97 protein-coding genes and 3 tRNA genes (1 of these 100 running past the window's edge) are annotated in these 115,343 nt (G+C 33.7%); 63 read left to right on the top strand and 37 right to left on the bottom strand.

Annotation, left to right across the window (positions count from 1 at the left end):
* Window positions 1-478, top strand: partial view of a 4-(cytidine 5'-diphospho)-2-C-methyl-D-erythritol kinase gene (ispE, locus tag QZ136_RS06950; RefSeq protein ID WP_291401813.1) — the 3' portion only. 326 nt of this gene lie to the left of the window's left edge; 478 of the gene's 804 nt are visible here — the last part of the coding sequence; its start codon lies beyond the left edge, outside the window; its stop codon occupies window positions 476-478.
* A gap of 103 nt (window positions 479-581) precedes the next feature.
* On the opposite strand, the gene QZ136_RS06945 is transcribed toward ispE, so the two are convergent.
* The 8 genes from QZ136_RS06945 to tgt form a co-directional block, all read right to left on the bottom strand.
* Window positions 582-2,030 (bottom strand): SusD/RagB family nutrient-binding outer membrane lipoprotein, encoded by a 1,449-nt coding sequence (locus tag QZ136_RS06945; protein WP_291401811.1) that lies wholly within the window; start codon window positions 2,028-2,030, stop codon window positions 582-584.
* An 8-nt stretch (window positions 2,031-2,038) separates the two neighbouring features.
* Entirely contained in the window at window positions 2,039-4,975 is a 2,937-nt protein-coding gene (locus QZ136_RS06940; RefSeq protein WP_291401945.1) for a SusC/RagA family TonB-linked outer membrane protein, read from the bottom strand.
* A 3-nt stretch (window positions 4,976-4,978) separates the two neighbouring features.
* Window positions 4,979-5,161 carry a carboxypeptidase-like regulatory domain-containing protein gene (locus QZ136_RS06935; RefSeq protein WP_291401809.1) on the bottom strand — a complete coding sequence of 61 codons (183 nt, stop codon included), beginning with the start codon at window positions 5,159-5,161 and terminating at the stop codon, window positions 4,979-4,981.
* Window positions 5,162-5,330: 169 nt separating this feature from the next.
* On the bottom strand, window positions 5,331-5,624 hold the full coding sequence (locus QZ136_RS06930; RefSeq protein WP_291401808.1) for a hypothetical protein: 294 nt from the start codon (window positions 5,622-5,624) through the stop codon (window positions 5,331-5,333).
* 107 nt (window positions 5,625-5,731) lie between these two features.
* Window positions 5,732-8,575, bottom strand: coding sequence for a hypothetical protein (locus tag QZ136_RS06925; RefSeq protein ID WP_291401806.1), 2,844 nt, complete (start codon window positions 8,573-8,575; stop codon window positions 5,732-5,734).
* 677 nt (window positions 8,576-9,252) lie between these two features.
* A complete protein-coding gene (locus tag QZ136_RS06920) occupies window positions 9,253-10,161 on the bottom strand; it encodes a DMT family transporter (RefSeq protein ID WP_291401804.1) in 909 nt (302 codons plus the stop codon).
* Between the two features lie 6 nt (window positions 10,162-10,167).
* A complete protein-coding gene (locus QZ136_RS06915) occupies window positions 10,168-11,244 on the bottom strand; it encodes an LptF/LptG family permease (RefSeq protein ID WP_291401942.1) in 1,077 nt (358 codons plus the stop codon).
* A gap of 6 nt (window positions 11,245-11,250) precedes the next feature.
* Window positions 11,251-12,381, bottom strand: coding sequence for a tRNA guanosine(34) transglycosylase Tgt (gene tgt / locus QZ136_RS06910; protein WP_291401801.1), 1,131 nt, complete (start codon window positions 12,379-12,381; stop codon window positions 11,251-11,253).
* Window positions 12,382-12,534: 153 nt separating this feature from the next.
* Here tgt and QZ136_RS06905 point away from each other — a divergent pair, with 153 nt between their 5' ends.
* The 4 genes from QZ136_RS06905 to dprA all read left to right on the top strand — a co-directional run bounded on the left by QZ136_RS06905 (window position 12,535) and on the right by dprA (window position 16,039).
* Window positions 12,535-13,650, top strand: a complete 1,116-nt coding sequence (locus tag QZ136_RS06905) for a glycosyltransferase (RefSeq protein ID WP_291401799.1) — start codon at window positions 12,535-12,537, stop codon at window positions 13,648-13,650.
* Window positions 13,641-14,255 (top strand): sigma-70 family RNA polymerase sigma factor, encoded by a 615-nt coding sequence (locus QZ136_RS06900; RefSeq protein WP_291401797.1) that lies wholly within the window; start codon window positions 13,641-13,643, stop codon window positions 14,253-14,255. The genes QZ136_RS06905 and QZ136_RS06900 overlap by 10 nt, the downstream gene beginning before the upstream one ends.
* Window positions 14,245-14,871 (top strand): 16S rRNA (guanine(527)-N(7))-methyltransferase RsmG, encoded by a 627-nt coding sequence (rsmG, locus tag QZ136_RS06895; RefSeq protein WP_291401794.1) that lies wholly within the window; start codon window positions 14,245-14,247, stop codon window positions 14,869-14,871. Before QZ136_RS06900 ends, rsmG begins: the two co-directional genes overlap by 11 nt.
* Window positions 14,872-14,944: 73 nt before the next feature.
* On the top strand, window positions 14,945-16,039 hold the full coding sequence (dprA, locus tag QZ136_RS06890; protein ID WP_291401792.1) for a DNA-processing protein DprA: 1,095 nt from the start codon (window positions 14,945-14,947) through the stop codon (window positions 16,037-16,039).
* Between the two features lie 4 nt (window positions 16,040-16,043).
* Here dprA and QZ136_RS06885 read toward each other — a convergent pair whose 3' ends face one another.
* The 4 genes from QZ136_RS06885 to sppA form a co-directional block, all read right to left on the bottom strand.
* A complete protein-coding gene (locus QZ136_RS06885; protein ID WP_291401790.1) occupies window positions 16,044-16,550 on the bottom strand; it encodes a histidine phosphatase family protein in 507 nt (168 codons plus the stop codon).
* Window positions 16,543-17,520, bottom strand: a complete 978-nt coding sequence (locus QZ136_RS06880; RefSeq protein ID WP_291401787.1) for a glycosyltransferase family 9 protein — start codon at window positions 17,518-17,520, stop codon at window positions 16,543-16,545. The genes QZ136_RS06885 and QZ136_RS06880 overlap by 8 nt, the downstream gene beginning before the upstream one ends.
* The gene (locus tag QZ136_RS06875) at window positions 17,510-19,198 is read right to left on the bottom strand and encodes a DNA polymerase/3'-5' exonuclease PolX (RefSeq protein ID WP_291401784.1); all 1,689 of its coding nucleotides are present in this window, start codon (window positions 19,196-19,198) and stop codon (window positions 17,510-17,512) included. Before QZ136_RS06875 ends, QZ136_RS06880 begins: the two co-directional genes overlap by 11 nt.
* Window positions 19,199-19,269: 71 nt before the next feature.
* Window positions 19,270-21,039 (bottom strand): signal peptide peptidase SppA, encoded by a 1,770-nt coding sequence (sppA, locus tag QZ136_RS06870; protein WP_291401782.1) that lies wholly within the window; start codon window positions 21,037-21,039, stop codon window positions 19,270-19,272.
* Between the two features lie 86 nt (window positions 21,040-21,125).
* Between sppA and folK the strand changes: the two genes are divergently transcribed.
* Both folK and QZ136_RS06860 read left to right on the top strand, forming a co-directional pair.
* Window positions 21,126-21,611: a 2-amino-4-hydroxy-6-hydroxymethyldihydropteridine diphosphokinase gene (gene folK / locus QZ136_RS06865; protein WP_291401780.1), complete on the top strand. Its 486-nt coding sequence runs from the start codon at window positions 21,126-21,128 to the stop codon at window positions 21,609-21,611.
* Window positions 21,612-21,626: 15 nt separating this feature from the next.
* Window positions 21,627-22,013, top strand: a complete 387-nt coding sequence (locus QZ136_RS06860) for an Hpt domain-containing protein (RefSeq protein WP_291401778.1) — start codon at window positions 21,627-21,629, stop codon at window positions 22,011-22,013.
* A gap of 16 nt (window positions 22,014-22,029) precedes the next feature.
* On the opposite strand, the gene pssA is transcribed toward QZ136_RS06860, so the two are convergent.
* Together pssA and rho are read right to left on the bottom strand one after the other, a co-directional pair.
* On the bottom strand, window positions 22,030-22,731 hold the full coding sequence (gene pssA / locus QZ136_RS06855) for a CDP-diacylglycerol--serine O-phosphatidyltransferase (protein WP_291401776.1): 702 nt from the start codon (window positions 22,729-22,731) through the stop codon (window positions 22,030-22,032).
* A gap of 36 nt (window positions 22,732-22,767) precedes the next feature.
* The gene (gene rho / locus QZ136_RS06850; RefSeq protein WP_291401774.1) at window positions 22,768-24,390 is read right to left on the bottom strand and encodes a transcription termination factor Rho; all 1,623 of its coding nucleotides are present in this window, start codon (window positions 24,388-24,390) and stop codon (window positions 22,768-22,770) included.
* Window positions 24,391-24,626: 236 nt separating this feature from the next.
* Between rho and pyrF the strand changes: the two genes are divergently transcribed.
* The 3 genes from pyrF (at window position 24,627) to QZ136_RS06835 (ending at window position 27,044) form a co-directional block, all read left to right on the top strand.
* Window positions 24,627-25,460: an orotidine-5'-phosphate decarboxylase gene (gene pyrF / locus QZ136_RS06845; protein WP_291401772.1), complete on the top strand. Its 834-nt coding sequence runs from the start codon at window positions 24,627-24,629 to the stop codon at window positions 25,458-25,460.
* Between the two features lie 80 nt (window positions 25,461-25,540).
* On the top strand, window positions 25,541-26,851 hold the full coding sequence (locus tag QZ136_RS06840) for a DUF2851 family protein (protein ID WP_291401770.1): 1,311 nt from the start codon (window positions 25,541-25,543) through the stop codon (window positions 26,849-26,851).
* Window positions 26,823-27,044: a PspC domain-containing protein gene (locus QZ136_RS06835; RefSeq protein ID WP_291401768.1), complete on the top strand. Its 222-nt coding sequence runs from the start codon at window positions 26,823-26,825 to the stop codon at window positions 27,042-27,044. Before QZ136_RS06840 ends, QZ136_RS06835 begins: the two co-directional genes overlap by 29 nt.
* Window positions 27,045-27,103: 59 nt before the next feature.
* Here QZ136_RS06835 and QZ136_RS06830 read toward each other — a convergent pair whose 3' ends face one another.
* On the bottom strand, window positions 27,104-27,751 hold the full coding sequence (locus tag QZ136_RS06830; RefSeq protein WP_291401766.1) for an ankyrin repeat domain-containing protein: 648 nt from the start codon (window positions 27,749-27,751) through the stop codon (window positions 27,104-27,106).
* Window positions 27,752-28,018: 267 nt separating this feature from the next.
* Here QZ136_RS06830 and QZ136_RS06825 point away from each other — a divergent pair, with 267 nt between their 5' ends.
* From QZ136_RS06825 to QZ136_RS06810, 4 genes are all read left to right on the top strand, one after another.
* Window positions 28,019-30,559 (top strand): DNA translocase FtsK, encoded by a 2,541-nt coding sequence (locus QZ136_RS06825; RefSeq protein WP_291401765.1) that lies wholly within the window; start codon window positions 28,019-28,021, stop codon window positions 30,557-30,559.
* Between the two features lie 16 nt (window positions 30,560-30,575).
* Window positions 30,576-31,226, top strand: a complete 651-nt coding sequence (locus tag QZ136_RS06820; RefSeq protein WP_291401763.1) for an outer membrane lipoprotein carrier protein LolA — start codon at window positions 30,576-30,578, stop codon at window positions 31,224-31,226.
* A gap of 69 nt (window positions 31,227-31,295) precedes the next feature.
* Window positions 31,296-31,571, top strand: coding sequence for a hypothetical protein (locus QZ136_RS06815; RefSeq protein ID WP_291401761.1), 276 nt, complete (start codon window positions 31,296-31,298; stop codon window positions 31,569-31,571).
* Entirely contained in the window at window positions 31,568-32,332 is a 765-nt protein-coding gene (locus QZ136_RS06810; RefSeq protein ID WP_291401759.1) for an MBL fold metallo-hydrolase, read from the top strand. The genes QZ136_RS06815 and QZ136_RS06810 overlap by 4 nt, the downstream gene beginning before the upstream one ends.
* A gap of 139 nt (window positions 32,333-32,471) precedes the next feature.
* On the opposite strand, the gene QZ136_RS06805 is transcribed toward QZ136_RS06810, so the two are convergent.
* Window positions 32,472-32,555 (bottom strand) — tRNA-Leu (locus tag QZ136_RS06805).
* A 263-nt stretch (window positions 32,556-32,818) separates the two neighbouring features.
* Between QZ136_RS06805 and purL the strand changes: the two genes are divergently transcribed.
* From purL to QZ136_RS06780, 5 genes are all read left to right on the top strand, one after another.
* Window positions 32,819-36,508, top strand: a complete 3,690-nt coding sequence (gene purL / locus QZ136_RS06800) for a phosphoribosylformylglycinamidine synthase (protein WP_291401757.1) — start codon at window positions 32,819-32,821, stop codon at window positions 36,506-36,508.
* A gap of 106 nt (window positions 36,509-36,614) precedes the next feature.
* Entirely contained in the window at window positions 36,615-37,046 is a 432-nt protein-coding gene (locus QZ136_RS06795; RefSeq protein WP_291401755.1) for a DUF2147 domain-containing protein, read from the top strand.
* Complete coding sequence (locus QZ136_RS06790; RefSeq protein WP_291401753.1) at window positions 37,043-38,056, top strand: YCF48-related protein; 1,014 nt, start codon at window positions 37,043-37,045, stop codon at window positions 38,054-38,056. Before QZ136_RS06795 ends, QZ136_RS06790 begins: the two co-directional genes overlap by 4 nt.
* Window positions 38,057-38,100: 44 nt before the next feature.
* Window positions 38,101-39,729, top strand: coding sequence for an acyl-CoA carboxylase subunit beta (locus QZ136_RS06785; protein WP_291401751.1), 1,629 nt, complete (start codon window positions 38,101-38,103; stop codon window positions 39,727-39,729).
* A gap of 11 nt (window positions 39,730-39,740) precedes the next feature.
* Entirely contained in the window at window positions 39,741-40,901 is a 1,161-nt protein-coding gene (locus QZ136_RS06780; RefSeq protein WP_291401749.1) for a dipeptidase, read from the top strand.
* Window position 40,902: 1 nt separating this feature from the next.
* On the opposite strand, the gene QZ136_RS06775 is transcribed toward QZ136_RS06780, so the two are convergent.
* Entirely contained in the window at window positions 40,903-43,092 is a 2,190-nt protein-coding gene (locus QZ136_RS06775) for a DUF5916 domain-containing protein (RefSeq protein ID WP_291401747.1), read from the bottom strand.
* A 188-nt stretch (window positions 43,093-43,280) separates the two neighbouring features.
* Here QZ136_RS06775 and trxB point away from each other — a divergent pair, with 188 nt between their 5' ends.
* Entirely contained in the window at window positions 43,281-44,228 is a 948-nt protein-coding gene (gene trxB / locus QZ136_RS06770) for a thioredoxin-disulfide reductase (protein WP_291401745.1), read from the top strand.
* 145 nt (window positions 44,229-44,373) lie between these two features.
* On the top strand, window positions 44,374-45,006 hold the full coding sequence (locus QZ136_RS06765; RefSeq protein ID WP_291401743.1) for a hypothetical protein: 633 nt from the start codon (window positions 44,374-44,376) through the stop codon (window positions 45,004-45,006).
* Between the two features lies 1 nt (window position 45,007).
* On the opposite strand, the gene QZ136_RS06760 is transcribed toward QZ136_RS06765, so the two are convergent.
* From QZ136_RS06760 to QZ136_RS06750, 3 genes are read right to left on the bottom strand one after another with little or no spacing between them, the layout of a single operon-like run.
* Window positions 45,008-45,610 carry a hypothetical protein gene (locus QZ136_RS06760; protein WP_291401741.1) on the bottom strand — a complete coding sequence of 201 codons (603 nt, stop codon included), beginning with the start codon at window positions 45,608-45,610 and terminating at the stop codon, window positions 45,008-45,010.
* Complete coding sequence (locus tag QZ136_RS06755; protein WP_291401739.1) at window positions 45,597-46,091, bottom strand: RNA polymerase sigma factor; 495 nt, start codon at window positions 46,089-46,091, stop codon at window positions 45,597-45,599. The genes QZ136_RS06760 and QZ136_RS06755 overlap by 14 nt, the downstream gene beginning before the upstream one ends.
* A 38-nt stretch (window positions 46,092-46,129) precedes the next feature.
* Entirely contained in the window at window positions 46,130-46,648 is a 519-nt protein-coding gene (locus QZ136_RS06750) for a hypothetical protein (RefSeq protein ID WP_291401737.1), read from the bottom strand.
* Window positions 46,649-46,713: 65 nt separating this feature from the next.
* On the opposite strand from QZ136_RS06750, the gene QZ136_RS06745 reads away from it, so the two are divergent.
* From QZ136_RS06745 to rpmA, 4 genes are all read left to right on the top strand, one after another.
* Window positions 46,714-48,132, top strand: a complete 1,419-nt coding sequence (locus tag QZ136_RS06745; protein ID WP_291401735.1) for a cation:dicarboxylase symporter family transporter — start codon at window positions 46,714-46,716, stop codon at window positions 48,130-48,132.
* A gap of 11 nt (window positions 48,133-48,143) precedes the next feature.
* Window positions 48,144-48,650, top strand: coding sequence for a hypothetical protein (locus QZ136_RS06740; RefSeq protein ID WP_291401733.1), 507 nt, complete (start codon window positions 48,144-48,146; stop codon window positions 48,648-48,650).
* Between the two features lie 105 nt (window positions 48,651-48,755).
* Window positions 48,756-49,067: a 50S ribosomal protein L21 gene (gene rplU, locus QZ136_RS06735; RefSeq protein WP_291401731.1), complete on the top strand. Its 312-nt coding sequence runs from the start codon at window positions 48,756-48,758 to the stop codon at window positions 49,065-49,067.
* A gap of 80 nt (window positions 49,068-49,147) precedes the next feature.
* Window positions 49,148-49,600 (top strand): 50S ribosomal protein L27, encoded by a 453-nt coding sequence (gene rpmA / locus QZ136_RS06730; RefSeq protein ID WP_291401729.1) that lies wholly within the window; start codon window positions 49,148-49,150, stop codon window positions 49,598-49,600.
* 48 nt (window positions 49,601-49,648) lie between these two features.
* Here rpmA and QZ136_RS06725 read toward each other — a convergent pair whose 3' ends face one another.
* The 7 genes from QZ136_RS06725 to mnmA all read right to left on the bottom strand — a co-directional run bounded on the left by QZ136_RS06725 (window position 49,649) and on the right by mnmA (window position 59,646).
* Entirely contained in the window at window positions 49,649-50,620 is a 972-nt protein-coding gene (locus tag QZ136_RS06725) for a polyprenyl synthetase family protein (protein ID WP_291401727.1), read from the bottom strand.
* Between the two features lie 180 nt (window positions 50,621-50,800).
* Complete coding sequence (rnr, locus tag QZ136_RS06720) at window positions 50,801-52,933, bottom strand: ribonuclease R (RefSeq protein ID WP_291401725.1); 2,133 nt, start codon at window positions 52,931-52,933, stop codon at window positions 50,801-50,803.
* 86 nt (window positions 52,934-53,019) lie between these two features.
* On the bottom strand, window positions 53,020-53,745 hold the full coding sequence (locus tag QZ136_RS06715) for a 3'-5' exonuclease (protein ID WP_291401723.1): 726 nt from the start codon (window positions 53,743-53,745) through the stop codon (window positions 53,020-53,022).
* A 914-nt stretch (window positions 53,746-54,659) separates the two neighbouring features.
* On the bottom strand, window positions 54,660-55,307 hold the full coding sequence (locus QZ136_RS06710) for a YceH family protein (RefSeq protein ID WP_291401721.1): 648 nt from the start codon (window positions 55,305-55,307) through the stop codon (window positions 54,660-54,662).
* A 101-nt stretch (window positions 55,308-55,408) separates the two neighbouring features.
* Complete coding sequence (locus QZ136_RS06705) at window positions 55,409-55,813, bottom strand: hypothetical protein (RefSeq protein ID WP_291401719.1); 405 nt, start codon at window positions 55,811-55,813, stop codon at window positions 55,409-55,411.
* Window positions 55,814-55,829: 16 nt separating this feature from the next.
* Window positions 55,830-58,418, bottom strand: coding sequence for a type I DNA topoisomerase (gene topA, locus QZ136_RS06700; protein ID WP_291401717.1), 2,589 nt, complete (start codon window positions 58,416-58,418; stop codon window positions 55,830-55,832).
* A 139-nt stretch (window positions 58,419-58,557) separates the two neighbouring features.
* The gene (gene mnmA / locus QZ136_RS06695) at window positions 58,558-59,646 is read right to left on the bottom strand and encodes a tRNA 2-thiouridine(34) synthase MnmA (RefSeq protein WP_291401715.1); all 1,089 of its coding nucleotides are present in this window, start codon (window positions 59,644-59,646) and stop codon (window positions 58,558-58,560) included.
* 183 nt (window positions 59,647-59,829) lie between these two features.
* On the opposite strand from mnmA, the gene QZ136_RS06690 reads away from it, so the two are divergent.
* From QZ136_RS06690 to QZ136_RS06660, 7 genes are all read left to right on the top strand, one after another.
* Window positions 59,830-61,776, top strand: a complete 1,947-nt coding sequence (locus tag QZ136_RS06690; RefSeq protein ID WP_291401713.1) for a DUF1800 domain-containing protein — start codon at window positions 59,830-59,832, stop codon at window positions 61,774-61,776.
* Between the two features lie 13 nt (window positions 61,777-61,789).
* Window positions 61,790-63,055, top strand: a complete 1,266-nt coding sequence (locus QZ136_RS06685) for a DUF1501 domain-containing protein (protein ID WP_291401711.1) — start codon at window positions 61,790-61,792, stop codon at window positions 63,053-63,055.
* Between the two features lie 480 nt (window positions 63,056-63,535).
* On the top strand, window positions 63,536-63,901 hold the full coding sequence (locus QZ136_RS06680) for a type II toxin-antitoxin system RelE/ParE family toxin (protein WP_291401709.1): 366 nt from the start codon (window positions 63,536-63,538) through the stop codon (window positions 63,899-63,901).
* Window positions 63,885-64,187 (top strand): helix-turn-helix transcriptional regulator, encoded by a 303-nt coding sequence (locus QZ136_RS06675; protein WP_291401707.1) that lies wholly within the window; start codon window positions 63,885-63,887, stop codon window positions 64,185-64,187. Before QZ136_RS06680 ends, QZ136_RS06675 begins: the two co-directional genes overlap by 17 nt.
* A 1,139-nt stretch (window positions 64,188-65,326) precedes the next feature.
* Complete coding sequence (locus QZ136_RS06670) at window positions 65,327-65,932, top strand: TIGR04282 family arsenosugar biosynthesis glycosyltransferase (RefSeq protein WP_291401705.1); 606 nt, start codon at window positions 65,327-65,329, stop codon at window positions 65,930-65,932.
* 129 nt (window positions 65,933-66,061) lie between these two features.
* On the top strand, window positions 66,062-66,895 hold the full coding sequence (locus QZ136_RS06665) for a universal stress protein (protein ID WP_291401702.1): 834 nt from the start codon (window positions 66,062-66,064) through the stop codon (window positions 66,893-66,895).
* A gap of 34 nt (window positions 66,896-66,929) precedes the next feature.
* Window positions 66,930-67,757 carry a universal stress protein gene (locus tag QZ136_RS06660; RefSeq protein WP_291401700.1) on the top strand — a complete coding sequence of 276 codons (828 nt, stop codon included), beginning with the start codon at window positions 66,930-66,932 and terminating at the stop codon, window positions 67,755-67,757.
* A gap of 174 nt (window positions 67,758-67,931) precedes the next feature.
* Here the strand turns inward: QZ136_RS06660 and QZ136_RS06655 are convergent, their stop codons facing one another.
* From QZ136_RS06655 to QZ136_RS06645, 3 genes are all read right to left on the bottom strand, one after another.
* The gene (locus QZ136_RS06655; protein ID WP_291401698.1) at window positions 67,932-68,375 is read right to left on the bottom strand and encodes an Hsp20/alpha crystallin family protein; all 444 of its coding nucleotides are present in this window, start codon (window positions 68,373-68,375) and stop codon (window positions 67,932-67,934) included.
* Window positions 68,376-68,565: 190 nt separating this feature from the next.
* Entirely contained in the window at window positions 68,566-70,542 is a 1,977-nt protein-coding gene (gene ftsH, locus QZ136_RS06650; RefSeq protein ID WP_291401696.1) for an ATP-dependent zinc metalloprotease FtsH, read from the bottom strand.
* Between the two features lie 76 nt (window positions 70,543-70,618).
* Window positions 70,619-71,293, bottom strand: coding sequence for a BON domain-containing protein (locus QZ136_RS06645; RefSeq protein ID WP_291401694.1), 675 nt, complete (start codon window positions 71,291-71,293; stop codon window positions 70,619-70,621).
* Between the two features lie 231 nt (window positions 71,294-71,524).
* Between QZ136_RS06645 and rlmF the strand changes: the two genes are divergently transcribed.
* Window positions 71,525-72,439, top strand: a complete 915-nt coding sequence (gene rlmF, locus QZ136_RS06640) for a 23S rRNA (adenine(1618)-N(6))-methyltransferase RlmF (protein WP_291401692.1) — start codon at window positions 71,525-71,527, stop codon at window positions 72,437-72,439.
* A 49-nt stretch (window positions 72,440-72,488) separates the two neighbouring features.
* Here the strand turns inward: rlmF and QZ136_RS06635 are convergent, their stop codons facing one another.
* The 3 genes from QZ136_RS06635 to QZ136_RS13440 form a co-directional block, all read right to left on the bottom strand.
* Window positions 72,489-73,628 (bottom strand): serine hydrolase domain-containing protein, encoded by a 1,140-nt coding sequence (locus QZ136_RS06635; RefSeq protein WP_291401690.1) that lies wholly within the window; start codon window positions 73,626-73,628, stop codon window positions 72,489-72,491.
* A 70-nt stretch (window positions 73,629-73,698) separates the two neighbouring features.
* Complete coding sequence (locus tag QZ136_RS06630; protein ID WP_291401688.1) at window positions 73,699-74,904, bottom strand: PAS domain-containing sensor histidine kinase; 1,206 nt, start codon at window positions 74,902-74,904, stop codon at window positions 73,699-73,701.
* A 298-nt stretch (window positions 74,905-75,202) separates the two neighbouring features.
* Window positions 75,203-75,424 (bottom strand): helix-turn-helix transcriptional regulator, encoded by a 222-nt coding sequence (locus tag QZ136_RS13440; RefSeq protein ID WP_363244993.1) that lies wholly within the window; start codon window positions 75,422-75,424, stop codon window positions 75,203-75,205.
* Window positions 75,425-76,000: 576 nt separating this feature from the next.
* Between QZ136_RS13440 and QZ136_RS06625 the strand changes: the two genes are divergently transcribed.
* The 27 genes from QZ136_RS06625 to QZ136_RS06495 all read left to right on the top strand — a co-directional run bounded on the left by QZ136_RS06625 (window position 76,001) and on the right by QZ136_RS06495 (window position 108,733).
* Complete coding sequence (locus tag QZ136_RS06625; protein WP_291401686.1) at window positions 76,001-76,768, top strand: polysaccharide biosynthesis/export family protein; 768 nt, start codon at window positions 76,001-76,003, stop codon at window positions 76,766-76,768.
* Window positions 76,769-76,792: 24 nt separating this feature from the next.
* Window positions 76,793-79,093: a polysaccharide biosynthesis tyrosine autokinase gene (locus QZ136_RS06620; RefSeq protein WP_291401684.1), complete on the top strand. Its 2,301-nt coding sequence runs from the start codon at window positions 76,793-76,795 to the stop codon at window positions 79,091-79,093.
* A 218-nt stretch (window positions 79,094-79,311) separates the two neighbouring features.
* Window positions 79,312-79,836, top strand: a complete 525-nt coding sequence (locus QZ136_RS06615; RefSeq protein ID WP_291401682.1) for a UpxY family transcription antiterminator — start codon at window positions 79,312-79,314, stop codon at window positions 79,834-79,836.
* 2 nt (window positions 79,837-79,838) lie between these two features.
* Window positions 79,839-81,140 (top strand): nucleotide sugar dehydrogenase, encoded by a 1,302-nt coding sequence (locus QZ136_RS06610; protein WP_291401680.1) that lies wholly within the window; start codon window positions 79,839-79,841, stop codon window positions 81,138-81,140.
* A 57-nt stretch (window positions 81,141-81,197) separates the two neighbouring features.
* Window positions 81,198-82,250: an acyltransferase gene (locus tag QZ136_RS06605; RefSeq protein WP_291401678.1), complete on the top strand. Its 1,053-nt coding sequence runs from the start codon at window positions 81,198-81,200 to the stop codon at window positions 82,248-82,250.
* Between the two features lie 84 nt (window positions 82,251-82,334).
* A complete protein-coding gene (locus QZ136_RS06600; RefSeq protein WP_291401676.1) occupies window positions 82,335-83,777 on the top strand; it encodes a lipopolysaccharide biosynthesis protein in 1,443 nt (480 codons plus the stop codon).
* Window positions 83,774-84,931 carry a DegT/DnrJ/EryC1/StrS family aminotransferase gene (locus QZ136_RS06595; RefSeq protein WP_291401674.1) on the top strand — a complete coding sequence of 386 codons (1,158 nt, stop codon included), beginning with the start codon at window positions 83,774-83,776 and terminating at the stop codon, window positions 84,929-84,931. Before QZ136_RS06600 ends, QZ136_RS06595 begins: the two co-directional genes overlap by 4 nt.
* A 79-nt stretch (window positions 84,932-85,010) precedes the next feature.
* Window positions 85,011-85,868 (top strand): glycosyltransferase, encoded by an 858-nt coding sequence (locus QZ136_RS06590; protein ID WP_291401671.1) that lies wholly within the window; start codon window positions 85,011-85,013, stop codon window positions 85,866-85,868.
* A 46-nt stretch (window positions 85,869-85,914) separates the two neighbouring features.
* Window positions 85,915-86,997 carry a glycosyltransferase gene (locus QZ136_RS06585; RefSeq protein WP_291401669.1) on the top strand — a complete coding sequence of 361 codons (1,083 nt, stop codon included), beginning with the start codon at window positions 85,915-85,917 and terminating at the stop codon, window positions 86,995-86,997.
* A gap of 80 nt (window positions 86,998-87,077) precedes the next feature.
* Complete coding sequence (locus QZ136_RS06580; protein ID WP_291401667.1) at window positions 87,078-88,319, top strand: DegT/DnrJ/EryC1/StrS family aminotransferase; 1,242 nt, start codon at window positions 87,078-87,080, stop codon at window positions 88,317-88,319.
* Window positions 88,320-88,330: 11 nt separating this feature from the next.
* On the top strand, window positions 88,331-88,927 hold the full coding sequence (locus tag QZ136_RS06575; protein ID WP_291401665.1) for a sugar transferase: 597 nt from the start codon (window positions 88,331-88,333) through the stop codon (window positions 88,925-88,927).
* 80 nt (window positions 88,928-89,007) lie between these two features.
* Entirely contained in the window at window positions 89,008-90,087 is a 1,080-nt protein-coding gene (locus QZ136_RS06570; protein WP_291401663.1) for a glycosyltransferase family 1 protein, read from the top strand.
* A gap of 32 nt (window positions 90,088-90,119) precedes the next feature.
* Window positions 90,120-91,328, top strand: coding sequence for a hypothetical protein (locus QZ136_RS06565; RefSeq protein ID WP_291401661.1), 1,209 nt, complete (start codon window positions 90,120-90,122; stop codon window positions 91,326-91,328).
* 2 nt (window positions 91,329-91,330) lie between these two features.
* Complete coding sequence (locus QZ136_RS06560) at window positions 91,331-92,119, top strand: glycosyltransferase family 2 protein (protein WP_291401659.1); 789 nt, start codon at window positions 91,331-91,333, stop codon at window positions 92,117-92,119.
* 21 nt (window positions 92,120-92,140) lie between these two features.
* Entirely contained in the window at window positions 92,141-93,193 is a 1,053-nt protein-coding gene (locus QZ136_RS06555) for a glycosyltransferase (RefSeq protein ID WP_291401658.1), read from the top strand.
* Window positions 93,194-93,232: 39 nt separating this feature from the next.
* Window positions 93,233-95,086 (top strand): asparagine synthase (glutamine-hydrolyzing), encoded by a 1,854-nt coding sequence (asnB, locus tag QZ136_RS06550; protein ID WP_291401656.1) that lies wholly within the window; start codon window positions 93,233-93,235, stop codon window positions 95,084-95,086.
* Window positions 95,087-95,114: 28 nt separating this feature from the next.
* Window positions 95,115-96,209 (top strand): glycosyltransferase, encoded by a 1,095-nt coding sequence (locus QZ136_RS06545; RefSeq protein ID WP_291401654.1) that lies wholly within the window; start codon window positions 95,115-95,117, stop codon window positions 96,207-96,209.
* A gap of 54 nt (window positions 96,210-96,263) precedes the next feature.
* Window positions 96,264-98,150, top strand: coding sequence for an asparagine synthase (glutamine-hydrolyzing) (gene asnB, locus QZ136_RS06540; protein WP_291401652.1), 1,887 nt, complete (start codon window positions 96,264-96,266; stop codon window positions 98,148-98,150).
* A gap of 60 nt (window positions 98,151-98,210) precedes the next feature.
* Window positions 98,211-99,314: an NAD-dependent epimerase gene (locus tag QZ136_RS06535; protein WP_291401650.1), complete on the top strand. Its 1,104-nt coding sequence runs from the start codon at window positions 98,211-98,213 to the stop codon at window positions 99,312-99,314.
* A gap of 432 nt (window positions 99,315-99,746) precedes the next feature.
* Window positions 99,747-101,135 carry a pectate lyase gene (locus QZ136_RS06530; protein WP_291401648.1) on the top strand — a complete coding sequence of 463 codons (1,389 nt, stop codon included), beginning with the start codon at window positions 99,747-99,749 and terminating at the stop codon, window positions 101,133-101,135.
* Between the two features lie 221 nt (window positions 101,136-101,356).
* A complete protein-coding gene (locus QZ136_RS06525) occupies window positions 101,357-102,505 on the top strand; it encodes a glycosyltransferase family 4 protein (RefSeq protein ID WP_291401646.1) in 1,149 nt (382 codons plus the stop codon).
* Between the two features lie 133 nt (window positions 102,506-102,638).
* Window positions 102,639-103,442 (top strand): phytanoyl-CoA dioxygenase family protein, encoded by an 804-nt coding sequence (locus QZ136_RS06520; RefSeq protein ID WP_291401644.1) that lies wholly within the window; start codon window positions 102,639-102,641, stop codon window positions 103,440-103,442.
* 66 nt (window positions 103,443-103,508) lie between these two features.
* Window positions 103,509-104,480, top strand: a complete 972-nt coding sequence (locus QZ136_RS06515) for a hypothetical protein (RefSeq protein ID WP_291401642.1) — start codon at window positions 103,509-103,511, stop codon at window positions 104,478-104,480.
* On the top strand, window positions 104,477-105,010 hold the full coding sequence (locus QZ136_RS06510; protein WP_291401640.1) for a GNAT family protein: 534 nt from the start codon (window positions 104,477-104,479) through the stop codon (window positions 105,008-105,010). Before QZ136_RS06515 ends, QZ136_RS06510 begins: the two co-directional genes overlap by 4 nt.
* Window positions 105,011-105,064: 54 nt before the next feature.
* A complete protein-coding gene (locus tag QZ136_RS06505; RefSeq protein ID WP_291401638.1) occupies window positions 105,065-106,132 on the top strand; it encodes a GNAT family N-acetyltransferase in 1,068 nt (355 codons plus the stop codon).
* A 147-nt stretch (window positions 106,133-106,279) separates the two neighbouring features.
* Window positions 106,280-108,232: a nucleoside-diphosphate sugar epimerase/dehydratase gene (locus QZ136_RS06500; RefSeq protein WP_291401636.1), complete on the top strand. Its 1,953-nt coding sequence runs from the start codon at window positions 106,280-106,282 to the stop codon at window positions 108,230-108,232.
* 180 nt (window positions 108,233-108,412) lie between these two features.
* Window positions 108,413-108,733: a helix-turn-helix domain-containing protein gene (locus tag QZ136_RS06495; RefSeq protein WP_291401634.1), complete on the top strand. Its 321-nt coding sequence runs from the start codon at window positions 108,413-108,415 to the stop codon at window positions 108,731-108,733.
* A 383-nt stretch (window positions 108,734-109,116) separates the two neighbouring features.
* Here QZ136_RS06495 and QZ136_RS06490 read toward each other — a convergent pair whose 3' ends face one another.
* The 4 genes from QZ136_RS06490 to QZ136_RS06475 all read right to left on the bottom strand — a co-directional run bounded on the left by QZ136_RS06490 (window position 109,117) and on the right by QZ136_RS06475 (window position 111,594).
* A complete protein-coding gene (locus QZ136_RS06490; protein WP_291401633.1) occupies window positions 109,117-110,181 on the bottom strand; it encodes a response regulator in 1,065 nt (354 codons plus the stop codon).
* A 642-nt stretch (window positions 110,182-110,823) separates the two neighbouring features.
* A tRNA-Leu gene (locus tag QZ136_RS06485) sits at window positions 110,824-110,909 on the bottom strand.
* A 52-nt stretch (window positions 110,910-110,961) separates the two neighbouring features.
* Window positions 110,962-111,037 (bottom strand) — tRNA-Gly (locus QZ136_RS06480).
* Window positions 111,038-111,108: 71 nt separating this feature from the next.
* Window positions 111,109-111,594 (bottom strand): regulatory protein RecX, encoded by a 486-nt coding sequence (locus QZ136_RS06475; RefSeq protein WP_291401631.1) that lies wholly within the window; start codon window positions 111,592-111,594, stop codon window positions 111,109-111,111.
* A gap of 59 nt (window positions 111,595-111,653) precedes the next feature.
* Here QZ136_RS06475 and QZ136_RS06470 point away from each other — a divergent pair, with 59 nt between their 5' ends.
* The 3 genes from QZ136_RS06470 (at window position 111,654) to QZ136_RS06460 (ending at window position 115,244) form a co-directional block, all read left to right on the top strand.
* Window positions 111,654-114,113: a bifunctional UDP-N-acetylmuramoyl-tripeptide:D-alanyl-D-alanine ligase/alanine racemase gene (locus QZ136_RS06470; protein WP_291401629.1), complete on the top strand. Its 2,460-nt coding sequence runs from the start codon at window positions 111,654-111,656 to the stop codon at window positions 114,111-114,113.
* Entirely contained in the window at window positions 114,106-114,696 is a 591-nt protein-coding gene (locus QZ136_RS06465) for a DUF502 domain-containing protein (RefSeq protein WP_291401627.1), read from the top strand. Before QZ136_RS06470 ends, QZ136_RS06465 begins: the two co-directional genes overlap by 8 nt.
* 62 nt (window positions 114,697-114,758) lie before the next feature.
* Window positions 114,759-115,244 carry an HAD family hydrolase gene (locus tag QZ136_RS06460; protein ID WP_291401625.1) on the top strand — a complete coding sequence of 162 codons (486 nt, stop codon included), beginning with the start codon at window positions 114,759-114,761 and terminating at the stop codon, window positions 115,242-115,244.
* Window positions 115,245-115,343 lie beyond the last annotated feature (99 nt).

Below are 115,343 nucleotides of genomic sequence, written 5' to 3'. Positions count from 1 at the left end.
GAATGATAAATTTGAATTAGGTCTTGATTTTTCTAAAATGGAGAATTATGCCTCACAGCTGGGATCTGATTGTGCCTTCTTTATACAAAATAAGCCTTCTATTGCCTTTGCAAAGGGCGATCAATTGCAAAATATAGCTTTAGATCTTAGTAAATACTTTTTCGTTTTAATAATGCCTCCAGTACATGTTTCTACAGCAGCTGCTTATCGAGGAGTAATTCCTCAACCCGTTTCAAATTCTTTAGTTGAACTAATTAATTCACCAATTGAAGATTGGAAAACATGTATTAAAAATGATTTTGAGACATCTGTTTTTGATCAATATCCTATTGTTGCTGAGATAAAATCAAAGCTTTATCAATCTGGAGCCTTATTTGCCTCCATGAGTGGGAGTGGCTCTTCTGTATTTGGAATCTTTAAAGAAAAATTACAATTGTCTGATCTTGAAATAGATAATCAGGTGTTTTATGGAGTGTGATAATCATTTTTTAATTAAAATCAATAATACCCCATTTTTATAATATTCTTCAAACTAAAAAGCCCCAGCTATTGCTGAGGCTTTGATTAGTTTAAATGCGCCTTTATTGATCCCACCATAATTTAGTAGTTCTTGCTACACCAGCTGGAACATTTGTTCCATTTTTACTGCGTTCGCCAAGAGGATAATCAATTCTTCTTATGAACGTAGAAAGAACAGCATTTTGAGGTAAAGTAAAGTCTTTGTACTTGAAATCATATCTACGAGCATCATTAAATGCTTCAGGATTTAAGTAGGTGGCTACATACTTTTCCTTAAAAATCAGATCTTTTGTCAGGTTAGCTGCACCTACAGCAACTCTTGCGTCAGCTAGGTAAGCATCGCGTTCGCTTGCTGGGACTAATAACTTATCCATATTGGCACGAATACCTGCTAAATAAGCTGTATAGGCTCTCGATGGGTCTGTAGCTAATGCGGCTTCTGCTTCAATAAATTTAAGCTCAGCGAAGGTCATAATTAACAAAGGTGAGGTGTCGCTTGTCCAAGGTGAATTAAACGAAATGTAGTTTTCATCCTTAGTTGTATTATTGAAAGATCCATTGGTTCTGTTTCCAGCGCCATTTACTGTTCCTATATATTGTGGGTAACTAGGGTTTCCCGGAACAACGGTAACATCTGTAATTTTTTTGATTCTTGGGTCGAAAAGTCCGTATGTTTTACCATTTAAATGATCAACAAACTGTTCGGATAACCAGCCTCCCAAAGTTAAAGAAGCATTGTTTCTAGATACAGTAGCCCAATTATTACGCAAAACAAATGTAGCCATTCCAGCGTCATCCGCATTTGAGGAATAAGAACTTCCAACTGCGGTTAAAACTGAAGAAGCATTAAAGGTTGTTGTTTTGCTTGTCTTTATTAGAATTCTAGCTTTTAAACCTTGTGCAGTTTTTAGCCACTTTGTACGATCACCAGCATGAATTAAATCACTTGCAGCAGCTAATTTGATAGTTGCAGTAGTTTTTCCAAGCTCGGTAATAGCTTCATCTAGAAGTGTCAAGCTAGCGGTATGCAAAGCCTGGTCGCTATCATATTTAGGAGTAAAATTACTTGCATTAAAAGCTTCAGAGAATGGAGCCGCACCCCATAAATTATTAACCATCATTAGGTTATAAGCCATTAATACATTTGCAACACCTAAGTATTCACTTGAGCCTTGTTTTACCGCTTGCTTCTTCAATTCGTTCACATCCGCCATAGCGAAATATAATGCATCCCACATGCCAGTAAAATCTATTGTTTCATAGATGTCACTTGCCGATGAAGCAGCAGGATTTGCTGTATATTGAACATAAGGTGCAATATTGCTTCCAACAGTGAAGGTATTTAAGCCAGCTTTAGCTGTTGTAGTTGATAATAGTGCTGGAAGTGTAGCTTCAGAAACCTGATTAGGATTAGTGCTTAGCTCATCAAAATATTCTTTACTGCATCCCTGAAGGGTTAATGCAGCTCCAGTAACTAAAATTAGGGAGTATTTATATATTTTATGCATCATCATAATCTTTAAAATCCAACATTAAGTGTAAATAAAAATGTCCTTGCAGCTGGGTATGTCATACCTGCAGCACCATCCACATTGCTTCCGCTATCTGCAGATATTGATTCAGGATCAAGTCCGTAATAGTCAGTGCGCAAGAATAAGTTATTACCAGTAACTGAAATATTCGCATTACGAATAGTCTTTGCGGGTAACCATTTTGATGGTAATGAGTATGAAATACTTGCTGAGCGCAAACGTATCCATGATGCATCCTGAACAAAAGGCTCAGAGAGCACTCTGTGGTAAAGTCTGTAATAACCTTCACCGTAATTAACGCCATCCGGACCTGTACCTTGGTTTAACCAAACTGATTTAGTATTATCTGTTCCATCAGCTAGCTTACCAGGGAAAGTGTAAAATGATCTACGATTAGCTGTATAATCTGCAATACCGAACGCAGAATTAAAGTTATCTAATCTGTTAAATTTCTCAAAGCCCCAACGTGCATCGATTAGTGTGGAAAGGGTCAATCTCTTATAAGTAAAGTTATTTGAAAGTCCACCTACCCAGTCAGGCATTGTATTACCTAATAATTTTTGCTTTGTTGTTGAATTAAGAGGGAATCCATTGGCACCAATCAACATCGGCAACGACTTGTCTGTACGCATTGGATCTTCAACACTATTGCCATAGTAACGCAAATAGTATGAGCCATAGATATTACCGTAAGGCTGTCCAGGTATAATTTTAAATGTTACAGGTGAATTGCCATAACCGCCAGTACCAGGACCATAAACAATTTCACTAAGTCCGTCGTTAAGGCTAATTACCTTATTTCTATTTGCGGAGAAGTTAAGCGTTGCATCCCATGTAAAATTCTTGGTTTTGATTGGTGAACCTCCTAAAACGAGCTCAATACCTTTATTTCTGATTGTTCCTGCATTTATTGAAGCGGTTACAAATCCAGTTGTCGAAGAAACTTGCGCCCTTGTAATCTGGTCCTTACTGAGTGAGTAATAATAGGTTAAGTCAAAATTTAATCGATTTTTAAGAAATGACATTTCAAGTCCTGCTTCATAGGTATCCGTAAATTCTGGTCTTAAGTTTGGATTTCCTAGGTTAGACGATATGGTTAAACCTGTAACTCCAGTTGGTAAACCTGTATAATTTGAGAAACCACTTGAAGTAGAGTAAGGTGAGGCATCTTTACCAATTTGAGCATAAGATAATCTCAATTTACTTTGACCAATAAAGGCTGGTAGTTTAAGATTGTCTGAGAAAACATAACTTAAACTTGCAGAAGGGTAAAAGAATGATCTATTGGCTGCAGAAAGTGTAGATGTTACATCATTACGTCCAGTAACTGTTAGGAATAAATAATTTTTATAATCGAAAGTAGCCTCACCGAAGAAACCATTAGAACGATATTGATTAATTCCTTGTGAAACAGCTAGTGTTTTAGCATTAACTAATCTAAAGTCATTGTAAATACTTAAAACGCTACCTAAAACTCCATGGTCTTTAGTGCTTCTATCGTAAACTTCATAACCTAAACGAAGAGTACCATTGATGTTTTTTGTGATTTGCTTTGTAGCTGTTGCCAATAATGTAGAGTTTATTGCTCTGTAAGAAGTTAGATATTCACCAACAAAACCATCAGCATTGTCATAAACTCTTTCTCCTGATATTCCTCTTGGGCCTGGTGCAGTACGTTTACGGTTATCCGTATAAGTGTCAACACCCACACGATAATTGAAATTTAACCAGCTTGTAGGTGAATAACCGATATTTGCACCAGCTATATAACGATTAACATTATCTCTTAACCTATTTGTTGCAGCTCCAAAAATTGGATTGTTGGTTCCTCTCCACTTTTGTGTTCCATCCTCATTGATATAATCTCTTACATCCCAGCGACCAGAATAATATGTCAAGCTTTCTCCATAACGATCTGCGTCAAAACGATAACCTCCAGAATTATTGAAACCCATATTTACTCCTGCAGTAATTTTAGGACTAATTTTAATGTCCGTATTTAATCTTGCAGATAAGTTTTGGTAATCAGTAAATGGTAGCATTCCATCATGATTGAACTGAGATACTGATGAAAAGAATTTAATAGCTTCTGAGCCACCAGTTACTGAAACTGTATTTCTTAATTGACTGCCTGTATCAAATGCATTTTTGTAATTCTCGAAAAGTTGATCTGGATGAGTTGGGTCAATTGCTTTTGCTTCAGCGATTGTTGGACCCCAAGCAGGACCTAGTCCGATTGGTGTGTAAACCCCAAGAATACCAGCAGTATATTCAGTTTGTACAGCTGGGGTTTTGTTTACATTTTCAAATCCATAGGTGCTTGTAAAATTGGTTCTTACACCTGTACCTTTGCCTTTTTTGGTAGTGATAATTACAACACCATTTGAACCTCTTAATCCGTATAAAGCCGTTGCAGCACCGCCTTTTAAAATGTTGATAGTTTCAATATCATCAGGGTTAATATCGGATGCTCTGTTTCCCACTGAACGAACATTGGCTCCTGCTCCAGATCCTTGAGTTGAGGTTGAGTTATCAATTTGAATTCCATCAATTACATACAAAGGATCGTTTGAGGCAGATGCATCTATGGAGTTAATACCCCTGATTCTGATATTTGCACCTTGACCTGGTCCGCCACCCACACTCGATATAGTTGCACCTGCAACTTTACCTTGTAGTGCATTCAAAATATTAGGTTGTCTATTAATGTTCAAATCCTCAGATTTTACACCTTGAGCGGCATATCCTAATGATTTTTGCTGACGTGAAATACCTAAACCAGTAGTTACAACAACTTCTTCGAGCTGTCTACTGTCATTATTCATTTTTACATCAATAGTACTCTGCGCTCCAACACGAATTTCTTGTACAGAAAAACCGATGAAAGCAAAAACTAGAGTCGCATCATTGTTTGGTACCTGAATGCGCTAATTTCCATTTGGGTCAGTTGTGGCCCCGGTACTCGTACCTTTTACCCTAATGCTTACTCCAGGAAGGGTGCTTCCATCTTCAGCAGCGGTAACAGTGCCTTTTATTTCTCTAACCTGTGCGCTTACACTAAGAGTTAGAAATAATAAAATTGGCAGAAAAAAAAGTCTGGTTTTTTTCATAAAAATAATTTTTGATAAATAATAGTGGAAATTAGAAAAAAAATAGATAAAAAAGAAAATTTATTACAATTCCACCTCATAGATACAAGAATTATTATTCGAGATAACTATATGAATTACAATGGAATAAAATTTAAATCATTGAAAAAATAGGGTAGGAACGTGCTTGCTATTTAATATACTCACGATCTTCATCGCTTAACCTACTGCTTTCTTTATTGCCATTAGGATTAGTAAACTCATCTTCATTATCCTCCAAATCTTCATGCCTATTCGGTTTTTTACGTGGCCTGCCAGCAAGATATCCTACAATTGATCCAAGTCCGAACATAAACCCTAAAACGGCTAATTTTGGAATCTTAGCATTTCCGAAAATCCAAAATTGAATTTCATCGGTATTATTCATTAATATGACAGTTACTAACACAGAAACGATAATAATAAAAATTGTTTTAAATGACATGTGATCTATTTTGTAAACTCGAATATCGGATTTTGCCCGTATAATTTGCTAATAATTAAAATTTTTGCTATATTGTAAGTTCTAATTTATTTTGTACCAAATTACCACTAATTAATATTGTAGGTAAATCCCAACTCAAAAATTGGTTTTTTTCTACTTGCCTCATTTGAAAAGATTAATTTTCCTGCAAGCTCAAAATCTGGAAGATAAAAACGCATTAAGTTCATGTCAGCACTCAATTCAATTCCGTAACTACGTGCTTGAAATTTTGAACCCTTGCCGATATTTTCAAAATCTGTAAAAAGTCCTCCTTTAACTCTCTTGATGTAGGCTATCGGACCAATTTCAGCATCTGGGTAAAATAATGGTAGCTTGTAATCCAATAAAAGTGTATTTCTCAATTTAGTGCTCGTATTTAAATTATTATAGCCGCTAATTCGTGGAATTTCGACATTGAAAGCATATGCTCCATCGCTACTTTGATAATTAAAGCTAGTTTGAAAGGAGTGGTTTGGTAAAATCCCCGGACTATAAAACATACTTCTAAAAGCAAATAGGTTTCCACTCAGCTGCGATTCAAATGGTAAATGAAAATAAGATAGAATTAGGTTTTGTCCCCATTTGGGTGCAATATCTCTTGAACTTCGCTGCGTGTTGCTCCTGAAATATGCCGTATATTTTATTGGAAACCTAAGTTTATCGATGAAATTTCCTGGTTTATTCTGTATTTCATATCGTGAAGTATAACTGGTTGAACTTAAAATACCTAAATTATAGGTTTTATTCAGCCTATTGAAAGTGAAAGGTATATTCATTTCCATCTCAACAAAGTTTTCACGCCAATTGATTGGAATTATATTATTGTTTTGCCTAAAACTAGCTAATTGAGCACGGTTAAGGTATTTCAAATTGATTATGGGATAAAAGCGTTTATAGCTAATCTCCGCCAAATACTCATTTCTTCTTAAGCTTGAATTATATTGATAGCCTGTGTAAAAATCAAAGGTGTTTAGTTTGTTATTCGATTTTAATTTAAAACCAATTTTCTGGGCATTATTGCTATCGCCTTCTTCAAAAATGGGTGAGAGGCTATGGAAATAAAAGAGATTACTAGTTTCTTTAAATTTTTGACTTTCATATTTTAATTGAGGAATGCTGTCTAACAAAGATGAGTTGGATTCTTGTAAGATTATTGGAGCAGAGTAATCGATGAAGGTGTTCTTAGTCGCAAAATCGATTTTATGATTAATTTCAAAAGGAATCGATGTGATATCGTAGCCTAATGCTTCATAATTAATGAAAAGTATGCTATTGCTTTCGGGATGATAGGAGGGACTAGAAGAGCCAAATTTTGCATGGCTCAATGCTGTGATTTTGTTTGTGCTCGGTTCCAGACTGTAAATATTGTTTATCCCATTGTAGTGGGCTCGAAAAATTATAGTGCTGTTGGCGTAAATTGGTCTGCTAATTTGTTGTTTGTTGAATGGTAACAAATATTTGCGACTTCCTTTGTTTAAATCAAATTCTAAAAGCGAGGATCCTTCTTTGCTGCTTACGCTGCAGACAATTCTATTACCATCTTTGCTGTAGGAGGGCATTTGAAGCGCCTGGTTGTTATTTAGCAGGTGTTCCTTGATAATTTCACCCGACTCGGAATTTAATTCGACCAGAAGGCTCTTATTGTCTTCTTTGATTATTACGGCTACCACTTTATTTCCATCCGCCGAAAGTGCGGGAGAAAAGAGTCTGCTTCTATGTGTGATTTGTTTATACGATCCGCTTTTTAAGTCGAGGATATTTATCACATTATATGACCGTTTAAAAAATCTTTTGTCGAATCTGATTTCATCCCAAACAATTTTACCTGCCGCATAATTAAAATTTGGTTCAGTTTGAAAACCGATTCTTTTGATTGTTTTTTCATTACCCTTTTCATCTATTAAAATTATGCTCGGGGTTTCTGTAAGATTTTGCTTTAATGCAATAATTTCTTTGTCGGATATCCGGACTGGAAAGAGGTAGTCGCTAGGCAATGAATCTTTTCTTTTGTTTAAAATTGGGTAGGACTGAGCGTTAATTTGAATGGCTTGTTTCTTCCATAAATTTTCAATTTCACGTATTGTTGAATCATGGAGTGTTTTGCTATTCATTCCTGTAAATTTTTTGATTGAATTGCTGAGGTTAAAAGGGCGTAAAGGATTCCTCGAAATTCGTGTTAAAATGCTGTCTATAATTCCTTCGCCATAATCTCTTCGAAGTTTGCTAGTCATGAAATAGCCCATTTGATAATAGCCAGCTGTTCTGTCTTTGAAGGATCCAAAATAGTTTTTAGAGTAGGTATATTTTTTTGAGCTTAGTGTATTTGTCTTTAAAAATAATTCCCATTCTGGAAGTCGCCCGCGGCCTGCATGGCTAAGTGCAGTTTCAATACCAACTGCATCTCCTTCATAGAACCAGGGTGGGAGGGAGATGCCAAAAATTGCGAGAGCTAATTCTTCAAAAAATGGAGCTTTAAGATTTGGGTTAAGCTTATCAAATTGTACCACATGGCGGAGCTCGTGAACAGCCAAGCTATTAAGCCAATCTTGGAAGTCGATGTTTTGAGGTGAGGTAGTAAAAAACTCAGATCGGCGTGGCGCAAGCTGAACGAAGCCGTTGGAAATAACCGATTGGTTTTGCAAAATTATTGAGATTTTTCTTGGCTTAGTATTTAAAGATTTACTAACAGCACTCACAACATGCTCCAAAGTATTTGCCATTCTTTGTGCTTCTGTTTCGAGCTCAGTAGGGTAGATGATTTGAAAATTGGCGCTATTGATTTGTAACCATTTTATACTTGGAGGGTTCTGTTCTGCACTAAATATTTGTGAAAAAACCTCTGTTGAATTTATGCTTGATATAATTATACATAAAGTACTGATAAATAGATATTTAAGTTTATATAATTTCATGATTAAATTAATTTGCTAAATATTTTAGTCCGCTGCCGTATTTTAACGATATTTTATGTTGATTAAAATTTTAATTAAAATCTATAAGTTGCTGATTTTTAATTAATTATATTTAATTTTTTTGGTATTTGATTTATATAAAAAATGATTTTTTATTAAAAAAAAGAGGCTTTTTTGAGAAAATTTGATTGTTGAAATATAGCAAAATTATAAAGACATTATTTCAATTTAATCGAATGATATTTTTTAATATACGAGAATTTAGGTGCAGACTGTTAAGAATGTCTTGGGGTTAAAGCTTCGCTCCTATTTTATAAATTTTGATTAAATCTTTTTGAAATATTCAGATTGAATTTGAAATGCAATTATTAATAATCTTTCGAATTCTGAATTTCAATTTTTCTTTTCTAAAGGTTTTTTCAAAAAAACGACTTTGTATTTTTTAATGTTTACAATATGTAACTAACTGTAAAGTCTTTTGTTTTTTCTCTGATATGAATGATGAAAAATGAAGTCTAAAATGGGGCTATAATTATTAAAAATGGGATGATAAATTAGAAGTTTCTTCGACTCATTTTTATATACATGATACGGATTTGATTTGAATTTATTTTTCAAATTATTGCATTATTCCTAATTCTATTAAAGGGGATACTTAGTGTATTTTTTTGATTATTTTATTTTCCAGATTTTCTTAAAATCTTTCTAGTATTTATATTTTTTATATAAGGAAATAAAAAGATGGTACCTAAAATTAAGAGAGCGCCAACATAAAAACCTACTGTCATTTGCTCCTTTTTTCCGAAGAAAAGAAACGCTAAAATGATGCCATAAATGGGCTCAAGATTGGTAATTAGTGCCACCTTAAAAGCTGATAATTCTTTCATAACTGCAACGCCAGAAACGTATGCAACGGAGGTACATACCGTTCCCAAGACAAATAAAAATGCAAAATCTGTCGGGTTGAGGCTCACAGGAGCCTTCAGTCCCTCTGTAATTAATAAATAGATAGAAACCCACACCCAGGCTCCAATGAGCTCATAGAAGCTTATAATGGCTGCTGGGCGATTTTGTATTTGTTTCGAATTTATAATGGAGAAAATACTGGCAAAAAAAGCACTTAATAAACCGCAAATTATTCCGAATGTGTACTTAGATTCAAACTTAAAAATCATATAAATTCCGAAAATTATTAATAATCCGGTTAAGATTTCAAGCTTTGAAATCTTTTGTTTTTTTAAGATTGGTTCTAATATTGCCGTGAATAATGTTAGGGAAGATAAGCTCACTAATGCCACCGAAACGGTTGAAGACTTGATCGATTGAAAGAATAAAATCCAATGTAAAGCAACGATTGCACCGGTAAAAAAAAGCTTTAAAAAGGTTTCTTTTGAAACCTTAATAGGGGTCTTTTTATAAAGAAAATAAGCATATAAACTTACAAAAGCTATCAATACCCTATACCAAACAAGGTAGGTAGCATCGATTGAAATCACAGCTCCAAGGATACCTGTAAATCCCCAAATAAAGACTGTAATATGTAATATAATGAGGTTCCGACTAATCGGGGTTTTTGAAGATGGCATATTGGATTATTTTGGAGCTTTTATTAATAAATATGCGCCTAGCATCCCAAAAATAACATTGGGAATAAATACTGCAAGTAGTGGAGGCAATCCCCCTTTTAATGCAAACATAGTTGCAAATTGAATAAATATGATGTAGGCAAAACTTAAAAATATGCCAATTCCAAGTGGGAGACCGATACCTCCACGCACTTTTCTAGAGGATAAAGATACTCCCATGAGCGTTAAAATATAGGCTGAAAATGGATAAACAAAGCGCTTATATTTTTCTAATTGAAGGTCTACCATCACACCAGTACCTCTAATTTCTTCCTTCTTGATGCGGTCGTTTAATTCACGCATATTCATCGCCTGATAAATATTATCATAGATTTCAAAGTCTTTAGGACGCATATCGAGGGTAGTATCCTTGACAATTCCAGAGCTCATACTTTCCCTTAAGCCATCTATTTTTCTAATCGAATAATTCTCAATTTTCCACTTTGATTTAAGCGAATCCCATGTGATTTTATCTGCTATTAGCTTTTCTTTTAAGTTATCACCTGAGAATTTTTCTAGGATGAATTTGTAGCCTATTTTTTGGTTATTATCAAAATTTTCGATGTAAACATAGCTATCCTTATCGATTTGCATATGTGTAAACATCTTTGAATTATCTGATTTAGGATTTATAAAGGTGTTTTCAAAATCAATTTTTAATTGATTAGTTTCAGGAATAATGAAAATGTTAAAAATTAATGTGACTAAAAATATAACCGTTGAAGATATTATATAGGGGCGAAGGAATCGCTTAAAACTAACCCCACTACTTAAAATGGGTACAATTTCTGTCTGGTCGGCCATTTTAGCCGTAAAAAATATAACAGCAATAAAATTTATAAGTGGAGAAAGAAAGTTTAAATAAAAAGGAATAAAACCGGCATAATAGCTGAATATTATTTCAGAAATCGGAGCCTGGTGGCGTATAAAATCATCAAGTTTCTCAGAAACATCAAAAATGACAATAATCACAGTAAAAATAGCTAGAGTAAATGTAAATGTACCTAGGTATTTTTTGATGATGTACCAGTCAATTATTTTGATCATATCTTATAAACGTTGTGCTAATTTAACGACCATTTCATTTTTCCATTTCGTAAATTCTCCAGCAATTATCTTTGCCCTTGCTTCATTTACAAGCCATAAATAAAAGTTTAGGTTATGTAAAGTAGCAATTTGAGCTCCTAAAATTTCTTTTGAATGAGTTAAATGTCTAAGATAAGACTTAGTATAATTTCTATCAGCAAAAAGGTCGCTATCTTCCTCAATTGGAGAGAAATCATTCTTCCAGCGCTCATTTTTAATGTTTATGATTCCGTTTTTAGTAAAAAGCATACCATTTCTAGCATTTCTAGTTGGCATCACGCAATCGAACATATCTATACCAAGCGCTATATTTTCTAATAAATTGATTGGAGTGCCTACACCCATTAAGTATCTAGGTTTTTCTTTGGGAAGGATATCGCAAACAATTTCGGTCATTTCATACATATCCTCTGCCGGTTCGCCCACAGATAAACCACCAATGGCATTACCTTCACGTTCAAATGAAGCAATTACTTCTGCCGATTGTTTTCTAAGATCTTTATAAACAGAACCTTGTACAATAGGGAATAACGTTTGATCAAATCCATAAATAGGCTCAGTATTGTCAAATCGTTCGCAACAGCGTTTCAGCCAGCGATGCGTCATATCCATTGATCTTCTAGCATAACCATATTCACATGGATACGGTGTACATTCATCAAAGGCCATGATGATATCCGCACCTATGATACGTTGAGTATCCATTACCGATTCAGGTGTAAATAAATGCTTGGATCCATCAATATGAGATCTAAATGTTACGCCTTCTTCTTTTATTTTTCGCACACCCGACAAAGAATAGACCTGATAGCCACCACTGTCTGTAAGGAGTGGTTTATCCCATCCATTAAATTTATGTAGCCCCCCTGCTAATTGTAAGGTTTCTAGTCCCGGGCGCAAATACAAATGATACGTATTTCCAAGTATAATTTGGGCTTTAATATCGTTTGCAAGTTCATGCTGATGTACCGCTTTTACCGAACCTGCGGTCCCAACCGGCATGAAAATAGGGGTTTGTATCACTCCGTGAGCAGTTGTTATTTCACCTGCACGTGCCTTCGAATTTTTATCTTCTGCCTCTAGTTTAAATTTCATTGATCATTTATAATGCAGGCAAAAATAGCAAAATATAAACTGCTCCCGTGCTAAGCTTAAATTTAGAGGAATAAATTTCTTTTATTTTATAATTAATGCCAATAGTTCAACGAAAAATCAGAAATTTACAAGATTTAAATTATGATTTAAGGCGTGAATTATCTGTATATCTCTATTGTTGTTACTTTACATATCTGTTTATTACTTCAACTTTATTACGTTTTAGTAGTTTATCGAAAACTTGCTGTTTTTAAGGCTCCTGACTTAAATTTACAGACTAATTTGCCACTCTCTGTGATTATTTGTGCAAAAAATGAAGTCCAAAATCTTAAGAAAAACCTAGTATCCATTCTGGGACAAAATTATCCAAATTTTGAAGTAATTGTTGTGAACGACTGCTCAAATGATGGTACTGAATGGTTTTTGCGCGACTTATCTTTGGAATATAAAAATCTTAAAACGGTAACAATTAATGATCATCCGCGATTTAAGCATGGTAAGAAATTTGCTCTTACTTTAGGAATCAAAGCCGCCAAAAATGAAAATCTTATTTTAACTGATGCCGATTGTTATCCTTCATCAGAAAATTGGTTAAGCCTTATGCAGCGTAACTTTAGCGATCAAACGGATATTGTACTCGGATATTCACCTTATGAAATTAAAGGAGGATTGTTAAATAAATTTATACGATTTGAGACCTTTTTTACCGCATTAAGTTACCTTTCTTATGCTTTAAAAGGAATTCCATACATGGGTGTTGGTCGAAATATGGCCTATAAAAAATCGCTTTTTTTTAAAGGAAAAGGCTTTGCTTCTCACATGCATATTTTATCTGGTGATGATGATCTATTTGTTAATCAGAATGCAAATAGTCAAAATACTAAAATTGAGATACATCCTGAATCGTATGTATGGTCTGAACCCAAAAAGTCTCTTTCTGCCTATTTTTCACAAAAAATTAGGCATCAGGGTGCTGGAAAGGCATATAAAAATCAACATAAGAGAATGTTAAGCTTTCAAGTGCTGTCTGGAATATTATTTTATGCAGCATTAATTGCGCTCATAGTTGTAAAAGGTCCTTGGTGGGTTATTGCTTCTATATTTTTTATCCGATTAATTTGCCAAATTTTTGTTTATATTCCTGTATTAAAGAAATTAAAATACATTGACCTTATTTGGTTCTTACCTGTTTTTGATTTCATTTACTACATTTATATCATGCTGTTAAGCTTAATATCCATATTTAGGAAGAAAGTTGAATGGAAGTAAATCCTAATTTCTCGGCAAATGCCAGAAACGATTTTAATCTTGTTTCCAAAGCAAAGGAAGGAGATCAAAAGGCCTATGCAGAAATTATGCAGAGGTACAAGGATTCTATTTATTTTATGGCCCTAAAAATGGTCAATAATAAAGATGATGCAATGGATCTTACAGTTGAGACTTTTGCAAAAGCATTTGAAAATTTAGAAAAATATAAGCCTGAATATGCTTTCAGTACTTGGTTGTTTAGAATTGCAACTAATAATAGTATTGATTTTATTCGAAAAAAAAGACTTAATGTAGTTTCCCTTGATATTTTAACTGAAGAACAAGGGGAGGATAAATATTTACAAGTTCGAGCTGAAGGATTGAATCCAGAGGAGACATCCATTAGAAAGCAGGAAAGTGAGAAATTAAAGAATATGGTTGAACAACTGCCTTTACGATACCGTACTTTGATTGTTCTGAGGTATTATGAAGAGCTTTCCTATGATGAGATAGCGCAGCAAATGGATATTCCAATTGGAACAGTTAAGGCTCAACTTTTTCGCGCCAGAGATTTAATGGCCAATATTTTAAATCGTAATAAGAAAAATTTAAGAAGTGACTTCTGATATAATTAAGCAGTATTTTCCTGACCTAAGTCAGACCCAAAAAGATCAATTTGATGCTCTTGATGAGCTCTATCGTTTTTGGAATGCCCGAATTAATCTCGTTTCAAGAAAAGATATTGATATGCTCTATTTGCATCATATTCTTCATTCTCTGGCTATTGCGAAGGTTATTTCTTTTCTTCCTGGTGAAAAAGTATTAGATGTTGGCACCGGTGGTGGCTTCCCAGGTATCCCTTTGGCTATCATGTTTCCTGATACCGATTTTCATTTAGTTGATTCTATTGGAAAGAAAATAAAAGTAGTGCAAGAGGTTTCACTTGCATTAGGCTTAAAAAATGTTAGGGCAACTCATGCTCGGGCAGAGCAAATAGACGGAAAGTTTAATTTTATTGTTTCTAGAGCGGTAACGCGATTATCTGATTTTTACCCTTGGATAAAAGGAAAATTTGAGAAAAAATCGTTGAATAAGCTTCAAAATGGTATATTGTATCTTAAGGGAGGGGATCTTCAACAAGAAATTGAAGAGTCTGGATTAAAAGTTGAATTAATTCCACTGCCAAACTATTTTAAAGAAGAATATTTCGACACGAAATACGTGGTTTATATTCCTCAGTAATATTTTATTGAATGCACGGCACCCCAAATGCTGTTAAATATTGGATTTTTTTTAATTTTTAACATTTATTGGGATGTCATTATTTCATCAAATTGCCCTTTCTTGCCTTCCAGGTATAGGTTCAGTACTCGCCCGTAATCTACTAAGTTATTTTGGGAATGAGGAAGAAGTATTTAAAGCTAAAAGTAAACACCTTGGCAAAGTACCTGGTATTGGTCCCAAAACCAAGGAACTAATCTTAAATCATGAAGTGTTTAGATTCGCTGAGGATGAGCTAAAATTTATTGAAAAATATAAAATAAAGCCTTATTTTCTTACGGATGAGGATTATCCCAAGCGACTTAAAAACTGTGCTGATGCACCTGTAATGCTTTATTTTAAGGGAAATGCTGATTTAAATAGTACTAAAATAATCAGTATTGTTGGGACTCGTAATGCAACAGAGTACGGTAAAGAGATTTGCAAAAACTTGATACTTGATTTAAAGCCACATAATCCATTGATAGTTAGTGGTTTAGCCTATGGAATAGATTTCGCTTCTCATAAAGAGGCTCATAAATTAGCAATTCCATCTATTGGTGTGCTTGCGCATGGCCTTGATCGTATTTATCCTGCTCAGCATAGAAGTATGGCTGAAAAAATGCTTGATTGTGGCGGTTTATTGACTGAGTTCATGTCGGGTACAATTCCAGATCGTGAAAATTTTCCAAAGCGGAATCGAATTATAGCGGGTTTATGTGATGTTACCATTGTTGTTGAAGCAAGCATAAAAGGTGGCGCTTTGATAACTGCAGAGCTTGCTAATTCTTATAATAGAGATGTTTTTGCTTTTCCCGGTAGGATTAATGATGAATTTAGCCTCGGATGTAATCATTTAATTAAAACAAATCGCGCCAATTTAATTACTAAAGCTGCTGATATTGAGTATATTATGGGATGGACTACCGAAATTGATACTAGCACAAAAACTCAATTGAGTTTACCAATTAATTTGTCGGATGATGAAGAAATTATTGCTAGGATACTTTCTAGCAAAGGTAGCCTGGCTATTGATGAATTGTCCTTTTTAACGGGTTTTCAACAAAGTAAATTGGTTCATACCGTTTTAGGTATGGAAATGCAGGGAGTTTTAATTTCCTTGCCTGGGAAGGTCTATAAGCTTGTTTGAAATTTTATACTAGTGAAGAAATATTTTTAGGGTAGTCGAAAAATATAAGTTCGCCCGTGCCTTTGCTTAGCATTTGCCATTTATCGAATGGGAATTTCATTAGTATCATTCCGCAAGTTGGAAGGCTAAATCCAATATTATCACAAAAATAGTTAGCCAGATCACTTAAGCCTGGATTATGGCCAAATAAGGCTGTAAACTCAGAAGAATCATCAAGATTGTTTACCACTTCTAATAAAGTTTGACTATGCGCCTCATAAATTTCACCTTCTTGGATAATTTCTGAATGATCAATTTTGAATGTAGAAGCAAAAATTTTAGCGGTTGATAATGCTCTTAAAGCGGGACTACTAACTAATTGTTGTGGGATTAACTGTTTCTTTATCATTCTTTGGGCCATTTCAGGAGCGTTTTTTTGCCCTCTTTCATTTAATGGCCTTTGGAAATCAGGTAATAATAAATCATCCCATCCTGATTTAGCATGTCTGATTAGTAATAAATTTTTAGGCATTTGCTACTTTTATTAACTCGCTTAGATTTATGCTATTCATGCATTTAAAATGGCCTTTCGGACAAGTATTATGGCCAATTTTAGAGCATGGTCTGCAATTTAGTCCCGAAACCTCAAAAATTCGTGATTCATCTACTTGATATGGATACATCCCAAATTCTGGAACTGTATTACCCCAAATAGATAAAATTGGCTTCTTAAAGGCAGCGGCAATATGCATAAGTCCGGTATCATGGCTAATTACTTTTTCCGACATTTTAATAAGAAATGCACTTTGGTCGAGTTTGAATTTACCACATCCATTATAAACATGTTTCCCAGCTGTATTGGAGATAATTTCTCCACGTTCAGCATCCTCAGGACCTCCTAAAAGAACCACCGGATGATTGATATTGCTACATAGTTCGATCAATCGCTCAACTGGGAGGCGTTTAGTTGCATGTTGTGCGCCAATTACTACTGCAATATATTTGAGATGTGAGCTAGGTAAGAGAGTTTCTAGCTCATAATTGCCATTTAAGTAATAATCGAGGCCTTTATTATCGTTGTTTACCCCAAGAAACTCGACAGTTTTAAGATACCTATCAACGATATGGATTTTTGGAAGTACATTTTTCTTGAAATTAACTAATAACCATTTTTGCCAATTTAACTTATCAAATGATTTGGAGTGTGTAGCAAGTCGTGTTTTAATGATTAATGTCCTTAAGTTGTGGTGAAGGTCAATTATATGATCAAAATTCTCCTTTTTAAGCTCCGAAATAGAGTCATTAAGTGAATTTTCAAGAAAATGCAATTTGTCAATATTGGGATTAGCAGATAGAACCTGTTCAAATGATTTTTTTGTTAAATAATGGACTTCTACTCCCTCAATTTGCTCTTTCAAACAGCGGATAACAGGGCTTGTAAGCACAATATCACCAATTGAGCTAAATCTTATAATTAGGATTTTAACTTTCTTATTTTCCAAGTTTATGCTTTGTTTTTTGTTGCTCAAAAATTTTGCTGATTTGCTCTAAAGTCATTGCATTAAGACAGTTTAGTTTACTTAATCCACCTTTTCGCGCAATCAAAGTACCATATTTCATGTCTAAATTACCTTCAACACGATGTGCATCAGGATTTATGGATAAAAGTATACCTTTTGATATGGCATATTGATGCCAGCGCCAATCGAGGTCAAGCCTCAGAGGATTTGCATTAATCTCAATGATGACATTATTTGCTGCACAAGCATCAATTACCTTTTTATGGTCGATAGGGTATCCACTTCTACTTAATAATAATCTTCCAGTTGGATGTCCTAAAATTGTGGTAAATGGGTTTTCAATAGCTTTTAATAATCTTTCAGTTGCTTTTTCCTCATTCATATTTAAAATGGAGTGGACTGATGCAACAACAAAATCGAAACTAGAAAGCACCTCATCCGAATAATCAAGAGAACCATCATAAAGAATATCTGACTCAATTCCTTTAAATATACGGAATGGAGCAAGTTTTTTATTCAACTCATCTATTTCTCGATGCTGAGCTGCAACACGCATCTCATTTAATCCATTGGCATAAAAAGCTGATTTTGAGTGGTCGCAAATACCAAAATATTCTAGTTTAAGCTCATTTTTACAATAAAGAGCCATTTCTTCCAAAGTATGAATTCCGTCGCTCCAAGTACTATGGTTGTGTAAACTACCTTTAAGATCGGTGTATTGGATTAATTCAGGTAGCTTTTTAGATTTTGCTAATTCGATCTCATTTGTGCCTTCTCTTAATTCAGGAACTATAAACTCTAAGCCTGCCAATTCATAAATCTGCTCTTCCGATTTATTCTTTAAATCATGGCCTTCAAGTAAGTTTAACAGATTTTCTACATGTAAGTCATTCCCGGTTTTTAGGATAAGTTCTTTGCCAAAATCTTCTTTGCTACAGAATGAGAAGCCTATTTTCAATCCTGATTCAGTTTTGCATTGTACCTTATGATTACTACTATCAATTTTTTCAAGTTCCAATAAATTAATCTTTTCAGATAGCAAATCATTGTTTTCGCCGATAATTAGGAAATCAAGTTCATCAATAATTTCGCATTTACGACGGTATTGACCTGTGAAATGAATTTCTTCTGTTTTTAACTCTTTTTTAAGGTTTATTAAGAGCTCCTCCGCAAGTAATTCAATCTTTGCATAAAGAAAGCGTCCATTGCTAGCGATGCTAAATTCAATATTTTTTTTAATTTCTTCTTGTGTCTTTAATCCAAAGCCTTTAGCTTCAATTAAGCGGTTTTCATTGCATGCATAATACAATTCGCCCACGGTATCAATGCCTAAATCTTTCCAAATTGTAAGAATCTTTTTAGGGCCGATACCCTTGATTTGCATCATTTCAATAATGCCTTCTGGGGTTTTATTCAAAAGTTCGGTCAGTTCTTCAATGGCATTAGTCTTAATAAATTCATCAACTTTTGCTGCAATACTTTTACCAAGACCTTCAATCTGTTCTAGCTCTAATAAGCTTTTCGTATCAATAGGATAGGGGAGTTTATCTATTTTAAATGCTGCATTGGCCACAGAACGTACCTTAAATGGGTTTTCATTATGTAATTCAAGCAATGAGCTTAAGAATCTTAATGTCCGGGCAATGATTTTATTTTCCATATCGACAAAAATAAAGAACCCTTCCCTGAAAAGGGAAGGGTTTCTTTTATTTAATAAAATATTTTTAAGAATTATCTAATTTGTATGTTATAAGGTATACGAGCCTGTACTCCAGATAAATTTAGTGCCGATTTCATTTGTTCATAATACATGAAATTATCACCTAGTTCTCTTTTTACAAAATAAGCTTTTACCTGATCACCCGATTTATCGAAAAGTGCCGTAAATGGATCAATTTGTGCAGGATAGTCAACAATTTTATAATCTTTTAATTTTGCTTTTTTAGCTGCTGATGCAATAGCATCATTGATATCACCCAATCTATCTACAAGCCCTATGTTAAGTGCCTCTGTTCCACTCCAAACTCTACCTTGGCCGATGCTATTAATATAGTTTTGATCTTTTTTTCGTCCATCTGCAACCTTTTTGGTGAAAGTATCATAAACTTTATTTACTTCTAGTTGGATAATCATTTTTTCACCCTCAGTTAAAGGTCTGCTAATTGACCCTAAATCGGCAAATTTTCCTGTTTTTACACCATCGAACGTTATTCCAAGTTTATTCTTGAAAAATTTCTGCATGTTAGGAATAATGCCAAACACTCCAATTGAACCTGTTATGGTATTAGGTTGCGCAAAAATTGAGTCGGCTGCACATGCAATATAATAACCTCCAGAAGCAGCTACGTCGCCCATTGATACAATTACAGGTTTAGTTTTCTTTGCCAATACTGTTTCTCGCCAAATCACGTCGGATGCAAGAGCACTACCTCCCGGAGAATTAATACGAAGAACAATTGCTTTAACTTTATCATCCGTACGTGCTTTTCTAATGGCTCTAGATATTCTTTCTGAACCAATAGTTTGATCATCTCCTTCACCACTAATTATTTCGCCATTGGCATAAATAATAGCAATCCTATTTTTTGAAGATTCTTCTTTTATTTCTTCTTTTGCTGTATAATCTTCGAGGCTTACAGATTTTATATCTTTCTTTTTATCAATTTTTGTAAGTTTTTTCAATTCATCTAACACCTCGTCTTTATATTTAAGTCCATCGACCATTTTATAAGTCAAAGCATCTTTTGGAGCTCGAATTTTTGCACTGTCAGCGATTGAAAACAAGCTTTCCTTCGAAATTTTCCTGCTTTTAGATATTTCAGAAAGAAGGTGATCATACATTGAACCTAAGAATGAACTTACCTGCTGTTTATTAGGTTCGCTCATTTTGTCTAAAATAAAAGGCTCTACGGCACTTTTGTAAGTTCCAACTTTAATAATTTGGGCTTCAATATCTAATTTTTCCAGAGCACCTTTAAAGAACATGATTTCAGAGCTTAATCCACGGAAATCTATCATTCCTTCGGGATTAAGATAAATTTTATCTGCTATTGAAGACAAATAATAAGCCCCTTGCGAATAAACCTCGCTATAAGCAATAATAAACTTACCACTTTTCTTAAAATCTATTAATGCATTTCGAACCTCTTCAATTGTTGCCATTCCAGCACTTAATGAAGACACATCAAGGTATATACCTTTTATACGATCATCGGTTTTAGCTTCATTAATATTTGCCAAAATTTCATTAAGTCCCAAAGTTTTCTTGCTTTCAAGTCCGAAGAGATCTAATTCAGCAAATGGATTTTTATCCGTTCGTTCTGTAATTGGATAATCAAGACTTACATGAAGTACACTATTGGATGCGATGCTAACTTTGCCTTCATTGCTTGCAGATGAAACAAGAGCGCCAATAATTGCAATAAGAAGTAAAAAAGCCACGAAAAATGATAGGATAAAACCGATCATAGAAGCAAAAACAAATTTGAAAAAATCTTTCATATAACCTTTAAATACATTATCTATGTAATATTACAAATATACAGATTTAGTTTTTGTCAATTTGTTACATAATTTTGTAAAATAATATGTTTGATACTTATATTCTTCTAGGTAGTAATCTTGGTAATAGCAAAAAATATATTTCTGATGCCATTCTTGAGATAGAAAATAATATTGGCTTTATTAAATCTAAATCCTCATTATATCAAACAGCAGCTTGGGGAAAGATAGATCAGCCAAATTTTTTGAACCAAGTAGTTCATGTAATAACTAAGCTTAATCCCGAAGAATTATTAAATTCAATCTTAAGCATAGAAAAAAAACTGGGGAGAGAACGGCAAGAGAAGTGGGGCTCTAGAATAATTGATATAGATATATTGTTTTATGATAATCAGGTAATTAATAAACCTGATTTAGTAATACCACATCCTTATTTGCATGTCAGGAAGTTTACACTTATGCCTTTAAATGAGGTTGCTCCCGACTTAATTCATCCGGAACTTTCAAAAAGTGTTAGTCAATTACTTCATGATTTGGATGATAACCTTTCAGTGGAAAAAGTTGAATTTTAGTTTTATATTTATTTTATGTCAATAGATTCAAGCCATAATAACGCAGATTTTGAATTAGATCTAACTTACCTTCGCGGGATTGCTAGTGGAAGTACGGAATTTATGATCGATCTTATTGATCTGTTTTTATCTCAGATACCTGATTATTTTGAGAAGCTCGACCAATTTATCAAAGATAAAAACTGGGCTGATGCTGCCGAAATAGCGCATAAAATAAAACCCAGTTTAACATTTATGGGTGTGCAATCGGCGATGGAAAGTATGGCTGAAATAGAGATGAATGCTCGAAACCTTGAAAATTTAGATGCTATTCCGCCATCATTTAAGATTTTAAAAGATATGAGTAAAACTCTTTTTGTGAAGTTAGCAATTATTAAGTCTGAATTAGAGAAATCTGTCTGACAATAATTTAGAAATCTTAAACTTTTACTGTTTTTCTGAACTGTAGAAGAGATATTAAAATATATAGAATTAGAATTATTGGAACTGCAGCAAATTGAAGTAATAAGATTAATAGTATCGAGCTAAGTATCAGAGTATAGCGAAGTGCATTTTCTGAAAAACTAAGTGTTTTAAATTTTAAAGAGATGAGTGGTATTTCAGAAATCAATAAAAAACTCATTATCAGACTAAAAACTAATAAAGAATAAGGATTCATGATATAATTCATAAAAAATGAATTATTTTCTTCCATCATGAAGGGAAAAGATGCAATTAATAAAGCATTTGCAGGTGTTGGTAATCCGATAAAATTCTCAGATTGACGTGTATCGATATTGAATTTTGCTAATCTTAATCCCGAAAAAACAGCAATAATAAAAGCAGAGTAACTGATGAGACTGAGTGATGTAATTTCTACTGAACTTAAAAAAAGATGGTAAATAATAACTGAAGGTAAAACCCCAAAACTCACCATATCTGCAAGTGAATCTAACTGTTTTCCAAGTTCTGAATAAGCTTTTAATAGTCTGGCAAGCATTCCATCAAGAAAATCGAGAACTGCTGCGATCAGTATGGCATAACTTGCGAAAACAAGGTTTCCATTGAATGCAAAAACAATCCCCAAACAGCCGCTAAATAAGTTTAGACAAGTAACTGTATTGGGGATATGTTGTTTCATCAGTATATTATTGATGTTTTATTTCTTTCCTTAAAATTATGAATTCATTGAAATTAAGAATTCTTCATTGGTTTTTGTTCCACGCATTTGTGACTGCAAGAATTCCATAGATTCTTGTGAATTCATATCTGCTAAGTGATTTCTTAAAATCCAAATACGTTGTAAGGTATCTTTATCTAATAAAAGATCATCTCTACGAGTACTTGAAGCTGTGAGGTCGATTGCAGGGAAAATACGCTTGTTAGATAGTTTTCTATCCAATTGTAATTCCATGTTACCGGTACCTTTAAACTCTTCAAAGATAACCTCGTCCATTTTAGAGCCAGTTTCTGTTAAAGCAGTAGCTAAAATGGTTAAAGAGCCACCATCTTCAATATTTCTTGCGGCACCAAAGAAGCGCTTAGGCTTATGTAATGCGTTGGCATCAACACCACCCGAAAGAATTTTGCCGGATGCAGGAGCAACAGTATTATAAGCACGCGCTAAACGAGTGATTGAATCAAGTAGAATAACTACATCATGTCCACATTCAACCATTCTTTTTGCCTTTTCAAGTACGATATTGGCAATTTTAACGTGTCGTTCAGCGGGTTCATCAAATGTTGATGAAACAACTTCTGCACGAACACTTCTAGCCATATCTGTAACCTCTTCCGGACGTTCATCAATCAATAAAATGATTAAATAAACTTCTGGATGATTCTTTGCAATGGCATTGGCAACATCTTTAAGTAGCATTGTTTTACCTGTTTTAGGTTGTGCTACTATTAAGCCACGCTGACCTTTACCAATTGGTGTGAAAAGATCAATAATTCGAGTAGAGTGATTTCCAGTATCAACAAAAAGGTTTAATTTTTCTGTTGGGAAAAGCGGTGTAAGGTAGTCGAAGGGTACTCTATCGCGGACTTCAGCAGGTATTCTTCCATTGATAGCTTCAACACGTACCAAAGGGAAATATTTTTCACCTTCTTTTGGTGGACGAATACTTCCTCTTACAGTATCTCCGGTTTTTAATCCGAAAAGTTTTATTTGCGATTGAGAAACATAGATATCATCTGGTGATGATAGGTAATTATAATCTGATGACCTTAAAAATCCATATCCATCAGGCATAATTTCTAAAATACCTTCATTAACAATAACATTGTCAAAATCCATGTTTAATGCAGGAGCATCTTGATTTCTTTGATTTTGTTTTGGATTGTTAGGGTTTGGTCTACGTTCAAACTTTTTAGCCTCGTTAGGCTCCGAGGGACTTTTTGTTTCATTAAGCTGAACATCTGCTTCAGTTGTAGGGTTTTCTGAGGCCAAAACTTCAATCTTAGGTTCTGAGGATTCTGTTAAAACCACCTCATCTTCTACTTCAGGGAAGTCAAATGTCCTAGTATTATCTAAATGAACCTCTTTATGCTGCTTATTATCCCCGGAAGGTTTTGTAGTACGAAGTCGCTTTCTTGGCTTTGAATCTATATCATTAGAATTTGATATTGGATTTTCAATTTCAGTATTCACCTCGATAGGAGGTACATCTGCTTGTTCAAGAATTTTGCTAATCAGATCCTGCTTACGTAATGTATCAGTATCTGCGACACCTAAGGTTTGAGCAATTTCACGTAGCTCGGAAACGAGCTTATCGTTCAATTTATTACTATCCAGCATTAAATATGGTTTATGTTTTTTGGGATTTTAGTTTAGTAAATTTATCCTGGAGAATGGCAACACAAGAATTAATGGAATTATAAAGATACAAAAAATTATTGTGATTTCCTGAATTCAGGGATAAAATGAGATAACAGTACAATTTTATGGAATAAAAAGAAAAAAACAAAATTTTAATTCTTTTTTTATTCAAAGACTGCATCTTTTTTTAAATTCGTCCAAATTCAGCTATTAAAATGACTAGAGAGCAGCTTATTGAGCAAATAAAAATCAAGAAATCTTTCTTATGTGTAGGTCTTGATACAGACATTAATCTGGTTCCAGAGTTCTTACTCGACTTTGAGGATCCAGTATTGGAGTTTAATAAGCGTATTATTGATGCTACGCATGATCTTTGCGTGGCATATAAGCCTAACAGTGCTTTTTATGAAAGTAGAGGAATTGCTGGCTGGCAAAGTTTAATTGGGACCTCCAATTATATACCAAAAACATGTTTAGGAATTATTGATGCTAAGCGCGGCGATATTGGAAATACCTCAACTATGTACGCAAAAGCATTTTTTGATCATGCTTCTTCTGGAATGAGCTTTGATGCTATAACCATTGCACCATACATGGGAAGTGATTCAGTTAAGCCATTTCTAGCTTTTGAAGATAAATGGGTCATACTTTTAGCATTAACATCAAACGAGGGAGGAAAGGATTTCCAATTTATTGAAACCGAAAAAGGACGTTTGTTCGAAAATATTATTCAAAAAGCTAATTCATGGGCAGGAAACGACAGAATGATGTACGTTGTAGGCGCTACTAGAGCTGAAGAGTTTTTAGCAATTCGAAAATATGCCCCAGATCATTTTTTACTCGTGCCAGGTGTAGGAGCGCAGGGTGGAAGCTTGCAGGAGGTTTGTAAATATGGCTTATCAGAAAGTTGTGGATTACTAATCAACTCGTCGAGGTCTATTATTTTCGCATCTTCAGGCCATGATTTTGCAGAACGTGCTAGAGAAGAAGCCAAGAAACTTCAATCAGAAATGGAAGTTCTTTTAGAGGGAATTGGTCTGTTAAATTAGGATTTTTACCGTTAATGGGCTAAAAACTGCCGTTTAATCATATTTTTTTACTGCATTCTCTAATTGTGCTAGCTTGAAATATGACATTACCAGAAGATTTTTATCATTATTTATGGAAGTATAGTTTATTCAATAAGCTGAATTATAAAACTGTTGCAGGCGAAACATTAGAAATTCTTAATGTTGGTTTGCACAATATGAATGCTGGCCCAGACTTTGAAAGCGCTAAAATTAAGATAGGTGATACATTGTGGGCTGGAAATGTTGAAATTCATATTCGATCTTCTGATTGGAATCGACATCAACACCAGTTTGATCCAGCCTATGAAAATGTAATTTTACATGTGGTGTCTGTTCATGATCAGACTATCTATCGCAGTGACGGAACCGAAATACCTGTTTTCGAGGTTAAAGACTTAATTTCTAAAGAACTTATTTACAATTATTCTGCCTTAATGGCCGAAATGACATGGATACCTTGTGAAAGGCATTTATCAATCATAGAGCCATTCATTATTAAAAATTGGCTTTCTAGGATCTTGATAGAACGTTTAGAAGAAAAATCAATTCAAGTTAATGAACTTTTAAAGGAATATAAAGGTAGTTGGGATGATGCCTTTTACATTATGCTAGCACGCAATTTTGGCTTTAAAACAAATGCACTTCCTTTTGAAATGCTCGCTCGTTCTTTACCACAAAAATTATTAGCAAAATACAAAGATAAAGCCACCCAAATTGAAGCCTTAGTTTTTGGGCAGGCAGGATTTTTGAATGAGATGTTTAAGGAATCTTATCCAAATACTATCATGCAGGAGTACCGTTTTTTAAAGAAAAAACATAGTTTAAAGTCGATTGATAAATATCTATGGAAATATATGAGACTCAGGCCTCGTAATTTTCCGAGCTTAAGGCTTGCTCAATTTGCAGCATTGGTTTTAAAGTCCAATCATCTTTTTTCTAAAATCAATGAGGAAAATGATATCAAAAACATCCTTAAAGTTTTCAGAGATCTACCTTTAAATAGCTATTGGGATACCCATTATCGCTTTGGTAAAGAATGCCGCAAATCTTCAACAACATTGGGAGATGAAGCCATAAATAATATTCTTATAAATACTGTGGCAGTGTTTTCCTTTGCATTTGGTTTTCTTAATGGTGATAAGAAATACATAAATAAAGGTATAAACCTTTTAGAAAATATTGGTCCAGAGGACAATGGATTTATAAAGCGTTTTATAAAAATGAATTGGATTCCTGAAAACGCTGCTCAAAGTCAGGCGCTAATTCAATTAAAAAAAACTTACTGTGATCAAAAGAAATGTTTATCTTGTGGAATTGGAATTAAAATATTATCAAATAATAATGCTACAACAGTTTCTAACATTTTTTGAAAAACGATCATTTGGGGTTTGTGCTTACCTTGGAGAGCGTTTTAATATTTCTATTTCAAAAATTAGATTATTTTTCATATATTCTTCTTTTCTAGCGGTTGGATTCCCCTTAGTATTTTATGTATTTGCTGCCTTTGTACTCGATATTCGTAATTATGTTAAGCGAATTAGAACTCGGGTGTGGGATTTTTAATTGTTTATGAAATCTTAAAATTTTATAAATAAATAACAATTTATTGCTCTATTTAATACTTAGGAAAGTATTTTTGAAATTTCATCGAATCCGTTTTCTAGGGCTAGATCTGCGGGACTTTTACCATCATGATTTTTTATATTTACATTAGCTCCAGCTTCAAGAAGAACGATTAGTAAATCGATATTTCCGTTTTTTGCTGCTAAATGTAGGGGGGTAATCCCTGAAAATTGTGTAAAACTGCAATCCGCACCACCTTCAATTAACATTTTAGCAATCATTGTAAAGTTATTTTCTATAGCTATATGTAATGGGTAAATGCGATAAACATTATTAGAGGGGATATTAGGATTAGCCCCTTTTAGAAGCAGTAAATGTGTAATATTTTCATTCCCAAAATAACTTGCTAAATAAAGCAAGCTAAAGCCATCGTCAGAGAATTCATTGATTATTGTCGGATTTAGATTTATAGCTTCCTTAATTATATCCAATTTATTGAGCGCAAGGGCTTCATAAATAGTTATAGTAGGAGTATAGCTAAATAAAATTTCAGCAATTTCAGGTTTTTTATAATAAGCGCTTAGCATAATTGGGGAAACTTGCTGACTTGTTTTTTGGATTGCAAGCTGAGGTTGTGCCTTTAAAAGCACACTTAGTTCAATTATATTGCCAGTTTCAATATATTCCTCCAATAAAGCCTGACTCATATTTTTAAAATAAATTGAATTTCATGAGATATAATTAAAATTAAAAAAAATATCTAATAATTATCTAAGCTCATTGTTTTAAATCATTTTTTATCTAGAAAATATTTTCAAATAAATAACACGTATTTTTATCACAACTTTTAAAATAAAATCTTCAATATAAAATATTGGAAAGTCATAATTCCTTATTATTATTGAGGATACTAATTCTGCCTATTCAAATATTCTTTATAACATTATATTTGTCTTTATTTATAAATTTACCAAATGCCCCTAAAAGGAAATCAATTCAGGAATTCAAACACTTTTCGTGACGAACCTAAGTCTAAATCGACCTCGAAACAAGCGGGTTCGAATGAAAAAACAGAAGTTCTGCCAAAGTTTAAGTTTAATGATGACCGTACGATTAAAATAATTGGCTTGTTTTTTTTAATCGTTTCCCTATATTTTATGGTTGCTTTTACTTCCTATTTGTTTACTTGGGAAGATGACCAAAGCTATGTTTTAGATGCAAACGGGGGATGGTCTAATTTATGGAAAACTCAGCTGGAATTGACAAAATCTGGTGTTAATCAAGCAATTGTACAGAATTGGTTAGGTAAGTTTGGAGCACTTTTATCTCATCAGTTTATTTATGAGTGGTTTGGAATTGCATCATTTATATTTATTGGTGTTTTCTTTATTTTAGGTTATAGAATGCTGTTTAAGGTTCAGCTTTTTTCAGTTTCAAAGACACTAGGCTATTCACTTTTCTTGTTATTATTTATTTCTGTCAGTTCAGCGTTTTTTCATTCTTTTATCATTGATTATCCTCATTTTCTGGAAGGTGAATTTGGATTTTGGACAAACAGGTTATTGCAAGCCCAAATTGGAAATGCAGGAATCGCTGGTTTACTTGCTTTTGCAGGTTTAAGTGTTTTAATTATTGCTTACAATATTGATTTCAAACTTCCCGAGCGTAATTCAGAGCCTAAATATGTTGTTCCTGACACCTCAGATGCCGATATTCAATTGGAGGATGAAGTTATTTATGACCCTGTTGAGTTTAATTTACCGAATAAGCCTGGGCAAACAACGCCAGTAAACACGATAAATACTATCTTAAGCAAGGAGCCAGCTAAGGAAACTATTGAACTCGAGACAGAAGTTCATCAAGCAGTAACTCTAAGTCCTTCAAATGATATTCCTTTTGAAACAGCTCAATTAGTAAATGAGGATTTAAATGTATCTCCGCCATTGAGTATAGAAAAAACGGAAGAAGAGCAAAAATCATCTGAGCTTGTAGAGCAGTTTGGGATGTATGATCCTACTTTAGACTTGTCAAGTTATAAATATCCAACTTTAGATCTTTTAGAGAACCATGGTTCAAATAAAATAGCTGTAAATGCAGAGGAATTAGAAGCCAATAAGAACAAGATTGTAGAAACCCTCAACCACTACAATATTGAAATTGATAAAATCAAAGCTACCATTGGTCCCACAGTAACTTTATATGAAATTATTCCTGCTCCAGGGGTTCGAATTTCAAAAATAAAAAATCTTGAGGATGATATTGCTTTGAGTCTAGCCGCATTAGGAATCCGTATTATTGCTCCTATGCCTGGAAAAGGTACCATTGGAATTGAAGTTCCAAATCAGAATCCGGAAATGGTTTCTATGCGTTCTGTTTTGGCAACTGAGAAGTTTCAAAATACTACGATGGACTTGCCAATTGCACTTGGAAAGACAATTTCAAATGAGGTTTACATTGCCGACTTAGCTAAAATGCCACATTTGCTTGTTGCAGGAGCTACAGGGCAGGGTAAGTCGGTGGGTATTAATGCAATATTAGTCTCATTGCTTTATAAAAAGCATCCATCGCAATTAAAATTTGTACTTGTTGATCCTAAAAAGGTTGAATTAACGTTGTTTAGGAAAATTGAAAGACATTTTCTTGCCAAATTGCCAGGTGAAGCAGATGCCATTATTACCGATACTAAAAAAGTTATTACAACTTTAAACTCGCTTTGTATCGAGATGGATAATCGTTATGATCTCTTGAAAAATGGTCATGTACGTAATTTAAAGGAGTATAATCAGAAGTTTATAAGTCGGAAATTAAATCCAAATGATGGTCATCGATTCCTGCCATTTATTGTATTAATTATTGACGAATTTGCCGATTTGATGATGACAGCAGGTAAGGAAGTTGAAACTCCAATTGCTAGAATTGCTCAGTTAGCTCGTGCCGTTGGTATTCATTTAGTTATTGCCACTCAGCGACCATCAGTTAATATTATCACTGGGACAATCAAGGCCAATTTCCCAGCTAGATTAGCCTTTAGAGTACTATCTAAAATAGATTCTAGAACTATTCTAGATAGTGGTGGTGCCGATCAGCTAATTGGACGAGGAGATATGCTTTTATCAACAGGTAGCGACTTAATTCGTATACAATGTGCTTTTGTGGATACGCCTGAAGTTGAGAAGGTTTCTGAATTTATTGGTTCTCAACGAGGATATCCATCTGCATGGATGTTACCTGAATATATTGATGAAAATGGGGATTCGTCAGCTAAAGAATTTGATCCTTCAGACCGCGATCCAATGTTTGAAGAAGCAGCCAGAATGATTGTAATGCATCAGCAGGGCTCAACTTCTTTAATTCAACGTAAGCTAAAATTAGGTTATAATAGGGCTGGAAGAATTATTGATCAGCTTGAAGCAGCACATATTGTTGGTCCTTTTGAAGGAAGTAAGGCAAGAGAGGTGCTAATTCCCGATGAATATTCTTTGGAACAATTCTTGAATACATTAGACAAAGACTAAATAAAACAAAAATATAATGAAGAAATTTTTAATTGGAGCTCTGATTATAATGGGTTCTGGATTTAGTGCTTATGCACAAAGCGAGGTTAAGGCCAAGGAAATATTAGCAGAAGTTTCAAAAAAATATCGAGCTTACGATGTTGTAAAAACAGATTTTTCATATACCCTTGAAAATCCTCAGGCTAAGATTAAGGAAACTCAATTAGGGACTTTAATTGTAAAATCTAAATTAAATAAGTACAAAATTATTTTAAAAGGGCAGGAGTTGATAAGTGATGGGAAAAATCAATGGACTTATCTAAAAGCCGATAAAGAAGTGCAATTAAGTGAAGTAGATAACTCGTCTGATGCACTTAACCCAGCAAAACTGTTCACTATTTATGAAAAGGGATTTAAGTCGGTTTATACCAATGATACCAAGTTAAATGGTAAAACCTTACATGTTATTGATTTAACTCCACTTGACGGAAAACGTTCCTTTTTTAAAGTTAGGCTACAAATTGATAAATTAACGAAGCAAATAATGAATGCTGTTATTTTTGATAAAAACGGTAATAGATATACTTATACCATCAAAACATTTATGCCGAATGTAAAGGTGCCAGAATCAACATTTACCTTTGATTCAAAGCTTTATCCTGGGGTAGAGTTGGTAGATCTAAGATAGTTTTATAAAATTTATTTTAGGGGCTTAATCGTATCGCGTTTAAGCCCTTTTTTATTATTTTTGAATGCAATGACACTCAGCTATACACAGCACACTCTTGATAAATTAGAGGCTTTATTAAAATCACTTGGCTTTAAGTTAAGATATGAGAGAGGTAATTTTAAGACTGGTTCATGTCTATTAGAAAATAGTAGGGTTATTATTGTTAATAAATTTTCAAATCTTGAGAGTAAAATAAATGCTCTTGCCGATTTGCTACAAAGGACTGATAGCGATGAAACTTTGCTTGATGATAAGCAAAAAGCTTTTCTTTCCGACTTAAAACAATTAAAATTAGAACTTTGAGAGTTACATTTTTAGGAACAGGAACTTCACAGGGCGTGCCAGTAATAGCATGTGAATGTGACGTTTGTAAGTCGGAGGATAAGTACAATAAGCGACTTCGAGTTTCAGTTCTTATAGAAATTGACGAGAAAGTAATAATTATAGATACAGGACCTGATTTTCGCTTTCAAATGCTTCGTGCAGGGGTTAAAAAATTAGATGCTATTTTATATACACATGAGCATAAAGATCATGTTGCTGGATTAGATGATGTTAGAGCTTTCAATCATAAACAGCAGTCTGAAATTGATATTTATGCTCATCCTCGAGTTCAAGAAGCGCTTAAGCAGGAGTTTCACTATGTTTTTTCTGGCAATAATTACCCTGGAATTCCACGTTTAAAACTAAACGATGTTTCAGAAGGGGAGTCCTTTCGAGCTGTTGGAGTAGATATCATGCCGATTTCAGTTATGCATTATCTACTTCCCGTTTTTGGTTTCAGAATAGGTGATTTTACCTATATAACTGATGCTAAAACAATAAGTCCGGAGGAGAAATTGAAAATAAAAGGTTCTAAAATATTAGTAATTAATGCCTTACAAAGAGAAAAGCATATTTCACATTTTACTCTTGATGAAGCTTTGGAATTTGCTGCAGAAATAGGCGCTGAAAGGACTTATTTAACGCATATTAGCCATAAGTTGGGATTTCATGCTGAGGTGTCAAAGCAATTGCCAGAGGGTGTTTTTTTGGCTTATGATGGACTAGAATTGGACTTATAATTTTTTGAGAATTTTCTTAATCTTGTTTTGAGAAAATCATTATATGTGGACTATTTCCAATTATTTATTATTGAAGTCTGGATTTTTCTGTAAAAAACAATCTTTTTTTAATGCTTGAAGATAAAACAAGTATTTTAAGTGCCCAGGAGCAGATTCGAACTGCCACACCCGTTAAGGCGCCACCCCCTCAAAGTGGTGCGTCTACCAATTTCGCCACCTGGGCATAGGTGATATTCTAATATCTTTTAAAAGATAAAATTAGATTTTCGTTTTATTGGATTGCAAATATATAAGATTTGCTAATAATTAACATTAAAAGATAGAAAAATAGCGTTATTATCTTAAATGTGTGTTATAATTCAAGGTTTTTATTTGATGAAATAAGACAGGCTATATTTTGATTTTTCAAGTTAGAATCTGTCCCCATTTTCACATAAAAAAATTAACTTTGTATTTACTATTAATGGTACCCAAAGAAAACGTTAAATGATCCATTTTTTTGCCTCCCCACTCGATAAAATTTATGCGGTTCAAACAAGTGAAGAGATACTTCCGGCTGATGTTATAAAACTAAATTGGCTTTTTGGGGAGTCTAAAAAAGAAGATGATCAGATAATGCCAGGCTATTTTATTGGGCCTAGAGCAGCAATGATTACACCTTGGAGTACCAATGCGGTTGAAATTACCCAAAATATGGGTATTTCAGGCATAATTCGTATCGAGGAATTTGAAAGAGCTCCAGCAGACTTCAATGATTTTGATCCGATGCTTTTTCAAAAATACACGGAGCTCAACCAAGAAATTTATACCGTAAAAATCAGTCCTGAGCCCATTCTAGAAATCAATGATATTGCTGCATACAATCAATCTGAAGGACTTGCGCTAAGCACAGAAGAGGTTGAATATTTAAATAATTTATCTGTCAAATTGAATAGAAAACTGACAGATTCTGAGATCTTCGCATTTTCTCAAGCTAATTCTGAGCATTGTCGTCATAAAATCTTTAATGGTACCTTTATTATCGATGGGGAAGAAAAGCCCACCTCGCTATTTAAGTTGATTCGCAAAACTTCGGAAACTAATCCAAATGATATTGTATCGGCTTACAAAGACAATGTAGCTTTTGTAAAAGGTCCTAAATTGGTGCAGTTTGCTCCAAAAAGTGCAGATAAGCCTGATTTTTATGAAGAAAAAGAGTTTGAGTCGGTTTTATCATTAAAAGCAGAAACTCATAATTTTCCGACTACAGTTGAGCCATTCAATGGAGCTGCTACCGGTTCTGGAGGTGAAATTCGTGATCGTTTGGCTGGTGGTCAAGGTTCATTGCCTTTGGCAGGCACAGCGGTTTATATGACTTCTTATTCTCGTCTCGATAGAGGCAATTCTGCAGATAATCAGGGTGCTGAGTGGGAAAACGCAATGGCTGAACGCCCTTGGTTATACCAAACACCAGTAGATATTTTAATAAAGGCATCAAATGGTGCTTCAGATTTTGGAAATAAATTCGGTCAGCCATTAATCGCTGGTTCAGTCTTAACCTTTGAGCACCAAGAAGAAGGTCGTAAAATAGGCTTTGATAAGGTGATTATGCAAGCTGGTGGCATTGGCTATGGAAAACTCAATCAAGCAATAAAACAAACTCCTAAATCAGGTGATAAAATTGTAATTCTTGGAGGTGAAAACTATCGAATTGGAATGGGTGGCGCTGCTGTTTCTTCTGCAGATACCGGTGCTTTTGGCTCTGGAATTGAGTTGAATGCTATTCAAAGGTCAAATCCTGAAATGCAAAAGCGTGCTGCAAATGCAATCCGCGGATTAGTAGAAAGTGATCACAATCCAATTGTTTCTATTCATGACCATGGTGCTGGAGGGCATTTAAACTGTCTTTCTGAATTGGTGGAGGCTACAGGTGGATTAATTGATTTGGATAAATTACCTGTGGGAGATCCAACTTTATCTGCAAAGGAAATTATTGGTAACGAATCGCAAGAGCGCATGGGTTTGGTGATTGGTCAAGACGATATTGATACATTGAAGCGTATTGCTGACCGTGAGCGTTCTCCGATGTATGAAGTTGGAGATGTAACTAATGATCATCGTTTTACATTTGAATCTAAATCAACTGGTTTAAAACCAATGGATTATGCTTTGGAAGATTTCTTTGGAAGTTCACCAAAGACTGTCATGGCTGATAAAACAGTGAATAGAGCTTATGCCGAATTAAATTATACTGTCTCAGATCTTCCAAAGTACCTTAATCAAGTTTTACAATTAGAGGCTGTTGCTTGTAAAGATTGGTTAACTAATAAAGTCGACCGCTGTGTTGGTGGTAAAGTCGCAAAACAACAATGTGTTGGTCCACTTCAATTACCTCTCAATAACGTGGGGGTGATGGCATTAGACTTTAAGGGAAAAGAAGGTTTAGCAACATCTATTGGACATTCTCCAATTGCTGCCTTGATTGATCCTGCAGCAGCCTCACGTACAGCTATTGCTGAAGCCCTATCAAATATTGTTTGGGCTCCACTAAAAGATGGCCTATCTTCAGTTTCATTGTCAGCAAACTGGATGTGGGCATGTAAAAATGAAGGTGAAGATGCTCGTTTATATGAAGCTGTAAAAGCATGTTCGGATTTTGCTATCGATTTGGGAATTAATATTCCTACGGGTAAAGATTCGCTATCTATGAAGCAAAAATACCCAAATGAAGAGGTAATCGCGCCTGGCACGGTAATTATTTCGGCTGGTGCAAATTGCTCAAATATCAATCAAATTGTAGAACCCGTTTTAAAGCGTAACGGTGGTAATATTTATTATCTCAATCTTTCACAAGATACCTTTAAACTAGGTGGCTCTTCCTTTGCTCAAATTTTGAATAAAATAGGTTCTGAAGTCCCAACAATTAGAGATGCATCCTATTTTAAAACAGCTTTCAATGTACTTCAAAATTTAATTAAAGAAGGCAAAATTGAAGCTGGACATGATGTTGGTAGTGGTGGATTAATAGTCACTCTTTTAGAAATGTGCTTTGCCGATGTAAATCTTGGTGCAAATTTCGACTTAAGTTTATTGTTAGAGAATGATAGTGTAAAGGCCTTATTTAATGAAAATATAGCTGTAGTTTTCCAAGCAGATTCTTCAGTAGAATCAGTGTTTGCGGAGCATAATATTGAAATTTTCAATATTGGGACTGTTATTGATAGCAATGTTGTGAATATTAAAAACAATGATGATTCTTTTAATTTCAATGTTTCTGAATTTAGAGATGCATGGTTTCAAACTTCATTTTTATTGGATTCAAAGCAGTCGAAAAATGGAATGGCCTTAGAGCGCTTCACAAATTATAAGTCTCAGCCATTAAAATTCCATTTCCCTGCTAATTTTGATGGTAAGCTTCCATTTATTGCTAAAGGTGCAACCAGACCGAAAGCAGCTATTATTCGCGAAAAAGGGAGTAATTCAGAACGTGAAATGGCCAATGCTATGTTTTTAGCAGGTTTTGATGTGAAGGATGTGCACATGACAGATTTAATTTCCGGAAGAGAAAACCTAGAAGATATTCAATTTATTGGAGCTGTTGGTGGATTTTCCAATTCGGATGTTCTTGGATCAGCTAAAGGCTGGGCAGGAGCTTTTTTGTACAATGAAAAGGCAAATTCAGCATTAAAGAACTTTTTTAAGCGTGAGGATACGCTTTCAGTTGGTATTTGCAATGGTTGTCAATTATTCATGGAGCTTGAATTAATTAATCCGGAGCATCAAAAGCATGGTAAAATGCTTCATAATACATCTCATAAGCATGAGAGTGGCTTCACCTCAGTTAAGATTCAAAAAAATAATTCAATTATGCTTTCCTCAATGGAAGGTACCACTTTAGGGGTATGGATTTCACATGGAGAGGGTAAATTCAATTTGCCAAATCCTGAAGAACAATATCAAATTGTTGCAAAATATGGGTATGAAAATTATCCTGCAAACCCAAATGGGTCTGATTTTAATACAGCTATGATGTGTGATGCAACAGGAAGACATTTAGTAACAATGCCTCATATTGAGCGATCGATTTTCCCATGGAATTGGGCAAATTATCCTGAAAGAGCTCAAAAAGATGAGGTATCACCATGGCTTGAAGCATTTGTTAATGCTAGAAAATGGCTTGAAAAGAGAACTAAATAATTTTTGTCTTATAATTGTAATTATGGGCTTAAATTTCAGATCTTCCTCTATCATTAGTCGGATAATTTGAAATTATCCCTATTTTTATCTTAGATCAATTATTTTTATGAACAAGCGTCTTATATTTATTTTCTTGCTGTTTTTCAGCATCAATGCATTCTCTCAAAACAAGGATCAGATTCTTGGAAAATGGCTTAATGCTAGCGGTGAAGCACATATCCAAATTTATCCTAATGCAGGTAAGTATTTTGGTAAAATTTCATGGATGAAGGTGCCCAACAATCCTGATGGGAAGCCAAGGCTGGATAAAAATAATCCCAATACTTCATTAAGTCAAAATCCTATTTTGGGCTTAGTTATCTTAAAGGACTTTGTTTTTAGTGATAATATTTGGGAGGGGGGCAGTATTTATGATCCTAAAACTGGCAAAACTTATAGCTGTAAAATAAGTCCGCAAGGCCCAGACAAAATAAATGTTAGAGGTTTTGTTGGCTTTTCTATGTTGGGGAGAACCGAAAGTTGGACTCGCGTAAAATGATAAAGCTTTTCTTATCTATTTTTTTCTTTCTAGTCTGTTTTCAATCAGAGGCTCAAATTTTAAATCCTATTGATTCTGGCAAAAATACAAGCTTGCGTGGCTTGTCGGTTGTAAATGATTCAGTTGCTTGGATTAGTGGTAGCAAAGGTTGGGTAGCTCGTAGTTTAGATGGCGGAAAAACATGGTCATGGAATCAATTAGCGGCTTATAAAAACCTAGATTTTAGGGACATAGAAGCCTTTTCTGATTCGAAAGCTATTTTAATAAATGCCGGAAGTCCCGCAGTAATTTTAATTACTTTTGATGGTGGAAATTCATGGAAAGAGGTTTATAGAAATGAATCACCAGATATATTTTTAGATGGGATGGATTTTTGGGATTCTGAAAGAGGAATTATTTATGGAGATCCGATAAATCAAAAAATGGTTTTGTTGAAAACCAATGATGGAGGTGCGAGCTGGGAAAATATTAGTACCAATAATTCCATTGATCTACATGTTGGCGAGGCTAGCTTTGCAGCTAGCGGGACGACCATTCGTTGTGATTCGAAGGGAAATACTTGGATTGCTACAGGAGGGTTAAAATCAAGACTTTTTCACTCTAAAAATTATGGTCAATCTTGGAATGCTTATGATTGCCCCATAATTCAAGGTAAAAGCTCTACTGGCCCTTTTTCAATTGCTTTTCGTAAGAAAGGAATGGGACTTGCAGTTGGTGGCGATTATCTAAGTGATACCTCAAGAGTAAATAATTTATTGATAACCAAAAATGGTGGAAAATCATGGCAAAAACCATTAATTTCTACTTTTGGATATCGTTCTGCAGTTGAATATCTTTCTAAACAAAGTTTAATTGCAACTGGTCCCACTGGTACCGATTTTTCAGACGATGGTGGTAAAACATGGCGTAATTTATCGATCTTAGGCTATCACACAGCTAGAAAGGCTAAATTGGGCAAATTGGTTATCTTGACCGGTAGCGATGGCCGTATCGCTTCTTTGACATATTAATTTAATTGTCTTTTTTTCATTTTTTTAACGCTTAAATTGCCAATATGAATCTAGAGTTTAATAAAAACGAAGATGCCAATAAGCAGCTTTCATACGAGGTTAAAAATCGATTGAAAAAGATTTATGCTGGGGGAGGAGAGAAAGCTGCTGCAAAGCAAAAAGAGAAGGGGAAAATGCTAGCTCGCGAGCGAATTAGTTATTTGATTGACAAGGAAAGTCGCTGGTTAGAAATTGGTGCCTTTGCAGCCGAAGATATGTACAAAGAGGTTGGTGGATGCCCATCAGCAGGCGTAATTTGCGGTATAGGCTATGTTTCTGGTCGACAGTGCATGATTATCGCCAATGATGCCACAGTTAAAGCTGGTGCTTGGTTTCCCATGACTGCCAAGAAGAATCTAAGGGCACAGGAAATAGCGATGGAAAATCGTTTACCTGTTATTTATCTGGTAGATTCTGCGGGAGTATTTTTACCCTATCAGGATGAGATATTCCCAGACAAGGAGCATTTCGGTAGAATATTCCGAAATAATGCCATCATGAGTAGCAAAGGTATCGTGCAGATTTCCGCAATTATGGGTTCCTGCGTTGCTGGTGGAGCATATTTGCCTATCATGAGCGATGAAGCTATGATTGTTGAGGGTACAGGATCTGTGTTCTTAGCGGGAAGCTACCTAGTAAAATCGGCTATAGGAGAAGATATTGATAATGAAACTCTTGGTGGTGCAACAACACATTGTGAAATATCTGGTGTAACTGATTATAAGCATCCAAATGATGCTGCTTGTTTAGATTCCATTAAAAAGATCATGAGCATGATTGGTGCTCCTCAAAATGCAGGTTTTGATAGGATAAAACCTGCTTCACCCAAATTAGATGAGCAGGAAATTTACGGGATTTTACCAAGTAATAGAGAAAATCCCTATGATATGCGGGATATTATTCATCGTTTACTCGATAATTCTGAATTTGAAGAGTATAAACAATTATACGGACAAAGTATAATTTGCGGCTTAGGGCGCATTGATGGTTGGGCTGTGGGAATTGTGGCAAACCAACGTAAAGTAGTTAAGAGCAAAAAGGGGGAGATGCAATTTGGAGGCGTTATTTATTCAGATTCGGCAGATAAAGCGTCCCGTTTTATAATGAATTGTAATCAGAAGAAAATACCCTTAGTTTTTCTTCAAGATGTTACTGGATTTATGGTTGGAAGTAGGTCTGAGCAAGGTGGAATAATAAAAGATGGCGCCAAAATGGTAAATGTAGTAGCAAATTCTGTTGTGCCTAAGTTTACAATTGTGATTGGCAACTCCTATGGAGCAGGCAATTACGCCATGTGTGGAAAAGCATACGACCCTCGATTGATTTATGCATGGCCTTCGGCAAAAATTGCAGTAATGGGTGGCTCACAGGCAGGAAAAGTATTGTTACAGATACAAGAAGCATCTTTAAAGGCAAAAGGTGAGGTGATTACCAAGGAAAAAGAAGATGAATTACTAAAAGAAATTACCGATCGATATAATAGCCAAACTACGCCGTATTATGCCGCTTCTAGGCTTTGGGTTGACGGAATAATTGATCCGCTTGAGACTAGAAAAGTTATCTCAATGGGAATTGAAGCCGCAAATCAATCTCCAATTGAAAACTCGTTTAACCCTGGTATTTTACAAACCTAATTTTTAATAGGATGAAAAAAACTTTATTCCTATTGTTTCTCATAGCATCATTGAATGCATTTGGACAATCAAATTCTAAATTTCATAAAAAAGCTATTGTAGTTGACACTCATGGTGATATTTTATCAGATCAGATTAAATCTGGGATAGATATTGGATTAAGGCAAAAGGGAGGGAACTTTGATTTGGTTCGTGCAAAAGAGGGCGGATTGGATGTTCAAGTTTTTTCTGTGTGGAGCGATCATACTGGCGGTTTTAATCTAGCAAATCGACAAATTGATTCGCTTGATGCTTTAATTAATCGTCACCCGAGTTTAATTGCTAAGGTTCGTACCACCAAAGAGCTTAAAATGGCTATTAAGAATGGTAAAATGGCCGCTTTGTTTGGTGTTGAAGGCGGACACATGATAGAAAATACCTTTGATAATCTGGATTCATTGGCTAAACGTGGAATGACCTATATGACTCTAACTTGGAATAATAGTACTCCTTGGGCCAGTTCAGCATATGAAGAAACCTATAAAAGAGATAGTTTAAAACAAATAGGATTGAGTGATCTTGGTATCAAAATCATTCACAGAATGAATGAACTAGGAGTTATTGTTGACTTATCGCATGTTGGTGAAAAATCTTTTTATGATGCTATCCAGGCGTCAAAGAAGCCAGTTATGGCCTCCCATAGCTCTGCTTATGTTTTTAATGCCCATCAGCGGAATTTAAATGATGATCAAATTAAAGCCATTGCAAAAACAGGTGGTGTTATTTTTGTTAATTTTTATAGTGGTTTTTTAGATAGTACTTATGCGGCAAAGTTCAGTGATTTTAATTCAAGACATAAAAATGAGCTCATTGAATTGAGTAATAAACTTGGAAGTAGATCTTTGGCACAAGAAGAAATTAATAAAAAATATCAGTCTGAAATTGAAGACATTAAAGCCCCTTTGTCGTTATTAATTGATCATATCGATCACATGGTAAAGCTTGTTGGAGCAAATCATGTAGGTTTAGGTGCAGATTATGATGGAGCGGAATCTTATCCCAAAGGATTAGAGGATGTTTCAAAATACCCTTTAATTACTGATGCTCTAATTAATCGTGGCTACTCAAAAGCAGATGTTAAAAAAATCCTTGGATTGAATTTCATAAGATTATTAAAGGCTAATAAGGGCTAATTTAAATATTCCACCAGTAAGTCATTTTAAGGACTAAAAACCTGTTTTTTACCGAGAATGGAGCAGGTAAATAATTGTCGGTGTACACGATAAATAAGTCTGAGGCAGGCTTGTAACGCCATTGTAGACGAGTATTTAAGTTGATGTTATCGCTTTGCTCATTATACTGTACGAAACCTGTAAAAAATAACTTGTTAGTCATGGTTACATCCAATCTAGGACCAATAAGCCAAAATTTAGTAGTGTTCCATGGTTCCGGCAAGCGGATATCATTATAACTTGAACTTAATGCCACACTAACATAAGGTTGGAAGCGATATCCGAACTCACTGCTGATATTTAAACGATTACCATCTGCATAATATCCTCCGTAGCGAGTTGATAAAGCCATTGTAAAGAGACTTTGAGGTCTTGAAGTAAATTCCATACCGAAAGCCTCCCAACTATGCTCAGTACCTGTTGCTAACGTAGCACCACCTCGGTTTGTGGGGTCAAAAGGTCTTTGTAGGTTTACATAATCATTTGCTATCCAGCTTGTAAATGTAGTTTTATCTCGAAAAGTGAAATTATATGCAAGGTAATTAGTGTAGTCCGTACGGTTTAAATGTTCATCAAAATAGGTGCCTGAAAATAATTTAGGCCCGTGGCTAAGAATTTTACCTTTTTTCGGAAAAAAAAGGTATCCAATTGATGGATTTATGCTGATGTAACCTCTTCTTGGCACAAAGCCAACCTCAGCATTATAATCGCTGCCAACGTATTCGTGCTGCCAATTGATATCCCAATTTCCTGTCCAATAGCGTAGGTTTCCTGCTTGCATCATATCCTTATTGCCACCATTGGGACTAAAAGATTTCATAGTAACAGCCTTGCCAGTCCAAGTATTGTTTGATGACGCCAAATTATACTCAATTCCAGCAACCCGATTATATTTTGATATCCCTGCAGCTACATTTTCAGAGTTAAGATTAAGAGATTGCTTGTTAATTAAAATCCCTCCAATGTTTGATCGAGCAAAAACTCTTCTTTGGAGTGCCATCACAGTAAAATTTTGTGCTGGGTCTGAAACTCCAGTTTTCTCTGTTTGCATATTCATTAAACCCACTCTCCAATCTTTGTTAAGCTTACCACTTAAACGAGCACCATATTGAATAGGAACACCTAGTCCGATTCTTCTAGAAAAAAATGGTCTAATATTTTGATAGCCAAAATTTGAAAATAGATCTCCATTTTCAAGAAAATATTGTCGCCTTTCAGGGAAAAATAACTCAAATCGCTCTAAATTCGGTACTTGACGGTCAACTTCAACTTGTGAATAATCAGGATTTACAGTTAAATCAAGGTTTAGCGACGAATTTATAGCAATTTTCAAATCACCACCAATTTCTCCTCTTTGATCACGTTTAATTGGGCTTATTGCATGATTGCTTGAAAGTCCGCCAAGAGTGTAGGGGATTATAGAGATATTTTGTCCTGGTACTGGAGGAGGTTGATCCCACACCAAATTACCGGTATAGGCAAGCGATGCAGTTGCAAATTGGCGTGGTACGGGAGCCCAGCTTGATTTCTCAGTCGACTTTAAATCCAAACGACTAAAATTTATGCCCCATTTTGTGATTCCAGGCTTGTATCGAATTGATTTAAAAGGAATTGCCGCTTCAAATACCCATCGATCTTCATAATTTTTAACTGCCGATTCCCATTTATTATCCCAACTTAAGTCCACTTTGCTGCCTTCGTACATTATCCCATCCCATTGGGCACCAGCCGCATTTGAGCCAAAAGAGAAACCATTTGTTTGATCATCAAATGGGTCCATGAAAATTAAAAAATTATCATTCTTCCCAAAAGCAAAATCACGTCTTAAAGATTCAACGAAATAAGGGCCTGGTTCATGATAACAAATGGCAATAATGTATAGAAAGTCTTTATCATAACTCATTTTAACATCAGTGCGGATTTGGGCGTAGCTCGTATCCATAGGCTGAACCATGAAAAATTTACTCGCTAAATCAGCATCTTGCCAAGCCTTCTCATTCATGATGCCATCAATTTTAATTTCTGAGCTATTAGGCCTGATTTTTAACTCGTATTGAGCATTCTTTTTTTGAGCTAATGCATTGATGCTAATAGAAAAGAATAGTGAAATGAGTAAAAAACGATAATTAATTGATGTCAAAAATTGCAACATAGGGGAATGATTTTTTTTGTAATGAGGTGTAATATTAGGAAAAAGACTGGGTTTAGGTATTAAAATTAGCTTTATTCTTCTATTAGTTCCAAATATAGGTACTCAAATGATTTAATGTTTAATTCTTTGGAAAAAGATGGTTGCCTTTACGCCCCCAAATCCTTATTTTTGTAATAAATATTAAAAAGATGTCTGAACAAATTGAACATGTTGAATGCCTGATCATAGGATCTGGTCCCGCAGGGTATACAGCTGCTATTTATGCAGCGCGTGCTGATTTAAAGCCGTTGATGTACACGGGTATGGTTCCTGGGGGGCAATTGACTCAAACAACTGATGTAGAAAACTTTCCAGGTTATCCACAAGGAATAATGGGTCCTGAAATGATGGAGGACTTTAGGAAGCAAGCAGAGCGTTTTGGCACTGAAATTCGTTTTGGATATGCGAGTAGTGTTGATTTTTCATCTAAGCCTCATAAGGTAATCATTGATGAAAGCAAAACAATTACAGCTGATACCGTTATTATCGCTACTGGTGCTTCTGCAAAGTGGTTGGGACTAGAAAGTGAGCAAAAATACAATGGTTTTGGTGTTTCAGCTTGTGCGGTATGTGACGGATTCTTCTTTAAAGGTCAGGATGTTGCAATTGTAGGTGCCGGCGATACAGCAGCTGAAGAAGCTACATACCTTGCAAAACTTTGTAATAAGGTTCATATGCTTGTTCGTAGAGATGAGTTTAGAGCATCAAAAGCAATGCAAAATAGAGTGTTAAACACACCAAATATTGAAATTCATTATAATACTGACACCAAAGAAATTCTTGGCGATGGTAAAAATGTTACAGGTATTTTAGTTTCAAATAATCAAACTGGCGAAGAAAAAACAATTGATGTAAGCGGATTTTTTGTGGCTATAGGTCATAATCCAAATACAGAAATTTTTAAAGGTTGGTTAGATATGGATGAAACGGGTTATTTAATAACCAAACCTGATAGTACAAAAACAAATATTGAGGGTGTTTTTGCTTGTGGCGATGCTCAAGATAAATTATGGCGTCAAGCAATTACAGCTGCAGGAACTGGTTGTATGGCAGCCTTAGAAGCTGAACGCTATTTAGCCGCGAAGGAAGATCATTAATATATTTTCAATTTATTTATTTGTAATGCCCCTTTTAGGGGCATTTTTTTTAACCATAAATTCAGTTTGTTTAAGAACATTATTAAGGATAAATTAAATTGTTAAATTTGTTTAACATCCTAAACCATAATATAAAAAGCATACAATGAATGTAAAATCGATTTTTCCCTTGTTATTTTTAGCAATTGTCTTATTATTTGGCTGTGGAACTGAAGAGCCTAAGGAAGAAGTAAAGCCTGTTGTGAAGAAGATAATGCAACCTTTTCGTTTTCATAAAGCTATTGAAGTTAGACCGGGCTTAACCTTGGATATTGTTAGTTGGGGACGAGGTTCTAGTTCGGTAGGAGGATATTTAATATTGAGATCAGACTCTACACAATTAAATTATCGCTCTGTTGCTGGTGAGCTTGATGGTAAAATAATGGATGCTTGGGATATGGATCTCGATTCTGATGGAAATCCTGAATTATATATTCATGCAAAAGGAGAGGGAAAGGGTTCCTATTTGAGCATGTATATCTATGAATATGCTGATAATGGTTCCAATCAACAATTGCGTTTTCCTGAATTAAGCACCTCATTAAGTGAGGGTTATCGTGGTAATGACTCCGTTTATATTAAGGACGGTAAATTATTGCGTCAATTTCCAATTTACAATAAGAATGATTCAACAGGAACAAAAACTGGCGAGATTCGTAAAATTGAATATGTTTTGAGAAATAATAATTTTCAATTCAAGGAGTTAAAAGAAGAGACAAAAGAAGCTCAAAAGAAATAATCTACAAATCATTATCCTCAAACTGCTTTTGTATTCGCTCCAAGTTGTGAATCATACCTTCTAGTTTAGATTCTTCTCTTTTGATATAAATTCTCATTAATACAAAAGAAGAATAAGCTATCCAAGAGAATGTTAGTACCAGAGCTAAAATTGTTAGCCATTGTGGCATTAAAAAGGACATTTCAACAAAGTAAAGTAAAAAACCAAGGCTCAAAAATATGGAGTAAAGCCTGTATTTTCGGGTGTTTAATACATACCTTTTTTCTTTGTATGCTTTTAAATAATTGATATAATCTTCAGGCTTATTTATTAATTTATCATAGTTTATTTGTTGGTAATTGCCAATCATTGCAATTATATAATATAGGCAGCATGCTAAAAATATGATAATGGCGAGATGGGTGGTCCACATTGTAAATGGTATAATCCACCAAATAGATAAGATTGCTATTGTAGCTATGCACATGCCAATAATTTCAATTAGCAGCCTTCTCGAAAGCCCATTTTTTGCTTTTCGTATTTTTTTAAATACATCTTCGTGACTGACTTTCGGCAGCGTAATCTGGTTATGCCAGATAACTTTCAATGCTTCAAAATCTTTCATACTTATTATAAATTTCAGTCAGTTTTTGTTTTATACGATGAATCTTCACTCGAAGGTTTCCCTCAGAGATGCCTGAGATTGCTGCAATTTCAGCATATGGTAACTCATCTAATACCATGGTGATGATAATACGCTCATTTTCTTCAAGTTGAGCAATACACTTATATAAAGAAGAAATTTGCTCGTTTTTTTCTGAAATCTCTTCGCCTTTTGTCTCTATAATATTATCGGTGAGCTCGTCTTTAGGATGCCTTTTTTCAACGCGTAAATAGGAGAGACAAGTATTTACTGCAATACGATAAATCCAAGTAGAAATTAATGCTTGATTTCTGAATTTATCAAGATTTTGCCAGACCTTCATGAAGGTTTCTTGCATGAGGTCATTCGCCGACTCATCATCTCCAGTATATCCATAACATAAATGATATATCTTTTTGGAGTTGGCCTCAAAAATTTCCTTAAAAAGCGACTCTTTGCTCAAACCTTATTTTTCTGTTAGATTGAAATTCGACTGTTTTGTTACAAATATTCGTTTTTATTAATCCATTTTGCCTTTTTCTCGGCATTAATTATCAATTGTTCGAATTCTTGTTGATAATCAAATTGAAGATCTTCATGGAGTTTATCCATTAACTTGATGATTTTTTCAAATTGTCGATTTAATAGGGCTTGCAATGGTTTATGGCTTGTTTTTAAATCTACATAATTAAGATAATTGTTGCAAAACCATATTGCTAACTCAATTTCTACCTGCTTTGAGCCGGTATATTTGGCATATCGGTTCATTAATCGAATAATTTTCCTTAGGCTTTTTGTGCTGTAGAAATAATGCTTCTGCATACTTTCGAAATCTGCAGTCAAGAAAGTTTTTACATCTTCAGCATATTTCATTGGCTCCAGTGCGTCAAAAAGCAGATAATTGAGCAACTCTTTGTTTTCCTTTTTATATTTAGCAAGCCTCCAACAAATTTCTGTAAGCTCGGAAGTGTTAAGTCGCGATAATGTTTTTTTTAAATCACTTAATTTTTCTGGCTTCATGTGCTTGTTTCGTTTGCTTGGTAAATCTAATTAATTACTTTTGTTCATTACGCTAACCATATATTATGAAATTTAAAAATTTTGGAATCGTTGCATTAATTGCAGTCACATTTTCTGCATTACTTACTTTCTTAGATCATTATAATATTATTGCTATTCCTGATGTAGCACTTATGTTCTCTAGGTGGCTAGCAATCGCGGGTTTATTCTTATACGGACTTAAAAAGAAGTCGCTTACCACTTGGATATTAATCTCAATGGTTGTAGGTGCCGAAATTGGAAACGACTTTCCTGAAATAGGAGTGAAGCTTCAAGTTTTAAGTAAGGTATTCTTAAAAATGATTAAGACCATTATTGCTCCATTATTGTTTGCGACCCTTGTTTTTGGTATTGCAGGACATTCAGATTTGAAGCAAGTTGGTAGAATGGGTTGGAAATCAATACTTTATTTTGAAGTTGTGACTACCATAGCCTTATTTATTGGCTTGGCAGCAATTAATATTTCGAAAGCAGGTATGGGCATTACACTGCCTCCAGGTGCTCATGAGGAGCTTGAAAAGGTTGCTCCACAAACATTTAATGATATTATTTTGCATATTTTCCCTGAGAATATTGCAAAATCAATTGCTGAAGGTCAGGTTTTACAAATTGTTATTTTCAGTATCATATTTGGAATTGCATTGGCAATGGTTCGTGAAGATAAACGTCAACCGATGTTAAAAGCAACTGAGAGTCTCTCAGAGGTGATGTTTAAGTTTACTAATATCATTATGTATTTCGCTCCAATAGGGGTAGGTGCTGCCATTGCTTATACTGTTGGTCATATGGGATTAGGTATTTTAGTAAATCTATTCCAATTATTATTAACTCTTTATGTGGCTTTATTCGTCTTTTTGATCGGTATTTTACTCCCAATTGCTTTGATTATAAAAGTTCCAATCAAGAAATTCCTTCAAGCCATTGCTGAGCCTGTTTCAATAGCTTTTGCTACTACTAGCTCTGAAGCCGCTCTTCCTAGAGCGATGGAAGCCATGGAAAGAATTGGTGTTCCTCGTAAAATTGTTGCCTTTGTTATGCCAACTGGATATAGCTTTAATTTAGATGGAACTACGCTTTATTTAGCTCTAGCAGCAATATTTGTGGCTCAAGCAGCTGGTATGCCTTTAACTTTCGGACAACAGTTATTGATTGTATTTACCTTAATGCTTACCAGTAAGGGAGTTGCAGGAGTGCCACGTGCATCTTTAGTAATACTTTTAGGTACTGCTGCTTCTTTCGGAATGCCAGTTTGGCCAATTTTTATCATTTTAGGTATTGATGAGTTAATGGACATGGCTAGAACATCAGTAAATGTTATTGGAAATTGCCTTGCAACTGTTGTAATCGCTAAGTGGGAAGGTGAATTTAATCCGCCAGTAGATGATTTGGAAGAACCAAATGAAAACAGAATCCATAAACTGGAAGATCAAATAGAGAAACATTAAATTTTAAAAAGATGAGTGATAAAGGGAAAAAGATATTTTTAGGTGTTTGTATTATATTGCCGTTTCTAATTTATATGGTTTATTATTATTCCATTATGGTTAAGAACGCTCCTTATCGGTTTTCTGATTTCGAATCAATTAGCTTTAAATACGGCTTAGGGGATAGTTTGGTGAATCAATATGATTCCAAGACTGGATATTATCAATATGTGAATAGTAGAGATTCTTTGGTTAAAACTAAAGTAAAACTTCGTAAAGATGATTTCTTGTATTTACATAGAAAAGCAGCTGAATTAGGATTTTGGAATTTTCCGGAACAAATAGTAGGAGAGAATGCTGATGGACAATCAGCGAAACTACCACATTATTATTTAGAATTTAAATATAAGAATAAAACAAAGTTTATAAATTTTGACACTGGGTATAACAAAGATCCAAAGTTAAATGATGCTGCAAAAAACTTGATTACCGAAGTAAGCAATATGATTAATGATGTAAGAGATCGGGATCAGGACTAAATTGGGACTTTGAAACATCATATTTATTATACAGATTTTCAAAAGCCTTTTATTATTTAAAATAATTGCTTATATTTGCACCTCATTTAAAAAAATATATTAATAATGTACGCAATAGTAAATATAGCCGGACAGCAATTCAAAGTTGCTAAAGACCAATATCTTTTTGTACACAGGTTACAAGGAGAAGAAGGCGCTAGTATTGAATTTGACAACGTATTATTAGCTGAAAACAATGGTAAATTCTCTATCGGTGCTGATGCATTGAAGGGAGCTAAAGTTACTGCTAAAATACTGTCTCATTTAAAGGGTGATAAAGTGATCGTTTTCAAAAAGAAGCGTCGTAAGGGCTACAAGAAAAAGAACGGACACCGTCAGCAGTTCACTAAAATAGAGATTACTAAAATTACTCTATAAGTTTTACGATTTTTCGTAAATCAATTTGTCTAAAGTTTAAAATCCTGAATTGTTTATCAATTCATAAATAAGAAAATAAAATGGCACATAAAAAAGGAGCCGGTAGTTCCAGAAACGGACGCGAGTCGCATAGCAAACGTTTAGGTATTAAGATCTTCGGTGGTCAGGCTGCAATTGCAGGAAACATTATCGTGCGTCAGCGCGGTACAAAACACCACCCTGATAAAAATGTTGGAATTGGAAAAGACCATACATTATTTGCTTTAATTGATGGTACTGTGTTCTTCAGAAAGAAGTCTGATGATAAATCATATGTTTCTATCATTCCAAGAGCTGCTGTTGTTGAAGATGCAGCACCTGCAAAAGTAAAGAAAGCTGCTGCTCCAAAGGCTGAAGCTGTTGCAACTGAAGAAGCTCCGGCAAAACCAGCTGCAAAGAAGGCTGCTGCTAAACCAGCTGCACCTAAAGCTGCTGCAAAGCCAGCTGCAAAGAAGAAAGCTGATGATAGCGCTGCTCCTTCGGAAGAAGCATAAAATTAAAATATAATTTGATGAAAGCCCTAATGAAAATTAGGGCTTTTTTTATTGTTCTCTAATTAATAATTGCTCCGCAAAACCTCTTAAAAGGTTCTTTTTGTCGCTTTTAACTTCAATCTTATCTAAAGCGTAAAGTGCTGTTTGAACATAGTCTTCCATTACACTTTCAGCCAATTTCCTGACTTTCAATTGATTGTAAATATTGGTAATAGCCTCAACCTTAGCTGTAGGATTATCATTCGTTTCTATCCATTGATTTAACTCGTCTGCAATATTGCCGGTAGCCAATTCCTTTGCCTTAATAAGCATGAAGGTTTTTTTATTCGAAAGTATATCTCCTCCAACCTGTTTTCCGAATTTTTCCGGATCTCCATAAACATCCAAAATGTCATCTTGTAATTGAAAGGCTAAACCTAAATTTTCACCGAACTCATATAATAATTCTGCCTGATCTTTTGCTGCTCCTCCAATCAGGGCACCAATTTGCATGCTCCCAGCAAGTAATACTGCCGTTTTTTGTCGGATCATCTCTAGATATTCTGCCAGACTAACATCATTTCTGCTTTCAAAATTCATGTCGGCTTGTTGACCTTGGCAGACTCCAGAAGCGGTATCACTGAATATGGCTAATACATCCCTTAAAATGGAATCCTCCACTTTGATCATCAGTTTATAGGCTTCAACAAACATTACATCACCAGATAGAATTGCAGCACTTTCATTCCATTTTACATGAACAGTTGCTTTGCCTCGCCTAATTGGAGCTTTATCCATGATATCATCATGCATAAGTGTAAAATTATGGAAGATCTCAATACCAATTGCAGCATCTAGGGCCTTTTCAACCTGACCTCCAAATAGTTCTGTAGATACTAAAACTAATACAGGACGCATTCGTTTTCCACCTAATTGCATCAAATAGCTAATTGGCTCATAGAGTTCAGCTGGTTCTTCAGTGTATTTTGTATCGTTTATTGCCTTGTTAACTAGGCTTTGGAGTTGTTCTATTGAATGCATTTATTAGGTATAGGATTATAACAAAATTAGTAAAAATACCTCATCTGTTTTTAAAAGATAGAAATATACTTATGTGATTCTTACAATCAAATTATTGTTTTATTTATTGAGGTTTTGAATCAAAAAAACCGACTCTTTAAATAGAATCGGCTTTTAAATTGTTTTAAAATTCAATATTAATTACTCACGAATTAAACTAAAATCTATCTGGCGTTTAGCTAAATCAACTTTTTTAACCAAGATTTTTACTTCGTCCCCAAGCTGATATTTCTTTTTACGTCTTTGTCCGATAATGCAATAATTTTTCTCGTCTAAAACATAAAAATCATCATTTAAATCGCGTAAACGTATCATTCCCTCACATTTATTTTCAATAATTTCAACATACATTCCCCATTCTGTAAGTCCAGAGATGATACCATTATACTCCATTCCAATATTACTCTGAAGAAATTCTGCTTGTTTATATTTTACTGACGCACGTTCTGCATCGGCAGCTTTTTTCTCCATTTGGGATGAATGCATAGAGTATTTCTCATACTCTTCTTCAGAAACGGATTTTCCACCTGCCAGGTAAAGTTCTAAAAGTCGGTGGACCATTACATCCGGATAACGGCGAATAGGAGAGGTGAAATGGGTATAATAATCGAATGCTAAACCATAATGGCTATGTTTTTTTGTGGTATAAACCGCCTTAGCCATAGACCTGATTGCCAGTTGCGTTAACACATTCTGCTCTTTCTTACCTTCTACATCGGCCATTAAAAAATTGAGTGATTTGGCAGTTTCTCTACCTGAGCTTGTGTCGATTTTATAGCCAAATTTCATCGCAAATTGTGAAAAATTTAATAAGGCATCTTCTTTTGGCGAATCATGTGAACGATACACAAAAGTCAGTTTTTGCTTTCCCTTACCTTTTTTTGCTATAAATTCAGCCACTTTTTTATTGGCAAGCAACATAAAATCTTCAATAAGTTTATGGGCATCTTTACGCTCCTTAGCGTAAACACCTAAAGGTTTCCCTTGATCATCTAATCGAAATTTAATTTCAACACTTTCAAAGCTAATGGCCCCATGTTTAAATTTTCGTTCTCTTAAGATATAAGCCAATTCATTTAATTTGAGAAGCTCTTCACTGTGTTTGCCACTTTTATTTTCTAAAATTTCTTGAGCATCTTCATAGCTAAATCGAGTGTCAGAGTGAATGATTGTCCGGCCAAACCATTGTTCAATTACATTAGCTTCATTATCAAGCTCAAATACGGCCGAGAAACATAATTTATCCTCATTTGGTCTAAGTGAACACAAACCGTTTGAAAGTCGCTCAGGGAGCATAGGAATCACTCTATCTACTAGATAAACCGATGTGCCTCTTTCAAAAGCTTCTTTATCAAGTGCTGTTCCTTGTTTTACATAATGAGATACGTCAGCAATATGTACTCCAACCTCAACATGGCCATTATCAAGCTTTCTGAATGAAATTGCATCATCAAAATCTTTTGCATCAATTGGGTCGATGGTAAAAGTTAGAACATTTCTGAAATCTCTTCGCTTTGCAATTTCTTCTGAAGAGATAATTTCTTCAATGGCTTCTGCTTGCTTTTCAACTTCATCAGGAAAGGCTAGAGGGAAGCCATAATCAGCTAAAATGGCATTCATTTCAGCGTTGTTCTCGCCTTGTTTTCCTAAAACATGCGTGATCTGACCGATTGGGTTTTTTGCATCCTCAGGCCAATCTACAATTCTTGCAATGGCTTTATCCTTATCTTTTGCACCCTTCAAGCTATCAATTGGGATAAAAATATCGTGAAGCATTTTACGATCATCAGGAATGAAAAATGCAAAGCGATCGGATAGATTTACAATGCCTGTAAAATCCATTTTTGCCCTTTGCAATATCTCAACTACCTCACCATCCTTCTTGCGACCTTTATTTTTAGCGTAAACATAAACCTTCACCATATCCCCATGAAGGGCATTGCGCAGTTTTCTTGGGGCAACATAAATATCTTCTTCAAACTCATCTTCACTAACAATATAAGCTGATCCATCGGAGGTCATGTCAACCTTACCCGTTACAAAAGTCTTTAATTGCTTCAGTAAAAATTTGCCCTTTTCAGGCTCATTTAAAACTCCTTTTTTTGTTTCTTCTTTTAGGATCTCTAAAATTAATGCTCTAGATTCATCATCATGGAGGTTTAATTTTGAAGCAACCTGTTTATAATTCAGTGGCTTATTGCCTGATTTTTCAAATACATCGGTGATGAGTTTGTTGAGTACCAGGTTAAAGCTATTTGATTTCTTTTTTGACATTTTTTACTGATTTGCTCTAAGATAAGGCTTTGCAGATAAATACAAGCCATCCTAACAATTTGATAACATAAGAATGACAGCTTTGTTTAGGCTGAATTTTCGCTTACAATGGTAATTTGCTCGTCGGGAAGGCTTACGACTGATTTAAATTTAAGCAAAATTCTTGCTGTGGTGATTACATCCTTCTCACAATAGGTTCTAATTCGCTCTAAATTATTTTCTTTCCAATACACCTCATTAACCATACTGCCGTCTATATCATCTTTGGGACTTGGGATTCCAAAGACAGCGGCTAAAAGCTTGAGTGAGGTATAATTTTTAAAATCTCCGAATTTCCATAAGTCCATGGTGTCAAGATGCATAATTTCCCATGGTTTCTTCCCATGAAGATTAAGTTGAACTGGTATTTTCAATCCATTAATGAGCATTCTACGGCATAAATAGGGGAAATCAAATTCTTTTCCATTGTGCGCGCATAAAATAAGGCTATCGGATTGTTTTTTGAGAAGATCGATAAATAATTGTAAAACATCTTTTTCATTATCCCCATAAAAAGATTTTACACGAAGATTAAGCTTTTCTGTTTTAGTAGAGAAAATACCGACAGAGATACAGATAATCTTGCCAAATTCAGCTAATATGCCTCCGCGAGCATAAAATTCTGCTGGTGTTTCACCATCCCGACGTTGGAACCTTGTTTTTTGATCCCATAATTGCTGAAATTCTGTCGGCAATTCATTAAATGATGGATATTGTGGTACCGTTTCAATATCGAGTACCATAACTTGTTGCAGATCAATGTTTTCTAACATAAAGATTTTTTCTGAATGTTAAGCTAATACATTCCATGCAAATTTAATATTTTAATGAGTAAAAGGTGGTTTTATCCCAATGAACGTATTTGATTCTTAATTTGAAGAAAATAGAATAAGCTTGAATTTTTACTCTAGCATAAATTCATTTTATTAGAATAATCAATTAGAAAATGACTTATAATTTAAAATGAAAGCATTGATTTATTATCTAATTTTTGGGTAATTATTCGCCTTGATTGGAATTGTCATTTTGATTAATGTCAGTTATTTTAAAGTCTTTGTACGTTGCCACAAGAAATACCAAGAAAGCGATAGCAAGAATTGAGGTTAAAATCGATATATCTAAATTTTCCATTTACTTCTTTGTTTTAATGTTTATATAAATTAATAATCCCAAAATAGTGGGTGGCCATAATCCTATAAAAATTGCTTTCTCAATATTGTGCTCAAAAAGATAATAATATTCGGAAACGAAGATTAATAAAATGGTGATTGCCAAAATCACTAATTCTGATATTTTAAAATTTTTCATTGATGGTTTTAAATTTCGTTTTGATGAAATGATTTTTCAGGTTTATTTTTATGAATGAATGTGATAGAGCGCTTAGTGAGCAAAGCTGAATTAAATCTAAATAAACTTAGATTCTTAATTTGCCATGAGGCAATTGTATTTGATAGCGTTTTAATGTAGAATAATCTTATTTCATTAAATATACAATAAAATAAATGATTTCTAAAAATGAAAGCTCCAATTGAGACTGGGAAATATCTCCCAATGTTTATTAAATTACTGGGAGATATTTTATTTAACTAGGAAGGAATAAAAGCAAAAATATTTAAAATCTAAAGGATAGATTAATTGCTCTAATCAATTATTCAGAAGGCTTAGTGACTATTAAATGGTTAACTGCCTAGCTAAGCTCTGCCATTAACTTATTAAAAGCATCTTTAAGTTCAGAGAGCTCTTTTTCTAAGGTTTCAACTCTACTTTCAAGCATCTCCATGGAGGCTGAATTTAAATTGCTACCAGGCTCTGCCACATATTCTGGAACATCTCCTAAAAGATGAACATAACGTACCTCTTTTTGTCCCGGACGACGCTCTAAAACCTTAACAAATGGTGCATCGCCTTCTCTAAGTTTTTCAAGGGTACTTTGAACCTCATCAAGCGAGTCAAATTCATATAATCGGCCAGAATTTGTATTTAATTCGCCTGCTGTTTGTGCGCCTCTTAATAATAAAATGCAAATAATTGATAGTTCTGAAGGAACTAATGGAAAAACAATGCCTAAATTATGCTTGAATTTAACAACCCTACCAGTCCCACCAGTCACCGTTGAAACTAATCCCTTTTTCTTTAAAGAATCTAAAGTTTTGACAATTATTTCTTCATCATATTGTACAATAGGGGATCTAGATGTTTTTTGATTACATGCAGATTGTAATCCATTTAATGACATTGGATAATAGTCTGGAGTTGTTCTGCTTTTTTCTATTAAGGATCCAAGTACGCGCTGCTCTTCAGCACTTAAAATAGGTAGTGTTTGATTTGATTCCATTTTTCAAATGTATAATCTGAATTTTGAATTAATAATTTTAATTAAAGTAATAAAATTATTCTTTTAAAGATATAAATTAAAGAATTAATATTGATTTTATATTAGCCAATCATTACCCCGGCTTTATTTAAGAGGGGTATTCTGATCATATTAGTTTCTACAATGCTTTCTGGTACGAAGATGAATTTCTTATCATAAATTTGGTTTCCCAGATAAAAACTTAACCAATATTCGTTGGTTAATCCAAATACCTGTTCATCAATTAGTTCAATTTGTATAAATGATTTTGCTTCAACATTGCCTAGTGAATGGCGTAAAACAGATGTTTTTATCTTTTCTCCATCTTTTTCGCCATAACCTTTAGAACTGATTAAAACTGTTTCTAAGGCTTGATCTTTTAAGTTGATCAAATACACCTTCCAAAGCTTTGCCTCGGGTGTTGCCGAATCTAAAACGATGGCAATGGAAACGTGCTCAACAATATTTTCCGGTAAATCTGTCTTCATCTAAACTCAAAAAATATTATTTAGCTTTTACAAGACGTTTCGCTGGACTTTTCTTTGCAGATGCACTTTTGCTTGTTTTTTTCGCTTTTGCAGTAAATGCATCAGGAATTTGCTCTTCAATTAGCTTTTTTACTGTTTCTATTGGCAATTCCGATAATTCCTCTGCAGTATATTTGTCTTTCGTGGCTGGATTTTTACCCAATTTCAACATCAGTTTCCCAAAACGAATGAATGGTCCCCAACGTCCATTTTCTAATGCAATTTTTTCTGCTGGCCATTGCTGGATGAAACGATTCGACTCTTTTTCAACCTTTTTGCTGATTAACTCATTAATTTCGGCCTCACCAAGATGATCAAAATTATAACGTACAGGAACATTTATGTAAAGATCATTCCATTTAATGAATGGTCCGAAACGTCCTTTACCTTTAGTTACGGGCAAGCCTTCAAAATGAGCAATAGGAGCATCAGCCAATTGTTTCTCATCAATAATTTCGATAGCACGCTCTAAATTTACTGCTAGAGGGTCTTCACCTTTAGGTAGAGAAATGAAACTTTCTCCCCATTTGATATAAGGCCCAAAGCGACCAACGCCAACACTTAATTCTTTGCCTTGATAATTTTCTAATTGAAATGGTAGTTTGAAAAGATCTAGCGCATCCTCTAAAGAGATACTTTCAATCATTTGGCCCGAACGCAAACTTGCATATCTAGGCTTCTCATCTTCCTCATTTTCAGCAGATTCGCCAATTTGGACAAATGGTCCATAGCGGCCAATGCGAACTGATATTTTCTTGCCTGTTTCAGGGTCGAAGCCTAATTCACGCTCACCACTAGCACGATTGGCATTTAGGAGTGTTGTTTCTACTTCAACATGGAAAGGGTCATAAAATGTACGGAGCATTTCCGTCCAGTTTTTCAATCCCTGAGCTATTTCATCAAATTCTTTCTCCACTTTAGCGGTGAAGTTAAAATCAACAATACCTTTGAAATGTTCAACTAAGAAATCGTTTACAACGGCACCAATATCGGTTGGGAATAATTTATTCTTTTCTGCTCCGGTATTTTCGGTCTTTGTAGCAAGCTTTATCTGACCGTCTTTCAAGCTAATTACCTGAAATTCACGCTGTTTGCCTTCGCGTTCTTCCTTAACCACATAACCACGATTTTGGATCGTAGAAATGGTAGGAGCGTAGGTTGATGGTCGGCCGATGCCAAGCTCTTCTAATTTTTTTACCAGACTAGCTTCAGTATAACGTGCTGGAGGACGAGAATAACGCTCGGTGGCGTTCATTTCGCGTAAGTTAAGAGTTTGACCTTGTGTTAGAGGAGGAAGGATAGAATTATCATTATCTTCATCAAGGTTGATTTCACTTTCATCCTCATCGCTCGACTCCATATAAACTTTAAGGAATCCATCAAATTTCATCACTTCTCCATTAGCAATAAATTCTTCACTACGTGTAGAAATGCTGATTTTGGCAGTTGTTTTTTCAAAGTTTGCCTCAGCCATTTGAGAAGCAATAGAGCGCTTCCAAATTAAATCGTATAAGCGCTGTTCTGAAGAATCGCCACTAATGCTGTGTTGTTCAAAATAGGTTGGGCGAATAGCTTCGTGTGCTTCTTGAGCACCTGCCGACTTAGTTTTAAATTTTCTTAATTGATGATATTTTTCGCCGTAAGCAGATTTTATTTCCGCTGCAGCGGCATTTAAAGCTGTATCCGATAAGTTTACCGAATCGGTACGCATATAGGTTATTTTTCCGCTTTCGTATAATTTCTGAGCTACTTGCATGGTTCGAGCTACCGAAAAACCTAATTTTCTACTCGCTTCCTGTTGAAGAGTAGAGGTGGTAAATGGTGCTGCGGGACTCCTTTTAGTAGGTCTTGTTTCGAGGCTTCTTACCGTGTAAATAGCATTAATACAGTCATTTAAGAACTTTTCTGCTTCTGGAGCTTTCTCGAAACGTTCGGGTAGTTCTGCACGAAATACTTCCTTTTGTTTATCAGTATAAAATATGGCAACAACTTTGAAAGCTGCTGTTGCAGAAAACTTATTTACTTCACGCTCTCTATCAACAATTAAACGTACGGCAACCGACTGTACACGACCTGCGGATAGGGAAGGTTTAACTTTTTTCCACAGGACTGGTGATAATTCAAAACCAACGAGTCGGTCTAATACACGACGCGCTTGTTGCGCATAAACTAGATTGTAATCGATGGTTCTTGGTGTTTCAATGGCTTTTAGGATGGCATTTTTAGTTATCTCATGAAAAACAATACGCTTGGTTTTATCCTCTTTAAGCCCTAAAGTTTCGAATAAATGCCATGAAATAGCCTCTCCCTCGCGGTCCTCATCGGATGCTAGCCATACCATTTCTGCATCTTTTGCTAATTTCTTTAATTCGTTAACAACCGCCTTTTTATCGGCTGGAACTTCATAGCGTTGTTCAAAATTGTGGCTTACATCGATTGCATCATCCGTTTTTATCAGGTCGCGAATATGCCCATAACTTGATTTTACTAGGAAATCTTTGCCTAGGTAGCCTTCGATTGTTTTGGCCTTAGCCGGGGACTCAACGATTAGTAAATTTTTAGCCATTCAATTCAGAGATAATATGCAAATAAAGGTATTATTAAAGGGATTGACAAATAGGGAAGCCATAGAATGCCTCAAATTTGTCAAAATTGTTTAATTTTTAGAGAAAACTCTATGATGTGTATCCTTTCTGTGTAAGAAATTATACAAGAAAACCTCCGCCGAGCAAATCATTCCCTTCATAAAAAACTGCCGATTGTCCGGGAGCGATACCCGAAACAGCATGATGGAAATTAACTTTGATTTTATCACCTTCTTGAATTAGCGTACTCATAGCGCCAGAATCTTTGTATCTAATCTTAGTTACTGCATCCAATGGTTGGGTAATACTTTCATATTTTACCAGATTGAAATTTCGTACAAGGGCTTCAGATTGCTCAAGTTCTTCGATAGTGCCGAGCATGACCGTATTACTTTCAGGTAAAATTCGGGTTACAAACATGGGATGACCAAAAGCAACTCCTAAACCTTTACGCTGCCCAATGGTATAATAAGGATAACCTTGATGTTTTCCGGCAATGGTACCGTCACTAAGCATGAAATTTCCAGGCCCGATTCGCTCATCAAGGTCTTCTACTTTATTTCTAAGGAAAGCACGGTAATCATTATCAGGAACAAAGCAAATCTCATAACTTTCAGATTTGTTGGCCAAATCAAACTGACCCATATCCAAGGCCATCTGTCTAATTTCGGATTTCGCGAAACTGCCTAATGGGAATTGTGTACGAGCTAAATTTTCTTGAGAAACGCCCCAAAGTACGTAGGATTGATCTTTATGCTCATCTTTTCCTTTAGAAATTACGTATCTGCCACTATCCTGAAGACGAATATTGGCATAATGTCCTGTAGCTATAAATTCACAATCAAGTTTATCGGCACGCTTCAATAAAGCTTCCCATTTGATATGGGTATTACATAAAACGCAAGGATTTGGAGTTCTTCCCGATAGGTATTCATCTACGAAATTATCGATAACAAAATCACCAAACTCGCTTCTGATATCTAAAATATAATGAGGAAAACCGTAAGCCACGGCGAGTGCACGAGCATCATTAATACTATCAAGGCTGCAACAACCTGTTTCTTTGGATGAACCACCAGAAGAAGCATAATCCCAGGTTTTCATGGTTAAGCCTATCACTTCATAGCCCTGCTCGTGAAGCATCACTGCTGCCACCGAACTGTCTACTCCGCCACTCATGGCAACCAAAACCCTACCTCTTTTGCTCATTGATATATATTAGAATTATGCTTCTTAAATTTTTGCAAAGATACGGCTTTATTAAATAATCTGGTGGGTGTACAGTCAAGTGTGGGTAAATAATCACTCAAATTAAACCATTTAAATAAATAATACCTTCTATTTAATCCTTTGCTATCTTTATTAGTCTGATATATAAATCGACCGATAATCATGAATAAATCTATTCTTAAAATTTTTGTTCTGCCCTTTTTGCTTGCTTTTTGTGGGATTTTGTTTGCCGCTTATATAAAACCTAGTCCAGCAGCAATTAAATTCCCATATAAAAATGCGGGATTAACAGATCGTGAAGCTGCTGCGCATTTATTAAATCGATTTTCTTTTGGTCAGAAGCCTGGAGATATCGATAAAGTGTTAAAAATAGGTTTAGAAAAATGGTTTACACAGCAATTGGCTGCCAATCAGAAGGATGAGCGTCTAGAAAAAATGTTGAGTTCTTATGATGCTTTAAATCTTAGCAATGCAGAGGTCATTAAAATTTATCCTAAAAATGCACAGGTTTTGCGCTGGGCAATACGTGATGGGGTAATTCATAAAGATTCGGTTAATCTTTCAGATCGTAAGAAATACCGGGAGCAAATTGCGGCTTACATGCTTGAGAAGGGCTACAAGCCACAGGCAGACCTTTTTAGGCAATTAATCAACCAAAAAATTTTAAGAGCCGCATACAGTAATAATCAATTGAAGGAGGTTTTAACAGATTTCTGGTTTAACCATTTCAATGTCTCCATTACAAAAAATATTAGTGCCGAATATATTCCGGCTTATGAACGCGATGTGATTCGTCCGCATGTATTTGGTCAATTTTCGGAATTATTAATAGCTACGGCAAAATCGCCTGCCATGCTCTTCTTTTTAGATAATTTTAGTAGTTCTGGAACATTAGAAAATACAAGAAAGCCTCAAAATGGCAAAATTCAAAAACAAATGCCTACAAATGCTGCAATGCAAATGGGGGATAGCACCTCTATGCGAGCTCAAATTGTATCTAAATTACAGGAAAACAAAAAAAACCAGGGATTGAATGAGAACTATGCCCGCGAGGTAATGGAATTACATACTTTGGGTGTTGATGGAGGTTATAGCCAGTTGGATGTGACTCAAGCCGCCCGCATTCTTACCGGCTGGTCTGTAGTACCTATGGAGAATGCTTATGGTGCTCCATTAAAGAAAATGATTGAAAAAGCAGGGGAGGACAATCTCAAGAAAAGAGGTTTCGTTTTTGAAGGTGATTTTATGTTTGCTGCCAACCGACATGACCGTGGCTCAAAAACTGTTCTAGGAAAGGTTTTTCCTGCAAATAGAGGCTATGAAGAAGGGGTAGAGCTTTTAAACATGCTTGCTCAACATCCATCTACAGCTAAATTTATCTCCCGGAAATTGGCCGTGCGTTTTGTGAGTGATAATCCCTCGGAAGCGCTGGTAGAGAGAATGTCGGCAACCTTTAATGAGAAGAATGGTAATATTTCGGAGGTCTTGCTGAGCATGGTAACTTCGCCCGAATTTTGGTCGAAAGAGGCATTAAGAGAAAAAACAAAATCTCCATTCGAGTTGGCGATGAGTGCAGTGCGCAGCCTAAATGCGGATATCAAACAGCCCAATCAATTAAATACGTGGATTAGCAAAATGGGGCAGAAAATGTATTATTATCAAGCGCCTACGGGTTTTCCCGATAAGGGGCAATTTTGGATTAATACCGGTTCCTTGCTAAATAGAATGAATTTTGGCTTGGCTTTGGCTTCTCAGCGAATTCCGGGTATTAAATTCGATCTTTTGGCCTTGAATAATAATCATGAGCCTGAAAGTTCGGAAGCTGCCCTGATGAGTTATAGTAAGCTCATTATGCCGGAGCGAAATCTTGATAAAACCATTGAGCGTTTGAAGTCGATGTTAAATGATCCCGATTTGATTAAAAAGGTAGAAACTGCTGCATCCCAAAACAATAAAATGCAAGATGTTGTAAATGAGGATGATGATTTAATGATGAATGAAAAAATTACTGATAAAAAAGTGAATAATTCTGTGAAAATGGCAGGGGATAACATGTTGGCTCAGGTTGTCGGATTAATTTTAGGATCTCCAGAATTTCAACGTAAATAATAAGATATACGATATGATATCTAGAAAAGCATTTTTAAAGGCCGGCGGACTCTCCTTATTTGGGATAGGAATTGGCGGAATTCCCACTTTTATGGCTCAGGCAGCCGAATTGATAGAGGCACCCAAGCTTTTTAAGCGGAAGAAAATATTGGTTTCTATTTTTCAACGTGGGGCAATGGATGGACTGATGGCTGTGATGCCATTTGAAGATCAATACCTCAAAGCTGCACGAGCGGGATTGTTTATGAGTCCGGTGAAAGTAGGAAACAATAATCCACTTATCGATTTAGACGGTCGTTTTGGCCTTCACCCCGCCATGCGCGCTTTTGAATCTGTTTTTCGAGAGAATCGTTTGGCAATAGTGCATGGGATGGGATCGCCCAATAATACACGTTCCCATTTTGATGCTCAAGATTACATGGAATCGGGGACACCCTTTAACAAAGGAACATCGAGTGGTTGGTTGAACCGTGCTGCGGGACTTTTAGGGCATGAAGCAACTCCATTTCAATCTGTGAGCTTAACGAATGCCATGCCACGATCATTTTACGGTGAAATACCTTCTTTATCCATCAGTAACCTTCAAGATTTTAATATTCAACTGCGAGCTAATCAGATGAATACCAATAAGGTATCACAAAGTTTTGAAGAATTATACGATCAAACATCAGCAGGATTGCTAAAATCTACCGGCAAGGAGAGTTTTGAGGCCATCAAAATGTTGAAGTCTGTTGATACAAAGAATTATAAGCCAGCAAATAATGCCCTTTATCCAAATAGTCCTTTAGGAAATTCTTTAAAGCAAATTGCCCAATTAATTAAAATGGATGTGGGGTTGGAGCTTGCTTTTGCAGAGTCAGGAGGTTGGGATACCCACTTTAATCAAGGTGCTGAAAATGGAGTGTTTGCTAGAAATGTGACTGATTTAAGTATGAGTATCATGGCGTTCTGGACCGATATGGCTCATTATCAAGATGATCTGACAGTAATGACTATGACTGAATTTGGCAGAACGGTGAAGCAAAATGGTACGGGTGGAACAGACCATGGTCGTGCTTCTTGTAATTTTATTCTTGGGAATGATGTACATGGCGGACTAGTTCATGGTAAGGTTGCACCTTTAGCTATCGAAAATTTGGAGGATGGCCGCGATTTAGCTGTCACCACAGATTTTAGGAGTGTGTTCTCGGAAGTTGCCGAAAAACATCTATTGATTTCTAATAAAAATCAAGTTTTATTTCCTGGTTTTGAAGGGAAGGGAATTGGGGTGATGAGGTAGAGGGTAGGAGGAATAAGGAGCAAAGAACAAGGATTAAGAACAGTGAGCAGGTTTTAAGATGTTGTTTTTCTGACAAAAAATTTTCTGAACCATGATTTATTTGATTATTGTGATTTTGGTGAGGCTAATTGGATTAAAACATAGAAAAATGATTTAGAATGTTGGTAGCCTGATAAATAATAACTGACAACTCGCAACTGTCTGAAATTGATTAGAACAAAGAACAAGGAGCAGTTCCAAATCCGATTTTCTTTGTAGGATTATTAAATCTGTTATTTGTTTTGTATATTATGGGGAGGGGAGTCGAGAGACTCCTTTTTTGTAAATCTGTTCAGCATTTATTACTTTGTTTTTTGTGTGTTTTAGAATTCTAAAAACGAAAAAGATTTTATAATTAAAGATTAATTTTTTTGTAGAAAAATAAATAAAAATTATTGAAATTTATTTAAAAGTTGTTCCATTATTCGTTAACTTTGAATAATGAAAATCATTAGAGAAATTGTTTTTTATAAAGATTACTTCAACGACTTTTTCGAAACTTTAACCGATAAAATAAAGGAAAAGATAGACGAAGTGCTATTTATGATTACCATTCTTGAACGTATTCCAAGTAAATTTTTCAAAAGCATAGAAGGTAAAAAGGGGCTTTTTGAAATTCGAATTGAATATGAAGGTAACATATTCAGGATATTTTGCTGTTTTGATAAGGGTAACCTAGTGATTCTATTTAATGGATTTCAAAAGAAATCTCAGAAAATACCAACGAAAGAATTGATAAAGGCCGAAAAAATAATGGACGAATATTTAAATAATCAAAAGGAATTTAAAAATGGAAACAAAAAATAAAAATATTAAAACTTTTGCTCAACATCTTGATGAAAGATATGGTAAAACTGGAACAAATGAGAGAATTAACTTTGAAATCAAAGCCAAGTCATTTGCAATTGGTGAACTTATAAAAGAAGAAAGAAAGTTGGCTCATATGACTCAAGAGCAACTAGCGGATAAAATTGGAGCGAAGAAAAGTTTTATTTCTCGTATTGAAAATGGACATAGTGATATTCAACTTTCGACACTTTTTAAACTTATTGAGTTTGGTCTTGGAAGGAAAGTAAATTTTACGATACAGTAAGTTTATTATCTAAGTCTCACATCTCAAAAATCTAGAATAACATCAAAGAGGCTCGTATTTCAACAATCAAAGAATTATTGAATTAGGCTTTGGCGGTCGTTTGGAATTGGATATTAAATTTAACTCATAAAAATCTGGGATAGGATCAAGGAAACTCCTACATATTTACCAATCTTGAGATCCGCTATTGCGAATCTTCATTCAGTTTGAGTAAACAAGCTCTTAAATGTATTTTAATTTCTTTCCAAAATCGAAATAAGATATAAAGTAAAGCTCCGAGTATTGGTACAATAATTATAAATATCAGCCAAGGTATTTGTAAGGGTTTAGTTTTTAATATCAATCTTACAGCTATTACTAAAATTATCATAATAATGATTAAAATGATAATTTCAGTTAATGACATACCTAAAAAAGAAATTGATCTCATAGTCTTGATTTTAGTATAGTTCCATCATGTTCAACACCTCTTGCTTTATCTTCAATGAAAAATACAAGATTAATTTTATGATTTATTTAATACAACTACAGTGCTGAGATCAAAAGAAGTCAAGCACCTGAACCTATTCAAAGTATAAAATATTAATTGTTTAAAATAAATATACACATAAATTTTATTCTATTTGATTAAATAAATATCTTTTAAATCAATTCATAATTGATATCATAAATTAACGATTCGATTAATCTTTATAGGCTTATTAATTTTGAATAAATGCGGTTTATTTATTTTTGATATTTTAATTTCGGTGACGTTTTTTAATGAAAAAAGTCAGGATAATCCTCCGTATTTACCTACATTAAGATCCGCCAAAGCATTAAATCTGACAGTTTTAGATTATTTAGAGCAAGGAAAGCATTCGACTTTAATTATATATGAATAAACTGATAGCCGCTTTTAACCCGCGACGTTACAAAATCTCATCTCCGGGAATACAATTTCTGTGGGACGGTATGAATATCTTTATGATTGCGAATTAATCAGATGCTTGATTTAAAGGTATCTAGCGAAAATTCTATCCACATCAGCGTTTTTGACATTAATTTAGTTCAATTTAGCCAAACTGTTCTAAAACAACGTTGTTTTGGATGTAAGTTGGTGCTGGTTCAGGTTGTGGCGCTACAATTTCTAAAGAGGTATGAAGTTAATTGATTCTACGGCTCTAATCATTTTTGTTCGTAATCCAGTCCATGGTAAGGTAAAAACTCGCCTAGCCATGGTTATAGGGGATGATAGGGCATTAGAAATCTATATTTTATTGCTAAAACATACATTTGACTTTACTAAGGGACTAAAATGTAAGAAATTTGTGTTTTATGCTGACGAAATTGTACAAGAAGACCTTTGGTCGGGGGCGGATTTTGGAAAGCGACTTCAGAGAGGGAATGATCTTGGTGAGCGCATGCAAAATGCTATTAATGAGTTATTTATAGAAGGTTTTTCTCAAGTAATTCTAATTGGTTGTGATTGTTTTGAACTGAATAGCTCAGTTTTAGAAGAAGCAATATCCCATCTTAATAAAAATGATGCAGTTTTTGGTCCCGCGCAAGATGGAGGCTACTATTTACTCGGACTAAAAAAATTAATTCCTGAGCTTTTCGTCAATAAAAAATGGAGTACAGATGAGGTGGCTAAGGAAACTATTAATGATTTCAAAAGACTTCAATTATCCTATTATCTATTGCCAAAATTGAATGATATTGATGATGCATTTGATTTAGGACCTTTCGATAAACAGCAATAATTTAATTATCTCTAATAATATTTTCTTAAATTTCCTTATACGAAATTGATCAATGTTTATCAGCTAAGTGCTTGATTATGATCATGTAAATCAATTTTCAACATCCATATTTTTAATAAAAAATGAAGGATGAAAACAATCTTTTTAGTCTTAAATGCACTCAATCCTGATAAAGGATCTTCTGAATTTGCATTTTATTTAGCACGACTTTCTAAGTCGAAAGTTTATGGTATTTTCTTAGATGTCGGCAATCTGGATGATGATGATATTTTAGAAATTAAAGATTCTGCCAATCCATCCCAAATGGATTATCAAACCAATGTGCTCCCATCAAAGCAGGAACAAATTAAAGCCAATATTCACCTTTTCAAAGAGAGCTGTATAAGTAATGAAGTTTGCAGTGATATTTATTTGGAACTAGAACTATCTATAAATGAATTAATTACAGGAAGTGCTTTTGCTGATTTGATTGTTATTGATGCGGCATTTTCTATAAGAGACGGTGTATCCTCAGTACCATCAGAAAGTGTCAAAGAAATTCTAAATAAAGCTACTTGTCCGGTGATTATCTCACCTCTATCATTTGAGCGCATTGATGAGCTCGTTTTTACATATAATGGCTCACAATCTTCTCTTTTTGCCATCAAACAGTTTACCTACCTATTTCCGGAGTATTTTGATAAAAAGCTCAGCATAATTCAAGTTAATAAATCTGGTTCTTGGCCTCAAAGGGATTTAGGAAAATTGAGAGAGTGGCTTAAAAACCACTATTTAGATGTCAATTTTATTGCTCTTGAGGGTATTGCTGAAAATGAATTAATGACTTTTCTACTAAGGAAAAAGCATGTATTTATTGTTATGGGGGCTTATAGTCGAAATTCAATCTCACAATTTTTTAATGAGAGCACGGCCGAAGTATTAATAAAAACATTAACACAGCCCATATTTATTGCGCATAATTAAAAATTATCATTTAAACATATAAATAGATCAATATATGAAAACCATTCTTGCACCAACTGATTTTTCAGAAGTCTCGCTAAACGCAGTAAACTACGCTGCTCAGATGGCAAATATTTTGGGTATTAATTTAACCCTGCTACATGTTTGTCCCGTAACGATGACCTATACGGATGTACCTCCACCAGCACTTTATATTGAGGAGTCGATATCTAAGGCAGAGAAGCAGCTTAAAGAGTTAAAAGCAAAAATTTTAAAAGATGCACCTAAGAAAATTACTATTAAAACAAAGGTTTTAACGGGCGACGTAGTTTCAGGTATTAAAAACATCTGCGAAGTTATGGATACTTATGCCGTTGTGATGGGTGCGGATAGTAGTAATACGATTGATCGCTTTTTATTCGGTGGCAATACCATTGAAGCAATAAAATCGCTTTCCTGGCCATTAATTATCGTTCCTTCGAAGGTGCATTTTGGAAGGCTACATAAGATTGGGTTAGCATGTGATTTTAGAGATGTTGCCAGCACTGTACCTGTTGATGAGATTATTAAATTGGTTAAGGAGTTTAATTCGGAGCTTCATATTTTACATGTGCAAACTGAGAGTCGTAAGACTAGTGATTTGGAAACAGCGAATGCAACGCGTTGGCTACATGATCAATTAGGGGCATTGAATCCTAAATATCATTTTATGGTTTCAGATAAAGTTGAAAAAAGTATTAATGATTTTGCTGAGAAAAATAAATTGGAGATGCTTATTGTAACTCCTAAAAAACACAGCTTCTTTAATAAAATATTGAAATCTAGTAAATCGAAAAATATAGTTTTACAAGCACAGGTACCTGTTTTATCGATTCATGAATGAGGTGACACTTTAATATACGAAAAAAAATCGATAAAATCAAATTATTCGATGTTTTGGAATGCTGTATAAGGATAATTGATGGATTATGAAGAAAAATGGGAGGGATGTTTCTGTAATTTAATTTTGATTTTAATAACCAGCGCGCTCCAAATTTGGAGCGCGTGGTTAGACCAATTATTGAATAGGAATACTCTTTCCCACTTTCATTTTCGACTCTTCAGTCCGTGGAAGTGTGATTTTGAGTATGCCATCTTCGTATTTGGCTTCTATCTTTTCGGTATCGATACCTTCAGGTAAGGAGAAACTTCGGCTAAAGCCTCGGTAATTATATTCTTTACGCGTAAAAGTTTTCTCTGTTTCTTCTTTTTCCTCTTCAGTTTCATTGCTAATATTCAGCATGTTGCCACTAAGGTCAATCTTAAAGTCCTCTCTTTTCATGCCAGGAGCAGCTAAAGTGACCAAGTATTGATTCTCTTGTTCCATAATATTTACTGGTGGTAAACTCGTTGCACGGCTCCATAATTCACGTCCTTCAAACCAATCGTTCCATGGTTTTAATAAATCATCAAATACAGATGGAATTCCTCCGCTTACTCTAGCTAATGTGTCAGTTTTCATAATTTTCCTTTTTTAAATTGCTTATCTATTAATTGTTAAACAAAGATATTTTGAATCGATTTTAGAGGATTTGACGGGAATCAATTGGCGGACTGAGTTTCATCAATAAGCTCTTTTTTGAGCCATATGGCTAGTTTTTTAAAAGATATTAATCTGTACAGGCAGATTTTTTTCAGTTATTTTTTGCGATTTAATATGTTTTTTCGCCCACTCTATGGATATTATTTTTTTCATGCTTTTTACCAAGAATCCGGTCGATATCGTCCTTATAAATGACCTCTTTTTTAAACAATAAGTCTGCAATCTTGCTGAGTGATTCTTTATTTCTCTCTAAAAGGTTTTTGCTCCGTTCATAACAGGAATTGACTAGGATTCTAACCTCTTCATCAATCATTCTACCAGTTTCTTCACTGTATGGCTTTTGAATACTCATGTCTCTTTGTCCGCTTGAATCATAAAAGCTAACGTTTCCAATTTTTTTATTGAAGCCATAATAAACTACCATGGTATAGGCTTCCTTGGTAACTTTTTCCAGATCATCTAAGGCCCCTGTCGAAACATCCCCAAACATAATATCTTCTGCTGCTCTGCCTGCTAGTCCGCTGCATAAATGCTCAATGAATGTAGTTTTATTCCGAAGTTGCTTTTCTTCCGGTAAATACCAGGAGGCTCCCAAGGTTTTACCTCGAGGGATGATAGACACTTTTACGATTGGATCTACATGTTTCAGCAAGGTGCTTACCAAAGCATGCCCAGCTTCATGATAAGCGATGATTTTCTTTTCTTCGGGAGAAATAATTTTGCTTTTCTTTTCAAGTCCTGCCACAATCCGATCAATCGCATCTAAAAAATCCATTTTTCCAACAGCATCGGCTTTTCTTCTTGCAGCAATTAGGGCTGCTTCATTACAAATATTGGCGATATCAGCACCAGAAAAACCAGGAGTTTGTGCAGCTAAAAATGGAATATCAATGTTATTATCTAAAACTAATGGGCGTAGGTGCACGTTAAATATAGCCTCACGTTCTCGCAAGTTGGGTAGTTCTAAATAAATATGGCGATCAAATCTTCCAGGTCTGAGTAGTGCTGGGTCGAGCACATCTGCTCTATTGGTTGCCGCAAGCACAATCACACCACTGTTTGAGCTAAAGCCATCCATTTCTGTGAGTAGTTGATTGAGCGTACCTTCTCTTTCATCATTTGCTCCGCTAAAAAATGCCCCTTTGCCTCTTGTGCGGCCTATCGCGTCTAGCTCGTCGATGAAAACGATGCATGGGACTTTCTCTTTCGCTTGTTTAAATAAGTCGCGCACACGGGCAGCACCAACGCCAACAAACATCTCAACAAATTCAGATCCTGAGATGATAAAAAATGGGACTTTTGCTTCACCGGCAACGGCTTTAGCGAGAAGCGTTTTGCCAGTTCCGGGCGGACCAACCAACAAGATTCCTTTCGGTATTTTAGCGCCTAAGCGGGTAAATTGCTTCGGATTTTTTAAAAATTCAACTATTTCACGGACTTCCAGTTCAGCTTCTTCCAATCCTGCCACATCTTCAAAGGTTATGCGGCTTTCTTCATGAGCTACCATCAAGGCATTGGATTTCCCAAAATTGAAAATAGAATTTCCATTGGATTGACCTCCCATTCCTGCATATTTGCGGAACATGATACGCCAGAGGTAAAAAATCAATAATAATGGAAATAACCAGCCGAAGATATTCCAGAACCAATTACTTGTATTTGAATAAGTTATAGGAATTTTTTGTGTTATTGGGATGTTTTTTTGAGCCTCATCCATTTTCCGTTCAAAGCTTTCTAAAGATCCAATTGTAATTTTATAATGAGGGCCGGGATTTAATTGCCCCTTGATTTTTGTATCAAATACCTTTTTAAAATAGGGGTCGCTAGCAAAATCAGGCTTAATGAAAATTTCAGCCTCCTCTTTGTTGACAATATTTATTCTTTCAACAGCTTTACGACTTATTATTTCACTTTCAAATTGTTGCCAAGAAATTTTAGATTCAGCATTGTTGAACCCTGGCAAATAGGGGAAAAACAACATGAAAAGGATGGCGATATACACCACAGCCCAGAAAAACTGTTTTTGGGGACTCTGATTTTTGGGGATTTGTTTTTTTTGAGAGATTTCCTGTCGGTGTGGCTTCATGCTATTTTTACATGCTTAATTTATGACATTTAAAAAGCTGAATTCTTAAAATCCAGCTTTTTAAATGTTGAGGAGATTAATCATTGAATGCCATTTCGGGCACTTCTACATTCAGATTACTTTCTACGCTAAGAATACCTGGAGCAGACCATGCAGCTCTTTCAGCATCATCTTTTTCGGCAAAAGAACGAACTTTACCACTAAGAATAACTTTATTGCCATCTACTTCAACAGTAATTCGATCAGCATCTATGGTAGCATTTCTATGAAAAGCACTATTGATTTTTTGATGGATATCTTGTGCTTTAAGTGTTGGCTTTACAGAAATTAAATTTATCACAGAGCTAACTCCAGTAATATTTTCAATGGCTCTGCGAGCATTTACACGTTGATATTCCCATTCAACGTCACCTTCTAGTTTCACATTTCCATTTTCAACTTTAACCGAAATTCTATTGTCGGGAATAGTGGTATTCCATTTAAGCGCATTTAACACTGTTTCAGCAATCTCAGTATCTGTTTTTCGATAGTTCGGAGAAACGCCAACTTGGATATCTTCGGCTACAGCTCTTACACCTGCCACCCGCTTGGCGGCTTTCTCAGCACTTAATTTTTTTGAAAAGGTGTCAACAATGCCGGAGAGGGTTACAATCCCATTTTTTACCGCTACTCCAATTTCTGATTCATTTAGAAAAGGCTCCCAGCTTAGCTCTTCCATCACATCTTTTTGAATTTGATTGTCAGTTCTCATTTTTTTGATTTTTAATGTTAATAATTTGCTTTTCGTAATTATTTTCAAAGTAGGCTTAAATAAGAAAAATGCTTATGAGGCTAATCAATTAGGACTTTGATATTAATCAAAATTATTTGAGGGTATTAAATATTCAGCTTTAGGAATGTATTTTTAGCGGTTTTGCTTTTTTCTTGAGGTATAAAATTTTAAGAAAAGATGTTTAATTCATTATTTTAGATAATTTCGTGTATGCCTTTAAAATCTAAATCTGTCTCTGATGAGAAAGTAGAATTGCATCCACGCAATAAGCATAGAGCAAGCTATGAATTTGAAAATTTGATCAAGTCTTGTCCAGATTTAGCCAATTTTGTGATAAAAAATCAATTTGATAAAGAAACCTTAGATTTTACAGATCCGCTTGCCGTTAAAACCCTTAATAAGGCCCTTTTAATTCATTTTTATGGCATTCAATTATGGGATATTCCAGAAGGCTTTTTATGTCCGCCTATACCTGGTAGAGCTGATTATATACATTATGTAGCAGATCTAATTTCTGAAGGGGAAGAGTCGATCCTAAAAGGAAAAAATGTGAAGGTACTTGATATAGGTGTTGGAGCCAATTGTGTTTATCCATTAATTGGCCATCGTGAATATGGCTGGACCTTCGTTGGTTCTGAGATAGATTTATTGGCAATGCGCTCTGCAAATAATATTGTGGAGGCCAATGGACTTTCAAAATCGATAAGCATTAGAAAGCAAAGGTCAAGTTCTAAGATATTTATGGATTTAATTAATCCAGGTGAAAAATTTAAGCTTTCGATTTGTAATCCTCCCTTTCATGCATCTTTAAGAGAAGCGTCGGAAGCTACTGAGCGTAAATGGAAAAACTTAGCTAAGGGGCCTAAAATGGCTACTGATTTAAACTTTGGAGGAAAAAATGCAGAGTTATGGTGTGAAGGAGGGGAAGAGAAGTTCCTTCAAAATATGATAATCGAAAGTGGTCAATTTGCGCAGTCGGTTGAATGGTTCAGCTCTTTAGTTTCAAAAAAAGAAAGTCTAGCTAGCTGTTATTTTGAACTTGATAAAATACAAGCTAAAGAAGTTCGTACTATTGAGATGAATCAAGGAAATAAAAAGAGTCGGATTTTAGCTTGGAAATTCTAATAGATTAAATAATTTAATTAAAAAGAAAAAACTAATCTTGATAAATAAATTATTTAATAAAATTATTATACAAGCTATTTAATCCAGCTCTAAGCAAATCATTCAAACCATTGGTATAATTAGGGTTACAACCGTTGGTTATGACTACAAATCCAAACTTTTCTTTAGGATTAAAGAACATCGCGCTGTATAGTCCGTAGGCTGAGCCAGTATGTCCGGTCATCATTTCACCAGGTATTACATCATCCCGATTGGCGATAGCTAAGCCATAGCCTTCTTCTTCAGAAATTTTGGTTTGCATCAAACGTGAACTCTTTTTTGAGATGATTTTTACACCTTTATAATTACCGAAATTCATGTGCATAGCCATGTATTTGGCAAGATCTCCGGATGATATTTTCATTCCTCCAGTGGGCGAGAATAAAGGAGTACTATAGCCCATTTTATAATTTGATAATATATCGCGGCGAGTGGAATAAGCTAATGGCGAGGGACTTAGAGTCTTAGTTTTAGTATTATACTCATGTAGGGTAGCAAATTTGCTTGCATCTAAAGAATCGATATTATAACCACCATACAAACCTAGCGGCTTAAGGATGTTATTTTTTACATAATTATCGAATCGTACGCCTGAATATTTTTCAATGACTGTACCAATCATATTATAATTAAGGTTGCAGTATTGATAATTGGTTCCTGGCGCATATTTGCTAAAGCATTTTTCCCAATCTGGATTTTTCGAAGGATTTATGGCATCGAGTGTGAAATATCCTTGGCTGTCATTGATACTTGAGGTATGCGACATTAACATCTTAAGAGTGATTTTTTTGTCTGGGAAATTGGGATTACGTACGGTAAAGCCTATTAAATCACTAATATCGTCGTCTAAATTTAATTTTCCTGCTTCTACTAATTGCATGATAGAGGTAGCAGAGAAGGATTTGGAGATGGACGCAATACGGAAAATATGGTCGTTTTTTAAAGGTTCATTGCTGGTATTATCTTTTAAGCCGAAGGATTCATTATAAATAATTTCACCTTTTTTTACTACGGCAACAGATAAACCTACGACTTCAAATTTTTTCATAATTTCTTGAATGTCGGATGCTGCTTTTTCATTTTGAGCGGATGCTGATATAGAAAGGCAAAGAATTAGTGTTAATGCAATAAATGGCTTGATTAATTTCATTCTGGTGAAGCTTTTTGTTTGAATAAAACTACGATTATTTTTTAAATTAATTAATCAGAGGCATTTCAAATTATGGAATATTTGTTTTTTTAAAATCAGATTTTATTGCGCTTGCTTCTTTTACATCCTTAAAGCTAATTTCAACGGTTGTGCCACTATCGATTTTACTCTTAATTCTTATTTTGCCGTTCATTTTATCAAGATAATATTGCACAATGTGTAATCCAAGTCCTGTACCTTGAACCTGCTTTACATTAGAGCCTCTAAAAAATGGAGTAAACAATTTTTTCTGATCCTCTTCAGAAATTCCGAATCCATGATCTTTTATAGATAGTTTGTATTCACCTTCCAAAAATTTACTGGAAACAATAATTTTGGCATTCTCTGGTGAGAATTTTATAGCATTAGATAAAATATTGATTAAAAGGTGTTTAAAGGCATCAGAGTCGGTAAATAGATTTGTTGGGCCTACATGTTTAAATGTAATTTTCTGTCCCTTTTTTAGAATAACATTTAATTCAGATATGGTTTTGGTGATCTGTTCTTTTGAGTTAAAATTGTGTCTTTTGATTTCTAATTGCCCTTCTTCAATCTTATTTAAAGTTAGGAAATCGTTTATGATATCTCTTAAAAAGTTTACTGCCGATACGATATGTTTTACTTGCTCTTCTCTTTTTTCCTGATCTTCAGTTTTTTCGAATTTTGAAATGATAAATGCTGAGGAAAGAATAATACTAAGTGGTGTTCTAAGCTCATGTGATGCGAAATTTAAATTTTGTTTTCTTGCCTCATTTAGCTGTTTTTCTTTTTTAAGGAGATTTAAGAGATCGTTATCGATTTTAGTTAACTCAGAAATCTTTTTAGCCACATTGAAGTTTGCGGTTAAAGCATAGCAAGAATTTTTATTCGATGTTTTTATAATGTTCATAATGACCGGAAACTTACTGCCATCTTTCCTTATCATGGTTAATTCTACTTCGTGACCATGACCAAGTTCACAAATCAAAGCACATAAGCAATTTGTTTTTTTATATTCCGTATCAAAATCTTTGATCTGACTTTTGGCAATTATGGATAATTCTTCTTTGTCAAAAAAATCATCTAAGTGCATTTTTCCTATAGTATCTTCAGATGAATATCCTAAATTCTTTTTTGCAAAAGGATTCAACAGTTCTATAACACAATTATTATTAGTTATTAAAGCTATTGTTTCGCCCTTGTTCCAAATATCATGTAGGATATTATTTGCTTGATATTGTTTAACTATGTTTTGCATAAGTTTTCAATTTTATAGGCAATTATTATACAATAAAGTTTAAAACTCGTTTTTTGTTTAAATAATCTAAAAATTTTAAAAGTCTAGAACTTCATCTTCTAGACATATTCTAAGAAATAGGTCTTTAAAAGCAAATAATAAATTCTAAAAAAAATGATAAATCAACGATTCTACCTTTGGGATATAGAAAATAATTGTTGATTATTTGTTCAGATATTTAAAAAATGATTTTAATATTTAAAAGAACCATATTTAAAAATAAAGATTTTTAAATATTTAATTCGATTTTTAAATATTTTCAATCTTCTATTGTAACCACTATAAAGTCTTTTTGCTCACAGTTGAGCTTATAGATTACTTTATCTAAATAATCCATTGTGAAGTTGACTTTTCCATTTTCTAATCGCCAAACGTATTGACGATCTACTTCAAGTAGGTCAGCTAATTGTTTTTGAGTAAAATTCCTCTCTAATCTTCTGGATTTTATCAACGATCCTAATATTTCCTTTGAGCTCTTCATTATTTTCCAGGTCATTGTAAAATAAAATAAATTATATCGAATGTTTGTAACCATGAAGTGTTCACATGTCTAATTTTATTTAGAATATAATGATATAATTGGTAGTTAATTTTATTGTGATCATCTATATCAAGAAAACTTCGACATTTTAGTAGAGTATTAATTTGAAATATTTGTTAGGATCCTAATTAAGCGATATTTTATTCTTCAATGTACAGTGTTTATCAAAATAATTTCAATTGTTTAATTGATTTTTAGTTCTCAATACTAATACAAATTGTCTCGAACATTTATTTATATAATTCTATTTAGATAAATAAAATTAAAATCGAGCTTTTTGTTCTATGAAATTTCTCGATTTATTTTGTTGCTCTAGTTATGGAATGCTCTTTCTAAAAAAAATGTTGTAAAGCAACTGTATATCCTATTTTACATTCTTGTATAATATCTTGTAAATCTTTTACGATTCGATTTACAATCACTGTAAACCACGTTTTTTTCCAATTGGAAGTCTCTAATTTTAAAATTCTAAATAATGAATAATTGTTTAATTGAATTTAATTAAAAAATAAAATTATGAAACAAATGTATGCTTACTGTGCTCTAGTCTTAATAATATTAAGTGCTTCCTGTGCACCTCGCCGAAATCTGGTTTATTTCAGTGATATGAATGATAAAAGCAATGATAGTCAAGTAATTACTGCCGAAACTGAACCTAAAATCCAGTCGAATGATTTACTTAGTATAACTATTAATACACTAAGTACAGAATCAAATATTATGTTTTCTGTTAACTCTAACAACATTAATAAAAACGGTTATTTTGAAAAGGAGGGATACCGTGTGGATAAAGAAGGAGCGATTAATTTTCCTGTATTAGGTAAGGTTAATTTGAAAGGTTTAACGCTTGAGCAAGCACAGAAAACTATGGTGAGCCAGCTTAGCCAATATGTAAAAAACCCGATTGTAAACATGCAATATCTCAACTTTAGGATAACAGTTATCGGAGAGGTAAATAGTCCCGCAACATTTAATATTCCAAATGAGCAAATTAATTTGTTGGAGGCATTGGGTATGGCAGGCGATTTAACTCCTTATGGAAAGCGTGAAAATATACTTGTTATCCGAGAAATGGATGGCAAGCGGTCAATTGTACGTGTAAATATTAATAATAGAGCTATTCTAAATTCGCCCTACTTCTACCTGAAGCAGAATGACGTTATCTATGTTGAACCAGACAAAGCAAAATCTATAGAATTTAGTCCCAATAATCGACTAATGCCCCTTCTTGTAGCCACAATTTCGGCTGTAGCAGTATTATCTACCGCTTTTTTATCTAAATAACACAAACATAAAAAATTATAAGTCATGGCTTTAAAACCTAAAAATCAGCCTTCATCGGCAGCAGGTGATCTCAATGATATCTTGTCTAAACTTGTTAAATATTGGTATGTTTTTATAATAAGCATATTAATCTCTTTGGCTATTGCAAGTCTTTATTTAATGAATGCAACAAAATTTTATAAAGTAAGTAGCACTTTATTAATTCAAAATGATTTTAAAGGTGATGGAATGTTGAAGGGGACAGCCTTTAGCGATCTCGATATGTTTCGTGGCGCTCGTACAGTAGATAATGAAATGGAGGTATTGAGATCTAGAGATTTGATTTTCAAAACACTGAAAGATCTTAAGCTGGAAACAAGTTATTTTATTCCCGGGCTATTTAATGATAAAGAATTGTATGGTGAAAATTTGCCAGTTCAGGTGATAATTGAATACCTTAATAACCGAGCATATTCCCAAAAAATTGAACTTTCAATTAAAGATGATCAGGTGTTTTCGCTAAATACGGATGGAAAGAATGTTTTATACAATTACGGACAGTTGATTCAAAGACCAGGTTATAACATTCGAGTTGTTAAGGGACCGGCATTTTCAACAGCTACTCCGGCTTTAAAAATCAAGTTTAATGATCTTTATACTATGGCTGAATATTATAGTTTATCAGCTTTAAAAATTGTACCTATAGTGAAAGATGCCAATACTGTTTCTTTAACCTTACTAGACCCGATTCCGCAGCGTGGAGTTGATATATTAAATAGGCTCATTGAGACTTATAATGATGAAAATGTAGGCACTAAAAATAAGGTAGCAAGAAATACGATACGATTTATAGATCAGCGTTTAGTTGATTTAAATAGTGATCTTTCTGTTTTAGAGCGCGGAGTTGAAAACTATAAGCAAGTAAATCGTGTAACTAATATGAGTGCCGATTCGGAGATAAACTTAAGAACATCAGGCGATTATGATTTCAATTTATCTTCCGCAGGTGTACAATTAGATTTAATAAAATCTTTAGCAAATTATCTAGGTTCAAGAGATAGCATGTATGAGATTGTTCCAAGTACACTCGGAATTAAAGATCTTACTTTAAACAATTTGATTAACAAATACAATGATTTACAAATTGAAAGACAGCGCTTATTACGTAATAATAGACCAGATAATCCGCTGATTATCAATATTAATGAGCAGTTGTCGGGATTAAAAGGGTATTTGCAAGAAACATTGAAAAATGTTCAGGCAGGTCTTATTCTTGAAAGGAATAACTTAATAAATAAATCAAACCAGTTTGAATCAAAAATTAGAAATGTGCCTGCTGTTGAACGTGGTTTATTACAATTAAGTAGAGATCAAGAAGTAAAGGCAGCTATTTATCAATACCTACTTCAAAAAAGGGAAGAAACTGCTCTATCGCTATCTGCAACCATTCCTACGTCATTAGTTGTAGATAGGCCGGCCTATCATACTGCGCCAGCAAAGCCAAAAGAAGCCTTAATCTATTTAGGTTCATTAGTAACAGGATTTTTACTTCCACTTTTCTTTTTTAGTAGTAGAGAAAAATTAAATACAAAAATTAAAGAGGTAAGCGATGTTCAGCTTCTTGGTGATACTCGAATATTGGGTGAATTAAGTCATAATGACGAGAACAATACGGTAGTTGTAAAAAGAGGTAGTAGGACCACTATTTCAGAGTTATTTAGATATATTCAATCCAATTTAGGCAATATTATTAGCGACTCTAAGAGTCAGATTTTACTTGTCACGTCTGGAATGATGGGTGAGGGTAAGACATTTTTTTCTATCAATTTAGGAATTACACTAGCATTGGCTGGGAAAAAAGTGGTTATTGTGGAGTTTGATCTACGTAAGCCAGATCTGATGAAAGGTATTAATATCAATTATGAAAAAGGATTGGCTGATTACCTTGAAAATAAGGAGCTAGAATTGGATGAAATTATAAGTCCCTCAGCAACTACACCTAACTTATCTGTTATTGGTTGTGGTTCACTTCCTGATGATCCGACAGAACTTTTTTCATCCGATAGAATGGAAGGCCTCTTTGAAGAGCTAAGGAAAAAATTTGATTATGTTATTCTAGACACATCTCCAGTTGGTTTGGTAGCAGATGTATTTAATATCGCACCATATGCCGATGCAAGCATTTATTTATTGAGATATAATTTTACAGATAGAATGCAAATTGCTGTCCTAGATGATATTTGCGAGAATAAAAAACTTAAAAATCTCATGATTGTTTTCAATGATGCTAAAAAAGAAAATATGAGATCTTATGGCTATGGAAATATCAGTAAGAAATATGCTTAATATCATATTTCTCTGATATTCATCCTATACAGTTATTATTAAATGCTGTTTTAATTTGCCTTTTATTTGTTGAAAAACAATTTTATTACCCATTAAATTATTGCTTCATTCTACAGCAATAACAAGTTTAAAATCATTCTAATTTCAAAATTAATCATGTAAGTGAGTTAGCGAAGCTGTGTTTGATTGATAACAAAAAATAATTTTTTAAATATATTATGGAAGAGCCAAGTAAATTAAGATCATCGAAAACGAGGAATTGGTTTGTGATTTACACGAGAGCCAGGTGGGAGAAAAAAGTAGATCATCTACTTCAGCAGCAAGGAATAAATTCTTTTTGTCCTTTAAAGAAAGTAGAAAGCCAATGGGCAGATAGGAAAAAAGTAGTTGAACTACCTCTTTTTAGTTCTTATGTTTTTGTGAATATTAATTTAAAGGAGGAGCAGCAAGTGCGGCAAACTCATGGGGTATTAAACTTTATTTATTTTCTGGGCAAACCGGCCATTGTACAAGACTCTGAAATTGAAAAAATTAAAGATGTTCTTTTGAAAAATCCAGATGCAGAAGTAGTGAGTTTAGAAAATGTATGCGTTGGCAATCGTGTAAGGATAAAAAACGGCGTTTTAGCTAACCAGAATGGAAGTATTGTTAAAGTAAATGGGAAAACAGTTTTAATGGTGTTTGATCATTTGGATTGCGCCTTGGTTACTAGAGTTTCAGTTTCAGATTTAGCACCTATTTAAGTATGAGTAATATTTTATTAGAAAAAATATCTATCGCAGTTGTAGGATTAGGCTATGTGGGTCTGCCTTTAGCAACAGAATTTGCAAAGCATTTTGAAGTATGTGGCTTTGACTTAAATGCTGAAAGAGTAAGCCAATTAAATGGGGGATATGATCATACTTACGAGGTTGATTGTGAGTCACTTAATAGTGTATTAATAAATATCGATGATTCAGGTAGAGGCTTGTTTTTAACAGACCAGATTGACGATATTAAAAAATGCAATGTTTTCATAATCACTGTCCCAACGCCCGTAGATAAGTATAATCGCCCTGATTTAAGTCCTCTGTTAAAAGTAAGCAGCATGATTGCCTCTATTTTAAAACCTGGTGATACTGTTATTTATGAGTCGACTGTTTACCCCGGCGTTACTGAGGATGAGTGTGTACCTGTCTTAGAAAGAGAATCAGGATTGATTTATAATGTCGATTTTTTTGCTGGATATTCTCCTGAACGGATTAATCCGGGTGATAAGGAACATACTTTAACAAAGATTCTCAAGATTACTTCAGGATCCAATCCAGATACAGCAGATTTTGTAGATTCTTTATACAAATCAATCATCATAGCTGGTACCCATAAGGCCGAATCAATCAAAATTGCGGAGGCTGCAAAGGTGATTGAAAATGCTCAAAGAGACATCAATATTGCATTTATTAATGAATTGGCAATGATTTTCAATAAGCTTGGAATTGATACGAATAAGGTTTTAAATGCAGCATCTACCAAATGGAATTTTCTCAATTTTAAACCTGGTTTAGTTGGTGGACATTGTATTGGAGTTGATCCATATTATTTGGCTCAAAAAGCACAGGAGGTAGGTTATCATCCTGAAATTATACTTGCTGGAAGAAGGGTGAATGACGGAATGGGAGAGTATGTGGCAGATCAATTGGTAAAAGCTATGTTATCAAAGGGCATTGCAATAGCAGGTAGTGAAGTATTGATTTTGGGCTTTACCTTTAAAGAAAACTGTCCTGATGTAAGAAATACTAAAGTTATTGATATTGTTAAGAGATTATTAGAATATCAAATTGATCTTACCATTCATGATCCATTAGCAGATAGCAAGCAAGTTAATGATACCTATGGGATTGATTGTCAGAATGATCAATCTAAAAATAAACTTTATGACGGTATTCTACTTGCCGTAGCTCATCATCAATTTAAAGATTTGGATATAACAAGCATGTCTAAGGAAAAAACGGTCGTTTATGATATAAAATATGCTTTGCCACACGAAATGGTGGATGTACGCTTATAATTATCAAAGTTGAATTGTGCTAAGAAAATATAAAATTACTGGCTTAAATTGATTGGGATGCATCGTTTAAAGGAATTAGATGTTTTAAGAGGCTTTGCAGCACTCAACGTGATGTTATATCATTACACAACTCGCTATTTTGAAATATTTCAGATTCAAAATCAACCAAAATTTGAATGGTATTTTGGACATCATGGTGTGGAGCTATTTTTTATGATTAGTGGTTTTGTAATTTTCATGTCGCTTCAAAATGTGAAAAATATTAAAGAGTTTATCCTTAAAAGAGCTATCAGGTTATATCCTGCTTATTGGATTTGTATACTCATAACTCTTTTTATTTCAGCTGTTTATAGCATACCTAGAAGCAATGATTTTTCATCTTTTCAAATTCTAATGAATTTTACAATGATTCAAGGAATATTTGAAATTCCCAATATCGACGGTGTATATTGGTCTTTATTGCCAGAATTATTCTTCTATTTTTTAATGGGTACTTTGTACTATTTAAACTTCTTGAAAAACATTAAAATAATTGCAATAATCTGGTTAATCTGGATGATTTTAAATAAATCAGGCTTATTTCCTTTTGGAGAATATTTTTTGAACTTAAAATATGGAATGTTTTTCCTTGCAGGGATATTTTTCTATAATTTGAAATTCAAAAAGGGTGCTATTGTTGATCATTTAATAGTTCTAAGTTGTTTGTTTACAGCTATTTATGTAAATGGTGAGACCTACAACCTAATTATTTATCCTGTTTGGTTTGCCACTTTTTATCTTTTCATTGGAGGTAAACTGAGTTATTTTAATTGGGCTCCATTATTGTTTTTGGGCTCTATTTCTTACCCATTATATCTTCTACACCAAAATATTGGCTATGCATTAATCACTTATTTGTACACATATTTTCCTAATTATTTCATAGTGATTTTATCAACTAGTTTGATGATGTTTTTATTGGCTTGGTTAGTTATAAAATACCTTGAGAATCCTTTAAGTCTATTTTTAAAGCATAAGTTTCTTTCAAACCTGAATTTAAGTGAGAAATCAAAAATTACTACAGATTTAAATCATTTTTCGCATAAAAATGCTCTTGAAAAATCAAGGTAAATTTATTCAATAAGTCTATTCAAGACTCTTCCTATCACCATTTATCGATTCAATAATTGAATTAGATTGATTGCCCAATTTTTTATGAGTCTTAGAAAAAAAACACTGAATGGTCTCATCTGGACTTTTAGTCAACAGTTTGGTGTACAGGTTATTAGCTTTTTTATAACCATTGTTTTAGCTAGAATATTAGGTCCATCTGAATTTGGAATAATAGCTATGCTTTCAGTTTTTGTGGCTGTAGGCGGATTGTTAGTTGATGGTGGACTCTCATCATCTTTAATCAGGACGGGTAGGGCTAACCAAAAGGATTATTCAACGGTTTTCTTTTTCAACCTTGGTGGTAGTTTGGTGATTTATGCTTTAGTATATTTTTTGGCGCCATTAATTTCTAATTTTTATAAGCAGGAAATTTTGACTTCGGTTCTCAGAATATATTCTATTGTTTTCATAATCAATGCTTTCTATGAAATTCAAAATGCACGGCTTGTTAAAGTTATGGATTTTAAAACCCAAGCATTGATTCAAATACCATCTGTTTTAACTAGCGGTCTCATTGGTATTTTATTGGCAATTAACGGATTTGGAGTATGGAGCCTGGTATGGATGAATATTTCTCAATCGTTTTTAATTACCGTATTTCATTGGGTATTTTCTAAATGGCGCCCATCCTTAATTTTTGATTCTTCTTGTTTTAAAAGACACTTTCATTTTGGATACAAAATGACCCTTTCTGGATTGTTGGAAATTATTTATAAAAATATCTATGTATTGATTATCGGTAAAAACTATTCTGCAGCTCAATTGGGGTATTATTCAAGAGCAGATTCTATCAGTCAGCTGCCCACAAATAACATATTTAATGCCATTAACAGTGTTACTTATCCCATGTTTGCCTCCATTTCGGAAGATAATATCCGACTTAAAATGGTTTATAAAAAGTTAGTGCAACAAGTATTATTTTGGAATGCATCAATATTAATTCTTCTTGTTGTGCTCGCTGAGCCACTTTTTAGGTTTTTACTAACTGAAAAATGGCTGCCAGCTGTTCCATATTTTCAAATTTTATGTCTTGCAGGGATACTTTATCCTCTTCATGCCTACAATCATAATATTTTAAAAGTTAAAGGGAGGAGCGATCTCATCCTAAAAATTGAGATTGTAAAAAAGACAATTGCTGTTATCAGCATATTACTCATCATTCCATTTGGGATTTTTGGCCTACTTTATTTTCAACTCGCCTTCAGCATTTTTTCGTGTTTTATCAATTCATACTATAGCGGAATACTAATTAATTATCCCATCAAAGAGCAATTGGCTGATATTTTTCCAGCCATTTCACTATCCATTTTGATAGGCTTGATTTGTTTTTTTATGGATATGTTTCTTAAACCCTATATCCATTTTTCTGATTTAGAGCGTCTGATTATCAATAGCTTACTGTATTATATATTATACATGTCTAGTAGTTATTTCATGCAATTCACAGCCATTTCTGATTTTAAACAATTAATTCTAAAAAGATGATACCTGTAACTAAACCCTTTTTGCCGAAAGCCAAAGAATATGATGCCTATTTACAGAGTATTTGGGAGCGTCAATGGTTAACCAATAATGGTCCGCTAGTAAATGAGTTTGAGCTAAAATTGAAAAATTACCTCAACATCGAACATTTGCTTTATGTTTCAAATGGCACTGTTGCTTTGCAAATTGCTATTAAGGCCTTAGAGTTAAAAGGAGAAATAATTACCACACCTTTTTCTTTTGTAGCCACCACAAGTAGCATTGTTTGGGAGGGTTGCAAGCCTGTTTTTACGGATATTGAGCCCGATACATTTAATATTGATCCGCAAAAAATAGAAGCTGCTATTACTTCAAATACAAGCGCTATTTTGGCTACTCATGTGTATGGAAATCCTTGTGATATTGATGCAATTCAAGCTATTGCAGATAAGCATGGACTTAAAGTTATTTTTGATGCTGCGCATTGCTTTGGGACAAAATATAAAGGGAAGTCAGTATTTGAGTTCGGAGATATTAGCACAACTAGTTTTCATGCCACCAAGTTGTTTCATAGCATTGAAGGCGGTGCTGTATTTACTAGAAAACCGGAATTGCTTAAAAAAATGGCTTTCATGAGAAATTTTGGTCATAATGGCCAAGATCAATACAGTGAATTAGGAATAAATGGGAAAAATAGTGAGTTTCATGCTGCCATGGGACTTTGTAATCTCAAATATGTGGATGAGATTTTGAAAAAGAGAAAATCTCTTTCAGAATACTATTTGGAAAAACTAGCTGGCTTAAAAGCAAGTTTTCCAAAGCATCAAGAGAATTATATTCCCAACTATTCCTATTTTCCAGTATTATTTGATTCTAAGGAATTAATGTTAAAATGCCTTTCAGATCTTGAAACAGAGAAAATTTATTGTAGACGATATTTCTATCCTTCATTATCAACATTGTCTTATGTCAATAAAACTGAACTTCCTGTATGTGATTCAATAGTTGAACGTATAATTTGTTTGCCACTCTATCACACTTTAACTTTTTCTGATTTAGATCTCATTACGCGAGTTATGCTTCGTGCTCAACATTATGAGGTTCAAGCGCCATCAAGCATTGAGGCCGATATTGCCCAATTACTTGAGACAGCTTTGCTCGTAAAAACAAACAAATAGCCCTTCCAACTAGTTCATAATTATTTAATTCTAATTGAATTTGAAATCATTTTAATATAAAATCAAACAATCTATTCTCATGAACAAATATGATAATATGGTGAGCATATGCTGCATTACTTATAATCAGGAAAAATACATTGCAGAGGCATTGGATGGGTTTTTAATGCAAAAAACAAATTTTAACTATGAAATTATTATTGGAGATGATTGCTCAACAGATGCTACCCGGACAATTATTGAAGAATATTCTGAAAGATATCCAGGTAAAATACAATTGTTAACAAGTCAGAAAAATGGTGGAGCTATTCCCAATATGTTAAAAGCATTAAGTACAGCAAATGGAAAATATATTGCTTTGTGTGATGGGGATGATTATTGGACAGATTCACGCAAATTACAAATGCAAGTTGATTTTATGGAAAATCATCCCGATAGCTCTATTTGCTGTCATTATAGCCGTGTAATTGACGAGAATGGCGATTTAGTATATGAAGATAATAATCCCGTGAGTCTTGAATTTACTTATGAAGATGTGCTTTTAGGTAGAAAAAATGAAACGAGAGTTTGTACCATGATGATGAAAAATAGCGATCATCTAAAACACATAAAAAGTCAGGAATGGTTTTACCAGGTTTATAGCGCTGATACATTTTTTAAACTCTATGTATTATCTGAACCTAAAGCTAAATTATATGTGCTCCCTGAGATTATGGCAGTATATCGCTTGCATCAGGCAGGTGTTTGGAGCATGATTGATTCGCAGGTGAGAAAGAAGAAAATGATTGATGACTTCAATATCTTGATTAATAATTTTTCTTATACAGCACAACATAAAAAGGAATTATTGAAAATTTATTTGATGCAATATTTTCTTTTTGATGTTAAAAATTTAAAAATTCAAAAGGCCATAAATACATTAATTACTCTCGTTTAATTGCTTTCGAATGGATATTCTAAATCGAAATTCAAGGAAAAGGACTGTGTTTTTTGTAATAAATACCTTGCAAGGAGGAGGGGCTGAACGTGTACTCAGTACATTAGCTATTGATTTCCATAGTCGTAAAATCCCTGTAAAAATAATCTGCCTCAATTATGCTGAAACGGTGTATAAATTACCTCCTGACCTTGAAATTACCTATCTCCTAAAAAGAAGTTCAAATAGCAAAATTTCAAGAATTTATTATGCATGCATAACATTTTTAAAACTTAGTTATTTATTCTTGAATGAAAAACCAGAATGCGTTATTTCATTTATGACCACATCTAATTTATGGTCGGGTTTTTCAGCAATGATTACCAAAACAAATTTTATAGTTTCAGAGAGAACAACTCCTGAGCATAGCATTAAAACTCAAAATTATCTGTTTAAAGCAGTTTTGAGTCTGATTTATCGAAATGCGCGTGCTATTGTGGTCCCTGCGAAAGGAATTGAAAGTTGTTTAAAAATGTATTCAGGATTTGAAAAATTATCCAATTTTAAGATTATCCATAATCCGATAACAGATTTAGGAAATCCTTCGAAATTAAAAGTCAATAATCGAAAATTCATCTTTGGAGCTGGACGCTTATCTCATGAAAAGGGTTTTGATCGACTCATTGATGCATTTGCAGCACTAAAGCTCAGAAATATAGACCTATTAATTGCTGGTGAGGGTCAAGAATATGAAGTCCTTAAAAATAAAATACAATTTTTAAAGCTTCAAAAGAAAGTGAAATTAATCGGTTTAAAATCAAACTTGCAAGATTATTATGCCCAGGCTGAAATGTTTGTATTGCCATCTAGAAATGAAGGTTATCCCAATGCCTTAATTGAAGCTATGAGTTTCGGATGTGCCTGTATAGCAATGGATTGCGAATTTGGTCCTTCGGAGATTATAAGACATCAAAAAAACGGACTTTTAGTTCAAAACGATAATGTGAAAGAGCTTAAATCTGGAATTATTAAGATTTTAACAGATACAGTTTTAAAGGAAAGAATTGCCATTAATGCGAAAAAAATAAATAAAACAAATTCGCTCAAAAGTATCTCTACTCAATGGCAAAATATAATATTTAGTAACTAGTTGATTCAGATTAATCAAAATCTGATCATTCTTAAGAATTTTCTTCTTCAGTTCATGTGTCTTCTTTAAAAAATACGATTATGAAAATACCTTTTTCTCCACCTTTTATTGATCAATCAGTTATTGATCAAGTTATGGACACATTAAATTCTAAATGGATTACTTCTGGACCAAAAGTTAAAGCTCTTGAAGAGGAAATGGTATCATTAACAGGCTCAAAGGAGGCTGTTTGTGTCAATTCATGGACTAGTGGAGCAATTATGATGCTAAAATGGTTTGGGGTTGGTGAAGGTGATGAGGTTATTGTGCCAGCTTATTCATATTGTGCTACTGCACTTTGTGTATTGCATTGTGGTGCCAAGCCTGTTATGGTTGATATTTTAGATGATTTGACCATTAATCCAGCAAAGATAAAGGAAGCCATAAGCAATAAAACTAAGGCTATTTTGGCAGTCGATATTGCAGGTTTACCATGTCAATATGATGCAATTAATAAACTGATTAAGGAGCCTAATGTTAGAGCATTATTTATTCCTGAATCCGAAAAACAATCAATTTTAGGCCGTATACTTCTGATTTCAGATGCTGCACATTCTATTGGAGCTTTGTATAATGATATGCCTTCTGCCTTGAAAGCAGATATTACCATTTTCTCATTTCATGCTGTAAAAAATATTACTACGGCTGAAGGTGGCTGCATTTGCTTGAACTTGCCTGAGCTTTTTGATTGCAAAATGGAATATAGTTTTTTGAAAATGTTTTCATTAAACGGGCAGACTAAAGATGCCTTTAGCAAATCAATTGGCAATAATTGGAGGTATGATATCATTTTTAAGGGTTTAAAAATCAATATGCCAGACATTTGCGCTGCCATAGGCTTGGCCCAACTAAGAAAATACAAGAATTCGCTACTTCCTGAGAGAAAGAGAATAGCCCAAAAATATAGTGACGCATTTCTTCATTATGATTGGTTTATTGCTCCAGTTTTGAAGGATAATAATCGAGAATCATCTTATCATTTATTTCCACTGCGCATTAAAAACATTACCGAAGAGGAGAGGGACCAGCTCATTGATAAAATTATGGATGCTGGAATAAATGTTAATGTTCATTTTATTCCTATGCCCATGCTCACCTATTTTAAAAGTATTGGATATCACATTAGTGATTATCCCAACAGTTTTAAGCAGTATTCTTGTGAAATTTCTTTACCTATTTATCCTCAGCTGAAAGAAGAAGAAATCGATTATATCATTGAAAATGTAATTGAAAAAATTCAATCTCTTGTAAATCAGAAAACTCTTGTTGAAATCACTTCCTAATCTGTGTTATTATGATTGCTAAAAGAATATTTGATGTATTTTTTTCACTATTTGGAATCATTGTTATACTACCCTTGCTGATAATTATTGCAGTAATTATTCTATTTGATTCCAAAGGAGGAGTGTTTTATAAACAAGTTCGTGTTGGTCGGAATAATACTCCATTTAACTTGTTAAAATTTAGAAGTATGAAGATTGGTGCCGATAAGGGTAGCTTATTAACTATTGGCGATCAAGATGATAGAATTACTCGTTTTGGGCAATTTCTTAGAAAATATAAACTCGACGAATTGCCTCAATTGTTCAATATTTTGAAAGGTGATATGAGTTTTGTGGGACCGAGACCTGAAGTTTCAAAATATGTGGCTCTTTACGATCAGGTTCAACTCCGAATTTTAACTGTTAAACCTGGATTAACCGATTGGGCATCAATAGATTATATCAATGAAAGTCAGCTGCTCGCAAAAGCCCAAAATCCAGAAGCATTTTATATTGAACATATCATTCCATTGAAAATTGCCCAAAATTTACGTTATATAGATCATAATAATTTATGGATTGATCTGAAAATTATACTCCTAACAATTAAAAGTATACTTTCTAAATAGCCTTTATTCTTTATTGAAAAATCAATTCTGATTCTCTAAAATCCTTTAAATCAAATTGATATTAAAACTCTTAGCTACCTATGAAAACACTTAAAATAATCGACTGGCCTTCGCAGCGGTTTTACTCTGAAACTCATCCATTTCATAAGTGGAAATCCGAGTTTAAAGAAAATGGGGTTCAGATACAATTTCTTAATAGTCACCTGGATAAAAAGTTGCCCGACTCCGATTATCTATTTATACACTCTAGATATTTTGAAAAAGGTAAAAATATTTATACTGAGCAGAGGCAAGATCAAGAGTATTTAATTAATTATTTGACCGAAGTTAGAAGGTCGACCGCTAAACTAATATGGTTTGATGCTTCTGATTCAAGTGGTTCCAGTGATTTCTCTCTAATACCTTATGTAGATGTTTTCTTAAAAAAGCAGGTTTTAAAAGATCTAAATTATTACACCAATCCAAATACTAAAAATGAATTGAGAATATGGCTTAATGATACAAATTCTAGCAAACCTGATTATCCTTTTCCCGCATGTCCAAAAGATCAACTCAAGAAGATTCGTTTAGGTTGGAACCTTGGATTTAATGATTATAGATATTTTGGATATAAATTAAGCAGACTCAGCAATTATCTAAGCTATAGTTTGTATCCTCTAAAATTTAGTAAGCCTAGTAGCAAAAGAGATCTCGATTTAACATTTAGAGGTACCATTCACAAAGAAGAAAATGGGCTTAACAAAGTGATGCAACAAAGAAATGCCACGCTTAATTTCCTAAGTCAGCTAAATATGAAAATTGCTGCCGGAAGTCCGATTCCAAAGTATAAATATTGGAAAGAACTTAGAAATTCAAAGCTTAGTGTTAGTCCCTATGGTTGGGGAGAAGTTTGTTACCGCGATTTTGAAACTTTTGTAGCGGGCTCTTTACTCGTGAAACCTTCAATGGAACATTTAAATACCTATCCAGATGTATATAAACCATTTGAAACCTATTTTCCTGTTTCTTGGGATATGAATGATCTGCCCGAAGTGCTCGAGTACCTTACTGCAAACTATAGCAATTATCGAGAAATTGCTCATAACGGTCAACAGGCTTATAAAAATGCAATTTCTGATGGAAATTCCTTTGTCAACACCTTCCTAAAGTCAATTGCTTGATAAATTTTTAATTTTTTCTTTAAACTATTCTTATGAGACTATTTGTTATTGTGTTAATGGTTTTATACCTCTATGCACTCGCTTTTGGAATTTTTATGACCGAATCATTCAGGCTCCCAGCTCCATTTCTTTTTGGTTTTCCTTTGATATTGCTTTTTAGAGAAGGTGGCAAAGAATTGGTTTATTCAAAGGAATTAATCGCTTTTACCCTAGCTCTGATTAGTTATTATGTTATTGGAATTGGTGATTATCCTTCATTTTTTGCCACTTTGTTAAATTTTATACTTTGTTTGTTTTTCTTTAATTATTTCATCGGGTCAAATACCGCTAGGTATAATTTATCTGTCTTCATCTTTTTTATTTTGTTGGGTGTTTCAGCTTTAGTCTTAGTGTTAAATAATTATTTTGTGGGGATAGATGGACTCAGGGCGCAACTTGTAGATGATGTTATTTTACAAAGTCCCGCAGGTATTTCAACCACCCAATTTACATTTGGATACCAACTAGCAGCCTTCACACCTTTTTTATTAATCTATACTTTTTTATTTCAAAAGCCGCTTTTTATAAGATTATTGGCCTTTTTAACATGCTTAGTGCTTATTTATTTAGGTATGCAGCGCTCCGTTTTTGTCACTTTTGCCTTTTCAATTTCATTGTTTCTGATTCTTGCATATCGTTTCAAAGCTGTTATATTAATTACCATCGCAGTGATTTTTAGCCTTGCATTTTACAATTTAGTCTTGAAAAACGATGTCAATAGTAGAGATAATATTGTAGCAAAAAACATCAATAACGATCCCGAGCATAATCGCTCATTGCTTACTGCTGAAAATTTAAGAATATACTCTGAATACCCCTTCGGACTTGTATTTTATGGTAAAACTTGGGGGGATGTAATCTATAGAAATCAAGTGTTTTCGAGTGGAATTACATCTCACAATGCCTATTTAATGTTTATGACTTATTTGGGTCCCTTTCTAAGCCTAGGATTTTTGCTCTTTATTTATGGTGGAGTTTTTCGAATTGCTTATCCTGCTCTTAAAGAGATTAGAAAGAAGGAAAATGCTTTGCTGTTATGTTTGTGTTTTTCCTTTATCGCTGTTTCAATAAATGCTTCAGCACATAATGCTTGGCTTTTAAGTGCCGATGGGCCTACCTTATTCCTATATTTTAGTATTCTTCATTTTAATAAGCTTAAGCCTTCAACTGAGCTCAGTCCAGCTTTAATTTATAATCGGTAATCATGTTATTCTCATTCGTAATTCCAACCTATAACCGATCAGAAAAGGTTAGAAGGGCTATAAATAGTATTTTAATTCAGAAAAATTGGTCTGATTGTTCAGAAATTATCGTTGTTGATGATGGTTCTACCGATGATACCGAAAGTTCACTTCAAAATTATTTAAAACACGATCAAATTAAATTGATTAAGCATGATGAAAATGCTGGTGTAGCGCAAGCTAAAAATACTGGAATATTACATGCTAAAAATCAATATTCAGTTTTATTAGACTCGGATGATCTTCTAAAGGATGGTGCTCTGGCTCATCTTAAAAATTTGGTGCTTAATAAAAATTATGATCTGTTTTTTTGTGGTAGTATGACTTTGAACGAAGGTAATTTATTATATAATCCAAATTTTTATGGACCAAAATCCTATTTGGACTTGTTAAAAACATCGGTTGGCGAATATTTACCAGTAATACGCACCTCGATTTTGAAAAATAATCTCCTGCGTAATTTACGTGGATACGAAAGTATTACCTGGCTAAATCTCTCAAAAAATGGAGCCAAATTGTTTTTTGATCATGAAGCCATTAGATTATATGATGAGGAGGGTGATGACCGACTTTCAAATCGTTTTAACGGACTAAAAAACGCGGTTAAAATGAGAGATGGTTATCAACTATATCTAGATGAGTTTGCCTCAGATCTTAAAAAACACAATTATCTAGAATACTTGAAAGTGAGAATAAAACTGTTTTCTTATCAAGTAATTGCCTTTTTTCTTCCTCAAAATGAAGAATTATAAGTTTCAATTCTTTATTGCAATATGAAAAAAGTTTTTTTTATTGTCAGCCATTTAAGGGCTGGGGGCTCCGAAAAGGTCTTTTGGACATTGTCCAAATATTTTGATCAATCAAAATTTGAAGTTTATTTATTGGTTTTAGATTTAACTGAAGTTTTTTACTCTCCTAATTTAAAAGGTGTTAAAATCATTGACCTTAATTCGCCAAGAGCATCAACAGCAATTTTTAAAATTATCCGTTTAATAAAAAATGAAAAACCTTATGCTGTATTTACAACTGGTGGGCATATAAACACACTTTTGGCCATTATTTCCATGTTTGTCACCATTCCCAAATTAATTGGACGTGAGTCGAATGTGATGAATATCATGAATGAATTGGGTGGTTTCAAAGAGAAATTTTGGGATAAATTCATGAGCTTTACTTATAATAGATTTGATATTGCTATTTGTCAATCTGAAGAAATTAAACAATCATTATCTGGTCATTACCATATTGCTAAGCGTAAATTGAGGGTTATTCCCAATCCGATTTTAAAAACTCAAATTATTAAGCATACTAACTCAAGTCAATACAAAAAGATTCTAATTATTGCCCGTTTGGCAATAGAAAAGGGGATTATTCGGTTTCTTCATATCTTAAATCGTCTTCCACCAGAGTATGTACTTACAATTGCAGGTGAGGGTCCTATGAAAGCTAAGATTATACAGCTAATTCATGATCTTAACCTACACGAACGTGTTAAATTAGTCGGAATAGTACGCGAAATCCCTGAATTAATAGCTTCTCATGATCTTTTAGCTCTTCCATCTTTAACAGAAGGTTTCCCCAATGTAGTTTTAGAAGCCCTAGAAGTTGGTGTGCCCGTGATTGCTTTTGAAGTAGGCGGAATAAATGCCATGTTGAAATCTGGTTTTAATGGTTATATCATTCGTCAAAATGACTTGAATGATTTTCATTATAGGATTGTTAAAGCGTCTAATCAAAAATGGGATCACCATGCGATAAAGGCAGATGTAGAAAACAGATTTGGTATTCATAAAGTAGTTAAACAATACGAAGCACTCATCTCATAAGCTTCAAATCTTCTCAAATTTCAATTTAATTTTTTCTATATGTGTGGGATATACGGTTCTACGATTAATTTTAGCGATGATGTAATTAGCCAAAAACTGGCTGTTATTAATTTCCGTGGACCGGATTATTCGCAGTTTATTCATACTCCAGATGTTGTTTTGGGGCATAATCGCTTGGCTATCATTGATTTGGATCATCGCTCAAATCAGCCATTCTCTTATTTGCACCTACGTATTGTTTTTAATGGTGAAATATATAATTATCGCCCATTAAAAGCACGCTTAGAAAAGGAAGGTTATAAATTCAGCACAAGTTCAGATACCGAAGTTATTTGTGCCGCCTACTTAGCCTTTGGCGAAGATTGTGTGCTCCAATTTAATGGGATGTTTGCCTTTGTTATTTATGATGAAAAAAAGAAAATACTTTTCGGAGCAAGAGATCGTCTAGGTAAAAAACCTTTTTATTATTGCCATAATGGGCAATCATTTGAGTTTGCTAGTCAGCCTTCCCAATTAAAAATCGCAAGAAAGTTCACTCTCGATCAACAGGCTGTAAATGAGTATTTTATCTGGGGTTATATTCCTGATCCGAGTTCCATTTGGCAAGAAGTAAAAAAGCTTCCTGCTGGGCATAGCTTTATTTATAACTTGAGCTCTGGTGTATTGAACATTAAAAAATATTGGGACTTGGACTATGATAGGCAGAATAAATTTAATGGCTCTTATCAGGATGCTAAATTTATTTTAAATGAACTAATTCATGATTCTGTTGGCATTAGGATGAATGCTGATGTTCCTTTAGGAGTATTCTTGTCGGGCGGAATTGATTCTTCATTAATTGCAGCCATCGCCTCCCAAAAAGTTAGTCATCTAAAAACCTTTTCAATTCAATTTAATGAAAAGGGTTTTGATGAGAGTAAATATGCCAAAATGGTGGCGGAGCATTTAGGAACAGAGCATCATACTATTGAATGTAATTATCACGAAGGCCTTGATTTAATTTCTAATTTCTCTAATTATTACGATGAGCCTTTTGCCGATCCAAGTGCAATTCCTACCATGCTTTTAAGTAAATACACTAGAAAACTTGTTACAGTAGCTCTCAGTGGTGATGGTGGGGATGAAGCCTTTATTGGATACACCCGTTATAAGCGAATAAAAACAATGGAAACTCTGTTTTCTATGCCTTTGATAGTCAGGAATTTAATGGCAAAGTTAATCGGTTTTTCGCCAAATTATATTTTGAAACTAATCGCTATTGGGATATCAATTCCAGATATCGAAAGCCTATATATTAAAATGTTTGGCGGATTGGAAAACTCCTGGATTCTTGATTCTGACAAAGGAATGAATTACAAATATACGGATATTTTTAAAAATCCTCATAAATCGATCCTAGAGAAGGTTTCTGACTATGATATTAAAACCTATTTAAATGGGGATATCAATACTAAAGTGGATAGAGCCTCCATGGCATTCTCACTTGAAGCAAGAGCCCCACTAATGGATTATAGAATTATTGAATTCTCTCGTAGCCTGAACACCAATTTTAAGTTCTCAATGGGTAATCAAAAAAGAATATTGAAGGATGTTTTATATCAATACCTGCCTCCAGCAATGTTTAATAGGCCCAAATCTGGCTTTACAATGCCATTTAGAGATTGGTTTAAATCCGAACTCAAGGAATATGTTTTAGATAATCTTTCTTATTCTGAACTTCAAAAAATTCCAGGTATTAATGTTCCCAGAACTCAAGAAATTATTCAAGAACACATGAGTGGAAAGTGGAACCGTTATCCCCAAATATGGAAGCTATTGGTGCTTTCACAGTGGTTGAAAAAGCAAAATGAGGGGATTCCAATGCCTAAATCCCCTTTAATTCCATCAATCTAATTTTTTAAAGCCATATTTTAAAATATCAATGAATAGGAAGGTATTATTTATGACTTCGTCTATGTCAAAAGGTGGAGCAGAAACTCAACTGATTAAGTTAGCTCTTTTCTTGAAATCCCTCAACTTCGAAATTTGTATTATTTCTTTAAAACCAATCAATGAATTTGAGATTGATTATGAAAAGGAGGGTATTCCCGTACTTTTCATTCAAGATTGGAGTAAAAATCCAATTAAAAATCTCCAATTAATTTATGCTAAAATCAAGGCTTTTAAACCAGATGTGCTTATTGCATTCATGTTTATTGCCATCATTTTTGCTCGCATATATAAATTGATATTTAAGTATAAATTGATATCCTCTGTTCGAATTGGAGTACTTCCTCAAAAATGGTTTTTACCCTATTTATTGTCGAATGGCTTAGATGATGTGCTTGTTTATAATTCAAAGGCATCTAAATTAAATTTTGAAAAAAAACTGTTTGCAGATAAAAATGGACTCGTGATTAACAATGGTATTAGTATTCCTGAAATACAAGATTACCAAGTTAAAAAGACTGAAAATGAGCCGTTTATCTGGGTTTGTCTTGCTCATTTTAGATGGAATAAGGATTATAATACCTTGTTCAAAGCTATTCACTTGATTAAAGATTTAAATTTTAGAGTGGATATCATCGGCGAATACACCGAAAAAAATAGTCCCTTAGAATATATAAAAAGCCTAAATATCGAGTCGCACGTGAATGTTTTAGGCTTTAAACAAAATGTTTCCCAATATCTTCAATCTGCCGACGCCTTTGTTCTTTCTTCATTTTCGGAAGGTATGCCTAATGCACTTCTAGAAGCAATGGCTTATGCCAAACCAGTGGTGGTGAGCGATATTGATTGTAATGTTGAAATAGTAAATGAGTCGAAATGTGGCTTCTTATTTAAATGTTCGGATGAGCATGAATTAGCTAAGAGAATGCTTGAAATGATGAATCTATCGGCTACTCAAAGACTTAATTTAGGAATTCTTGGAAGATCCTACATCGAAAATAACTTCGCAGAAAAAAATGTTTTGAACGACTGGCTGAACCTTATTGATCAGTATTCAAACGATAGAGCGCTTATTCTCAGTAAGTAAACTCTTGAGCTACAAGCTCAAATTAATGCTAATCATTTTTTAAAATAAAAATCAATGTGTGGAATTTTTGGCACTTTAAATATTGCGGTTTCTGATCGCGCCTCCGAAATATTTGGGGGTTTATATCATCGCGGACCAAATGCTAAGGGTTTGTCAATTGATGATAATGTGGAATTATATCATACCCGCTTGTCTATTCAAGATTTAAATATTACCGGAAGGCAACCCATGCATCACCATGGACTAAGCATTGCTTTTAACGGTGAAATTTATAATCACATGGAGCTTAGAAAGCAATATGGTTTGTATGCAGAATCAAATTCTGATACCAAAACCTTATTAATGCTTTTTGAGTTAATGGGAATTAAAATGCTCGATAAATTGGATGGAATGTTTGCTTTTGCACTCTATGATCAATTTAGAAACGAACTTTATTTAGCTCGCGATAGGGCTGGTAAAAAGCCTCTTTATTTGTATAATAATGGCAATGGGACTGCTTTTTCATCTGAATTAAATATACTTTATCAGATTTTTAAACCGGAAGTTGACTATTCCTCCTTATCATCTTACTTGTATTTGGGATATCACTACCGAAAAGATACACCTTACAAACAAGTTATGGAGCTCGAAAATGCCCATTACTTGAAAATTAATACCAAAACTGCTGAGGAAGAATATGTTAAATGGTTTGATATCAATTCATATTATCAGAATAAAAGCAAACTATCTTATAATGAGGCTATTAATGAGTTAGATAAACGACTTAAAATTGCTGTTACTCGTCGAATCGATAGCTCCGATCTTGAAATAGGCTCATTCTTAAGTGGTGGGATTGATAGTGGAATCATTACCGCAATGGCGGCACTCCATAAACCCAATCTGAAAACCTTTACCGTTAAAATGGAATGGTCATACGATGAGTCGCCACTAGCACTCCAAGTAGCACAGAAATATAAAACCCAGCACCAGGTAGTAGATATTTCATTTTCTGACCTTCAAAATGATATTGAAAATATTCTGATTAATTATGGTGAACCGTATTGCGATAATTCGGCAATACCTAGTTATTATGTGGCTAAAGAAGCAAAAAAACATGTTAATGTAGTTTTAAATGGCGATGGTGCAGACGAATTATTTGCGGGTTATAGAAGATATGTTCCTTTTAAACACTTTGATTTTTTTAATTCAGGGATTTTAACACAAGCTTCAGCTAAATTTTTGTCAAATATTTTACCCACAGCACATGAAAAGCAAAGCAACTATAATTATGCATACAGACTATTGAAGTTTACAGCTCATGATAGTATTCTAAAGACCTATAGTTCAGCTACTTCGGATATTATGGTAGGTTTTGAAGATCAATTTTTAATTCAACCTAATTTGGATGAAATCGATTATGATTTAAGAAAAATCAACCAAATGGATATTTCTCCACTCAGAAAAATGCTTTTAATGGATTCTCAAACCATTTTGTTCAGTGGCTTATTGCCAAAAATGGATATTGCCACAATGTCGCATTCTCTTGAAGGTAGAAGTCCTTTTTTATCGAAAGAATTGTTAGAATTTGCTCCAAGTCTGAGTGATTCGTATAAAATTAATGGATTAAAGACTAAATCAATACTGAGAGATTTATCAAAAAAATATTTGCCACAAACTTTAGTTAAGCAGCCTAAACGGGGATTTGAAATACCTCTAAAAAATTGGATTAACAATCAACTTTATGAGATAGTAAATGATTATCTATTATCATCAAATGCACTTTATCCAAGTATAATTAAGAAAAAATTCGTTTTAGATTTATTGGAGCGAAGAATTCAAATATCTGAAGAGAAAAGAGCAAAAATCCTATTTGATGTGTTTGCCATGGAAGTATGGCATAAAAATATTATTAAATCTACCATCCCTAAAAAAGAATTAGTGCCATCCTTTGTTGAGGTTTAATTAATTCAATAGCTCTTTTTAGAGCATGTAATAAATAGTCACATTTCTAAAAAATATATTATGAAAGTATTAGTTACTGGCAGTGCTGGTTTTATTGGTTTCCATTTAGTGAAACAATTGTTGAAGCAAGGAGATGAAATTATAGGTATTGATAACCTGAATGATTATTATGATAAGAAGTTAAAATATGATCGACTTGCTATTTTGGGAATTAATAAATCAAATTTTAATTATGGTGTTGAGCTGCTAAGTGAAAAGTTTGTCAATTTTAAATTTCTCAAGTTAGACTTAACCGATAAAGAGAATCTCAAAAAACTATTCAAAAAGTATAAATTCGATGCCGTGTGTAATCTGGCTGCTCAAGCAGGAGTAAGGTATAGTTTAATTAATCCTGATGCCTATCTCGACTCAAATATTACGGGTTTCTTGAATGTATTAGAATGTTGCCGACATGAGAAAGTTGGGCATTTGGTTTATGCTAGCTCTTCAAGTGTTTATGGACTTAATAAAAAGATGCCATTTTCTGTTAAGGATAATGTTGATCATCCCATTTCTTTATATGCAGCTTCTAAAAAAAGTAATGAATTGATGGCACATACCTATAGTCATTTATTTAATCTTCCAACATCAGGGTTAAGGTTTTTTACAGTTTATGGTCCCTGGGGCCGACCAGACATGGCTCTTTTTTTATTCACTAAAGCCATTTTGGATGGAAAAGAAATCAATATTTTCAATAATGGGGAAATGAAACGCGATTTTACTTATATAGATGATATTGTTGGTGGTATTGTGAGAGTTTTAGCTAAACCTCCAAAAGGAAATCAAAACTGGGATGAGTTGGTGCCTGACCCTTCAACTTCAAAAGCACCATACAAAATTTTTAATATCGGTAGAGGTAGTTCAGTTAATTTGCTCAATTTTATTGATGAAATTGAGAAAAATTTAGGATTAAAAGCAAAAAAAATATTCCTACCTATGCAAGATGGGGATGTATCTGAAACTTGGGCCGATATTTCTGAACTCAAAACAGAATTCAATTATGAACCCAAAATTACTTACAAAGAAGGGATCAAAAAATTTGTCAATTGGTACAAAATATACTACTCCTTAAACCGTGAATCAATTAGGCAAATTGAGCCTTCTGAGGCAGTATTAAATCAATAGTTTTATTGATGAAAATCATAGTTTTTCAATTCTTAGATTTTTCTATGCATTAAATTACTATTTTATGACACTATTATTGCTTTAAAATGACATTTATAGCAAGTAATCATAGGTTTTGATATAAAATATATTACGATTTGTATTTTTTTTAATAAAAAACAAAAAAAAATGAAGGTTTTTTGAGAATAATTCATTTTCTGATTAATTATTCTTTTTTCATTAATTCTGGATTTTATAACCACTAATTATTTTTATAATTATTTATTAAATTATTATTTCACTGTACTAAAAATCAATTGTTTAAAAAAAAGTAGAATTTTAAAAATAAACTGTTCGACTTAATAAAATAGCTCATAATTCCAATTTTTTTGGCTGTATTGAATGCTTTTTCGCTTGCGTTTAAGCTGGTAATATTCAAAAAAATAAATAATTATGAAAGAGAACAGATTTAAAACAACAGGCTTTGTGACAGCTCTATTATTAACCATTATTTTTTTCGCTCAATGCAAAAAGGATAATCAATTACTCCCTAGTAATTCCATTGATACATTTGCCTCTACCACAGCTCCAACTAGTTCAACCTTTGAGCAGGGTACATTAGACAAAAGAACGATTGTAAAAGATTCTGGTTTTGCCTACTATCTTGAACGTAAGTTTATTATTCCGGGAGATTCAGAAAGTTCACCTACAAGTTCAACCCTCAAATTATATGAGAATGGTAAAGAGCTTGGTCCAGCACATACTTCTCATAAAGATATTAGACTGTATGGTAAAGGTCGATTTAGTCATTGGGGTAATAGCCTATATTTTTCTTCCTCAGATAATACTGACCCTCGTAAAAATGGACGTAGATATACCTTCACAATTGGTAATGTAAGTGGCGTAATAAGTCCCATAACAGATCCAATTACAACAGTTCCTATTACAACAACTCCAATTTCTAGTGATAAACCAATTGGTTATGCTATGGTGGATGGATCTACTACTGGTGGACAAGGGGGGCAAACCGTAACTGTTACAAATCTGGCAGATTTTAAAGCCGCAGCAAAATCTACATCGCCCCTAATTATTATGGTTTCAGGTAATTTTACTAGTACTGGTATGATTGATGTGCTGTCTAATAAAACCATAATTGGTGTAAATGGAGCTACTTTAAATGGAGTGGGACTTGCACTTTATCGCGTAAATAACATCATCATTAAAAATTTGAAGATTAATAAAGTTGTTGGTGGCGATGGTATCACAATTAAAGAAACTAGTCATCATATCTGGGTAGATCATTGTGAAATTTGGCAAGACAGAAATAATGGATGGGATTATTACGATGAACTATTGGAAGTTACTGATCGTTCTAGTTATGTAACAATCTCAAATAATAAATTCCATGATTCTAATATCGCATTGTTAATTGGAAGTGGCGATTTACAAACTACTGATATTGGCTTTCTAAAAGTAACCTTATACGGTAATTATTTCTATAATATCTCTGAAAGACAGCCTAGTACAAGATTTGGTTTTATGCACGTATTTAACAATTATTTTTATAATGGAAGTGGATATACTGTTGGTGTAACCATGGGTGCCACTGTTCGTACTGATAATAATTATTTTGAAAATCAGGCCAATCCAATTTATACTGAATACAATGCTAAGCCAGGATATGTGAGTGGGGCATCAACTAATTTTTATAAAAATTCAGGCACAAATAAAATATCAACTGCCGCTTCTAATTGGATACCTCCTTACGAATATCAATCAGTGCTTATTCCTGCTGCAGATGTTGCCGCAAAAGTATTGGCTGAAGCTGGTCCTAAATATTAATAATTTTCACTTTTAACCTGTTAAATCAGGATTCTTTGAACCAAGCCTTGCATTCTACTAAATGCAAGGCTTGGTTTTTATGCTATTTCAAGCATTAATTGCATTCGTTTTCAATTCTCATTCTGCACTAAAGCAGAAGACACCTTCAATTCTTCGAATTCTTAGACCTATTTCCAGGTCATTATTCATATCACAGTTGCTAAAAGCAAATTCTTTATTTTATGATTAAGCTAAAAAGAAAAAAAATTCTGATTGCCTGCGATTCTTATCGTACACTTCTTGGTTTTAGAGGTAAACTCATGGAAGCATTATTGCAAAATAATGAAGTGGCTGTTTTTACTCCGAAAATTTATCTTGATGAGGTAAAAAATAAATTACTAAATATGGGTATCGAAGTTTATGAAAACGAACTTGATGGAAGTAATGTGTCTATTTTCTCGGATATCAAATACATGTTGAGATTGTTTCAAGTCATTAGACAATCTAAACCAGATACCTTTTTCCCATATACGCTCAAACCCGTTATTTATGGATCATTAATAGCAAAAATTTGTCGGGTGAAACATATTGTTCCAATGTTAACGGGACTAGGTTATAACTTCATGAGTGGAAATGATAAAACACCGTTAATCAAACAAATGGTAAGGGGCATGTTGAAATTTAGTCTTAAACTAAATGGAAATGTTGAGCTTATTCTTCAAAATAAGGATGATTTTCAGACCTTAATTAACCAAGGTATTATTGATCAAAGTGTTAAGGCTCATGTTGTTAATGGCTCAGGTGTGGATCTTTCACATTATGTGTTTTCAAAACCTAATCCTAAAAATATTGTTTTCTTAATGATTTCTAGATTAATTAATGCTAAAGGGATTCGTGAATATTTTGAGGCCGCAGAACGAGTTAAATCATGTTTTCCTCATGTTAAATTTAAATTAATTGGTCCATATGACCCAAATATTGATTCTATCGATCCAGATTTATATAAAAACATTATTTCTGGTGAAATTATCGACTATTTAGGTGAAGTTAGTGATGTTAGACCGCATATTAAAGAATCATCCGTTCTTGTTCTTCCTTCTTATTATGGTGAAGGTATCCCCAGATGTTTGCTTGAAGGAATGGCTATGGGCAGAGCAATAATTACTTGTGATTCAGTTGGTTGTAAGGAAACAGTGGATCTTTCTGAAAATTCTCAAACCGGATTTCTTGTGCCAATTAAAAATGTAAAGGCATTGACAGATAAAATTCATCACTTTATACAAAACCCCTCTGATACCTTACTTTTTGGTAAAAATGGTAGAGAATATGCTAGGAAAAAGTTCGATGTAAATAAGGTAAATAAACAGATGCTTGAAATTCTTGAGGCGTAAATCAAGTTGGTAATTTATTGTAAGATTCTCTTAAGGTAGAATTAGTATCGAGGATTTCCCTTAACATCTTTATTTAAAAGATCTTTTTTATATATAATTCGAAACAATATTTATTTAAAATTAATTATGCGATATGGAAAATAAATTTAACTATTCTGAAATTTCTGCAGAAAATGCAATAGACCTACTCGATCAATTTGGGTGGCTTACCTATGAAAATGCATTAGAACCTGAATTCGTAAATCAAATTAATGATTCGCTTGATGATGCCTACGAAAAAAGACGATTAATTCAAAAAAAGAATGGCATTAGTCAGAATATGGAAGGTACTTTACATCATTTGATTGAGCCAGATAATTTCGCATTAAAATTTCTTGAGCGTATGTATTGTGACCAAGAAATGAAGGCTTTTTTTGGTGGTAATTATATTGTCAATGCATTTGGAGGAGTAATGAACTCTAAGAATAATCGGCCATATGTTCAAAATATTCATCGCGATGTTCGCTCATTTATGGGGGATGAAAAATTCATGGTGCAAATGATGGTACTTCTAGACGATTTTACTTTAGAAAATGGAGCAACATTTATGCTTTCTGGTTCTCACCTGATTGCCGCAAAACCTAACGAGAAATATTTTTATGAAAAAGCTGATCGTGCAATTGCTAAAAAGGGCAGTATTGTTCTGTTTGATTCTAATTTGTGGCATGCAGCGGGAAAAAATAATACAGATGGAAATAGGAGAGTGCTAACTATTAGCTTTACTAAACCACAGTTTAAGCAGCAATTTGATTATCCTAGGTCTTTGGGCTATGAGTTTGGTGAATCACTAAATGATGATTTAAGACAAATATTAGGTTATAAATCTAGGATACCGGCTACGCTTGATGAATATTATCAACCACTAAATAAGCGTATGTATCAGCCTGATCAAGGTTAATTGACCCTAAATATAATTCTAACAAACATCCTTGTTTGGTTTTAATCATTTTATTCCAAAATCTTAATGAGAATCTACTCCAGAAGAGTAAAGGCTATTGGTGGTTATCTAAATCTTCAATTACCCGCTTTAGAAGAATATTATCCTTCCCTTGTCAAATTAAATACAGGTAGAAATGCATTGGAATATCTCCTAATTGTAAACGCTTATTCCTGTATTTATATCCCATATTTTACATGTGAAGTGATAATGGAGCCAATCAGAAAACTTGGCATACAATATCATTTCTATACGTTAGATAGAAATTTAGATCCAATAGTTGATTTTGAAATCGAAGCTACCGACTGTTTTTTATACACCAATTACTTTGGAGTTAAACAATTAACAGTTAATACTTTAGCTAAGATGGGCATGGATTTGATTGTAGATAATTCTCAAGCTTTTTTTTCTAAACCCTTGCATGGAATCAATACATTTTATTCCTGCCGTAAATTTTTTGGTGTGCCTGATGGGGCCTATCTTCAAACTAATGAACTTATAGCTACTAAACTTGAAAGAGATATTTCATATGAAAGAATGTCTCATCTGCTTATTAGTATAGATCAATCAATAGAAAAAGGTTATGACAGTTTCAAAGCAAATAATGATATTCTTTCGAATAAGCCTATTCGAAGAATGTCGTTTTTAACAGAATACCTATTGAAAAGTATTGATTACGAGTCTTGTAGAGAAGCAAGAAATAGAAATTTTAAAATTCTTCATGATGCACTTTCAGACAAGAATCAATTGGCTATTGATAATTCATCAATCAATGGTCCATTATGTTATCCTTTATTAACAAATAAGGAAAATATCAAGAAAAAATTGATCAGCAGAAGGGTATTTGTACCAATATATTGGCCAAATGTGTTTAAATGGACTACTGATAAGATGTTTGAAAATTATCTAGCTCAAAATCTTGTGCCATTGCCTATTGATCATCGACATAATGAGGAAGATATGGAACGAATAATTAACTATTTAAAACAAATGCTATGAATTATTCTATTTACTTAAGAGAACTTTATCTATCGGATGCTAAAATCTCATTTAATTGGAGAAACAACCCGATAATTTGGAAGTATACCGGTTTTAAACCCGATAAAATAATAACCGAAAAAATAGAACTTGAATGGCTTAGAAATGCTTTAAAAAAGCCCAATGATCATCGATTTGCCATATGTTTGAAAAAAAACAGCCAATATATTGGAAATGTTCAACTTACCAATGTACAGTCAAATACAGCTGAATTCCATTTGTTTATTGGTGATCCTTCATTTTGGGGTATGGGTATCGGTAAGCAGGCAACAAGTCTAATGTTGAATTTTGGATTCACTTATCTCGAATTACATTCAATTAATCTTGAAGTTCATAAAGAAAATTACGCTGCAAAGGCTTTATATAAAAAGATTGGTTTTTCTGAAAATGGTATGAATAATGATTTTTTAAAAATGATTCTTCATAAAGACCAAGTATCAGCTTTTCAAGATAAAACGATTCCTACGCAATTTCCAAGCGTTCCTCAATAGCTCTTTTTCAGAAAAAAAAATAGTCAATCTAGAATTTTAAAATATATTTTTATTATGATTAAAGAAATTAATATCCACCAAGAAAGGGAATGGAAAAAAATTGTACAACAATCTTTACAATTTGATTCTTATCATACTTGGGAATATCATAATTTAACTAAAGACGGAATTCCTGTTTTACTGGTTTATTATGAAAAAAACGATTTTATTGCCTTCCCATTGCTTAAAAGAAGTATTCCCAATACTAATTTTTATGACATGACTTCAGTTTATGGCTATACCGGACCCATCTCAAATAAATTATTTGTTGAGATACCGGCAAGCATGAAGGAGAATTTTAAAAAAGCACTCTTGAAGTATTTCAAAGACAATCAAATTATCTCTATTTTTTCACGTTTAAATCCATTTTTGGAACAGATGCCTTTGATGGATTCTTTACAAGGCATTCATAATAATGGTAATGGCGTAGTAATCAATCTTGAACAATCCATTGAAGAACAGAGATTAAGATATGAAAGCTCTCTATTAAAACATATTAGAAAATTGAAATCTATGGGTTTTTATATTCAAGAGTCTAAAAGCCCTAAGGCTATTAATGAGTTCTCCGAAATTTATACTGAAAATATGATACGGGTAGGGGCTAGTAAATATTATATGTTCAATGAGGAGTATTTTAAAAACTTCCTTAATTCAATGGACTTTCACAGTAAATTAATAATGGTATATTATGAAGGGGAGGCTGTTTGTGGTGGAATTATACTTTTAACAAAAACTATTATTCAATCGCATTTAGCGGCAACAAAAACAGCTTATTTAAAGTATTCGCCCTCTAAATTTCTAACAGATGAAATCAGTCAGATTGGTCGCCAATTAGGAACTAAGTATTTTAATTTGGGAGGTGGTTTAGGTTTTAAAAAGGATTCTCTTTTTGATTTTAAATCTTCATTTTCAGATATATATTATGATTATAAAACTTGGCGATATATTTCAGATCCTGAAAATTATCTCAAATTGATTTTGGATGCAAACATTGACCCTGACAACTCAGTTGATTTCTTTCCTCTCTACAGATGCCCTATAAACATGTTGCATGAAATGGATTTAGTTTTTAAAAAATCATAATTAAAATGCTTTTCCCTTTTTTCTTAGAATTTAGCTTTTTTCAGGTTATTAATTTGATCAGATAGTCTTCCCTTGTATTTCTTCATTCAAAACTCAGGCATTTCTTAGCCCTCTTAATACCGAATTTATAAACCTCATTTTATCAAAATGATACACTCCATTTTTAAAGAAAAAACATCCTCGCGTTGGCTGATTTTTTCAATAGATTTTATTATTCTAAGTATTGCTTTTGTATTATCATATCTTATTATACAAAAGTTCAATATTCAGCAATTATTTACAGGTAGTTTTCTTTTCTACTTTCTTTCATTTATTGTTTTACGGACTCTAGTATTTCTTTTTATTAAAATTCATACAGGCATAATTCGATATTCAAATACCGAAGATATTATTCGAATTTTTAAAGCGGTTTCTATCAGTAGTTTGATTTTCTGGTTAGTAAGTAGTGCGCTGTTCATACCCGTTTTTAACGTTAATCTCGAGTCGCTCGAAGCTATCATTATTGTTGATTTTTTTATTTCTGCTTCGCTACTCATTTTTTTAAGAATTACTGTAAAAAGTCTATTTTCCTATATTAAAAGCCTAGATTCTACAAATTACAAGGCTGAAAATGAAAATATTTTGATTTATGGTTCGGATAAAAATGCTTTATTGATTAAAAAGGCATTTGAACTTTCTCAAGAAAAGAATTATAAAGTTATAGGTTTTGTTGATGATGACCCCGACAGAATTAATAAAAGCTTGGAGCAAATACAGGTTTATTCCTCCGAAACAATAGCATTTCTTAAACAGAAGCATGTGATCGATAAAGTTGTTATTATGTCTAATGAACTTAATAATACAAGTAAAAATTCGGTAATAAAGGAGTGTATAGCTCTGGGAATTAGTGTTTTATCTGTTCCTCATTCCACTCAATGGATCAATGGAACCTTGAGTTTAAATCAAATAAAAAATCTAAATATTGAAGATTTATTGCAAAGAGCTCCAATTATTCTAAAAAGCGATAATATATTCAGAGAGCTATCCGGGAAACGAATATTAGTTACTGGTGCTGCAGGCTCTATCGGTTCGGAACTGGTTCGTCAATTAATAAACTATAATCCCGGATTATTAATCCTATGTGATCAAGCTGAAACTCCTCTTCATGAATTGCAATTAGAGCTAGAGGAAAATTATCCCAATGCCCCAACGAAGGTTTTTATGGCCAATATTCAAAATTCTAAACGAATTAAGACCTTGTTTTCAGTATATCAGCCTGAGGTTGTTTTTCATGCTGCTGCATATAAACATGTTTCAATGATGGAAGATCATCCATGCGAGGCTATTTTAACAAATGTACTCGGGACAAAAAACTTGGCTGACATGTCTTTAGAGTTTAAGGTAGAGAAATTTATCATGATTTCTACTGATAAAGCGGTCAATCCAACTAATATAATGGGTGCATCTAAGCGCTTAGCAGAAATGTATATACAATCACTAAATTTCCATCAAGCTAGAGAAATGTCAATCCAAGAAGTTTCTAATAATAAAGAAGTACCAACTCGTTTTATTACAACCCGATTTGGAAATGTGCTTGGGTCAAACGGTTCTGTTGTACCTCGTTTTAAAGAACAAATTGCAAATGGAGGACCTGTAACTATTACACATCCTAAAATTACTCGCTATTTCATGACTATTCCCGAGGCAGTTCAGCTGGTATTGGAGGCATGTGCCATGGGCAAAGGGGGAGAAATCTTCATTTTCGATATGGGTGAACCTGTAAAAATAGTTGATATGGCAATAAATATGATCCGTTTAGCGGGATTAATACCCGAAAAAGACATTAATATTGTTTTTACTGGTTTACGTCCAGGAGAGAAATTATATGAAGAACTCCTAAACAAAGGCGAAAATATTATTCCAACACATCATTCCAAAATTAAAATCTCAAAAGTTATCAATTTCCATTTTTTCTATGTTGAAAGAATGATAAGTGAATTGATAGAATTGATGGACTTTGATGATCATATCGGTCTTGCCAAGAAGTTAAACGAGATTATTCCTGAATTTAAGAGTAATAACGCTGTTTATTGTAAGCCGGATGAAGTTGTGGTTAACTAATAGTTTATTATGTTTTTGGTCATTGTGTACTTTATTCATAATCAATATTTTACTTGATTAAAATCAGGTAAAAAGTATGCTGTAAGTTCTAATTTCATCCATTGTTAAGGACGGGAAATTGAAATCAATTTTTAGGTCATATAGAATTTATTAGGGTTATTAATTAAAATTTTCTTGATTATGAATAACGGTGAAATTGTTGAACATGTAATTCGCAGAAATAATATTAGCATTAGCGAATTATCTAGGAGATTGCGCGTAAGCAGAAGGTCGATTTATAATTGGTTTACTCAGAAAAATTTGAGCTTTGATATAATTCTTCAAATAGGAGAGGTTTTAGATTATGACTTCTCATCAGATTTTCCGGATAAACTCAACGGTAGAAAATCCAATCATACTCAAGCTTATCAAGGTGATATGCACATGAATGATTTTCAAAATTCAGCTAATTATTGGAGAAATAAGTATATCAATCTCCTTGAAAAATATAATGAGGTATAAAATGGCATTTAACTAATTAATTTGATCAATTAACTGATTTTAAATGTAAATCATGAAAATATTCCACAAAAGTACTGCCTGTTTTCTAGCAAAAAGTCCCAATTTATTCTAGTGCATTAGTCGCCAGCTAGGCCAGCTGTATCCACACTGAGCATAATTATTAATAAATAATTATTCCTTTCCTTTCCAAAAAGAATTGCTTGTAAGTGAGATCGAACGAATATTTAAACCTTCACAGAAATACTGGCGTACTTTTCAGTGGAAATTGAAAAACAATTCTTTCCATGTAATTTTAAAAGATTACAAAATAAACAAGAAGCCCCCTGTTTATAAAACAGGGGGCTTCTTGTGTTAAAAATAAAATTAGAGTAAACACAAAAATATTAGTGCCTTAAATTCCTTATTTTCTGTTCATCAAGAACAATAATAGTTCCATTATCCTCTACTTCAATGAGTTTTTCAGTTTTAAACTCTTTTAAAGTTCTAATTGTGGATTCTAATGATGAACCAACTACATGCGCTAAATCTTCTCGGGATACACTTATAATACTTTTCCCATCTTTGCTTTCCTTTAGTTTGTCAATTAATCGAACTATCCCTATGGCTACTTTCTTTCTTAAGGAATTATAAGCCATATTGATGATTAATTTTTCATTCTCTGTAATATTATTTGAAAGCATACCTATAAATTCCTTCGCAATTATGGAGTTGGTATGTATTTTTTGCATGAAATCATCTTTGGGAATTAAAACAATAGATGAATCCTCCATCAATTTTGCATTTTTACTATAATTGCATTCTTTTAATATTTCGGTATAACCAAAAAAGTCGCCCTGAGAATAAATACCAGTAATTAATTCCTTCCCATCTTCATTCACTATAAATTCTTTTACTTTTCCAGATTTAATATAGTAAACACATGAAGGGCGCTGCCCTGGCATATATAATACATGCTTTTTTTTGAAATTTTGTACTTCGTATTTATCGGAAATTAGGCTACTTATCTTACCATTATTATTCTGACTAAAGTTTAAATCCTGATCGGTGTCATTTGTTAAATGGAATTTATTTTTTAAGCTTTCATTTTTTTCAATTCTTAACCTTATAGTATTTAATAAATCATTACTGTCGAAAGGTTTAACTAGGTAATCGTCGGCACCTAAACTCATTCCCTTACGCTGATTCACATAATCGGCATTGCCAGAAAGGAAAATAAATGGTGTACCAGAAGTCTTGGGGTGATTACTTAAAATGTGAATTACCCCATATCCATCTATGTCAGGCATTTTAACGTCGCAGATTATAAATTGTGGACTTTCCTTTAATGCGGTTTCAATTCCACTTTTACCATTATCACAGCTCAATACTTCATAGCCAGATAGGCTTAATAATTGATCCAATTTGTCTCTAAAGGATTTATCATCTTCAATCAATAAGATTTTTTTCATTTTAAATTCTTTAATAGGCTTTAATATTTTTTTTTATTAAATTGTAATAATTTTAAATTGATTATTTCAAGAACAGCATCAATCAAATTGAATTAAATAATAATTAATAGGTCTTAGCCATTTATTTTATGTTTTCAATTTCCAATAGTTAAATGATTTTGGAGTCATTTATCTATTCCAATTATGAATGATTCTATTTCAATCTTTTCCTTTTAGAATGAAATAATAATTGTGAGTATTAATACTCAAATGTACCTTTTACTGATAGACTCTTTTAATGATTCTAATCAGTTTTTTCTATGATTTAAATCAATGTAATTTCGATATTAAATAGGTATGTTTTAATTGATAATTTGTTGTTTTTTGTAGGTATTTATTTTATTAATACAATTTACAAAGCTTTATCTCAATTAATAAATAATTTCGTGTGAATTGTGTTATGTCACACATAATTACATATTCCAGTCATTTATAGGTAGTAATAAACTATTTATAAATTTATTCTTTCTATTGCGTAAAAAAATACGGGAAACCGTAAAAACTGTTTAGTCCACAAATTTTGAATAGGAACCCTTTTTTGAGGAAATTTTTAATTTAAGGAGGTCGTTAAATGACAAAAGCTGATCGTTTGATCAGCTTTTGTACTCGGAGCGGGAATCGAACCCGCACGACCTTTAAGGGTCACAGGATTTTAAGTCCTGCGTGTCTACCAGTTCCACCATCCGAGCGTGGATTGTTCTATTTCAAACAAAAATTCCCTCTAAAAGAGGGATTTTTTATTGGAGCGAAAGACGAGATTCGAACTCGCGACCCCGACCTTGGCAAGGTCGTGCTCTACCAACTGAGCTACTTTCGCGTTTTGGTGAGTGCAAATATATGCAGAAAAGCTATTCTAACAAGTTTTTTTTATTTTTTTTATTAATTAATCTATAACTTATTGCTAATCAGTAAGTCAGAGATTAATTCGAGCTCAAATCCTTTGCCAGAACCATAGCGTGTTAATAGATATCGACGCTTAAATGGATCTGTTTCTGTGATGTTTTCTGCTTTTTTTTCTAAAATTCGTTTTAACATCGTTAAATAATCATCATCATCTATCGATTGAAGTGATTTCTTAATCAATTTATCAGGAACTCGCTTTAATTTTAATGCTTGCTTGATTTTTATTTTCCCCCAAGACTTAATTCTGAACTTTCCTAAAGTATAAGCTAGTGCAAAGCGTTCTTCATTTAAAAAATTTGATTCGATTAATTCGGATATAATCTCTTCAACATCATTTTGAAATAATCCCCATTCATACAGCTTATTACGTATTTCAAACTGCGATCTCTCCTGATAGGCACAATAACTTTCTGCCTTTATTTTAGCTTGTTGCCTGCTAAATATTTTCCGTTTTACTTGTTCATTTTCCAAAGCATTGAAATATCGTAAATATTTGATAGTATTCCTTAAAATTTATTGAAATTTACATCATGAATCATTTGCCTTATAAGCCAAAGGAAATAAGCTTGATTTTGAATGCCCAGGCCTTTATAAAGGATGAATATTCAACTATCAGAACACTGCTTACAGATAGTCGTAAATTGAACGACCCCTTAAATGCTTTGTTTTTCGCTCTCAAAGGCCGTCGTAATGGCCATGATTTTATTCCCGACGCTTATAAAAACGGTGTTCGAAATTTTGTTATTTCGAATTCTGATTTTCCTGCAAATAATTTTCCGGATGCCAATTTTTTCCTAGTTAAAGATACATTAAGCGCTCTTCAGGTTTTAGCTAAAGCACATCGATTTAAATTTGAATATCCCGTAATGGGAATTACCGGTAGTAATGGCAAAACAATTGTTAAAGAGTGGCTTTACCAAATATTAGCACCTGAAAAAAATATAGTTCGTAGTACTAAAAGCTTTAATTCTCAATTAGGCGTTCCAATTTCTGTTTGGGAAATGGGGAGTGAAAATGACCTTGCCATTTTTGAAGCCGGTATTTCTAAAGTGGGTGAAATGCAAAATCTTGCAGAAATTATTCATCCTACAATCGGAATATTGACCAATATGGGAGAAGCTCATTATTCCGGATTTGAATCAATTGACCAGAAAATCAATGAAAAATTAAAACTTTTTGATTCAGTAGATCTTTTTATTTACTCTCATAAATACCTTTCAACATTCAAAGGGATCTTGCCAGGGAAAAATAAATTTACATGGAGCTTTAGCGAAAGTGCTGATCTTCAGGTTTTTAAAATTGAATCAATTGAAAATAATTTTAGTCGTTTATATGCAAAATATCTAAATAAGATTTTAGAAATTCTTATTCCTTTTAACGACCAAGCTTCCATAGAAAATGCCGTGATTTGTTGGGCTACCATGTTAGCTCTTAATTATGATCCTGAAATAATAAGCCAAAGACTTGAAAAATTAAGTCCTGTAGGAATGCGACTTGAGTTAAAAAATGGGATTAATAATTGTTCCATAATTGATGATTCATATAGCCTTGACATATCCTCGCTTGCTATAGCCCTAGATTTTTTAAAGCAGCAAAATCAACATCCTCGTAGAACATTAATCCTTTCGGATATCCCTGGCGATGATTCTAAGTTAATGTACGATAAAATCAGTAATTTAATTACCGATAAATCTGTCGATAGGCTAATTACAGTAGGTGAAAAAATAGGAAAATATGCACTTCTCTTTCCTTGTGAGGTTCAATCCTTTAAAAATACAGCTGAATTGATTGAAAATCTACCTTTTATCAAATTTCAGAATGAAACCATTCTTTTAAAAGGAGCAAGAACATTTGGATTTGAAAATATTAGCCGATTACTAACACAAAAAGTCCATGAAACTGTTCTTGAAATTAATTTAAATGCTTTAGAGCATAATCTTAATTATTATAAGACTAAAATAGGCTCTGGGACTAAATTAATGGCCATAGTAAAGGCTTTTTCTTATGGTAGTGGAAGTTTCGAAATCGCCAATTTATTAGAATTTAATCAAGTTGATTATTTAGCAGTTGCCTATGCCGATGAAGGTGTGGCTCTAAGAAAGGCAGGAACAACTCTTCCAATCATGGTTATGAGTCCCGATTCTATGGCCTTTGATACCATAATTGAACATGAATTAGAGCCAGAAATCTATTCTATGCGTGTTTTGAATGATTTTATTGACGTTTTGAAAATTAAAGGTATATCTTCTTATCCCATTCATATAAAGCTTGATACAGGAATGCATCGTTTAGGCTTTATGGAAAATGAACTGGATGAATTGCTTTTGTTTTTAAATGATTCTAAGCTTATTCATGTAAAAAGTGTTTTTTCGCACCTAGTAGCTAGCGAAAATCCTGAACATGATCTCTTTACAAGAAGTCAAATTAGCTTATTCACTAATTTGTCAAATCAAATTAGTAAAGTGCTTAAATATCCATTTCTGCGCCACTTAGCCAATTCATCAGGTATTAGTCGCTGGCCAGATGCCCAATTTGAAATGGTGCGACTCGGAATAGGTCTGTATGGGATAGATTCAGCATTGACTAAGAATTCTCCACTACAAACCGTAACTTCGCTGAAAACTAGTATTTCTCAAATTAAACATATTCCGGCCGGAGATACAATTGGCTATTCAAGGGAAGGGAAAATGCCAAATGGTGGAACAATTGCTACTGTTAAAATTGGTTATGCTGATGGTTATAACCGTAAAATGGGTAATGGTAGGGGTAAAATGCTTGTTAGGGGACAAATAGTGCCAACAATTGGTAAAATTTGTATGGATATGTGCATGATTGATATCACTGGTATTGAAGCAGAAGAAGGGGATGATGTAATTGTATTTAATGATGTTATTCGTGTAGAAGATATTGCTAATCAACTAGATACGATTCCTTATGAAGTCCTTACAAGCATTTCTCAACGAGTAAAACGAATTTACTATTATGAATAAAATAATAAAATCATTATTTAATTATCTGGTGAGAGGTGCATTGGTTATTTTGCCAATTGCAGCGGCTTTGTTTTTTATTTATTGGGCAGTTTCAAAGGTCGATTCAGCACTTAATTTAAGTAATGTAATCTGGGTGGATCAAACAGGAAAGCCAGTTTATATTCCAGGCTTAGGAATTTTGACGGTAATCGTGATTTTAATTGTTGTAGGTATAATTGTTACCAATTTTGTCACAGATCCAATTAAAAAGTGGTTTGGCAGATGGTTCAAAAGATTACCTGTTTTTAATGTGATTTATACCTCATTTAAAGACTTAACAGAGGCTTTTGTTGGTGATGACAAGAAGTTTAGTGAGCCAGTTGTGGTTGAAGTTAATGAGACTGGTCTGAAAAAGATAGGTTTTCTTACTCAAAAAGATCTTTCTAAAATAGGCTACCCTGGTGATGTAGCAGTATATTTCCCTTTATCTTATTCGTTTGCAGGACAATTATGTCTTGTTGATTCGAAGAAAGTCAAGCCTTTGAACATGAGTGCAAGTGATGCCATGAAATTTATTATTTCTGGTGGTGTTAGTCACTTATAATCTCTTTTCTTTGCGCTTAGATTGGAATAATGGACATAATAACGCATTTAATTGAATAAATTATGAATAAAGCTGTTTTTCTTGATAGAGATGGTGTTTTAAATAAAGAGTTGGGTGATTATGTCTGCCATTTGGAAGATTTTAAAGTTCTCGAACATAATTTCAATGTATTAAAACAATTGCAAGATAGGGGATACCTCCTAATTGTGATTACTAATCAAGGTGGATTAGCAAAAGGTTGGTATTCTGTTGATGAACTCAATAAAATGCATGATCAATTAAAAAAGCAGTATGCGGCTCAGGGAGTATTAATTTCTGAAGTTTATTATTGTAACCATCATCCTGAATATAATGGAAAATGTTTATGCCGTAAACCAGGTTCATTAATGCTCGAAAAGGCTGTTGCGCGTTTCGAAATTGACGCTTCTAAATCTTATTTTATTGGCGATAGAGAAAGAGATGTTTTGGCTGGAGAAGCTGCAGGAGTTACAGGTATTTTGATCGATAGCGATCAGCCAATTGATGAAGTTTTACACTTAATCGATTAGTTTGATCATAATTTTGATTTTTCTAAATTATTCCTCAAATAAAAGAGGCTGTATCAAAATAAACCGATACAGCCTTTTTTTATTTTTCGAATTTTATAC

It is taken from the genome of Daejeonella sp., assembly GCF_017495225.1.
In the GTDB taxonomy this organism is placed as follows: Bacteria; Bacteroidota; Bacteroidia; order Sphingobacteriales; family Sphingobacteriaceae; genus Daejeonella.
Note: the sequence above shows the minus strand (reverse complement) of the source record. Positions and strands in the feature narration are given on the sequence as shown.

Excerpts from the sequence above, each read along its gene's own strand:
- QZ136_RS06945 (WP_291401811.1), bottom strand. The coding sequence starts at position 2,030 with ATGATGCATAAAATATATAAATACTCCCTAATTTTAGTTACTGGAGCT.
- QZ136_RS06935 (WP_291401809.1), bottom strand. The coding sequence starts at position 5,161 with ATGAAAAAAACCAGACTTTTTTTTCTGCCAATTTTATTATTTCTAACT.
- QZ136_RS06930 (WP_291401808.1), bottom strand. The coding sequence starts at position 5,624 with ATGTCATTTAAAACAATTTTTATTATTATCGTTTCTGTGTTAGTAACT.
- QZ136_RS06925 (WP_291401806.1), bottom strand. The coding sequence starts at position 8,575 with ATGAAATTATATAAACTTAAATATCTATTTATCAGTACTTTATGTATA.
- QZ136_RS06920 (WP_291401804.1), bottom strand. The coding sequence starts at position 10,161 with ATGCCATCTTCAAAAACCCCGATTAGTCGGAACCTCATTATATTACAT.
- tgt (WP_291401801.1), bottom strand. The coding sequence starts at position 12,381 with ATGAAATTTAAACTAGAGGCAGAAGATAAAAATTCGAAGGCACGTGCA.
- QZ136_RS06900 (WP_291401797.1), top strand. The coding sequence starts at position 13,641 with ATGGAAGTAAATCCTAATTTCTCGGCAAATGCCAGAAACGATTTTAAT.
- dprA (WP_291401792.1), top strand. The coding sequence starts at position 14,945 with ATGTCATTATTTCATCAAATTGCCCTTTCTTGCCTTCCAGGTATAGGT.
- QZ136_RS06885 (WP_291401790.1), bottom strand. The coding sequence starts at position 16,550 with ATGCCTAAAAATTTATTACTAATCAGACATGCTAAATCAGGATGGGAT.
- QZ136_RS06875 (WP_291401784.1), bottom strand. The coding sequence starts at position 19,198 with ATGGAAAATAAAATCATTGCCCGGACATTAAGATTCTTAAGCTCATTG.
- sppA (WP_291401782.1), bottom strand. The coding sequence starts at position 21,039 with ATGAAAGATTTTTTCAAATTTGTTTTTGCTTCTATGATCGGTTTTATC.
- folK (WP_291401780.1), top strand. The coding sequence starts at position 21,126 with ATGTTTGATACTTATATTCTTCTAGGTAGTAATCTTGGTAATAGCAAA.
- QZ136_RS06860 (WP_291401778.1), top strand. The coding sequence starts at position 21,627 with ATGTCAATAGATTCAAGCCATAATAACGCAGATTTTGAATTAGATCTA.
- pssA (WP_291401776.1), bottom strand. The coding sequence starts at position 22,731 with ATGAAACAACATATCCCCAATACAGTTACTTGTCTAAACTTATTTAGC.
- rho (WP_291401774.1), bottom strand. The coding sequence starts at position 24,390 with ATGCTGGATAGTAATAAATTGAACGATAAGCTCGTTTCCGAGCTACGT.
- pyrF (WP_291401772.1), top strand. The coding sequence starts at position 24,627 with ATGACTAGAGAGCAGCTTATTGAGCAAATAAAAATCAAGAAATCTTTC.
- QZ136_RS06840 (WP_291401770.1), top strand. The coding sequence starts at position 25,541 with ATGACATTACCAGAAGATTTTTATCATTATTTATGGAAGTATAGTTTA.
- QZ136_RS06835 (WP_291401768.1), top strand. The coding sequence starts at position 26,823 with ATGCTACAACAGTTTCTAACATTTTTTGAAAAACGATCATTTGGGGTT.
- QZ136_RS06830 (WP_291401766.1), bottom strand. The coding sequence starts at position 27,751 with ATGAGTCAGGCTTTATTGGAGGAATATATTGAAACTGGCAATATAATT.
- QZ136_RS06825 (WP_291401765.1), top strand. The coding sequence starts at position 28,019 with ATGCCCCTAAAAGGAAATCAATTCAGGAATTCAAACACTTTTCGTGAC.
- QZ136_RS06820 (WP_291401763.1), top strand. The coding sequence starts at position 30,576 with ATGAAGAAATTTTTAATTGGAGCTCTGATTATAATGGGTTCTGGATTT.
- QZ136_RS06815 (WP_291401761.1), top strand. The coding sequence starts at position 31,296 with ATGACACTCAGCTATACACAGCACACTCTTGATAAATTAGAGGCTTTA.
- purL (WP_291401757.1), top strand. The coding sequence starts at position 32,819 with ATGATCCATTTTTTTGCCTCCCCACTCGATAAAATTTATGCGGTTCAA.
- QZ136_RS06795 (WP_291401755.1), top strand. The coding sequence starts at position 36,615 with ATGAACAAGCGTCTTATATTTATTTTCTTGCTGTTTTTCAGCATCAAT.
- QZ136_RS06790 (WP_291401753.1), top strand. The coding sequence starts at position 37,043 with ATGATAAAGCTTTTCTTATCTATTTTTTTCTTTCTAGTCTGTTTTCAA.
- QZ136_RS06785 (WP_291401751.1), top strand. The coding sequence starts at position 38,101 with ATGAATCTAGAGTTTAATAAAAACGAAGATGCCAATAAGCAGCTTTCA.
- QZ136_RS06780 (WP_291401749.1), top strand. The coding sequence starts at position 39,741 with ATGAAAAAAACTTTATTCCTATTGTTTCTCATAGCATCATTGAATGCA.
- QZ136_RS06775 (WP_291401747.1), bottom strand. The coding sequence starts at position 43,092 with ATGTTGCAATTTTTGACATCAATTAATTATCGTTTTTTACTCATTTCA.
- trxB (WP_291401745.1), top strand. The coding sequence starts at position 43,281 with ATGTCTGAACAAATTGAACATGTTGAATGCCTGATCATAGGATCTGGT.
- QZ136_RS06765 (WP_291401743.1), top strand. The coding sequence starts at position 44,374 with ATGAATGTAAAATCGATTTTTCCCTTGTTATTTTTAGCAATTGTCTTA.
- QZ136_RS06760 (WP_291401741.1), bottom strand. The coding sequence starts at position 45,610 with ATGAAAGATTTTGAAGCATTGAAAGTTATCTGGCATAACCAGATTACG.
- QZ136_RS06750 (WP_291401737.1), bottom strand. The coding sequence starts at position 46,648 with ATGAAGCCAGAAAAATTAAGTGATTTAAAAAAAACATTATCGCGACTT.
- QZ136_RS06745 (WP_291401735.1), top strand. The coding sequence starts at position 46,714 with ATGAAATTTAAAAATTTTGGAATCGTTGCATTAATTGCAGTCACATTT.
- QZ136_RS06740 (WP_291401733.1), top strand. The coding sequence starts at position 48,144 with ATGAGTGATAAAGGGAAAAAGATATTTTTAGGTGTTTGTATTATATTG.
- rplU (WP_291401731.1), top strand. The coding sequence starts at position 48,756 with ATGTACGCAATAGTAAATATAGCCGGACAGCAATTCAAAGTTGCTAAA.
- rpmA (WP_291401729.1), top strand. The coding sequence starts at position 49,148 with ATGGCACATAAAAAAGGAGCCGGTAGTTCCAGAAACGGACGCGAGTCG.
- QZ136_RS06725 (WP_291401727.1), bottom strand. The coding sequence starts at position 50,620 with ATGCATTCAATAGAACAACTCCAAAGCCTAGTTAACAAGGCAATAAAC.
- rnr (WP_291401725.1), bottom strand. The coding sequence starts at position 52,933 with ATGTCAAAAAAGAAATCAAATAGCTTTAACCTGGTACTCAACAAACTC.
- QZ136_RS06715 (WP_291401723.1), bottom strand. The coding sequence starts at position 53,745 with ATGTTAGAAAACATTGATCTGCAACAAGTTATGGTACTCGATATTGAA.
- QZ136_RS06710 (WP_291401721.1), bottom strand. The coding sequence starts at position 55,307 with ATGGAATCAAATCAAACACTACCTATTTTAAGTGCTGAAGAGCAGCGC.
- QZ136_RS06705 (WP_291401719.1), bottom strand. The coding sequence starts at position 55,813 with ATGAAGACAGATTTACCGGAAAATATTGTTGAGCACGTTTCCATTGCC.
- topA (WP_291401717.1), bottom strand. The coding sequence starts at position 58,418 with ATGGCTAAAAATTTACTAATCGTTGAGTCCCCGGCTAAGGCCAAAACA.
- mnmA (WP_291401715.1), bottom strand. The coding sequence starts at position 59,646 with ATGAGCAAAAGAGGTAGGGTTTTGGTTGCCATGAGTGGCGGAGTAGAC.
- QZ136_RS06690 (WP_291401713.1), top strand. The coding sequence starts at position 59,830 with ATGAATAAATCTATTCTTAAAATTTTTGTTCTGCCCTTTTTGCTTGCT.
- QZ136_RS06685 (WP_291401711.1), top strand. The coding sequence starts at position 61,790 with ATGATATCTAGAAAAGCATTTTTAAAGGCCGGCGGACTCTCCTTATTT.
- QZ136_RS06680 (WP_291401709.1), top strand. The coding sequence starts at position 63,536 with ATGAAAATCATTAGAGAAATTGTTTTTTATAAAGATTACTTCAACGAC.
- QZ136_RS06675 (WP_291401707.1), top strand. The coding sequence starts at position 63,885 with ATGGAAACAAAAAATAAAAATATTAAAACTTTTGCTCAACATCTTGAT.
- QZ136_RS06670 (WP_291401705.1), top strand. The coding sequence starts at position 65,327 with ATGAAGTTAATTGATTCTACGGCTCTAATCATTTTTGTTCGTAATCCA.
- QZ136_RS06665 (WP_291401702.1), top strand. The coding sequence starts at position 66,062 with ATGAAAACAATCTTTTTAGTCTTAAATGCACTCAATCCTGATAAAGGA.
- QZ136_RS06660 (WP_291401700.1), top strand. The coding sequence starts at position 66,930 with ATGAAAACCATTCTTGCACCAACTGATTTTTCAGAAGTCTCGCTAAAC.
- QZ136_RS06655 (WP_291401698.1), bottom strand. The coding sequence starts at position 68,375 with ATGAAAACTGACACATTAGCTAGAGTAAGCGGAGGAATTCCATCTGTA.
- ftsH (WP_291401696.1), bottom strand. The coding sequence starts at position 70,542 with ATGAAGCCACACCGACAGGAAATCTCTCAAAAAAAACAAATCCCCAAA.
- QZ136_RS06645 (WP_291401694.1), bottom strand. The coding sequence starts at position 71,293 with ATGAGAACTGACAATCAAATTCAAAAAGATGTGATGGAAGAGCTAAGC.
- rlmF (WP_291401692.1), top strand. The coding sequence starts at position 71,525 with ATGCCTTTAAAATCTAAATCTGTCTCTGATGAGAAAGTAGAATTGCAT.
- QZ136_RS06635 (WP_291401690.1), bottom strand. The coding sequence starts at position 73,628 with ATGAAATTAATCAAGCCATTTATTGCATTAACACTAATTCTTTGCCTT.
- QZ136_RS06630 (WP_291401688.1), bottom strand. The coding sequence starts at position 74,904 with ATGCAAAACATAGTTAAACAATATCAAGCAAATAATATCCTACATGAT.
- QZ136_RS13440 (WP_363244993.1), bottom strand. The coding sequence starts at position 75,424 with ATGAAGAGCTCAAAGGAAATATTAGGATCGTTGATAAAATCCAGAAGA.
- QZ136_RS06625 (WP_291401686.1), top strand. The coding sequence starts at position 76,001 with ATGAAACAAATGTATGCTTACTGTGCTCTAGTCTTAATAATATTAAGT.
- QZ136_RS06620 (WP_291401684.1), top strand. The coding sequence starts at position 76,793 with ATGGCTTTAAAACCTAAAAATCAGCCTTCATCGGCAGCAGGTGATCTC.
- QZ136_RS06615 (WP_291401682.1), top strand. The coding sequence starts at position 79,312 with ATGGAAGAGCCAAGTAAATTAAGATCATCGAAAACGAGGAATTGGTTT.
- QZ136_RS06610 (WP_291401680.1), top strand. The coding sequence starts at position 79,839 with ATGAGTAATATTTTATTAGAAAAAATATCTATCGCAGTTGTAGGATTA.
- QZ136_RS06605 (WP_291401678.1), top strand. The coding sequence starts at position 81,198 with ATGCATCGTTTAAAGGAATTAGATGTTTTAAGAGGCTTTGCAGCACTC.
- QZ136_RS06600 (WP_291401676.1), top strand. The coding sequence starts at position 82,335 with ATGAGTCTTAGAAAAAAAACACTGAATGGTCTCATCTGGACTTTTAGT.
- QZ136_RS06595 (WP_291401674.1), top strand. The coding sequence starts at position 83,774 with ATGATACCTGTAACTAAACCCTTTTTGCCGAAAGCCAAAGAATATGAT.
- QZ136_RS06590 (WP_291401671.1), top strand. The coding sequence starts at position 85,011 with ATGAACAAATATGATAATATGGTGAGCATATGCTGCATTACTTATAAT.
- QZ136_RS06580 (WP_291401667.1), top strand. The coding sequence starts at position 87,078 with ATGAAAATACCTTTTTCTCCACCTTTTATTGATCAATCAGTTATTGAT.
- QZ136_RS06575 (WP_291401665.1), top strand. The coding sequence starts at position 88,331 with ATGATTGCTAAAAGAATATTTGATGTATTTTTTTCACTATTTGGAATC.
- QZ136_RS06570 (WP_291401663.1), top strand. The coding sequence starts at position 89,008 with ATGAAAACACTTAAAATAATCGACTGGCCTTCGCAGCGGTTTTACTCT.
- QZ136_RS06565 (WP_291401661.1), top strand. The coding sequence starts at position 90,120 with ATGAGACTATTTGTTATTGTGTTAATGGTTTTATACCTCTATGCACTC.
- QZ136_RS06560 (WP_291401659.1), top strand. The coding sequence starts at position 91,331 with ATGTTATTCTCATTCGTAATTCCAACCTATAACCGATCAGAAAAGGTT.
- QZ136_RS06555 (WP_291401658.1), top strand. The coding sequence starts at position 92,141 with ATGAAAAAAGTTTTTTTTATTGTCAGCCATTTAAGGGCTGGGGGCTCC.
- asnB (WP_291401656.1), top strand. The coding sequence starts at position 93,233 with ATGTGTGGGATATACGGTTCTACGATTAATTTTAGCGATGATGTAATT.
- QZ136_RS06545 (WP_291401654.1), top strand. The coding sequence starts at position 95,115 with ATGAATAGGAAGGTATTATTTATGACTTCGTCTATGTCAAAAGGTGGA.
- asnB (WP_291401652.1), top strand. The coding sequence starts at position 96,264 with ATGTGTGGAATTTTTGGCACTTTAAATATTGCGGTTTCTGATCGCGCC.
- QZ136_RS06535 (WP_291401650.1), top strand. The coding sequence starts at position 98,211 with ATGAAAGTATTAGTTACTGGCAGTGCTGGTTTTATTGGTTTCCATTTA.
- QZ136_RS06530 (WP_291401648.1), top strand. The coding sequence starts at position 99,747 with ATGAAAGAGAACAGATTTAAAACAACAGGCTTTGTGACAGCTCTATTA.
- QZ136_RS06525 (WP_291401646.1), top strand. The coding sequence starts at position 101,357 with ATGATTAAGCTAAAAAGAAAAAAAATTCTGATTGCCTGCGATTCTTAT.
- QZ136_RS06520 (WP_291401644.1), top strand. The coding sequence starts at position 102,639 with ATGGAAAATAAATTTAACTATTCTGAAATTTCTGCAGAAAATGCAATA.
- QZ136_RS06515 (WP_291401642.1), top strand. The coding sequence starts at position 103,509 with ATGAGAATCTACTCCAGAAGAGTAAAGGCTATTGGTGGTTATCTAAAT.
- QZ136_RS06510 (WP_291401640.1), top strand. The coding sequence starts at position 104,477 with ATGAATTATTCTATTTACTTAAGAGAACTTTATCTATCGGATGCTAAA.
- QZ136_RS06505 (WP_291401638.1), top strand. The coding sequence starts at position 105,065 with ATGATTAAAGAAATTAATATCCACCAAGAAAGGGAATGGAAAAAAATT.
- QZ136_RS06500 (WP_291401636.1), top strand. The coding sequence starts at position 106,280 with ATGATACACTCCATTTTTAAAGAAAAAACATCCTCGCGTTGGCTGATT.
- QZ136_RS06495 (WP_291401634.1), top strand. The coding sequence starts at position 108,413 with ATGAATAACGGTGAAATTGTTGAACATGTAATTCGCAGAAATAATATT.
- QZ136_RS06490 (WP_291401633.1), bottom strand. The coding sequence starts at position 110,181 with ATGAAAAAAATCTTATTGATTGAAGATGATAAATCCTTTAGAGACAAA.
- QZ136_RS06470 (WP_291401629.1), top strand. The coding sequence starts at position 111,654 with ATGAATCATTTGCCTTATAAGCCAAAGGAAATAAGCTTGATTTTGAAT.
- QZ136_RS06465 (WP_291401627.1), top strand. The coding sequence starts at position 114,106 with ATGAATAAAATAATAAAATCATTATTTAATTATCTGGTGAGAGGTGCA.
- QZ136_RS06460 (WP_291401625.1), top strand. The coding sequence starts at position 114,759 with ATGAATAAAGCTGTTTTTCTTGATAGAGATGGTGTTTTAAATAAAGAG.